This is a genomic window from Mycobacterium sp. 1164985.4 (genome assembly GCF_001668575.1).
GTDB lineage: Bacteria > Actinomycetota > Actinomycetes > Mycobacteriales > Mycobacteriaceae > Mycobacterium.
Genome location: NZ_LZMD01000058.1, coordinates 1 through 87,397 on the forward strand (window position 1 = coordinate 1; position 87,397 = coordinate 87,397).

General features: G+C 66.3%; 92 protein-coding genes and 1 pseudogene. 53 read left to right on the top strand and 40 right to left on the bottom strand.

Annotation, left to right across the window (positions count from 1 at the left end):
* Window positions 1-246 (bottom strand): acyl-CoA dehydrogenase family protein (locus A5650_RS26750; RefSeq protein WP_502687062.1); only part of this gene is annotated, 246 nt, incomplete at its 3' end.
* On the opposite strand from A5650_RS26750, the pseudogene A5650_RS09795 reads away from it, so the two are divergent.
* From A5650_RS09795 to A5650_RS09820, 6 genes and pseudogenes are all read left to right on the top strand, one after another.
* Window positions 211-1,050, top strand: a pseudogene (locus tag A5650_RS09795) (acyl-CoA dehydrogenase family protein); the annotation flags it as partial. The gene A5650_RS26750 and the pseudogene A5650_RS09795 overlap by 36 nt on opposite strands.
* A gap of 19 nt (window positions 1,051-1,069) precedes the next feature.
* Window positions 1,070-1,828, top strand: a complete 759-nt coding sequence (locus A5650_RS09800; protein WP_067289774.1) for an SDR family NAD(P)-dependent oxidoreductase — start codon at window positions 1,070-1,072, stop codon at window positions 1,826-1,828.
* The gene (locus A5650_RS09805; RefSeq protein WP_082950697.1) at window positions 1,825-3,045 is read left to right on the top strand and encodes a CaiB/BaiF CoA transferase family protein; all 1,221 of its coding nucleotides are present in this window, start codon (window positions 1,825-1,827) and stop codon (window positions 3,043-3,045) included. The genes A5650_RS09800 and A5650_RS09805 overlap by 4 nt, the downstream gene beginning before the upstream one ends.
* A gap of 8 nt (window positions 3,046-3,053) precedes the next feature.
* Complete coding sequence (locus tag A5650_RS09810) at window positions 3,054-3,848, top strand: enoyl-CoA hydratase/isomerase family protein (RefSeq protein WP_082950700.1); 795 nt, start codon at window positions 3,054-3,056, stop codon at window positions 3,846-3,848.
* Window positions 3,841-4,986: a thiolase family protein gene (locus tag A5650_RS09815; protein WP_067289779.1), complete on the top strand. Its 1,146-nt coding sequence runs from the start codon at window positions 3,841-3,843 to the stop codon at window positions 4,984-4,986. The genes A5650_RS09810 and A5650_RS09815 overlap by 8 nt, the downstream gene beginning before the upstream one ends.
* 56 nt (window positions 4,987-5,042) lie before the next feature.
* A complete protein-coding gene (locus A5650_RS09820; RefSeq protein WP_067289781.1) occupies window positions 5,043-6,191 on the top strand; it encodes an acyl-CoA dehydrogenase family protein in 1,149 nt (382 codons plus the stop codon).
* Window positions 6,192-6,242: 51 nt separating this feature from the next.
* Here the strand turns inward: A5650_RS09820 and A5650_RS09825 are convergent, their stop codons facing one another.
* The 3 genes from A5650_RS09825 to A5650_RS09835 all read right to left on the bottom strand — a co-directional run bounded on the left by A5650_RS09825 (window position 6,243) and on the right by A5650_RS09835 (window position 8,762).
* Window positions 6,243-7,163, bottom strand: a complete 921-nt coding sequence (locus A5650_RS09825) for a TIGR03619 family F420-dependent LLM class oxidoreductase (RefSeq protein ID WP_067289786.1) — start codon at window positions 7,161-7,163, stop codon at window positions 6,243-6,245.
* 5 nt (window positions 7,164-7,168) lie between these two features.
* Window positions 7,169-8,008 (bottom strand): mycofactocin-coupled SDR family oxidoreductase, encoded by an 840-nt coding sequence (locus tag A5650_RS09830; RefSeq protein WP_067289789.1) that lies wholly within the window; start codon window positions 8,006-8,008, stop codon window positions 7,169-7,171.
* A gap of 139 nt (window positions 8,009-8,147) precedes the next feature.
* Window positions 8,148-8,762, bottom strand: a complete 615-nt coding sequence (locus tag A5650_RS09835) for a TetR/AcrR family transcriptional regulator (RefSeq protein WP_067289995.1) — start codon at window positions 8,760-8,762, stop codon at window positions 8,148-8,150.
* Between the two features lie 124 nt (window positions 8,763-8,886).
* Here A5650_RS09835 and A5650_RS09840 point away from each other — a divergent pair, with 124 nt between their 5' ends.
* From A5650_RS09840 to A5650_RS09850, 3 genes are all read left to right on the top strand, one after another.
* Complete coding sequence (locus A5650_RS09840) at window positions 8,887-10,170, top strand: cytochrome P450 (RefSeq protein ID WP_067289792.1); 1,284 nt, start codon at window positions 8,887-8,889, stop codon at window positions 10,168-10,170.
* A gap of 147 nt (window positions 10,171-10,317) precedes the next feature.
* Window positions 10,318-10,935 carry a TetR/AcrR family transcriptional regulator gene (locus tag A5650_RS09845; RefSeq protein WP_067289795.1) on the top strand — a complete coding sequence of 206 codons (618 nt, stop codon included), beginning with the start codon at window positions 10,318-10,320 and terminating at the stop codon, window positions 10,933-10,935.
* The gene (locus A5650_RS09850) at window positions 10,932-11,435 is read left to right on the top strand and encodes a hypothetical protein (RefSeq protein WP_067082657.1); all 504 of its coding nucleotides are present in this window, start codon (window positions 10,932-10,934) and stop codon (window positions 11,433-11,435) included. The genes A5650_RS09845 and A5650_RS09850 overlap by 4 nt, the downstream gene beginning before the upstream one ends.
* Window positions 11,436-11,442: 7 nt before the next feature.
* Here A5650_RS09850 and A5650_RS09855 read toward each other — a convergent pair whose 3' ends face one another.
* From A5650_RS09855 to A5650_RS09865, 3 genes are read right to left on the bottom strand one after another with little or no spacing between them, the layout of a single operon-like run.
* Complete coding sequence (locus tag A5650_RS09855) at window positions 11,443-12,435, bottom strand: phosphotransferase family protein (RefSeq protein ID WP_156744076.1); 993 nt, start codon at window positions 12,433-12,435, stop codon at window positions 11,443-11,445.
* A gap of 38 nt (window positions 12,436-12,473) precedes the next feature.
* Complete coding sequence (locus A5650_RS09860) at window positions 12,474-13,775, bottom strand: acyl-CoA dehydrogenase family protein (RefSeq protein ID WP_067289802.1); 1,302 nt, start codon at window positions 13,773-13,775, stop codon at window positions 12,474-12,476.
* Between the two features lie 30 nt (window positions 13,776-13,805).
* Window positions 13,806-14,453, bottom strand: coding sequence for a TetR/AcrR family transcriptional regulator (locus A5650_RS09865; RefSeq protein ID WP_197501833.1), 648 nt, complete (start codon window positions 14,451-14,453; stop codon window positions 13,806-13,808).
* Window positions 14,454-14,619: 166 nt separating this feature from the next.
* Here A5650_RS09865 and A5650_RS09870 point away from each other — a divergent pair, with 166 nt between their 5' ends.
* Window positions 14,620-15,066, top strand: a complete 447-nt coding sequence (locus A5650_RS09870; protein ID WP_067289805.1) for a VOC family protein — start codon at window positions 14,620-14,622, stop codon at window positions 15,064-15,066.
* Here the strand turns inward: A5650_RS09870 and A5650_RS09875 are convergent.
* The 3 genes from A5650_RS09875 to A5650_RS09885 are packed head-to-tail and all read right to left on the bottom strand — an operon-like array spanning window position 15,018 to window position 17,666.
* Entirely contained in the window at window positions 15,018-15,986 is a 969-nt protein-coding gene (locus A5650_RS09875; RefSeq protein WP_067289808.1) for a TIGR03564 family F420-dependent LLM class oxidoreductase, read from the bottom strand. The genes A5650_RS09870 and A5650_RS09875 overlap by 49 nt on opposite strands.
* Before the next feature lie 13 nt (window positions 15,987-15,999).
* Window positions 16,000-16,740, bottom strand: a complete 741-nt coding sequence (locus A5650_RS09880; protein ID WP_067290002.1) for a hypothetical protein — start codon at window positions 16,738-16,740, stop codon at window positions 16,000-16,002.
* A gap of 11 nt (window positions 16,741-16,751) precedes the next feature.
* Window positions 16,752-17,666, bottom strand: a complete 915-nt coding sequence (locus tag A5650_RS09885) for an NAD-dependent epimerase/dehydratase family protein (protein ID WP_067289811.1) — start codon at window positions 17,664-17,666, stop codon at window positions 16,752-16,754.
* A gap of 56 nt (window positions 17,667-17,722) precedes the next feature.
* Here A5650_RS09885 and A5650_RS09890 point away from each other — a divergent pair, with 56 nt between their 5' ends.
* Window positions 17,723-18,901 carry an acyl-CoA dehydrogenase family protein gene (locus tag A5650_RS09890; RefSeq protein ID WP_067289815.1) on the top strand — a complete coding sequence of 393 codons (1,179 nt, stop codon included), beginning with the start codon at window positions 17,723-17,725 and terminating at the stop codon, window positions 18,899-18,901.
* Between the two features lie 87 nt (window positions 18,902-18,988).
* Here the strand turns inward: A5650_RS09890 and A5650_RS09895 are convergent, their stop codons facing one another.
* From A5650_RS09895 to A5650_RS09905, 3 genes are read right to left on the bottom strand one after another with little or no spacing between them, the layout of a single operon-like run.
* On the bottom strand, window positions 18,989-20,659 hold the full coding sequence (locus A5650_RS09895; RefSeq protein ID WP_067289820.1) for a nitric oxide reductase activation protein NorD: 1,671 nt from the start codon (window positions 20,657-20,659) through the stop codon (window positions 18,989-18,991).
* Window positions 20,656-21,477, bottom strand: a complete 822-nt coding sequence (locus tag A5650_RS09900) for a CbbQ/NirQ/NorQ/GpvN family protein (RefSeq protein WP_067289821.1) — start codon at window positions 21,475-21,477, stop codon at window positions 20,656-20,658. The genes A5650_RS09895 and A5650_RS09900 overlap by 4 nt, the downstream gene beginning before the upstream one ends.
* Window positions 21,464-22,645: a spirocyclase AveC family protein gene (locus tag A5650_RS09905; RefSeq protein ID WP_067289823.1), complete on the bottom strand. Its 1,182-nt coding sequence runs from the start codon at window positions 22,643-22,645 to the stop codon at window positions 21,464-21,466. The genes A5650_RS09900 and A5650_RS09905 overlap by 14 nt, the downstream gene beginning before the upstream one ends.
* A gap of 104 nt (window positions 22,646-22,749) precedes the next feature.
* Between A5650_RS09905 and A5650_RS09910 the strand changes: the two genes are divergently transcribed.
* Window positions 22,750-23,352 (top strand): TetR/AcrR family transcriptional regulator, encoded by a 603-nt coding sequence (locus tag A5650_RS09910; RefSeq protein WP_067289826.1) that lies wholly within the window; start codon window positions 22,750-22,752, stop codon window positions 23,350-23,352.
* On the opposite strand, the gene A5650_RS09915 is transcribed toward A5650_RS09910, so the two are convergent.
* The gene (locus A5650_RS09915) at window positions 23,339-24,115 is read right to left on the bottom strand and encodes an emopamil-binding protein (RefSeq protein WP_067289829.1); all 777 of its coding nucleotides are present in this window, start codon (window positions 24,113-24,115) and stop codon (window positions 23,339-23,341) included. The genes A5650_RS09910 and A5650_RS09915 overlap by 14 nt on opposite strands.
* Window positions 24,116-24,119: 4 nt before the next feature.
* Window positions 24,120-25,574, bottom strand: a complete 1,455-nt coding sequence (locus A5650_RS09920) for an aldehyde dehydrogenase (protein ID WP_067290006.1) — start codon at window positions 25,572-25,574, stop codon at window positions 24,120-24,122.
* 187 nt (window positions 25,575-25,761) lie between these two features.
* Here A5650_RS09920 and A5650_RS09925 point away from each other — a divergent pair, with 187 nt between their 5' ends.
* The 12 genes from A5650_RS09925 (at window position 25,762) to A5650_RS09980 (ending at window position 35,471) form a co-directional block, all read left to right on the top strand.
* Window positions 25,762-27,027: an aromatic ring-hydroxylating oxygenase subunit alpha gene (locus A5650_RS09925; protein ID WP_067289832.1), complete on the top strand. Its 1,266-nt coding sequence runs from the start codon at window positions 25,762-25,764 to the stop codon at window positions 27,025-27,027.
* Window position 27,028: 1 nt separating this feature from the next.
* Complete coding sequence (locus tag A5650_RS09930; protein WP_067289835.1) at window positions 27,029-27,370, top strand: hypothetical protein; 342 nt, start codon at window positions 27,029-27,031, stop codon at window positions 27,368-27,370.
* Window positions 27,367-28,632 carry a metal-dependent hydrolase family protein gene (locus A5650_RS09935; protein ID WP_067289839.1) on the top strand — a complete coding sequence of 422 codons (1,266 nt, stop codon included), beginning with the start codon at window positions 27,367-27,369 and terminating at the stop codon, window positions 28,630-28,632. The genes A5650_RS09930 and A5650_RS09935 overlap by 4 nt, the downstream gene beginning before the upstream one ends.
* Window positions 28,633-28,654: 22 nt before the next feature.
* The gene (locus A5650_RS09940; protein ID WP_067289842.1) at window positions 28,655-29,107 is read left to right on the top strand and encodes a MarR family winged helix-turn-helix transcriptional regulator; all 453 of its coding nucleotides are present in this window, start codon (window positions 28,655-28,657) and stop codon (window positions 29,105-29,107) included.
* A 117-nt stretch (window positions 29,108-29,224) separates the two neighbouring features.
* On the top strand, window positions 29,225-30,238 hold the full coding sequence (locus tag A5650_RS09945) for a ferredoxin--NADP reductase (RefSeq protein WP_231992587.1): 1,014 nt from the start codon (window positions 29,225-29,227) through the stop codon (window positions 30,236-30,238).
* Window positions 30,239-30,267: 29 nt separating this feature from the next.
* Complete coding sequence (locus A5650_RS09950; RefSeq protein WP_067289849.1) at window positions 30,268-31,011, top strand: SDR family NAD(P)-dependent oxidoreductase; 744 nt, start codon at window positions 30,268-30,270, stop codon at window positions 31,009-31,011.
* 42 nt (window positions 31,012-31,053) lie between these two features.
* On the top strand, window positions 31,054-32,328 hold the full coding sequence (locus A5650_RS09955) for an aromatic ring-hydroxylating oxygenase subunit alpha (RefSeq protein ID WP_067289852.1): 1,275 nt from the start codon (window positions 31,054-31,056) through the stop codon (window positions 32,326-32,328).
* A 2-nt stretch (window positions 32,329-32,330) separates the two neighbouring features.
* Window positions 32,331-32,660, top strand: coding sequence for a hypothetical protein (locus A5650_RS09960; protein WP_067290010.1), 330 nt, complete (start codon window positions 32,331-32,333; stop codon window positions 32,658-32,660).
* Between the two features lie 19 nt (window positions 32,661-32,679).
* Window positions 32,680-33,525, top strand: coding sequence for a TauD/TfdA dioxygenase family protein (locus tag A5650_RS09965; protein ID WP_067289855.1), 846 nt, complete (start codon window positions 32,680-32,682; stop codon window positions 33,523-33,525).
* A gap of 151 nt (window positions 33,526-33,676) precedes the next feature.
* A complete protein-coding gene (locus tag A5650_RS09970) occupies window positions 33,677-34,978 on the top strand; it encodes a cytochrome P450 (RefSeq protein WP_067289858.1) in 1,302 nt (433 codons plus the stop codon).
* On the top strand, window positions 34,975-35,166 hold the full coding sequence (locus A5650_RS09975) for a ferredoxin (protein WP_067289860.1): 192 nt from the start codon (window positions 34,975-34,977) through the stop codon (window positions 35,164-35,166). Before A5650_RS09970 ends, A5650_RS09975 begins: the two co-directional genes overlap by 4 nt.
* 17 nt (window positions 35,167-35,183) lie before the next feature.
* Window positions 35,184-35,471, top strand: a complete 288-nt coding sequence (locus A5650_RS09980) for a DUF1330 domain-containing protein (RefSeq protein ID WP_067082729.1) — start codon at window positions 35,184-35,186, stop codon at window positions 35,469-35,471.
* 68 nt (window positions 35,472-35,539) lie between these two features.
* Here the strand turns inward: A5650_RS09980 and A5650_RS09985 are convergent, their stop codons facing one another.
* The 11 genes from A5650_RS09985 to A5650_RS10035 form a co-directional block, all read right to left on the bottom strand.
* On the bottom strand, window positions 35,540-36,352 hold the full coding sequence (locus tag A5650_RS09985) for a type IV toxin-antitoxin system AbiEi family antitoxin (RefSeq protein WP_231992590.1): 813 nt from the start codon (window positions 36,350-36,352) through the stop codon (window positions 35,540-35,542).
* 207 nt (window positions 36,353-36,559) lie between these two features.
* On the bottom strand, window positions 36,560-37,336 hold the full coding sequence (locus A5650_RS09990) for an alpha/beta fold hydrolase (RefSeq protein ID WP_067289866.1): 777 nt from the start codon (window positions 37,334-37,336) through the stop codon (window positions 36,560-36,562).
* Window positions 37,336-38,541 (bottom strand): cytochrome P450, encoded by a 1,206-nt coding sequence (locus A5650_RS09995; protein ID WP_067289869.1) that lies wholly within the window; start codon window positions 38,539-38,541, stop codon window positions 37,336-37,338. The genes A5650_RS09990 and A5650_RS09995 overlap by 1 nt, the downstream gene beginning before the upstream one ends.
* A complete protein-coding gene (locus A5650_RS10000) occupies window positions 38,538-38,738 on the bottom strand; it encodes a ferredoxin (RefSeq protein ID WP_067082893.1) in 201 nt (66 codons plus the stop codon). The genes A5650_RS09995 and A5650_RS10000 overlap by 4 nt, the downstream gene beginning before the upstream one ends.
* Window positions 38,739-38,766: 28 nt before the next feature.
* Window positions 38,767-39,969, bottom strand: coding sequence for a cytochrome P450 (locus tag A5650_RS10005; protein WP_067289872.1), 1,203 nt, complete (start codon window positions 39,967-39,969; stop codon window positions 38,767-38,769).
* Between the two features lie 113 nt (window positions 39,970-40,082).
* Window positions 40,083-40,877 carry an NAD(P)-dependent oxidoreductase gene (locus A5650_RS10010; protein WP_067289875.1) on the bottom strand — a complete coding sequence of 265 codons (795 nt, stop codon included), beginning with the start codon at window positions 40,875-40,877 and terminating at the stop codon, window positions 40,083-40,085.
* Window positions 40,874-41,692 carry an NAD(P)-dependent oxidoreductase gene (locus A5650_RS10015; protein WP_067289877.1) on the bottom strand — a complete coding sequence of 273 codons (819 nt, stop codon included), beginning with the start codon at window positions 41,690-41,692 and terminating at the stop codon, window positions 40,874-40,876. Before A5650_RS10015 ends, A5650_RS10010 begins: the two co-directional genes overlap by 4 nt.
* Window positions 41,692-42,534, bottom strand: coding sequence for an alpha/beta hydrolase (locus A5650_RS10020; protein ID WP_082950701.1), 843 nt, complete (start codon window positions 42,532-42,534; stop codon window positions 41,692-41,694). The genes A5650_RS10015 and A5650_RS10020 overlap by 1 nt, the downstream gene beginning before the upstream one ends.
* Before the next feature lie 44 nt (window positions 42,535-42,578).
* Window positions 42,579-44,222: a thiolase C-terminal domain-containing protein gene (locus A5650_RS10025; protein WP_067289883.1), complete on the bottom strand. Its 1,644-nt coding sequence runs from the start codon at window positions 44,220-44,222 to the stop codon at window positions 42,579-42,581.
* Entirely contained in the window at window positions 44,219-44,530 is a 312-nt protein-coding gene (locus tag A5650_RS10030) for a ferredoxin (protein WP_067082878.1), read from the bottom strand. The genes A5650_RS10025 and A5650_RS10030 overlap by 4 nt, the downstream gene beginning before the upstream one ends.
* On the bottom strand, window positions 44,527-45,828 hold the full coding sequence (locus tag A5650_RS10035; protein ID WP_067289886.1) for an NADH-ubiquinone oxidoreductase-F iron-sulfur binding region domain-containing protein: 1,302 nt from the start codon (window positions 45,826-45,828) through the stop codon (window positions 44,527-44,529). Before A5650_RS10035 ends, A5650_RS10030 begins: the two co-directional genes overlap by 4 nt.
* A 36-nt stretch (window positions 45,829-45,864) precedes the next feature.
* Here A5650_RS10035 and A5650_RS10040 point away from each other — a divergent pair, with 36 nt between their 5' ends.
* Entirely contained in the window at window positions 45,865-46,338 is a 474-nt protein-coding gene (locus A5650_RS10040; RefSeq protein ID WP_067289888.1) for a hypothetical protein, read from the top strand.
* A gap of 40 nt (window positions 46,339-46,378) precedes the next feature.
* On the opposite strand, the gene A5650_RS10045 is transcribed toward A5650_RS10040, so the two are convergent.
* From A5650_RS10045 to A5650_RS10060, 4 genes are read right to left on the bottom strand one after another with little or no spacing between them, the layout of a single operon-like run.
* A complete protein-coding gene (locus A5650_RS10045) occupies window positions 46,379-47,287 on the bottom strand; it encodes an alpha/beta fold hydrolase (RefSeq protein WP_067289890.1) in 909 nt (302 codons plus the stop codon).
* Entirely contained in the window at window positions 47,284-47,712 is a 429-nt protein-coding gene (locus A5650_RS10050; protein ID WP_067082866.1) for a Rieske (2Fe-2S) protein, read from the bottom strand. The genes A5650_RS10045 and A5650_RS10050 overlap by 4 nt, the downstream gene beginning before the upstream one ends.
* Before the next feature lie 4 nt (window positions 47,713-47,716).
* Window positions 47,717-48,859, bottom strand: a complete 1,143-nt coding sequence (locus A5650_RS10055; RefSeq protein ID WP_067289893.1) for an amidohydrolase family protein — start codon at window positions 48,857-48,859, stop codon at window positions 47,717-47,719.
* A 37-nt stretch (window positions 48,860-48,896) separates the two neighbouring features.
* Complete coding sequence (locus tag A5650_RS10060; RefSeq protein ID WP_067289895.1) at window positions 48,897-49,991, bottom strand: amidohydrolase family protein; 1,095 nt, start codon at window positions 49,989-49,991, stop codon at window positions 48,897-48,899.
* Window positions 49,992-50,271: 280 nt separating this feature from the next.
* Here A5650_RS10060 and A5650_RS10065 point away from each other — a divergent pair, with 280 nt between their 5' ends.
* The 10 genes from A5650_RS10065 to A5650_RS10110 all read left to right on the top strand — a co-directional run bounded on the left by A5650_RS10065 (window position 50,272) and on the right by A5650_RS10110 (window position 60,940).
* Window positions 50,272-51,264, top strand: a complete 993-nt coding sequence (locus tag A5650_RS10065; RefSeq protein WP_067289897.1) for an acyl-CoA dehydrogenase family protein — start codon at window positions 50,272-50,274, stop codon at window positions 51,262-51,264.
* On the top strand, window positions 51,264-52,439 hold the full coding sequence (locus A5650_RS10070) for an acyl-CoA dehydrogenase family protein (protein ID WP_067289899.1): 1,176 nt from the start codon (window positions 51,264-51,266) through the stop codon (window positions 52,437-52,439). Before A5650_RS10065 ends, A5650_RS10070 begins: the two co-directional genes overlap by 1 nt.
* A gap of 1 nt (window position 52,440) precedes the next feature.
* The gene (locus A5650_RS10075; RefSeq protein WP_082950698.1) at window positions 52,441-53,667 is read left to right on the top strand and encodes an acetyl-CoA C-acetyltransferase; all 1,227 of its coding nucleotides are present in this window, start codon (window positions 52,441-52,443) and stop codon (window positions 53,665-53,667) included.
* 1 nt (window position 53,668) lies between these two features.
* Window positions 53,669-54,445 carry an enoyl-CoA hydratase/isomerase family protein gene (locus tag A5650_RS10080; protein ID WP_067289904.1) on the top strand — a complete coding sequence of 259 codons (777 nt, stop codon included), beginning with the start codon at window positions 53,669-53,671 and terminating at the stop codon, window positions 54,443-54,445.
* A 21-nt stretch (window positions 54,446-54,466) separates the two neighbouring features.
* Window positions 54,467-55,762, top strand: a complete 1,296-nt coding sequence (locus tag A5650_RS10085) for an acyl-CoA dehydrogenase family protein (RefSeq protein WP_067289907.1) — start codon at window positions 54,467-54,469, stop codon at window positions 55,760-55,762.
* A 17-nt stretch (window positions 55,763-55,779) separates the two neighbouring features.
* Window positions 55,780-56,559 carry an SDR family NAD(P)-dependent oxidoreductase gene (locus A5650_RS10090; protein ID WP_067289910.1) on the top strand — a complete coding sequence of 260 codons (780 nt, stop codon included), beginning with the start codon at window positions 55,780-55,782 and terminating at the stop codon, window positions 56,557-56,559.
* A gap of 100 nt (window positions 56,560-56,659) precedes the next feature.
* Window positions 56,660-57,787 carry an LLM class flavin-dependent oxidoreductase gene (locus A5650_RS10095; RefSeq protein WP_067289913.1) on the top strand — a complete coding sequence of 376 codons (1,128 nt, stop codon included), beginning with the start codon at window positions 56,660-56,662 and terminating at the stop codon, window positions 57,785-57,787.
* Window positions 57,784-58,953 carry a sulfotransferase family protein gene (locus A5650_RS10100; protein ID WP_067289916.1) on the top strand — a complete coding sequence of 390 codons (1,170 nt, stop codon included), beginning with the start codon at window positions 57,784-57,786 and terminating at the stop codon, window positions 58,951-58,953. Before A5650_RS10095 ends, A5650_RS10100 begins: the two co-directional genes overlap by 4 nt.
* On the top strand, window positions 58,898-59,722 hold the full coding sequence (locus A5650_RS10105) for a sugar phosphate isomerase/epimerase family protein (protein ID WP_067289920.1): 825 nt from the start codon (window positions 58,898-58,900) through the stop codon (window positions 59,720-59,722). Before A5650_RS10100 ends, A5650_RS10105 begins: the two co-directional genes overlap by 56 nt.
* Before the next feature lie 9 nt (window positions 59,723-59,731).
* Window positions 59,732-60,940, top strand: coding sequence for a DUF1214 domain-containing protein (locus A5650_RS10110; protein WP_067289924.1), 1,209 nt, complete (start codon window positions 59,732-59,734; stop codon window positions 60,938-60,940).
* Between the two features lie 7 nt (window positions 60,941-60,947).
* Here A5650_RS10110 and A5650_RS10115 read toward each other — a convergent pair whose 3' ends face one another.
* From A5650_RS10115 to A5650_RS10135, 5 genes are all read right to left on the bottom strand, one after another.
* Window positions 60,948-61,349: a hypothetical protein gene (locus A5650_RS10115; RefSeq protein ID WP_067289927.1), complete on the bottom strand. Its 402-nt coding sequence runs from the start codon at window positions 61,347-61,349 to the stop codon at window positions 60,948-60,950.
* A gap of 102 nt (window positions 61,350-61,451) precedes the next feature.
* Window positions 61,452-62,840, bottom strand: coding sequence for a cytochrome P450 (locus tag A5650_RS10120; RefSeq protein ID WP_231992589.1), 1,389 nt, complete (start codon window positions 62,838-62,840; stop codon window positions 61,452-61,454).
* 40 nt (window positions 62,841-62,880) lie between these two features.
* A complete protein-coding gene (locus A5650_RS10125) occupies window positions 62,881-63,072 on the bottom strand; it encodes a ferredoxin (RefSeq protein WP_064397030.1) in 192 nt (63 codons plus the stop codon).
* Window positions 63,073-63,090: 18 nt separating this feature from the next.
* Window positions 63,091-63,951, bottom strand: a complete 861-nt coding sequence (locus A5650_RS10130; RefSeq protein ID WP_067289931.1) for a mycofactocin-coupled SDR family oxidoreductase — start codon at window positions 63,949-63,951, stop codon at window positions 63,091-63,093.
* Window positions 63,952-63,981: 30 nt separating this feature from the next.
* Window positions 63,982-64,680 carry an SDR family NAD(P)-dependent oxidoreductase gene (locus A5650_RS10135; RefSeq protein ID WP_067289933.1) on the bottom strand — a complete coding sequence of 233 codons (699 nt, stop codon included), beginning with the start codon at window positions 64,678-64,680 and terminating at the stop codon, window positions 63,982-63,984.
* A 312-nt stretch (window positions 64,681-64,992) separates the two neighbouring features.
* Here A5650_RS10135 and A5650_RS10140 point away from each other — a divergent pair, with 312 nt between their 5' ends.
* From A5650_RS10140 to A5650_RS10195, 12 genes are read left to right on the top strand one after another with little or no spacing between them, the layout of a single operon-like run.
* Window positions 64,993-66,486, top strand: coding sequence for an aldehyde dehydrogenase family protein (locus tag A5650_RS10140; protein WP_067290022.1), 1,494 nt, complete (start codon window positions 64,993-64,995; stop codon window positions 66,484-66,486).
* Window positions 66,483-67,691 carry a CaiB/BaiF CoA transferase family protein gene (locus tag A5650_RS10145; RefSeq protein ID WP_067289938.1) on the top strand — a complete coding sequence of 403 codons (1,209 nt, stop codon included), beginning with the start codon at window positions 66,483-66,485 and terminating at the stop codon, window positions 67,689-67,691. Before A5650_RS10140 ends, A5650_RS10145 begins: the two co-directional genes overlap by 4 nt.
* A gap of 17 nt (window positions 67,692-67,708) precedes the next feature.
* Window positions 67,709-68,884 carry a Zn-ribbon domain-containing OB-fold protein gene (locus tag A5650_RS10150; protein WP_067289940.1) on the top strand — a complete coding sequence of 392 codons (1,176 nt, stop codon included), beginning with the start codon at window positions 67,709-67,711 and terminating at the stop codon, window positions 68,882-68,884.
* Window positions 68,885-68,894: 10 nt separating this feature from the next.
* Window positions 68,895-70,064 carry a thiolase C-terminal domain-containing protein gene (locus A5650_RS10155; RefSeq protein ID WP_067289942.1) on the top strand — a complete coding sequence of 390 codons (1,170 nt, stop codon included), beginning with the start codon at window positions 68,895-68,897 and terminating at the stop codon, window positions 70,062-70,064.
* A gap of 55 nt (window positions 70,065-70,119) precedes the next feature.
* Window positions 70,120-70,863, top strand: a complete 744-nt coding sequence (locus tag A5650_RS10160) for an MlaE family ABC transporter permease (RefSeq protein WP_228768705.1) — start codon at window positions 70,120-70,122, stop codon at window positions 70,861-70,863.
* 10 nt (window positions 70,864-70,873) lie between these two features.
* Complete coding sequence (locus tag A5650_RS10165) at window positions 70,874-71,731, top strand: MlaE family ABC transporter permease (RefSeq protein WP_067289944.1); 858 nt, start codon at window positions 70,874-70,876, stop codon at window positions 71,729-71,731.
* Between the two features lie 9 nt (window positions 71,732-71,740).
* A complete protein-coding gene (locus A5650_RS10170) occupies window positions 71,741-72,937 on the top strand; it encodes an MCE family protein (RefSeq protein WP_067290026.1) in 1,197 nt (398 codons plus the stop codon).
* Window positions 72,934-73,959: an MCE family protein gene (locus tag A5650_RS10175; RefSeq protein WP_067289946.1), complete on the top strand. Its 1,026-nt coding sequence runs from the start codon at window positions 72,934-72,936 to the stop codon at window positions 73,957-73,959. The genes A5650_RS10170 and A5650_RS10175 overlap by 4 nt, the downstream gene beginning before the upstream one ends.
* The gene (locus tag A5650_RS10180; protein WP_067289949.1) at window positions 73,960-75,069 is read left to right on the top strand and encodes an MCE family protein; all 1,110 of its coding nucleotides are present in this window, start codon (window positions 73,960-73,962) and stop codon (window positions 75,067-75,069) included.
* Window positions 75,053-76,531: an MCE family protein gene (locus tag A5650_RS10185; protein ID WP_067289952.1), complete on the top strand. Its 1,479-nt coding sequence runs from the start codon at window positions 75,053-75,055 to the stop codon at window positions 76,529-76,531. Before A5650_RS10180 ends, A5650_RS10185 begins: the two co-directional genes overlap by 17 nt.
* A complete protein-coding gene (locus tag A5650_RS10190) occupies window positions 76,528-77,859 on the top strand; it encodes an MCE family protein (protein WP_067289955.1) in 1,332 nt (443 codons plus the stop codon). Before A5650_RS10185 ends, A5650_RS10190 begins: the two co-directional genes overlap by 4 nt.
* Complete coding sequence (locus tag A5650_RS10195; RefSeq protein ID WP_067289963.1) at window positions 77,859-79,547, top strand: MCE family protein; 1,689 nt, start codon at window positions 77,859-77,861, stop codon at window positions 79,545-79,547. The genes A5650_RS10190 and A5650_RS10195 overlap by 1 nt, the downstream gene beginning before the upstream one ends.
* Before the next feature lie 14 nt (window positions 79,548-79,561).
* Here A5650_RS10195 and A5650_RS10200 read toward each other — a convergent pair whose 3' ends face one another.
* Window positions 79,562-80,101 (bottom strand): Rv2253/PknI dimerization domain-containing protein, encoded by a 540-nt coding sequence (locus tag A5650_RS10200; protein WP_067289966.1) that lies wholly within the window; start codon window positions 80,099-80,101, stop codon window positions 79,562-79,564.
* 78 nt (window positions 80,102-80,179) lie between these two features.
* On the opposite strand from A5650_RS10200, the gene A5650_RS10205 reads away from it, so the two are divergent.
* Window positions 80,180-80,587 (top strand): hypothetical protein, encoded by a 408-nt coding sequence (locus tag A5650_RS10205; protein ID WP_067289969.1) that lies wholly within the window; start codon window positions 80,180-80,182, stop codon window positions 80,585-80,587.
* Window positions 80,588-80,635: 48 nt separating this feature from the next.
* Here A5650_RS10205 and A5650_RS10210 read toward each other — a convergent pair whose 3' ends face one another.
* Window positions 80,636-81,916: a cytochrome P450 gene (locus A5650_RS10210; RefSeq protein WP_067289972.1), complete on the bottom strand. Its 1,281-nt coding sequence runs from the start codon at window positions 81,914-81,916 to the stop codon at window positions 80,636-80,638.
* A 183-nt stretch (window positions 81,917-82,099) separates the two neighbouring features.
* Here A5650_RS10210 and A5650_RS10215 point away from each other — a divergent pair, with 183 nt between their 5' ends.
* On the top strand, window positions 82,100-82,708 hold the full coding sequence (locus A5650_RS10215; RefSeq protein WP_067289975.1) for a TetR/AcrR family transcriptional regulator: 609 nt from the start codon (window positions 82,100-82,102) through the stop codon (window positions 82,706-82,708).
* Between the two features lie 9 nt (window positions 82,709-82,717).
* On the opposite strand, the gene A5650_RS10220 is transcribed toward A5650_RS10215, so the two are convergent.
* The 3 genes from A5650_RS10220 to A5650_RS10230 are packed head-to-tail and all read right to left on the bottom strand — an operon-like array spanning window position 82,718 to window position 84,801.
* On the bottom strand, window positions 82,718-83,164 hold the full coding sequence (locus A5650_RS10220; RefSeq protein ID WP_067289978.1) for an Rv2576c family protein: 447 nt from the start codon (window positions 83,162-83,164) through the stop codon (window positions 82,718-82,720).
* Window positions 83,165-83,216: 52 nt separating this feature from the next.
* A complete protein-coding gene (locus A5650_RS10225) occupies window positions 83,217-84,362 on the bottom strand; it encodes a thiolase family protein (RefSeq protein ID WP_067289981.1) in 1,146 nt (381 codons plus the stop codon).
* Window positions 84,363-84,378: 16 nt separating this feature from the next.
* On the bottom strand, window positions 84,379-84,801 hold the full coding sequence (locus tag A5650_RS10230; RefSeq protein ID WP_064414694.1) for a Zn-ribbon domain-containing OB-fold protein: 423 nt from the start codon (window positions 84,799-84,801) through the stop codon (window positions 84,379-84,381).
* Window positions 84,802-84,885: 84 nt separating this feature from the next.
* Here A5650_RS10230 and A5650_RS10235 point away from each other — a divergent pair, with 84 nt between their 5' ends.
* From A5650_RS10235 to A5650_RS10250, 4 genes are all read left to right on the top strand, one after another.
* On the top strand, window positions 84,886-85,305 hold the full coding sequence (locus tag A5650_RS10235) for a nuclear transport factor 2 family protein (RefSeq protein ID WP_067289986.1): 420 nt from the start codon (window positions 84,886-84,888) through the stop codon (window positions 85,303-85,305).
* A complete protein-coding gene (locus tag A5650_RS10240) occupies window positions 85,302-86,108 on the top strand; it encodes an SDR family NAD(P)-dependent oxidoreductase (RefSeq protein WP_067289989.1) in 807 nt (268 codons plus the stop codon). Before A5650_RS10235 ends, A5650_RS10240 begins: the two co-directional genes overlap by 4 nt.
* 1 nt (window position 86,109) lies before the next feature.
* The gene (locus A5650_RS10245; RefSeq protein ID WP_197501831.1) at window positions 86,110-87,132 is read left to right on the top strand and encodes a zinc-binding dehydrogenase; all 1,023 of its coding nucleotides are present in this window, start codon (window positions 86,110-86,112) and stop codon (window positions 87,130-87,132) included.
* Window positions 87,129-87,397: VOC family protein (locus tag A5650_RS10250; RefSeq protein WP_197501832.1), on the top strand; the 269-nt coding region annotated here is incomplete at its 3' end. The genes A5650_RS10245 and A5650_RS10250, both read left to right, overlap by 4 nt.

Sequence of the window (87,397 nt, forward strand, 5' to 3'; positions counted from 1 at the left end):
GTCTAGCCCCGCACCGGGTTCGGTGACGCCGAAGCAGACATGCAGATCGCCGTTGACTATCCGCGGCAGGGTCTCGGCCTTGAGCTCGTCGGAGCCATGCTTGACGACGGGTTGCATGCCGAAGATCGACAGGTGGATGGCGCTCGCGCCGTTCATCGCGGCCCCGGAACGCGACACCTCCTCGAGCAGCAGCGTCGCTTCCGTGATCCCGAGACCCTGCCGCGGATAGTCAACGGCGATCTGCATGTCTGCTTCGGCGTCACCGAACCCGGTGCGGGGCTAGACACTTCGCGCATCACCACCTTCGCCAAACGCGAGGGCGACAAGTACCGGGTCAACGGCCGCAAGGTGTGGATCTCCAAGGCGTTGGAGTCGGAGAAGATCCTGCTGCTGACCAGGACCACACCGTTTGACGAGGTCACCAAGAAGACCGACGGCATGACGCTGTTCCTCACCGACCTCGATCCCGACCGCGTCGACATCAGGCCCATCAAGAAGATGGGACGCAACGCGGTCAGCTCCAACGAGGTGTTCATCGATGACCTGATGGTGCCCGTTGAGCACCGCGTCGGCGAAGAGGGCAAGGGCTTCAAGTACATCCTCGACGGCCTGAACCCCGAGAGGATGCTGATCGCGGCCGAGGCGCTGGGCATCGGGCGGGTGGCGCTGGAGAAGGCCGTCAAGTACGGCAACGAACGTCACGTGTTCAACCGGCCGATCGGCATGAATCAGGGCCTGCAGTTCCCGCTCGCGGACTCCCTGGCCCGGCTCGACGCGGCCGAGCTGGTGTTGCGCAAGGCCACCTGGCTCTACGACAACGGCAAACCCTGTGGGCGAGAGGCCAATACGGCGAAGTATCTGTGCGCCGACGCCGGCTTCGGCGCCGCCGACCGGGCCCTGCAGCTGCACGGCGGCATGGGCTACTCGGAGGAGTATCACGTCTCCCGCTACTTCCGTGAGTCGCGGCTGATGAAGATCGCGCCGGTGAGCCAGGAGATGATCCTCAACTTCCTCGGCGAGCATGTTCTCGGACTGCCGCGCAGCTACTGACGGAGGAGCGCAACCACTGATGGTCAACTATTTCGATCTGTCCGGCCGTTCGGCGTTGGTGACCGGTGCCGCGGGCGGTATCGGTTCGGCCGTCGCGCAGGCTCTCGCCGACGCCGGCGCCGCGGTGCTCGTCACCGACCTGGACAAGGATGCCGCTGCGGCTGTGGCCGAACGCATTTCGGCCGGCGGCGGTCGTGCCGAGTCCGCTGCGCTGGACGTTTCCGACCGCGATTCGGCCGACAACGCCGCCGCCCAGGCGGCCGCGCTCGCCGACGGCGCCCTGCACATCGTGGTCAACAACGCCGGCGTGACCAAGCCCGCGATGTTCGAGAAGACGACGCAGGAGGCGTTCCGGCTGCTGTTCGACATTCACGTGATGGGCGCGTTCAACGTCACTCAGGCCGCACTGCCGCACATTCCGACCGCCGGGACCGGGCGCATCGTCAACGTCACGTCGGCCGCGGGGCTGACGGGCACGCTGGGTCAGGTCAACTATTCGGCGGCCAAGGCGGGCATCATCGGATTCACGAAATCCCTTGCGCGCGAACTGGCGACCAAGAAGATCATGGTCAACGCGCTGGCGCCGCTGGCAGCGACCCCGATGACGGAGACCATCCGCACCAACGAGAAGTTTGCAGCCAACATGATGAATCGCATTCCGATGAAGCGGTGGGCGGACCCTCAGGAGGTCGCGGGCGCGTTCGTGTTCATGGCGTCCGATGCCGCGTCCTACATCACCGGACAGGTGCTGCCGGTCGACGGCGGAATGGTCATGTGAGCGCCCCAGCGCCACTGAGCGGCGTCACGGTCGTCGCGATGGAACAGGCCGTGGCCGCCCCGATGTGCACCCGGGTGCTCGCCGACTTCGGTGCCCGCGTGATCAAGGTGGAGAACCCCAACGGCGGCGATTTCGCCCGCGACTACGACGACGTGGTGAACGGGCCCGGTGGTTTGGCCGCGCATTTCGTCTGGGCCAACCGCGGCAAGGAGTCGGTGACGCTGAACACCAAAGCACCCGAGGGTATCGACCTTCTGCACCGCCTGTTGGACCGGGCGGATGCGTTCGTGTCGAACCTCGCGCCGGGTGCGACCGCGCGGATGGGCTTGGCCCCCAGTGACCTCGCGACAAGGCATCCCAACGTGATCCCGGTCGAGATCGACGGCTACGGCCCCGGCGGGCCGATCTCCCACAAGCGTGCCTACGACCTTCTCGTACAGGCGGAGTCGGGATCGTGCGCGGTCACGGGCTACCCGGGGATGCCCGCCAAGCCGGGACCCGCGATGGCCGATTTCTCGACGGGCCTGTACGCGGCGATCTCCATCCTGGCGCTCCTGGTCGGACGAGGCAGGGGCAATGCCGGGGCCGCGAGCCAGTCGGTTGCACTGAGCCTGTTCGACGTGATGACCGACGTGATGGGATATCAGTTGACATACACCCAGCATTCGGGCATCGACCAGGAACCGCTCGGCGTCGGCTCACCCGCCGTCGCGCCGTACGGGGCGTTTCCGACGCGCGACGGTCAGACGGTGGTGCTCGGCACGACCAACGACCGGGAGTGGCAGCGGGTGGCCCGCGAGATCATCGATCGCCCCGACCTCGCCGAGGATCCCCGCTTCGCCACCAACCCTGACCGCTGCGCCCACCGCGAGATCCTGGAGGAAGCCATCGGATCGTGGTGTGCCCAGCGTGATCTCGCCGAGATCCAGAAGATCGCCGACGACGCCGGGATCGGCAACTCGCGGTACAACCTGCCCAGTGAGGTCGTCGCACACCCCCACCTCACCGCTCGGGACCGGTGGCGCACCGTCGCCACCCCCAAGGGTGACATCCGCGCGCTGCGCCCCCCGCCGGTGATCACCGGCTTCGAGCAACCGATGGGAGCGGTACCCGGTTTGGGCCAGCACACCGATGCCGTACTGGGTGAATTGGGGCTGACGGCAGAGGATCTCGCGCGGCTACGTGCCGACGGAGTGATCGGGCCCGCGTACCAGTGAGCGATGACGTGCTGCTGAGTTCCGACAGCGACGGGGTGCGGACCCTGACGCTGAACCGGCCGGACCGCAAGAACGCGATCAACGCGCAATTGTGGGGGGACCTGGCCGATGCCCTGCGGGCGGCCGCCCGCGACACCGAGCTTCGCGCATTGGTGATCACCGGCGCGGGTGGGGCGTTCTGCTCGGGCGCCGACATCGGCACACCCGAGGACATCCACCCGCGACACAAGTTACGGCGGCTCACCGATGTCGCGCTCGCACTGCACGAACTGTCCGTACCCACCATCGCCAAGGTGACCGGGGTTGCGGTCGGGGCCGGCTGGAACCTGGCGCTCGGTTGTGACTTCGTGGTGGCGACGCCGGATGCCCGGTTCTGCCAGATCTTTTCGAAGCGCGGCCTGTCGGTCGACCTCGGCGGTTCGTGGCTGCTGCCCAAACTGGTGGGCCTGCAACAGGCCAAGCGGCTGGTGTTGCTGGCCGACATGGTCGACGCCGCGGAGGCCCACTCCCTGGGCTTGGTCACCTGGGTGCGGTCCGCCGATGAGATCGACGGCTTCGTCGGCGATCTGGCGGCCCGGCTCGCAGCGGGCCCACCGGTCGCCTTGGCGCAGAGCAAGGCGCTGCTCAACGACGGGGCCAACGCGACGCTGCGTGAGGCGCTGGCCAATGAGGCCCGCGCACAACCGGGCAACTTCGCGACCGCGGATTCGGCGGAGGCCTATGCCGCGTTCGCCGCTAAACGCGAGGCCGTATTTACTGGTCGATGGGTGATCAGGCCCGGATCGGAGAAGAACAATGCGTGAAACGGTGATCGTGGAGGCGGTGCGCACGCCGGTCGGCAAGCGCAACGGTGGACTGTCGGACATGCACGCCGCCGATCTCTCGGCGATCGTGCTCAACGCGCTGGTCGAGCGGGCGGGCATCGACCCCGAGATCGTCGACGACGTGGTGTGGGGCTGCGTGTCGCAGGTCGGCGACCAGTCGAGCAACATCGGCCGCTACGCGGTGCTCGCGGCGGGCTGGCCCGAAACCATCCCCGGCACCACGGTCAACCGCGCCTGCGGATCGAGCCAACAGGCGCTGGACTTCGCGGTCCACGCGGTGATGTCGGGTCAGCAGGACGTCGTCGTCGCCGGAGGGGTCGAGGTGATGAGCCGAGTGCCGCTCGGCTCAGCGCGGGCCACCGGAATGCCGTACGGCCCCAAAGTGCTGGAGCGCTACGGCGACTTCTCGTTCAACCAGGGAATCTCGGCGGAGTTGATCGCCCAGAAGTGGGGGTTCTCGCGCACCCGGCTCGACGAGTATTCGGTGCGCTCGCATGAATTGGCCGCCGCGGCTCAGGACAACGGCGCATTCGAATCCCAGATCATGCCCGTGTTCACCGACGGCGAGCCCGTCGTGGCCGACGAAGGAGTGCGGCGGGGGAGCACGGTGGAGAAACTCGCGGGGCTCAAGCCGGCCTTCAAGGACGACGGTGTGATTCACGCGGGGAACTCGTCGCAGATCTCCGACGGGGCCGCCGCGCTGCTGGTGATGGCCGCCGACAACGCCGTGGCGCTGGGCCTGAGCCCGATCGCCCGCTACCGCGCGGGCGCGGTGACGGGCGCCGATCCGGTGCTGATGTTGACCGGACCGATCCCGGCGACGGACAAGGTCTTGCACAAGGCCGGAGTGAGCCTCGACGAGGTCGGCGTGTTCGAGGTCAACGAGGCATTCGCCCCGGTTCCACTGGCATGGCTGGCCGAGACCGGCGCCGACGAAAGCAAGCTCAACCCGCTCGGCGGGGCGATCGCACTGGGACACCCGCTCGGCGCCTCGGGTGCGGTCCTGATGACGCGGATGCTCAACCACATGCGCGGCAACGGGATTCGATTCGGTCTGCAGACCATGTGTGAGGGTGGCGGAACCGCGAACGCCACCCTGGTAGAACTCATCGCCTAGCGATTGCGGCAGAACTCGCCGCCTGACGACCCGGCCCTGGATCACGGAGGACCCGCGTGCAACGAGACCTGTTCACCGACGACCACGAGGCATTCCGCGAACTCGCCCGCGACTTCGTCGAGAAGGAGGTGGTTCCGCACTATCCCGAGTGGGAGAAGGCCGGCCGCATGCCTCGGCAGGTGTTCAAGCAGATGGGCTCGCTGGGCATGCTGGGCATGGCGATCCCCGAAGAGTACGGCGGAGGCGGCATCCCGGACTACCGCTACAACGTCGTACTTCAGGAGGAGGCCGCGCGCGCACTGGTCACGCTGTCGACCGTGCGTACCCAGCTCGAGGTGATCCTGCCGTACTTTCTACACTACGCGAACGACGAGCAACGTAAGCGTTGGTTCCCGGGGCTCGCGGCCGGTGAACTGCTGACCGCCGTCGCGATGACGGAACCAGGCACCGGATCCGACCTCGCCGGTGTACGCACCACCGCGGTCCGTGACGGCGACGACTGGATACTCAACGGCGCCAAGACCTTCATCACCGGCGGCATGCAGGCCGATCTGGTGATCGCCGTTGCGCGGACCTCGACCGATCCCGACAACCGGCGCAAGGGGCTGTCCCTGTTCGTCGTCGAGGACGGCATGCCCGGGTTCACCCGCGGTCGCGAGCTGGAGAAGATGGGCTGCAAGGTCCAGGACACCGCCGAACTGTCGTTCGTTGACGTGCGCGTGCCCGCGACCAACATGCTGGGGGAGGAGGGCGAAGCCTTCAGCTACCTCGGTCACAACCTGCCCCAGGAGCGGCTGACCGTCGCGGTCGGATCGGTGGCCCAAGCGCGCTCGGCGATCGCCGCCGCGATCGACTACACCAAGAGCCGCAAGGCATTCGGCACGCCGGTGGCGTCGTTCCAGAACACCAAGTTCGAGCTGGCGGCGTGTTCGACCGAGGTCGAGGCCGCGCAGGCGATGCTCGACCGCGCCGTGGCCCTGCACGTCGAGGGTCAGTTGTCGGGTGCCGACGCCGCACGCGTCAAGCTGTTCTGCACCGAGATGCAGCAACGGGTGGTGGACCGCTGCCTGCAGTTGTTCGGCGGCTACGGCTACATGATGGAGTATCCGATCGCGCGGCTGTACACCGACGCCCGGGTCGCCCGCATCTACGCCGGAACCAGCGAGGTGATGAAGGTGATCATCGCCAAGTCGCTGGGCTTGTAGCGATTTGGGTGCGCTATTGGTCGCTGATCGACTGGTAGCGCACCGAAACCACTAGGCGAGCTGCGGTTTGATCTCCTCGATGACCCACTGCGCATAGTCGAGGTACTCGTCGACACCGCTGACGGGTGGCAGAGGCACCGCGCTCACGGTCACGCCCTGCTGCGCGAGCCAGCCCAAGCGGTCGACGATCTCGCCGTCGCTCATACCCGGCCGTCCGTCCGGATCATTCTGCGCCACATGGCCTTCGCCGACTCGATTCGTGCCCAAACCGTGCACCACGTCGAAGGGACGCCCGTCGTAGCCCGGCTGGGACTTGATGAAGTCCAGGCGTTCGGCGATCCTCTCGGGTGGAGTGAGAAACGACCACCACCCCGATGCGTACTTCGCCGCCCTGCGAAGCGCGGCGTCGGCGTCGCCGCCGATCCAAATGGGGAGATGGGGCTTCTGGATCGGTTTGGGTTCGAACGCGATGTCCTCGAAAGACACGTACTTGCCGTCGAACCGGGGCGAGTCGCTGGTCCACAGTTCGACGATCGCAGCCAGGTATTCGTCGGCGATGCGGCCCCGTTCCCGGAACGGGACGCCGAGAAGGTCGAATTCGCGTTCCAGCCATCCCACCCCGAACGTGACCATCATGCGGCCACTGCTCATCCAGTCGGCGGTGGCCAACGACTTCGCCAATACGATCGGATGCTGCAGCGGCAGCACCGTGATGCACGAATTGAGCATGATGCGCTCGGTGGCACCGGCCAGGTACGCCTGCGCGACGGTCGACTGCAGATAGTGCGGACCGGACAATTCGACGTGCTCGTTGGGGATCACGAAATGCTCGGGCACGGCGATCATGTCGTAGCCCCACTCGTCGGCACACTTGGCCATCCGCGTCTGGTCGGCGCCGGTGACCGACGCCTCCCACGGCTGCATCATCGCCTTGAGCCGCAGCATGTGCGGCAGATTGAAGACAAGCTTCACGAGGACTACTTCAGCATGCTGCCCGCGTCGACGGTGACGGGAAGGCCGGTGATGTAGCGGGATTCGTCGGAGGCGAGGAACAGCACGGCGTTGCTCACGTCCTCGGGTTCCACCCAGCCGACGGGCAGCACGTGCATGAACTGCGCGGCGACGGCGAGGTCATCGGGTCCGGGGTTCTCGAGGTCGGGACGGAACAGCTTCATCGTCCCCTCGTTCATGAACAGCGGTGTGTTCACGTTCGTGGGACAGACGGCGTTGACCCGGATCGAGTGCTGACCCAATTCGACGGCGAACGTGCGCATCAAGCCGATCACGCCGTGCTTGGCGGCGATGTAGTGGCCGGTGTGAGGGTACGGCTTGAGGCCGCCGACCGAGCTGGTGAGGATGATCGAGCCGCCTCTCTTTCCAGAGAGCAGGTGGGGGACCGCGGCTTTCACGGTCTTCCACACGCCCGAGAGGTTGACGTCGATCATGTCGCGCCAGTCGTCTTCGCTGGTCTTGTCCAACGTCGCCCCACCGTTGCCGATGCCGGCGTTGGCCACGACGACGTCGAGGCGGCCCAGTTGCTCGACGCCGCCGTCCACGACCGCCTTGAGCGCGTCGTAGTCCCGCACGTCGACCTCGGCGGTGACGATGCGCCGGTTCAGGTTCTTGACGAGGTCCGCCGTTTCGGCGAGGTCATCGGGTGTCGCCCACGGGATGTCGTCGTTGCTGGAAATCTGCTTGCAGACGTCCACGGCGATGATGTCGGCGCCCTCCTGGGCGAGGCGCACCGCGTGGCTGCGGCCTTGACCTCGTGCCGCACCGGTCACGAACGCGACTTTGCCCTCGACTCGTCCACCCATGTGTCCACCTTCTGGCCGCTCGAATTGTTTGATCGATCGATCAGGAGCGTGGCATCGATCCTGCTGCCTGTCAACATCCCAGTTCAGCGGGGCGGGCCGGTGGTGGTACCGAAGGGATTCGTCCGTGTGCTGCTGGGGGTCAATCCGACGAGCGGCGCCCATGACTCGCGCCGAGCGAATCCTTGAGCGACCGCATCCAGCGCCGCATGAACGCGCGCATCTCGTCGTGTCCGAGCGTGACGCCGACGGCGTCCTCGTTGCACAGGCTGCGCGCGATCTGCGCGATGAGCATCGAGACGGCCACCGGCGGATAGTCGTCGAGATCGATGCCGTTTGCGCGTAGCGCGACGGTGACCGCGGCCGTCTCGATGTCGCGGACGCGCTCGGCGTACGCCTTCAGTTCGGCGCGAATGACCTTGCGGTGGTTGGCCAGAGCCATGAATTCGGTGTTGAGACCCGTCATGCGCAGATCGCTGTTGATCAGCCAGAGCGTGTGCAACGGGTCGTCGTCGGTGAGCGCGGCGCGCATGTTCTCCAGGGACACCTCCGCGCCGGCCCGCAGCACCTCGACGAACAAGTCGTCCATCGTCGGGAAGTAGTAGTAGACCAGCGCCTGTTTGACCCCGGCCTCGGCGGCCACGCGTCGCGACGTCGCGGCGGCGTAACCCTCGTCGCGCATGATCTTGGCGGTGGCCTCGATGAGTCGTTGCCGTGCCCCGGCTTCGGCCGGTTTGGCGTTCGCGGCGCGCGGCATCAGCGACCCTCCGCTCGAACGCTTGCCCCTCTGTCGCGCCGTGTGATAGGCATGGCGCATCCTAACAGTTTGATCGATCGATCAGATTGGGTTGCGGGCGCCAGGACCGAAAGGACGACCGTTCATGACCGATCTCGCCTCGGTGGATTACTTCTCCGACCACGCGATCAGCCAGGATCCATACGCCTACTGGGACCACCTCCGTGAACAGGGACCCGTCTTCCGTGAACCGAACTACGGCGTCGTCGCCGTCACCGGCTACCAGGAAGCGTTGGCGGCGTTCAAGGATCACGACTCCTTCTCGGCGGTCAACGCGATCGGCGGACCCTTCCCGCCGCTGCCGTTCGTCCCCGAGGGCGACGACATCACCGAACAGATCGAGGCACACCGCCATCTGTTCCCGATCCACGAGCACCTGGTCGTGATGGACCCGCCGGCACACGAGCGGGCCCGCTCCCTGCTGACCAAACTCCTCACGCCGCGTCGGCTCAAGGAGAACGAGGATTACATGTGGCAGCTGGTCGACAACCAGATCGACCAGATCATCGGAAACGGACGCTGCGAGTTTTTGTCCGAGTACGCCAAACCCTTCGCCACGTCGGCGATCATCGACCTGCTCGGGGTTCCGCAGGAGGACCGGCCGGAGTTCCTGGCGGCGCTGGGCGCCGAGCGTCCCGACGGCAGCCGGGTGGGCGCACTCGACGGCGAGCCGGTGGGTTTGGACCCGCTGCAATACCTCGACGACAAGTTCGCCGGATACCTCGCCGAGCGTCGCCGCGAACCGCGCGGCGACGTGCTGTCGGGAATGGCGGCCGCCCTGTACCCCGACGGCTCGACGCCGGAGCTGATCGAGGTCGTCAAGCCGGCGACGTTCCTGTTCGCCGCGGGTCAGGAGACCGTCACCAAGCTGCTCAGCGCGGCGGTCCAGACCCTCGGGGACCGGCCGGACTTCCAGCAGCTGCTGCGCGAGCATCCGGAGCGGATCGGGGCCTTCATCGAGGAGTCGCTGCGCATGCAGTCGCCGACGAAGGTCGACTTCCGGTTGGTCCGCAAGAGCACCACGCTCGGCGGGGTGCCGTTGACGGCGGGAACGGTCGTGATGCTGTGCCTCGGCGCGGCCAACCGAGACCCCCGCAAGTTCGAGGATCCGCACGAGTTTCGCCCGGACCGCAAGAACGTGCGCGAGCACATCGCGTTCGGCCGCGGAATCCACTCCTGCGCGGGTGCGCCGCTCGCGCGGGTGGAGGGCAGGATCACCGTGCAGCGGTTGCTGGAACGCATGCGCGATATCCGAATCAGCGAGTCAGCGCACGGTCCGGCCGGTGAGCGCCACTACGCGTATGACCCGACTTTTTTGCTGCGCGGACTCACCGAGCTACATATCGAGTTCACTCCGGCGGGACGATGACCGGTGCGCGCGCCGGGTCGCGAGCCCGAAATGCGCCGCTGACCTGCGGTGTGACGGGCGCCTAAACCTAATTTGGCTGAGACGCTTGTCACAGCGCGCAAACCTACCTACTGTGTGTTCACTAGGTTGGTTGAACGAAGGGGTTCGGTGTCTGCCACAGAGTCCGCGCGGCCGTACGCCACGCTCCTCGCCAAGGGCGAGGATCGCAGGCAGCGCATCCTTGCGGTGGCCGAACGCCTGCTGGCCCGCAATGGGTGGCGCAACACGTCGCTGGCCCAGATCGCGAAGGAAGCCGGCGTCACCCCTGCGGGTCTGCTGCACCACTTCGAGTCCAAAGAACAACTGCTCAACGCGGTGCTCGACGCCCGCGATGCCGACGATGCGATCCACGCCGACTATCGATCCGGTGACCTCGTCACCGAGCTCGGCCGAGTCCCCGAACGCTTCGACCGCGCGCCCGAACTCGTCGGGACCTTCACCGTGCTGCTGGTCGAGAACATCGCGCCCGACGCGCCCCTGCACGACCGTCTGGTCAAGCGCTACCGCGACGCGGTCGACATCATCACCGCGATCATCGAGCGCGGTCAGGAAAGCGGCAAGTACCGCTCGGATCTCGACGCGGCCACCAAGGCCGTGGAAATCCTCGCCTTCACCTATGGAATGGAGACCCTATGGTTACTCGACCCATCGATTCAATTGGCCGAGGTGTTCAAGGGGTACGCCGAGTCGCTGGGGCGCGAGCTGGCGCCGCGGAGCTCGACATGAGGTACCGGCTGGACGTGGTCGCCCCGTCGGTGACGGACGCGGTGAAGTTTGCCGGTGGCTGGATCTACGACCGGGTGATGGCGGGGTGGGACGTCACCGTGCTCGTCGGTGGTGACGAGGACGTGCGTCCGCTGACGATCCTGGGTGCCGAGACGCTCGACCTCGAGTCGGTCCTGGCGGACTGGGAGGAACGCCCCCACCCGCAGACCGTAGCCGTCGCGGCGAACATGATCGACCGGGATGCCCGCGTCTTGCAGCACGTGCGCAACGCGCTCGAGCAAGGCGCGACCGAGGTGACGCTCTGGGGTGAGCGGGTACCCGCCGAACTCGACAGCAGTGTCGACTCCGTCGAGCACCGCCTCAGCGCCGCCGCCCGGGCGTTCAAGGTCAAGGCCCTGACCGCCGCCGGTGAACCCGCTGCCGTCGATGTCGGTGGTTGCGAGACGTTCCGCTGCGGCATGATGGCCTCGGTCGCCGCGGATCTGGTGCCCGCCAGCTGAATTCGCGTCAGCGGTAGTCGCTGGATTCGGCGAGGTCGGCCGCCGAGCGCATCAGCTCGACGATGACCGGGCCGTAGGCGAGCAGCTTCGGGTTGTCGCCGGCGCGCTGGAAACCCTGCTCGAGCACGATCGCGAGCTTCCACTTCGCCAGCACCAGGTAATAGTCGAGGTCGTCGACCTGGCGTCCCGAGACCTTCGCGTAGTGATCGACAACCTCTGCGCGCGAGGGCATCCCGCGCATGTCGACGTAGCCCATCTCGGAGTCCGTCGGCGCCGAGGTGTCTTCGGGCCAGCTCTGCACCATCCAGCCCAGGTCGAGCTTCGGGTCCCCGACGGTGCCCATCTCCCAGTCCACGATCGCCGCGAGTCGCGCCGGAGCCCCGTGGCGGTACATCACGTTGGCGAATTGGTAGTCGCCGTGCATCAACCCGGGGATGTAGTCCAGCGGCCGATGCGTGCGCAGCCAATCGGTGGCAACGTCGAGGCCGTCGATCTCGCGACCCTTGATCCGGTCGAAGAACGCGATCCACCGGTCGACCTGACGTTCGTGGAAACCGTCGGGCCGGCCAAGGTCCTGCAGCCCCTTGGCTTTCCAGTCGACCTTGGACAACAGCGCGATGCCCTCCGCGAGCTGATAGGCCAGCTCGCCGCGCGCGGAGAGATCGGAGTCGAACGGCTTCGGCCACTTTCGGTCCTGAAGGTCCATCGGCGACCATCCGTCGACGAAGCCCATGAGGTAGAACGGGCGGCCCAGCACGGCGGCGTCCTCACAGACGGCGACGGCCTCGGTGTGTGGAACTTCGGTGTGGTCGAGCGCCTCGATGATGCGCCACTCGCGCAGGATTCCCTTGTCGCGGTCGGGGGGAGCGCTCGGCGGCGGCATTCGCAACACGCAACTGTGTTCTCCGCGGCGCAGTTCGTAGATGACGTTCTGGGTGCCGCCGGACAGGAACCGGGTCTGCAGCGGCTCGCCCTTGCCGGGCAACTCGGCCGCATCCATCCAATCGGTCAAGTGTGCAACGTCGATCGTGTCCTCGCTCACCGGTTCCCCACCTCGTTCTCGAGGTACTCGGCGAACTTCGCCCGCGCCTTCTCCCGTTTGGCGGGGATCCACTCGGTCGGCCACGTGTCGGTGCTCGGCGCGTAGTCGCGCAGCACCTGCTTGGCCACCGTCGCCTTGTGCACCTCCGTCGGGCCGTCGGCCAGCCCCATCACCGCGGCGCCGGTGACCATGCCAAGGAAGGGCATCTCATTGGTGACCCCGAGTGCGCCGTGGACCTGCATTGCGCGCCAGGCGATGTCGTGCAGAACTGTCGGCATCACAACCTTGACGGCGGCGATGTCCTTGCGCACCTTCTTGTAGTCGTTGTACTTGTCGATCTCCCACGCGGTGTAGAGGACCATCAGCCGGAACTGCAGCAGCTGCGCGTACGAGTCGGCGATGTAGCCCTGGATGAACTGTTTCTCGGACAGCCTGCTGCCCTGGGTCTCGCGGCTGAGCGCGCGTTCGCACATCATGTCCAACGCCTTGCGGCTGAGTCCGATCGTGCGCATCGCGTGGTGGATGCGGCCGCCGCCCAGCCGGGTCTGGGCGATGACGAACGCCTGGCCTTCGCCGCCGAGCAGCGCGTCGGCAGGCACCCGCACGTTGTCGTAGTGGATCAGCGCGTGCGAACCCTCGTCGTCACGTTCACCGTGCAGACCGACGTTGCGCACGATGGTGACGCCCGGGGTGTCGGTCGGTACCAGGAACATCGACATGCCCTGGTACGCGCTGACATCGGGGTTCGTGACCACCATGACGATCAGGAACGACGCCGTTCTGGCATTGGAGGAGAAGAACTTCCAGCCGTTGATCACCCAGTCGTCACCGTCGCGCACCGCGGTGGTCTTGAACAGCGTGGGATCGGCGCCGGCATGTGGTTCGGTCATCGAGTAACACGAGAAGATTTCGCCGTCGAGCAACGGGCGCAGATAGCGCTCTTTCTGCGCATCGGTGCCGTAGTGGGCGATGATCTCGGCGTTCCCGGTGTCGGGTGCCTGACAACCGAACACGATCGGCGCCCACTGGGAGCGGCCGAGGATCTCATTGAGCAGCGCGAGTTTCAGCTGCCCGTAACCCTGGCCGCCGAGTTCGGGGCCCAGGTGGGTAGCCCACAGCCCCCGCCGGCGCACCTCGTCCTTGAGCGGATCGATCGCCTTGCGGCGGTTGGCATCCAGTGGCACGAACTGCTGGTCAGGGAACGCCAGGTCGAGCGGTTCGACCTCCTCCCTGACGAATTCGTCGGCCCAGTCGAGGACCTTCTGGTACTCGGGGTCGGTTTCGAAATCCCACGCCATCGTGGTCTCCTTCCTCTCAGGTCTGCGCCGTCAGGCTCGTTGCGCCGCTGTCTGCCTCGTGTTGAACCCGACGACCAGTGCGGCGATATCGTCGGTGACGACTTCGGAGAACGACCGGTCGCCGAAACTTCCACTGGCCCAGTGCCGCACGCCCTCGCTGACATGCATGCCCGCCAACCGGGAGAGATGATCGACATCGACGTGGGCGGCGATCTTCCCGTCCTGTTGCGCACGGGCGAACAGTTCGCCGAACATGTCGGCGTCGGCGGTGTCGTCGGCCGGCTCGCCCGCGAGGATCCGGTGTTCGTGCCGGTAGCCCTCGAGAATCGTCTGGATGATCAGCTCGCGCGGATTACGCGCCATCGACCGTTCCAGGCTGCGCAACGCCTCGCCGATGACGGCCTCGACGTCGTAATCGGCGCGTAGGAGCGCCCGAACCTTCTTCTGCGCTGCCCGAGTCGAGAGCAGGCCGACCTCGAAGAGGATGTCCTCCTTGGCGGGGAAGTAGAAGTAGAACAGGCCTCGGGACACGCCGGCGGCCCGGCAGATGTCCGCAACCGTCGTCTTGGCGTATCCGTTCGTGCGCCACAGCGCCATCGCGGCCTGCACCAGGGCCCGCTTGGTCTCATGGGAACGGGCGCGCTGGAAAGACGCGCGCCGTTGACCACCGTCAGCCATCACATCGCCGCCGACCTTGGACACATCGGCACTGTAACAGCGCATTCAGTGCTTGCAAATAGTTGACGTTTGTCTAACTATCTAGAAATGGTCACGACCGGGAAACTCGTGGCCGTCCGACGGCGGGCCGATCATGCTCGGGTCGTAGGCAGAGCGGAGGTAGACCATGCCCAATCTCCATCACGTCGTCATGCGCAGTCATTCGGCACACAACTTCACCGCGTTCCTGACCGAGGTGATGGGGATGGAGGTGCAGTTCCGCATGCACGTCCCCGGTGAGGTTCTCCAGAAGACACTCGGCTGGCCGCCGTCCGACGGTGCCGCGGTCACCATGCTCGGCACCGGCGACGCGGGGCTGATTGAGGTCCTCGACGTTCCCGATCACCTTCGCGACGTGGTGCCCGAGGGCCTGGCCGCGTTGTCGTTCATGGCCGGCGACTTCGCCGAGACCCGCGCGAAAGCGAGCGCCTTCGCCGACGACGTCACCATGCTGGACACCGGTGTGCCGGGCGTCGACCTGTTCTTCTGCACGATGGGCGGGGTGCCCATCGAGTTCATGGGAGCCTATGCGCCCGAAGCGAACTCCGATACCAGCGACGCGACGAACTCCTGAGTGCGCTGACGCGACGCCTGTCGTTGGGCGGCGTCCCGCCCGAGCGGAACGACCCGCAATGCCAGGTCGGTGACGCCGGCGTCGCGGTAGCCGCGCAGCCGCGCCTCGACGGTCGCCTCATCCCCGGCGGCCATGGTGTCGCCGACGTCTTCGGCGTCGCCGTGTTCGAGCAGGCGGACGTAGTTGGGGGAGAAGTCGGCGTGACCGAGGACCTCACTGGCGTAGGCTCGGGCGCCATCGACTTCGTGCTCCGCGCAGAGCGCGACGGGAACCCCGGCGACGATCCGGACACCCTCGCGCCCCACGTCTTTCGCCGCTGCCGTGATGCGGGGCACCACGTAGTCACCGATCGCGCGTTCGTCAGCCATCCACAGGATGGTTCCGCCGGTGCGCTCTCCGGCGATCCGCAGCATGGTCGGACCGAGCGCGGCCACCAACACCGGGACGGTGAAGGCGTCGGTGACGTCGATCGGACTTCGCACGCGATAGGCGCCGTTGTCGACGGCGACGGCGCCTGGGCCGCGAAACGCCGCTTCGAGCACCTCGAGATAGTCACGAACCAACCGCGCGGGCTTGTCGTAGGGCAGGCCGAGCTGGTCGGAGATGATCCAGTGGTGTGACGGGCCGATTCCCAGGGTGAACCTGCCGCCGCAGGCGATCTGAGTGGTGAGTGCCTGCTGGGCCATGATGAGCGGATGGCGGGTCTGGATCGGAACCACCGCGGTCCCGATCTCGATGCGCTCGGTGGCGTTCCCGAGCAGCGCCACGGCCGTCATCGCATCGAGATAGCCGGGCACCTGCGGCATCCAGAACGATGCGAAACCCAGTTTTTCCGCGGCCTTTCCGTCGTCGATCAGACCGCTCAACCGTTCGGCGCGGGGCCGCTCCTTGTCGGAGCCGACCATCAAACCGACGCGCATACACACCTCCGTCTCATGGCACGTAGCGGTCCCACGCGTAGGGCACCACGGCATGGAACGGTGCCGCGAGGAGCGGCTTGATGCCGCCCTCCCATCGAGTCTGCAAGACCGGCCGCAGCCGATTGGCGACGGCTACCGGCTCGTCGTCGAGGAAGCAGTACGTGAGCGTTTGTCCGGCAGGGGCGCTGGCGAGCCGGGCTTCGACCGGCAGCGACGTCGCGGCCCACGCACCGGCCACCCCGTCGACACCCACCAGGTCGTCCAGCGCACCGGCTCCTCGTTCCAGCAGCAGGTAGACCCCGCGGTTTGGCCACCACGGCAGCACATCGGCGCCGGCCTTGATCCGCGCGGCCGCGATACGCTGTCCAACGTCGTATACGCCGCGTTCGACAGGTGGCAGCAGGGGCAGTTTGCGGCCCGCGTCGCCGAGCGCCTTGGACAGTGCGAGGAACGGTTCCATGCCCTCGACTCCGGTGAAGAAGTATGTCATCACGTGATCGATGGCGTCGTAAGGACTTTCGTTCGCTGCGCGCGCGCCGCGACACTCGGGAGTGGACACCAGGCGCAGCGATGCGCGCACCGCGGGCATCCGATGCTGTTCAGGCCGATGGTCGAGGCTGTGCCAGCGCAGGTAATCCGCATCGGCCCCGTCGGGGTGGCGGCGCGCCATAGAGACAAACATGGTGGTGACGTCCCCGTCGCCGTTCGCCAAGACCTCGGGGACCTCGTCGGACGGTGTGCCCGGCAGCTGCATCGCCATCTCCTCTACACCGAGTCCGGCTGGGACAGCTTGATTTCGGGGTGGCGCGCCTCGACCATGCGGCGAAAGCCGTCACGCCAGCCGATCGTCGTGCGACCCAGCACCTCGTGCATGCGGGTGACGTCGGGCCACAGCGGTGTGTGGGCGTCGGGTGTGTACTCGAAAATAGGCTCGACGCCGACCAATTCACCCATGTAGGTGCAGTACTCTTCGACGCTGACCGTCTCGCTGCCCGCCCAGTTCACCACGACCGGCGGCGTATCCGCCGCCTCCATGGCCCTGATCCCGAGCATGACGTAGTCGTCCTCGTAGATGGGGTTGTAGTTGTTGGGACGGTCCGGATGCAGCCGAATCGGCCTGCGGGCCAGGATGGCCTCGAGCCGGTCCGCGGGGGCGCCGCCCTCCGGCCCGTAGGTGGAGCAGATCCGGATGATGGTCAGTGGGATCTCGTACTGTCGGGCGACCCAGGTGCAGACGGCCTCGGCGGCGACCTTGGAAAAGCTGTAGTTCGCCCGCAGCGGCACCCCTGGCGGATCGGATTCGGTGAGGGGACGCCGGCCCTTATATCCGTAGATCGAGCCGGTCGAGCAGAACACGAAACCCTTGGCGCCGCGGTAGCGGTGCAACAGGTCGCCCGAACGCTGCGCATTGGTCTGAAGGCAGTCTGTCCAGTCCCCGGCGCCGGGATCGACCGCGGCGTGGAACACGTAGGTGAAATCGTCGGGCAGCGCCGAGAAGTCGCCCTCGCTGACGTCCAGCGCGACGGGGATGACACCGGCGTCGGTCAACCGGCCGCGGTCCGCGGGATCGCGCATGCGAGCGGCGCCCCACACTTCATTGTTTCGGGCCAACTCCCGCGCGATTGGGAACGCGATCTTGCCTGTCGCGCCGGTGATGAGGATCTTCTCGCCGTCGAGCATTCATTAAGTCTTAGCGCACCGCGCCGCAAATGTTAAGTACTTGATATGTTGGCGGGGTGCAGCTCACCTTCGATGCCGAGGTGGAGGCGTTCCGCGCGGAGTTCGTCGCCTTCCTCGACGAGCACCTGCCTGCTGAGGCCGAGGCGGCCGCGGAGCGTTCGCGGTCGACGGCACACGTGCCGCAGTGGGCACGTCGCTGGCAGCGGCTGATGTTCGACCACGGCTGGCTGCTGCCCGGGAACCCGCCGGAATTCGGCGGCCGCAACGCAGGAGTCCTCGAACAGTTCGTGCACCGCCAGGAGTTGGCGCGCCGCCGCATCTACCACGCCTTCAACCCGCAGGGTGTGGGCATCATCGCCGCGTCGCTGCTGTCATTCGGCACCGATGAGCAGAAGCAACGGTGGGCGGTGCCGATCCTGCGTGCCGAGATGACCGCCTCGCTGGGTATGAGCGAACCGGGTGCGGGCTCGGATCTGGCGGGGCTGGCCACGCGCGCGGTACGCGACGGGGAGGAGTTCGTCGTCGACGGACAGAAGGTGTGGACGTCGGGCGCACACGACGCCGACGTCATCCTCGCGTTCGTGCGTACCGACCCGGTTGCGCCCAAGCACAAGGGAATCAGCGCTCTGCTGATACCCACCGGCACCCCGGGCGTCGAGCGCCGGCCGTTCGCCTCGGTGTACAGCCGAGACGACCTCGATTTCAACGAGGTGTTCTTCACCGGTGTACGGGTGCCCGCGGAAAACCTCGTCGGTCCACTGCACCAGGGTTGGCGAGTGGCCAACGGATCGCTGGGCCACGAGCGGACGATGATGTGGATGGCGTTCGCCAACCGACTCGATCAGCTTCTGCAGGACTTCGAACCGGTGGGCGCGGTGAACCGGGACCGCTACGCGACGGTCGCGATGGACTACGAAGCGCTGCGCCTCCTGGGTTCCGTCGCCCTGGGGCAGGCGGCGCGGGGCGAACGCGACATCCCCGGCATCTCGGTGTTGAAGTTGTTCGGATCGGAAGCCGAGCAGAAGGCGTTGGGGTACGCGCTCGACGCCGCCGGCGCGGACGGCTTGCGCAGTCCTGGGCTCACGGCGCCGTACAACCCCTACAGCCCGGACCTTTTCACCGCCGACTGGTTCACCCGCTACATCAGTTCCTACGCCGGAACCATCTCGGGCGGGGCGTCGGAGATCCAGCGCAACATCATCGCGCAGCGGGTGCTGGGCCTGCCTGCGCGCTAGTCGTCTTTCGGCGAGCAGACGGAAACCTGCCGCGCTTTCGCAAATTTTGGGCAGTTATGCGTCTGCTCGCCGAAGAAAGGGGGGTGCTCACCGCGGCGCGGGGGCGGCCAACTCGCGCAGCGACGCCAGGAACAGCTCGTCCATCCGTGGGCTCAACTCGGCCAACGTGGCAGCGCTGGCATGACCGGCCGAGCCGAAGACACGGCCGAGCGTGTCGGCGGTCGTGCTGGAAGCGATCGAAAGGCACAGGCACGCAACGCCGTCGACGCGCATCTCCTCGAGGGCCTTGTGCACGTCGGCTTCCGCGTAGCGTCCTTCGTAGCCGTCGTCATAGGGGTGGCCGTCGGACAGGACGAGCAACAGCTTGTTGGGGGTGCCGGCTTCAGCCTTGAGGATCCGCCCGGCGCCGCGGATCGCTGCGCCGAGGCGGGTGAAGCCCGACGGCTGCAGTTGATTCAAACTAGCCCGGCTGAGCGCCCCGAAACGCTGTTCGAACGTCTTGATCGCCGGTAGGTGGACGGCGTGCCGTCCCTGCGACCGGAAGGCATACACCGCAACGCGATCACCGAGCTCCTCGAGCGTGGCCGCGAGGGTGGCCGCCGCGCGCCGCTGGTGCTCGTGGACCGCAAGTCCCCCCGCGTCGGTGTCGGTGGCCGATCCGGAAGCGTCGACAAGGATGAGCACGCCGAGATTGCGGGCGAGCCTGCGACGTTCGGTGTAAACGTGCTCGGGCGGCGAGAAGCCCGAGCGCAGATCGACGAAAAGGTCGATGAGCGCCTCGATGTCGAGTTCATCACCGTCCGGCCGTCCGCGCAGCACTTCAGCCCCGAGCCCCACACGGGACAGGCGGCGCCGGAGCATCTCGTCGTGCGTGACACCCGATGCCGAGATGTCGGCCTCGACGGCCAATGGAAAGTCGAGCACCCGACAGTGGTCGGGGCGATAGCTGTCGCTGTACACGTCCCATTCCGGGTGAAGCGCCCCGCCGATGCCCAGCGCGGCGGCAGGCCGACCGGCATCGGTGAACTCGATCCGCGTCGGGAGCGGTCGAGCGTGCACCCTGACGGCGCGCGCTCGCACGGTGGAGCCGACCTTCAATTCACCGCCGACGTCGTCAGCGGACGAGCGTGACGTGCCGAGCATGTTCCGCAGGAAGTTCGAGAACGCCTGCGTCAGAACGACTGGCGCCTCGAACAACTGAAGGATCTTGCTGCGTTCGGAAGGTCCATCATCGTCATCGGAGTCCTCCGCGACATCTGCGGGATCGACCTGCATCTGTAGATCCTGCGCGGTGGGCCTGCCGCCGGCGGTGCGAGGGGAACCCACCCGGGACGGCTTGATGACACCGAACCACTCCGGTGGATCCGCGACTTGCCCTCGCCCCCTGGCGATCTCGAGGGACTCCTCGGGACTCGCGGTGGTCTTCTCACCGTCGACGGATAACGCCGCCGCCGCGGGTAGCCGCAACGCGAGTTCGGCCAGCGCCCGGCGTCCCTCCAGCGACAGATACCGGCGTGCCGTCGACGGCCGTGCCCGCAACGACTTCAAAAGATGCCGGTCGAGGCTGCCGGCGGCCAGCAGGGCGCTTTGCACCAGCACCTCGCGCCGCTGCTCGTCGACCGAACGTCCTGCCGAGACGAAAACCACGGTGCCATCGGTGTGCGCTGGCACCCCCGCCGGGGCGTGGGCGACCTCGACGGGCCGACCCGCGGCGAACGTCGCGAGGAATCGGAACCGCTCGGGACCACCGGTGTTCACGCGCCGGGCAGCACCGCATCGACGAGTTCGCCGAGGGCGCGAACGACATCGGCATCGTCGGAGAGCACCTGGACCACCGCCGATCGAACGGCGGTGCGCAGGTTCAGCCCCTCGGCAACGAGACCGCCGGCGAGGATCAACATTCGGGTCGAGGCCACCTCGCGCAGGGATGAACGGTCGAGGCCGCGGATGGCGTGGCCGACCTGAACGAGGGACCGCGCCGTCGCGGTATCGACCCCCGCCTCGTGCGCCACGATCTCCGCTTCGATGTCGGCTGGGGGGAAGCCGAGCTCGAGGGCGATAAAGCGTTGCCGCGTCGACTCTTTGAGGTTCTTCAGGACGCTCTGGTAGCCCGGGTTGTACGAGACGACCAACTGAAACCCCGGCGCCGCCGTCAACGTCGTACCCAATCGGTCGACGGGTAGTTCGCGGCGGTGATCGGCGAGCGGATGGATCACCACGGTCGTGTCCTGACGCGCCTCCACCACTTCGTCGAGGTAGAAGATGGCGCCGTTGCGCACGGCCCGGGTCAGCGGCCCGTCCACCCAGACCGTTTCCCCGGCCTTCAGCAGGAAGCGGCCGACGAGATCCGCCGAAGTCATGTCCTCGTGTCCGGCGACCGTGATCAGCTCGCGGCCCAAGTCGTGCGCCATGGCCTCGACGAAACGCGTCTTCCCGCAGCCGGTGGGCCCTTTGAGCAGCACGGGCAGGCCTCGTCGGGCCGCAGCCCGAAACACCTCGACCTCTTCGCCCACCGGTCGGTAGAACGGCGGGTTCACACCCGTCTCGACCGGTGGCCGAAAGTTATTGACTGTCATCGTTGTTCGGGCGCTGTATAGGCACGACGGGCGGGATCGTAACCCCTTCCGGCAGTACGAGCTGACCGTCGTGGTCGATGAACCCCGAGTGCTTGGTGGGAAGCGGCAGGTCAGGGTTGGGACACGGCCGGTCGGTGCCCTCGCCGCAGATCCCGGGGTTGAAGTACGACCGCTTCTGCACATCCTCGGGCCACGGGTCGGCATGCATGCCGAGCCAGGTCGCGGGCAGGTTGTAGAAGACGAAGAAGCACGCGCTGACACCGCCGAAGATCGCGAGGAACCGCACGAACTGCTGTTTGACCACACCGCCGCGAATGCCGTCCAGTCCGCGTTCGACCACGGTGCGGCCCCGATCATCGGTGAAGAAGCGCAGGCAACACAGCGCCGCCTGGACGCCACCCCACATGAAGCCTTCGTAGATCGGATATTGGAAATAGGTGCCCGCGTTGATCGACAGCGACTGGATGGCGCCGGGGTAGGAGTAGAAGCCGATCGGCAGCAGGATCAGGCCTTCCATGATGAAGTCGAAGACGATGGCGATCGCATAGGTGACCAGCACGAGTCGCAGATTGCTGATCGACGGCCACCGGTTCTTGATTTTGCGCATGACCGCGCATCCGACGATGGTGAGCAGCAGGACTCCGTACGCATAGCCGGGAATGTTCGTCAGCAGCGGTTCGGGCACGGTGTGGCCGGGTTCCTCGTGAGCCACCCAGCCGGGGATATGCGGCGCCCACGATCCCTGGTTGAACAGCCACGCGTTGTACGTGCACCAGGTGCTGTAGTAGTTGAGCATCGGATCCTGGAACATCATCAGGCCCATCGACACCAGCAGCATGCCGTCGAGCGTGATGCGCCTCTCGCGCACCCAGGGCCGGATGATGAAGAACCACAGGGCGAATGGCAGGCCGACCCAGAGCACCACGGCGTTGGCGATCAGCGGGATCTTCATGTAGAGCGGCGGTTCGGTCGGGCCGCCCGCGACCGGCTCGAAGTAGGGCCCGCTGACCCATCGGATGATGACGTAGAGCGTCAGCGCCAGGAACACCGCGCCCACGCCCGCCCAGATCTTGACGGTGTCCGACGATCGCGGTTTGTTCTCGCCGAGACCCATGGTGCCGCTGATCGGTTCGGCGACAACGGACTTCTTGTTCGACAGATCGCTCACAACGCCTCCTGCGCGCCGCGTGGGGTCGCGGCCCACGAATCAAGATACCAATGAGTATCTGAATGTCCAGACGGATTCTCAGATTCGTGTGGCAGACTTCCGACATGGCGGAGCGGTGGACCAGGGAGCGGCGACTCGAGCACACCCGGTCGCTGCTGCTCGACGCCGCCGAGGACGTGTTCGCCGAAAAGGGTTTCACCGCAGCGACTCTCGACGACATCGCCTACGCGGCCGGCTATACCAAGGGCGCCATCTACAAGCACTTCTCGACCAAAGAGGAGCTCTTCCTGGCCGTCAGTGACCGGTACTGGCGGCGGTATTTCGACAACTTCGCCGAGGTGATGTCGTCGTCGGAACAGGTCGGCGCCCGCGAGCGTGACGAGATCGCACGACGGTGGCGTCAGCTCAGCCGGGACCGCGGCGCCGAACACGCCGCCCTCGGACACGAGTTCACGCTGTACCTGCTGCGCAATCCGGAGGCGCGCGAACGCGTGGTCGGCAAGCGGGCGGAGGTGGTCGAGAAGTTGGCGAAGTTCATCGTCGACGGCATCGACCGGCTCGGCGGCACCCTGTCGATTCCGCCGTTGACGTTCGCCCAGGTGCTGATCGCGACCAGCGACGCCATCGTGCTCGGCAGTGAACTCGACGACGTCGACCTCTACCGGCCGATCATCGACATGTACGTTTCGGCGATCAAGTTCCCGTGACGTTCCGCGGTCCCGCCTGGCGGGTCAGGTAGTCGATTTGCAGGTGAATCGCGTAGAGGACCAGCGGCGGTAGCACCATGAAGGGGACGTTCTCGGCGATGAACTTGAAGCCGAGGCCGTACCCGTCCTGGCCGATGTTCTCGAACCCTGCACCCACCTCCGCGAGGAAGTACACCGCGGTGCTGCTCATCAGGACCGCGCATCCCGCGAATGCGCCCCACAGACAACGGATCCGGGACTCCGTGGAGAGGTCGACCTTCATCAGTCGCGTCCACATGACGAATACGAAGACGCCGGTGGTGACGCCGACCACCTCCAACGCGAAGATCCACGGGTTCCCGCTGACGTAACGGGTGTCGGCCAGCGCGTACTGCCACCAGAGCCATTTCCAACCGGGGTCGGTCGTGGGCGTCCACCAGCCGAGCGGGTGGCCGACGAGGAACATGAGCTCGTAGCCGATCTGACTGCACGCGGTGTAGGGCAAGTAGAACAGCGTGAGCTCGGCGGCTTTGTCGAGCCGAGTGCGGTTCTCGCCCGGCGCATCCCAGAGGATGACGACGGGCACCAGGATCACCGGTATGCCGAAGAGCAGGTTGGCGATGACATCTGCGGTGAACGAAGGAGCGATCAGCCCGAACTGAACGCCGATCGTCATCGCGAGGAAGACGACTCCAGTAAGCAGCGCGACGCCCAGATAGATCCTGCCCCGGTGCGGCGCGACGGGCCGGGCGAAGTTCGGCTCGCGGGTGTGCAGCGTCGTCATGCGGTCACGCTCCCTTACCCGCCGCAACCGATATCGACTTCGTATCGGTGTAGCCGTCGATGCCCTCGCGGCCGAGTTCGCGCCCGTATCCGCTGGCCTTGACGCCGCCGAACGGTGCGAACGGATCCATCGTGTAGCCCTGGTTGACGCCGAACGTGCCTGTGCGGATGCGTTCGGCGACGGCGAGTCCGTGCTCGGTGTCACCGGTCCACACCGATCCGGCCAGGCCGTAGTCGGAGTCGTTGGCGATGGCCACCGCTTCGTCCTCGTCGGCGTAGCCGATCACGGTGAGGACGGGCCCGAAGATCTCCTCACGCGCGATCGTCATCGCGTTGTCGGCGTCAGCGAACAGCGTCGGGCGGACGTACCAGCCCCGCTCGATCCCGTCGGGCATGTCGGCACCCCCGACGACGACGCGCGCACCTTCGGACTCACCCTTGCGGATGTAGCCTCGCACGCGCTCCTGCTGGCGCTGGGCGACGAGCGGTCCCACCTGCGTGGCGGGATCCGTCGGATCGCCGACGACCAGCTTCGACATCTCCGCGGCCAGGGCTTCGGTGAAGTCGGCGGACCGCGCGGCGGGCACCAGGATCCGGGTGAGCGCGTTGCAAATCTGCCCGCTGTTGGCCAGGCTGGCCGAGCGCACACCGGCGGCGACGGCCGACGGGTCGGCATCCTCGAGCACGATGGCCGCCGATTTCCCGCCGAGTTCGAGGCTGACGCGCCGCAGATCGACCGCGCACGCGGCGGCCACTGCCTTGCCCGCCGCGGTGGACCCGGTGAACGAGACCTTGTCCACGTCAGGGTGTTTGACGAGGTATTCGCCTGCGGGCCGATCGCCGGGCAGCACGCTGACGACGCCGTCGGGCAACCCGGCCTCGGCGATCATCTCGGCCAGCAGCAGTGCGTTCAGCGGCGACTCGGGCGCCGGCTTGAGAACGACCGTGCAGCCGGCGAGCAGCGCCGGAATCAGCTTGGTGACGATCAGGAACTGCGGCATGTTCCACGGCACGATCGCGGCGACAACGCCTACCGGCTCGCGGCGGATGCGGATATCGGTTCCGTACATCCCCGGTCGGGACTCGCTCCACGGGTATGTCTCGGCCAGATCGCAGAACGCGGACATCATCATCGCGGGCAACCCGACCTGTGCGCGCTGGGCGAAGCTGATCGGCGCCCCGATCTCGGCGGTGATGGTTTCGGCCATCTCGCCGCGACGCTCGCCGTAGCGCTCGGCCAGCTTGCGCACCGCGGCGATCCGCTCGCCCGGCTCCAGGCGCGGCCACGGGCCGGAGTCGAAGGCCGACCGCGCGGCCGCGACGGCGGCGTCGATGTCTGCCGGAGCCGCGGCGGCCACGCGCGCGACGGGTTCCTCGGTGTGCGGGGAGACGACCTCGATGCGGTCTGCGGCGCTCGCCCCGGACCACCGGCCACCGATGAACAACTCGTCCGATCGCATTTGTGTGCACACCCTTTCGCGCCGCTTGCGCCGTGGCGAGCGGGGGTGACCGTCGTGCAGAAATTCGGTCACGGCGTTCGCCCGCGTCGACCCTGTATCAACTACTTGCGATTGTGACATGGAGCATATACCGTCGGCGCTGCAGCTCCCGGCACGGTTTAGGCCGGGCGGTCGACAGGAGTAGGCAATGGCTCGCTTTCCCAAACCGCCAGAGGGAAGTTGGACAGAACACTATCCGGAACTGGGTACCGATCCCGTCTCCTACGAGGACTCCATCAGCCCGGAGTTCTATGAGAAGGAACGAAGGGCGATCTTCAAGCGCGCCTGGCTGAATGTCGGTCGCGTGGAACAGGTTCCGCGCAAGGGCAGCTACTTCACCAAAGAGATGAAGGTTGCCAACACCTCCATCATCGTGGTGCGGACCACCTCCGGCGAGGTCAAGGCCTACCACAACATCTGCCGACACCGGGGCAACAAGCTGGTGTGGAACGACATGCCGCTGGAGGAGACCAGCGGGGTGTGCCGGCAGTTCACCTGCAAGTACCACGCCTGGCGCTACGACCTCGACGGCAACCTCACCTTCGTGCAACAGGAGGGTGAGTTCTTCAACCTCGACAAGAGCCGCTACGGGCTGGTCCCGGTGCACTGTGAGGTGTGGGAAGGGTTCATCTTCGTCAACTTCGCCAAGGAACCCGAGCAGTCGCTGCGGGAGTTCCTCGGACCGATGATCACGGATCTGGAGGGCTACCCCTTCGACAAGATGACGTCGCGGTTCTACTACCGCTCCGAGGTCAAGGCGAACTGGAAGCTCTACATGGACGCGTTCCAGGAGTTCTACCACGCACCGGTGCTGCACGCGAACCAGTCGCCGACCGCGTACTCGAAGGCCGCCGCCGAGGCTGGTTTCGAGGCGCCGCACTACCGGATCGAGGGCCCGCACCGGCTGGTCAGCACCTCCGGCGTGCGCGCCTGGGAGATGGCCGACGAGATGCGCAAACCGATCGAGGACATCTGTCGCAGTGGTCTTTTCGGACCGTGGGACAAACCGGACCTGGGGGAGATGCCCGTCGGACTGAACCCCGCGAAATGCGATCCGTGGGGCCTCGATTCGTTCCAGCTCTTCCCGAACTTCGTCATCCTTTTCTGGGGCCAGGGCTGGTACCTGACGTATCACTATTGGCCGACGTCGTACAACACGCATGTGTTCGAGGGCACGGTGTATTTCCCGCAGCCGCGCACTCCCCGTGAACGCGTCGCGCAGGAACTGGCCGCGGTGTCGTTCAAGGAATACGGCCTACAGGACGCCAACACCTTGGAGGCCACGCAGTCGATGATCGAGTCGCGTGTGCTCGACGACTTCCTGCTCTGCGACCAGGAAGTGCTGATACGCCACCTGCACAAGGAGACCGCGGCATGGGTGGAGAGCTACGAACGCAAGACGGCGGTTGTCTGAGATGACGACGACCGAAACCCATAAGCTGCCGCCCGAATTCGCTGACCTCGAACAGTTCTCGGACTGGTGCTTGGGTTCTGAGGCCGAGCGATACGAGAAGCGGCTCTCGTCGACGATGACCGAGATGCAGGCGTTTTACGACGCGATCACCGCGCGCGCCGAGGAGGCCCTCGCCTACTGCGACAAGTTCTCGCTCGACGACCTGCCCGAGGACGTGCTCAACCTGATGCACCTGCTGTATTCGATGATCCAGGTGTCCTTCCCGGTCGAGTGCTGGAAGCAGCCCAAGGTTCCCGATTCGGGCGCCACCACGCTGGACTGCGTTTCCGAACCGGTTCCGTGACGACGCGCATCGTCCTGCGCGCCGCGCGCTGGACAGACGTCGAGACCGGGGAGGTGCGTTCGCCGGCCGTCGTCGTCGTCGAGGGCAACCGCATCACCGCGGTCAATCCCGCGGAGCCGCAGGACGAGTCGAGCACCGAGATCGACCTCGGCGACGTCACGCTGCTGCCCGGTCTGATGGACATGGAGCTCAACCTGCTCATCGGCGGGCCCGGCGGACCCGAGGGTCTGCCGAGCCCGATGCACGGCGTGCAGGACGACCCCGCCTATCGCACGCTGCGCGGCGCGGTCAACGCCCGCACCACTCTCGAGGCCGGGTTCACCACCGTGCGCAACCTCGGCCTGATGGTCAAGACCGGCGGCTACCTGCTGGACGTGGCTCTACAGAGCGCGATCGACCAGGGCTGGCACCCCGGGCCGCGAATCTACCCGGCCGGGCATGCGGTCACCCCGTACGGCGGTCACCTCGACCCGACGGTGTTCCAGCGTCTCGCGCCGGGGATCATGCCGTTGTCGGTGGCCGAGGGCATCGCCAACGGCGTCGACGACGTGCGCGCCTGCGTGCGCTACCAGGTCCGCCACGGCGCCAAGTTGATCAAGGTGTCCGCCTCCGGCGGGGTGATGTCGCACAGCACCGCCCCGGGCGCACAGCAGTACAGCGACGACGAGTTCGCCGCGATCGCCGACGAGGCCCACCGCGCCGGAGTTCGCGTCGCCGCACACGCGGTGGGGGACAGCGCGATCCGGGCCTGCATCAAAGCCGGTATCGACTGCATCGAGCACGGCTTCCTCGCGAGCGACGAGACCATCCAGCTGATGGCCGACACCGGCACGTTCCTGGTCTCGACCACCTACCTGACCCAGGCGATGGCCGTCGACCGCATCGCGCCCGAGCTGCGCAAGAAAGCCGAGGAGGTGTTCCCCCGCGCACAGGCCATGCTGCCCAAGGCCATCGCGGCGGGTGTGCGCATCGCCTGCGGTACCGACGCGCCGGCGATCCCGCACGGACAGAACGCCAAGGAACTGTGCGCGCTCGTGGAGCGGGGCATGACGCCGATGCAGGCGATCCGCGCAGCGACCGTCACCAGTGCCGAGCTGATCGAGGCCGACGACGAACTGGGCCGCCTGGCACCCGGGTACCTCGCCGACATCGTCGCGGTTCCCGGCGACCCGTCCCGCGACATCGCCGCCACCCTCGACGTGTGCTTCGTGATGAAGGACGGTCAGGTCTTCAAGCACAAAGGGAGCCGGGACGGTGGCTAGGCAGGCAAACCCAGATCTGGGTATGGAACTCGGCGACAACATCCTGTGGCATCTCAAACAGGCCTGGTACTTCGCGCTTACGGCGGTCAACGACGCGGTCAGCCAACACGGCGTCAGCACCGCACAGATCGGTGTTCTGCGTCAGCTCGCCAACGAACCAGGGCTCTCCGGCGCGGAACTCGCGCGTCGCCTGTTGATCACCCCGCAGGGTGTGCAGCTCGCGGTCAAGGCTCTCGAACAGCGCGGGCTGGTCGAACGCAAACCCGACCCACAACATGCGCGAATTTTGAAGGCCTATCTCACATCTGAAGGCCGCAAGGTCGCCGGCGCCGTCGTCAGCGACGCGATCGCAGCGCACGAGGCGGTGTTCGGCGTCCTCACGCAGGAGGAACAGCAGACATTGCGCGACCTGCTGGCCCGGGTGGTCGTCAAGGGCACCGGGCACACAATGGCCGACGATCACATCGGCGAGTGAACCCCTCGAGCATCGCCGAAACCGATGTGGCTGCGGATCAACGGCAGGTCGGCGATCGTCACCCAGGCTCACCCTTACTGTTGAGATCAATCGCAAGTACTTGATACTCTGATGACGATGTCCGCCGAAGAGTTCGCGCCACTGCGCATCAAACGGGTGGTGCGCGAGACGAGCGACGCCGTGTCGCTGGTCCTCGATGTGCCGGCGGACTGCTCACACCGCTTCCGCTACAAGCCCGGTCAGTTCCTGACGCTGCAGGTGAACCTCGACGGCGACGCCCATCGGCGGTGCTACTCAATGTCGTCGTTCCCGCACAACGGCAACGACCTGCAGATCACCGTCAAGCGCGATCCGGGCGGCCTGGTCTCGAACTGGCTTAACGACACCGCGAAAGTCGGCGCGGAGATCCACGCCGCGCCGCCCGACGGCCGGTTTCTGCTCGGCGAGACCGAGCGTGACATCGTCGCATTCGCCGGTGGCAGCGGTATCACCCCGATCTTCTCGCTGATCGGTTCGGCGTTGGTGAGCACGCGCCGGCGGATCAGGCTCTTCTACGCCAACCGCAGTCGCGACTCGGTGATCTTCGGCGAGGCGCTGACGACGCTCGCCGCCGCCAACCCCGAACGCCTGTCGGTCACCGGTCACTTCGACGATGAGACCGGCGTCGTCCAACCCGCCGCGGTCGAGGTATTCGCATCGTCGTGCGGCGACGTTGACTACTACATCTGCGGCCCCGGGCCGTTTATGGACACGGTGGAGAGCACCCTGTTGCGCACGGGCGTGCCCCGCGAACGCCTGCACCTCGAGCGGTTTTCGGTGAACCCGGTGTCCAGTGAGGTCGCCGCCGCCACGGAGCAGACCGAAGAGGTGGTCATCGAACTCGATCGGGCGACCACCACCGCTGCCTACCGCTCGGGCAACACACTGTTGCAGACGGCGCGGATGGCGGGTCTGCGTGCGCCGTCGTCGTGCGAGACGGGCTCGTGCGGAACGTGTATGGCGCGCATCGTGTCCGGAAGCGCCCGGATGCTGAACAACGACGCTCTGGATGACGACGAAGTGGCCGAAGGCTGGGTGCTGACGTGCCAGTCCCTGCCGACGAGCCGGACGGTCCACGTGGTCTATGAGTAGAGGCGAGGTCGAGTGATGGGACGGATGCGATGAGCCGCGTCGCGGTGGTGACCGGCGGTGCGTCGGGCATGGGGGAGGCGACGTGCCGCGAACTCGGTCGTCGCGGCCACAAGGTGGGCGTGCTCGACGTCAACGGCGAAGCGGCACAACGGGTCGCCGAAGAGCTGCGGTCCTCCGGCGTCACCGCGCTGGGAATCGCTGCCGACGTCAGCGACCGCACGGCCGTCGAGGAGGCGTTCGCGAAGGTGCGCAGCGAGTTGGGGCCGGTGCACATCCTGGTCACCAGCGCTGGGGCGGTGGACTGGGCGGCCTTCACCGACATCACACCGCAGGCGTGGCAGCGGTTGATCGACGTCAACCTCACTGGGACGTTTCACTGCTGTCAGGTGGCGGTGACCGACATGCTCGAAGCGGGTTGGGGCCGCATCGTGATGATTTCGTCGTCCAGTGCGCAGCGGGGTTCGCCGAGGATGGCCCACTACGCCGCGTCCAAGGGGGCGCTGCTCTCGCTGACCAAATCGCTTGCGCGCGAGTACGGCCCGGCCGGCATCACGGTGAACAACATCCCGCCGTCCGCCATCGAGACCCCAATGCAACATGCCGGTCAGGAGGCCGGACACCTACCGCCGAACGAGCAGATGGCGGCGACCGTTCCGCTCGGCCATCTCGGCACCGGTGACGACATCGCCGCGGCCGTCGGCTTCCTGTGCTCTGAGGAGGCCGGCTTCATCACCGGCCAGATTCTCGGCGTCAACGGCGGATCGGTGCTGTGATGACCGGCCCGCTTCCCGCACACCAACGACACGGAGGTTCTCATGGCTACTAAGTGGCCCAAGCCGGCCGAGGGCAGCTGGACGGAGCACTATCCCGAGCTGGGAACCGGACCCGTCTCGTTCCGCGACTCGATCTCACCGGAGTTCTACGACCTCGAATGTGAAGCAGTCTTCAAACGCGCCTGGCTCAACGTCGCGCGTGTGGAGGAGCTGCCTCGGGCCGGAAGTTACCTGACCAAGGAGATCGACGCGGCCAAGACGTCGGTGATCGTGGTGCGGGGTAAGGATCAACAGATCCGCGCGTTCTACAACATCTGCCGCCACCGCGGAAACAAGTTGGTGTGGAACGACTTTCCCAGGGAAGAGGTGAAGGGCACGTGCCGGCAGTTCACCTGTAAGTACCACGGGTGGCGCTACGACCTCAAGGGTGACCTGACGTTCGTTCAGCAGGAGGGCGAGTTCTTCGGCCTCGACCACGAGCGGCACGGGTTGAAGCCGGTGCAGTGCGACGTCTGGAACGGGTTCATCTTCATCAACTTCGACCCCGAACCGCGGTGGACCCTGCGCGAGTTCCTCGGGCCGATGATCACCAAGCTCGACGACTATCCGTTCGAATTGATGACGGAGCGCTACGAATTCGAGGCGCAGAACAACAGCAACTGGAAGATCTTCGCTGACGCGTTCCAGGAGTACTACCACGTTCCGTCGCTGCATTCCCAGCAGGTCCCCAGCGCGGTGCGCCAACCGAACGCCACCTTCGAATGCGGTCACTTCCAGATCGACGGACCGCACCGGTTGGTGTCGACGGCGGGCACCCGCCGGTGGCTGCTCGCTCCGGAGTACATGTATCCGGTCGAGCGGATCACGCGCAGCGGACTCGTCGGCCCGTGGCGGACTCCGGAGACGCATGAGTCGGCCGGGCTCAACCCCGGCGGCATCGAACCCTGGGGCATCACCAACTTCCAGATCTTCCCGAACCTTGAGATCCTGATCTACCACGGCTGGTACCTGCTGTACAGGTACTGGCCGACGTCACACAACACCCACAAGTTCGAGGCCTACAACGCATTTCACCCCGCCCGCACGGTGCGCGAGCGCATCGAGCACGAGGTGGCCTCGGTGGTGCTCAAGGAGTTCGCGCTGCAGGACGCCGGAATGCTCGGTGGCACCCAGGCGGCGCTGGAGTACGGCCTGGGTGAACCGATAGTCGACGATTACCCGCTCAGCGACCAGGAGATCCTGGTGCGCCATCTGCACCACGAGGCCGTCACGTGGGTCGAGGAATACAAAGCCGAGCGCAGTCCGGTGGGGGTGTGAGCATGACCCGTCTGCCCAGTGCGTTCGCGGAATTCGAGCCGTTCGCCGAAAAGTGGTGCCTGCCAACCGAAGCCGAGCGGTGGGCGACCCGGCTGGCCACGCCCATGCCGGAGATCCGCGAGTTCTACGACGCTTTCACGCCGCGCTTCGAGGAAGCGATCGACTACTGCGACAAGTTTCCCCTCGACGATCTGCCCGAGGACGCGCTGAACCTGCTGTACCTCATCTATTCGATGATCATGGTGTCGATGGCCGTCGAGGTCTTCGGTACGCAGAAGCCCACCGACTCGGCCGATGCCGAGATGCACCGTGTCAGCTCGCCGGTGCCGTGACGACAAGGACAGGACGAGCATGACAGTGCTGACGATCAACAAGCTCACCGCATCGGTCGGCGCGGAGGTGACCGGCCTCGACTCCGATGCGCTGGCCAACGACGACGCGCTGGGCGCCGCGATCCTCGATGCGTTGGAGGACAACGGCGTTCTGGTGTTTCCCGGTCTCGGGCTGACGCCGGACGCGCAGGTGGCATTCTGCCGACGCCTCGGCGAGATCGACCACTCGTCGGACGGCCATCATCCGGTCGCCGGGATCTACCCGGTGACGCTCGACAAGTCGAAGAACGCCTCGGCGGACTATCTGCGGGCGACGTTCGACTGGCACATCGACGGATGCACGCCCACCAACGACGAGTGCCCGCAGAAGGCGACGGTGCTGTCGGCCAAGCAGGTGGCCGAGACCGGCGGGGAGACGGAGTTCGCGAACTCGTACGCGGCCTACGAGGCCTTCAGTGACGAGGAGAAGCAGCGCTTCGGATCGCTGCGGGTGGTGCACTCGCTCGAGGCGTCGCAGCGCCGGGTGACCCCCGATCCGTCGCCGGAACTGGTGGCCAGATGGCGGTCGCGGCCCACCCACGAACACCCCCTGGTGTGGACGCACCGCAGCGGCCGCAAGTCGCTGGTGTTGGGTGCCTCGGCGGACTACGTCGTCGGCATGGACCTCGACGAAGGCCGGGCGCTTCTGGCCGACCTGCTCGACCGCGCCACGCAGCCTCACTTGGTCTACAACCATCGGTGGTCCGTCGGCGACACCGTCATCTGGGACAACAACGGGGTGCTGCACCGCGCCGCGCCGTATGACCCGGACTCGCCGCGCGAGATGCTGCGCACGACGGTGCTGGGCGACGAGCCGATCCAGTGAGTGATTTCGGTGCACTGCTGATCGCTGTGCGATTGGTAGCGCACCGAAGTCGCCGGCTCGCGCGTTGACGGCGACGTGCCACTATGGAAATCTGATACCCGGATATGAGAATCACGTTCTCGTCTGCTGAGATCGTCGAAACGGAGGGCGCATGACCGAGGACCTCACCGAGGACATGACCAGGGTCGACTTCTTCCGGGACGGGCGCCTGACCGCCGACCCGTACCCGTTCTACGAGGCGCTGCGCAACAAGTGCCCGGTGACCCGCGAGGACCACTACGGCGTCACGATGGTGACCGGTTGGCAGGAGGCCGTCGACGTCTACAACGACGCCGAGACGTTCTCCTCGTGCATCTCGGTGACCGGCCCGTTCCCGGGCTTCCCCGTGCCGCTGGAAGGCGACGACGTCACCGAGATCATCAAGGAGCATCGCGACGAGATCCCGTTCAGCGATCAGCTGCCGACGCTCGACCCGCCGACGCACACCAACCACCGGGCCCTGCTGATGCGGCTGATCACGCCGAAGCGCCTCAAGGAGAACGAGGACGCGATGTGGCAGCTCGCCGACGACATCCTCGACGACTTCCTCGCGCCGGGACAGGGCGAGTTCATCACCGGCTTCGCCGCGCCGTTCACGCTGCGGGTGATCGCCGACCTGCTCGGCGTCCCCGAGGAGGACCGCCCGGAGTTGCTCGAGCGGCTCGCCCGCGGCACGCACGGCAGCGGTCTGGGCAATGCCGACAAGACGTTGGCCAAGACGCCGCTGGAGTACCTCTACGACGTGTTCGCCGAGTACGTCGAGGACCGCAGGCGTGAGCCGCGCGACGACGTGTTGACGGGGCTGGCCACCGCGTCGTTCCCGGACGGCACGACACCAGAGGTGGGTGACGTCGTGCGAGTGGCCACCAATGTCTTCTCGGCCGGCCAGGAGACCACGGTGCGACTGCTGTCGACCGCGTTGAAGGTGCTCGGGGACCGGCCGGACATTCAGCGACAGCTGCGCGACGACCGCAGCCTGCTCCCGAACTTCATCGAGGAGTGCCTACGCATCGAGAGCCCGGTCAAGGGTGACTTTCGGCTGTCGCGGGTGCCCACGACCGTCGGCGACCAACAACTCGCCGCCGGATGCACGGTCATGGTGATCAACGGTGCCGCGAACCGCGATCCGCGTCGGTTCGAGGATCCGGACACGTTCGACCCCGAGCGCAAGAACGCCCGCCAGCATCTGGCGTTCGGGCGCGGTATCCACAGCTGCCCGGGAGCGCCGTTGGCGCGGGCGGAGACGCGGGTCGGACTGGAGCGACTGTTGGACCGCACCACCGACATTCGCATCAGCGAGGCCCAGCACGGTCCGCCGGGGGAGCGTCGCTACAACTACATTCCGACCTACATCCTGCGCGGGTTGACCGAGCTGCATCTGGAGTTCGACGTTATTTCGGGTGATGCCCGATGAAGGTCACCGTCGACGAAGACCGCTGTGCGGGCCACGGGATGTGCCTGACGTTGTGCCCCGAGGTGTTCGAGCTCAACGACGACGGCTGGGCGGTCGCGAACCCCGAAGAGGTGCCGACCGAACTGGAATCGGCGGCGCGCGACGCGATCGCTAACTGCCCCGAGCGCGCAATTCGCGAAATCGACTGACAAAGAAGGAGACTCGAATGGCGAAGGCGTACATCCTCATCACCGAGGACGTCAAGGATCCCGAGGGGATGGCGGAGTACGGCAAGGTGGCCAGCCAGACGATGGCCAGCGCGAACCTGCTGGCGTTCGACCAGAAGGCCGAGGTGATCGAGGGCACGTGGCACGGCACGCAGACCGTGCTGCTCGAGTTCGAGTCCGAAGAGGCGGCCAAGGCTTGGTATTACTCCGACGAGTACCAGGCCGCCGCGAAGCTGCGTCAGGCCGCCGCCGACTGCAACGGCGTCATCCTGCACGGCCTGGGCTAAACCCCTCTTCCGCGAGCAGACGTAAACCTGCCGCCTTTTCGCGATTTTTTGGGCAGTTATACGTCTGCTCACGCGACCGAGCGACTGCGGTCCAGCAGGGTCGCGACCCGCCGCGCGAGTTCTGACGGTCGGTGTAGGTCGTCGATGACGATCGGAATGGTCGTCCAACCGCATTCCTGCAATCGCGCGACCTTCATCCGGTCGTGCTTGAGCGCTTCCGGCGTTGCATGCCACTGCATGCTTTCGTACTCGGCGGCCACTTTGTCGGTCGGCCAGGCGAAGTCGACGCGCCAGAGTCGCCCGCTCTTGTCGACGATCTCGTACTGCAGCTCCGGTCGAGGCAGGCCGGCGTCGATGAAGACGAGCCGCGTTTCACTCTCCAGCGGTGACTCCGCTCGTGCGTCGACATAGTCGTAGACGTCTCGGACCTTGACGATTCCGCGACGACCTCGCTGTTCGGCAATCGCCGCGTGGAGTTCGGCGCGCGTGCAACATTCGGCGTGCAGGACGGAGTCGAGAACTGCCAGCGCACGGGGGCGCCGGACGGTTCGGGCTAGCTCGACTGCCGTCCAGGCCGGGGCAGTGGCTAGTCGTCCGTGTATGCGCTTGAGCGGAGCGCCGATTCGCTGATGGACCGCCAGCGCCTCTGAGGGCCGCATCCGCACACCGGGATCGAGGATGTGGATGCGACTGTCGTTCTCGGTGTTGAAGCCGTAAAGCTCAGCGGCGGTGTGCAGGCACGCGACGATTCTCTTACCGGAGATGACGTCGAGGGCCGCGAGGCGGTCGAGTGTCGTCGGCGGATGTTGGGCGTACACGCCGTGCCACACGCGGATCACCCTTCCGTCCCTGACGCGTCTGGCGAGCGTGCGGTACGACATCACGTCGAGTAGTTGGCGGGTCGTCGCCAAACCGTCATTCGCGGCGAACACATCGTCCAAGCGCACCAGTCGATCATCGAACGGCTCGCGGGGTCAGAGCGACGTTAGTGCGTACGCCTGTGGATAACTTCCTTCGCGAGCAGACGCGAACCTGCCGCTTTTCCGCGAATTTCGGGCAGTTTTACGTCTGCTCGCGAAAAAAGGGGACTAGTGCGGGCGCAGGGGGCCGGTCGGCTTCGTCGCGGTGGCATGCACCAGTAGCTCGGCCAACTCGCGCGGCCGGGACAGAAACGGCGAGTGCGACCTGTCGATGGTCAGCTGCTCGACGCCGAGCCGACGCGTCACCGTGTCGGCGAGCCAGCGCGGCATCGACTGATCCTGCAGGCAGCGAATGAAACTGCGGGGGAGGTCGGCTTCCCAGAACCGCGGGACGGACACCGGAGTCACGGTGGTGTCGCCGAACCGTTCGGGGCCCAGCCGCTCGAACGCCCAGCGCGCGGTGGACTCGTCGCAGTCGTGGTAGAAGTACTTCCACGCACCCTCGAAGTCGGCGAACCACATCGCACCGTCATCGTCGAACGTCAAGTAGCCCAACATCTCTCCGACATCGGCGTCGAAGTCGTCACCGAGTTCCTCGGCGTCGTCACGCATCGCCATGGCCTCCGGATAGGTGCGACCTTCGCGGGGGAGCGCCGCCGCGAGATAGATGATGTGAGCGACCAGTTCGGGTGCGGCGTCGGCGGCTAGCGTGGCGTCGAAGCCGCCGCCGGAGTGGCCGACCAGCACGCTCTTGTCCGAGCCGGCCCGCAGCGCCGCGACGATGGCGTCGCGGCGGTTCGCCAGCGTCGACTCCTCGCCGACTCGTGTGCCGTGACCGGGTAGGTCCACCGCGACCGCCTCGTGGCCCAATCCCGTCAACTCGTCGATTGTGCGCTCCCAGCACCACGCGGCGTGAAAACCGCCGTGCACGAAGACGAATCGCATCAGTCCGTTACTCGTACTGGGACGTGCGACCATCCCGCGACATTCTGCATCGCCACCCGCCGGCAGTCATCCCACAGCACCTCGTAGTGGGGGATCAGGTCGAGCAGCCGCTCCAGCGCAACCGCCGTCTCCATCCGCGCCAAGGCCGCCCCCAGGCAGCTGTGTATGCCGTACCCGAAGCCGAGATTCTGCGCCTCGGTGCGGTTGCGGTCGATGTCGAACGTGTCGGGATCGGTGAAGGCCTCCGGATCGCGGTGTGCGGAGGCCTGCAACAGGAACACCGGCTTGCCCTCGGGGATCGTCACACCGTGCAGGGTGACCTCGCGCATCGACCGCCGCACGTTGTAGTGCACCGGCGGTTCGTACCGCAACAGTTCCTCCACCGCGGCGGGAATCTTGCTGCGGTCGTCGAGCAGCTTCTGCCATTGCTCGGGATGGCGTGCGAAGGTCACCGCCGCGTTGCCCACCAGCTTGGTCACCGTCTCGGCGCCGGCCCCTCCGAGAAGCGTTGCGAATCCCGCAATCTCGAAGTCGTCGAGCGACTCCTTCTGGCCGTCCTCGCGGGTGATCTCCGCGGCGATCAGGCGGCTGAACATGTCGTCCTGCGGGTGGGCCCGACGCTCCTGGATCAACTGGTAGTACAGCCCCATGGCCTCGGCGATGGCCTGCATGCCCTCCTCGGACATGTCGACCTGGCCGGGCTCACGGTGCAGCGATGTGTCCACCCACTCCCGGACCTGCTGGCGGTGTTGCTCTGGCACACCGAGCATCTGGGTGATCACCTCGACCGGGAAGAACGCCGAGAAGTCGGCGACGATGTCGAAGTGCTTGGGGTCGGCCTTGGCGATGTAGCGGTCGATGGTGTCGGTCACCATCGGTCGCATCGCCTCGATCGCACGAGGCGTGAACACCTTGTTCACCAGGCTGCGCATGTGACGGTGCTCGGGCGGATCCATCAGGATGATCATCTTGGCGACGATCGGTTCATCGGCCCGTATCGTCGACAGATCCAGGCCGTAGGCCGAGGAGTAGGTGGCGAAATCCTTGTACGCCGCCGCGACGTCCTCATGGCGCGACAGCGCGTAGAAGTCGTGCTCCTCGCTGTAGTAGACCGGCGCTTCCTCCCGCAGGCGGCGGTAGATCTCCCACGGCCCGTCGAAGTATTCCTGCGAAAACGGATCGAAGACGACTTTCGACGTCGTCATGCGTCTTCGATCGAGATCGCCTGACGTGGGCACTGGCGCACGGCTTCTCGGACCTGCTGCTCGTTCTCCGGCGTCACTTCTTCCTGCAGGACGTGCAGGTAGTCCTGGTCGTCGAGATCGAACACCTCGGGGATGATGCCCATGCACACCCCGTTACTCTCGCAGAGCCCGAAGTCGACGATGATCTTCTGCGTCATATGCGATCCCCCTCCGCTTCTCGCTGGGTCACTTGAGCACTCTCACGGGGACGTTGTGGTATCCGGCCACGTTCTGCATGTGCACGCGCTCCAGGCCGTCGAAGTCGACCTCGTAGCGCGGCATGAAATCGAGCAGGTGCTCGAGCGCGATCGTGGTCTCCAGCCGGGCCAGCGCGGCGCCCAGGCAGCTGTGGATGCCGTAGCCGAGACCGAGATTCGGCGACTGCGTGCGATCCCGGGTGATGTCGAACGTCTCGGCGTTGTCGAAGGCACGCGGGTCGCGGTTGGCGGCCGCCTTCATCAGGAACACCGGCTTGTGCGCCGGGATGGTGCCGCTGGGCACCTCGGCCTCTTTGAGCGTGTAGCGCACGTTGTACTGCACCGGGCCGACGTAGCGCAGCAGCTCCTCGACGGCGGCGGGGACGAGGCTGCGGTCGTCGAGCAGCATCTGCCACTGCTCCGGATGACGGGCGAACTCCACCACCGCGCTGCCGACGAGCTTGGTGACCGTCTCGGCACCGGCCCCGCCCAGCAGCGCGAGGAACCCGGTGATCTCCAGATCGTCGAGTTTGCGCATCTCACCGTTCTCGCCGGGAATCTCCGCGGCGATCAGGCGGCCGATCATGTCCTCCTGCGGGTTCTGCCGCCGCTCCTGCACCAGCCCGTAGTAGTACACGCCCGAGTCGATGTTGGCCTGCATGTTCTCTTCGGAGAGCTCCAACTGGCCGGGTTTGCGCTCGAGACCCTTGTCGATCCAGCGCCGGACCTGTTGACGGAACTCCTCAGGCACCCCGGCCATCCGGGTGATCACCTCGACCGGGAACGGACCCGAGAAATCCTGTACGACATCGAAATTGTCGGGATTGACCTGTGCGAGGTACTGCTCGACGAGTTCGGTGATGGTCTCGCGCTGCGACTGGATGGCTCGCGGCGTGAACGCCTTGTTGAGCAGGCTGCGCATGTGGCGGTGCTCGGGCGGATCCATGAAGATGATCGACTTGTGCGGGCCCTCTTCGCTGCGGACCATGGCCAGGTCGCACCCGCGAGACGAGGAGAACGACTCGTGGTCCTTGAGCGCCGCGGCGACGTCGGCGTGCCGGGTCAGCGCGTAGAAGTCTTCTTCCTCGTCGTAGTAGATCGGCGCTTCGTCCCGCATCCGTTGGTAGATCTCGTACGGGTTGTCGAAGAACTCCTGCGACACGGGGTCGAACACGAGCTTGGGCTTGGTCATGGTCTCCTCTTTCGCGGCGGGCTGACGACCGCTTCCGTTACGCGAGGGCGCAATAATGTAACGCCTCTAGTATGCCTCACCGGATGCCTCCTGGTAAGGGGAATCGCCGCTGTTTATGGCCGGATTCCTGCATTTATGACCTCGTCCAGCAGACCGAGGTCGCTGCCCAGTTCACTCGCGGTCTGTCGCACGACGGCGACGTCCTTGCCGATGAACTCGCCGACGTCGGTGACGAACCCTCTGACCGAGCCGCGCCCGGCGATGAACTCGCCGACCCGGCTGGATCCGCTGCCGTGGGTGAGCGACTCGAGCAGGTCGCCCTCGGCAACGCCGAGCCGGGCGCCGAGGTCCACGGCGATCTGCAGCAGCCCGATCTGGGCCGCGAACAGGCTGTTGTTGACCAGCTTGACGGCCTGACCCGCGCCGAGTTCGCCGACGTGCAGGATCGGGTCGCCGTAGCTTGCCAACACCGGACGCACCTTGGCGACCGCCTGGTCGGCGCCGCCGACGAACAGGGTCACCTCACCGGCCGCGATGTTGTGCGGGCCGCCGCTGACCGGCGCGTCGACCACATCGATGTCCGGGAAATCGGCCGCCAGCATGCGCGCGGTGGCCGGGCTGCCGGTCGTATGGATCAGCAGCGCGCCCCCAGGGCGAATGACCGCCGCCAAACCGTCGGTCAGGCACACCTGCCGAACCTGTTCGTCGGTGAACACACAGACGACGACGACGTCGGCATCGTCGGCGACATCGGTAACACGGGCGACGGGTTCTGCGCCGATGTCACGGATCGCTGCGCTCTTGTCATCGGTTCTGGCGAGCGCGCGCACCTGGTGCCCGGACTCCACGAGGCGACGCACCATCGGCGCGCCCATGCGCCCCGCCCCGACGAAGCCGACTCGCGTCACCGCGGGTGATCCATGTTCTCCAGCGCCGTATCGGCCACCGTGAACACCGAACCCTCCGGCACCGACGCGGTGGCCGCGATGCTGGCCGCATGCCGAACGTCCTTCTGCAGCAACGCGCCTGCGATCGGTGCGAGTCCCTCGACCGTGCCGCCGAACACCGCAATGCTGCCCAGCGCCTTGCTGGTGGCCGAGCCGCCGTTGAGCACCTCGGCCAGGCGCACACGCGGAATGCCCAGCGACTCACCGAGATCGAGTGTGCTCAGTGCACTGCCCAGGTTGGCGGTGAACAGCAGGTTGTTGAGGATCTTGGTGACCTGCCCGCTGCCCAGCGGGCCGAGGTGCACGATCGGATCGGCGTAGGTCGCGAACACCGGGCGGCAGCGTTCGACCACATCCTCCTCGCCGCCCACCATCACCAGCAGTTTGCCTTCCTCGACGGCGGGCCCGCCACCGCTGACCGGTGCATCGATGACCGAAAGGCCCTGTTTGGCAGCGACTTCGGCGATCTCCTTACACGTGTCGGGGTGCACGGTGCTGTGAATGGCGATGACGCCGCCGGAGGCCAGGCCGGCGAGCACACCGGACTCACCGTTGAGCACCTCGTGCACGTCGTCGTCGCCGACCACACAGAGGCAGACCAGATCGCTGGCCGCGGCCAACTCCGCAGGCGTGCCCGCGGTCTTGGCGGCCGTGCCTGCGTACGGTTCGAGGCTGGCCGTCCGTCGAGCCCACAGTGTGGTCTCGAAACCGCCTTCGACGATCCGGCGGGCCATCGGCCCGCCCTGGCTGCCCAGCCCGATGAATCCGACGCGCATCAATCCGCCTCCACTTTCTGCTCGGCCTCCTGAATTTCGACGCAATCCGCGGCGAACGTCAGCACGCGGTCGTGGTACTCCGCGGCCGCGAACGACAGCGACAGGTTGTGACCGGCGCCGGCCTGTTCGTTGAGTACGAAGCGGGGCGACGCGGTGAACGCCGCCGCGACGTCGGCCAGCGCCTCGGGGTCGGTTCGCCACACCCGCTCGTGTTCGGCGACGGTGAACTGCACCGGCACCTCGACCCGGGCCGCCAGCGCCGGGAAGTCCCGCCGCGGCCAGTTTTTCGTCACGTCCGACTCGTACGGCGCGCCCGTCGACGAGTTCGTGATGCCGGAGAGCACCTCGGGTGGATATGCATCCGCGGGCTCCCACAGCAGTTCGCGCAGTCCCACCGGCCGGCGGGTGGCCGTCGTCGTCTTGAGGATCTCGGCGGCGGCGTCCGCGTACCGCAGACCGGTCCCTGCGAGGCCGAGACCGAGCACGCGGGCCTCTGCGGCCCGGTCACTAGCGGCCATGCGCACCGCAAGCTCGCAGCCCGCGGAGTGGCCGAGCAAAAACAACCCTGCGCCACGGGGACTTTGACCGAGCACCTTGTCGACGGCCCCGAAGGCGAGCGCGACCCGCTGGTCGGGCTCGTGCATCGCATCCGGATACGGCGCCGAACTGCCGTACCCGGGGCGATCCAACGCCACCACGGTGATCCCTCGGCTCGGGCCGGTGCGCAGCAACGACAGCTGGGGATGGCCCGGGCAGTCGAAATACGCTGCCGTGCTGGCCCCGCCATGAAACGCGACGACGACGGCCCTCGGGTCGTCAGCCTCGGCGATGAGGCCCGACATGGGAACGCCGTCGACGAGGACGACGCGGGGTCGCGCGGCGGTGCTCACCCGTCCGTCCGCATCAGAATGGCCCCGCTCGGGGTGAGGCCGCCGCTGCTGACCACCGCGACCTTGGCCTCTTTGACCTGCCGCTCGCCCGCGTCGCCGCGCAACTGGCTGACCGCCTCGTGGATCAGGCCCATCCCGTGCGTGCGGCCATGCGACAGCTGACCGCCGTGGGTGTTCAGCGGAATCAACCCGTCGCGGGCGATGGCCTTGCCGCCGTCGAGGAAGTCCTTGGCCTCGCCGATCCCGCAGAACCCGAGGGCCTCCAACCACGACAGGCAGTTGAACGAGAAGCCGTCGTACAACTCGGCGACGTCGACGTCTTTGGGTCGCAACGACGTTCGGGTCCACAGGTGTGCCGCCTGACCGAGCACCTGGGGTTCGTAGGTCAGCGTGCTCTGGTCCCAGTCGGTGCGTTCGACGATCTGCGTGCCGACGGCCTCGAACAACACCGGCTTGTGCGGCATGTCTTTGGCGGTCTCGACTGCGGAGACGATGACCGCGACGGCGCCATCGCATGGGACGTCGCAGTCGTACAGGCCGAACGGTGTGGTGATCATCCGCGCGTTCAGGTAGTCGTCCATCGTCATGGGATCGCGGTAGATGGCGGTGGGGTTCAGCGCCGCGTTCGCCCGCTGGTTCAGCGCGATCCAGCCGAGCGTCTCACGGGTAGTGCCGTAGCGCTCGAAGTGGCGCTGAGCGTTCAGCGCCAGCGTGTGCGCTGCCGACATCGCGCCGAAGGGCATCTGCCAGCTCGACGTTCGGGCGCCACCCGGCGGTGATGCCTTGCCCTCCTTCATCAGCTGCTGGAACGTCGCCTCCCACAACGTGCGGAAGCACAGCACGTGACGGGCCATACCGGTGGCGACGGCCATCATCGCGGCGATGACCGAGCCGCCGGGGCCGAACGTGTCCATGCCGCCGTTGATCCACACCGGACGCAGGCCGAGGGCGCCCTCGAGTGCGGCCACGCCGCCTTCGCCCATGCCCGCGACATCCAACCCGGGGTAGGTTGACAACCCGTCGATGTCGTCGAACGTCAACCCCGCATCAGCGACCGCGGCCTCGCACGCTTCGATGGTCAGCGACAGCGGCGGCACCATCAGCCGGCGGCCCAGCCGCGAGGCCCCGATGCCGGTGATCGCCGAGTGCTCCTCGAACCGCTGACGGGTCAGCGGTTGACTCACGTGACGACCGAAGTCCTGCGGCGCGATCTCGTCTTCGGCCACCGGACCGCTTTGCCCGTCGGCGCCGGGTTTGAAGACCGGCAGCCAGACGTCGTCGATCTGCTGAAAGGTGACCTCGACGAACTGGCCGAGCTTCAGGTCGTCGGAGTCGCAGTCAACGATGTTGGTGGTCAACCGAACTCGCGGATCCTCCACGATGGCCACCTGTGCCACCACATAGGGCGGCGGCAGGTCCGGAAAGCCGAACCGGTGGTTGACGGTGAACGCCGACAGCGTCGCCTTACCGGAGACGTCACGGACGCCCATGTTGCGTCCCCGGCAATAGCGACACACCGGTTGCGGCGGGTGGATCAGCGATTCACAGTCGCGGCATTCCTGGATGCGCAGCACGCCGTCGGCGCCGGCGGTCCAGAAGAACTCGTTGAGTACCGTCAGCTCAGGTAGTGGTCTGGTCACCGCACGAATCCCGAGATCGCCTCGCTGCCATCGGTATTGGGATCGGGCTCGGGTACCTCATGCGCCTCCTGGTGCACGGCGTTGTCGCCGGACGGCCGGTGTTCGCCCATGTAGATGATCGCGTGCACCGGGCAGTCCAGCAGCGCGCGCATCACCGCGTCCCTGTCCTTCTCGGGGACCGTTCCATCGCCGATCAGGGACGCGTAACCCCAGTCGTCGAGCGAGAAGTACTCGGGGGCGTGTTTGGCGCAGATCCCGAAGCCGTCACACAGCGTCCGGTCGAGCCGGATTCGCAAGCCGTCACTCATGATCGAGCCACTGCCTCCACTTCGTAAGGTCGCACGGCGGCGAACGCGCCGGTGCTACAGGCCGCGCAGTCGTTGGCGAGGTGGCGAGCCACCACCTGGGGGAATTGCCGCAGCAGGCTCGCCGCGACGCTGGTGGCGCCATCGAGGGTGCCGCAGGCGCCGCGACCGCGAAGCACCACCGACCAGCGTTCGAGCCGGGTGACGTCCTCCTGGGTGGCCACACCGTCGCGCAGCGCCGAGGTCACCGCGGCCATCGCGGCCGTGCCGTTGAAGCAGGACCCGCACTGGCCGGCGTTCTCCCGGTCGAAGTACGACATCACCGCCGCGGCCACCGCGACGGGGCAGTCGTCGGTGAGGATCGAGATCGCCCCACACCCGAGACCGCTGCCGAGCCGTCGGACCGACTCGTGATCGAGCGTCGCATCGAGGATGTCGGTGTTGACCAACCCCGCGAAGTAGCCACCCATCAAGACGCCCGTCACCGCCTCCTTGGTCAGCCCATGTACCTGCAGGAGTTCGGAAAATGCTGCGCCATGCGGAATTTCGTACAGCGCCGCAGGACGGCCGCCGCCGGTGATGGTCGCCAGGAACGTACCGGGCGACATCGGCGTGCCGACCGACCGGAACTTCTCGGCGCCGTGTTCGTGGATGTAGGGCAGGTTGGCCAGCGTCTCGACGTTGCTGACCATCGTCGGCAGCCCGTCGACGCCCTCCTCGAAGGGGCGCGGGGGTTTGTCGGTGGGTTTGGCGGGGCCGCCGTTGATGCGCCGGACCGCGGCGGTCTCCTCGCCTGCGACGTAGCCGGGTTCGACTGTGACGAGGGTGATCTCGGTGCCGCCGAAGGCCTCCGCAGGTACCTCGCTCAACGCTGCGCTGACAGCGGTCGCCGCCTGGTCGTCGGAGACGTAGACGTAAGCCCGTCGGGCAGCGGCGACAGCCGTCGCCAGGCGCAGACCGTCGAGCACGAGATGGGGCCGGTTGCGCAGCAGCCAACGATCCTTGACCGAGGCGGGTTCACCCTCCTCGCCGTTGGCCACGACGACGGTTTCCGAGCCGCGCCGGTTGGCGTTGTGCACGGTGCGCAGCTTGGTGCCGATCGGGAACGCGGCGCCGCCACGGCCCAGCAGACCCGACAGGTCGACCTGTTCCAGCAGCGCATCGGCGTCGATCAACGGGCGGTAGCCGCCCGTGCCGGTGTACTCGGCATAGTCCTCGCTGCCGGCCTCCGACGGGCGTAACAGCCGCGGTGCGCAATCCGGCCAGGCGGTCACCGCGAGTTCGGTGGCGGTAGAGGTCATGGCTGGTCCTTCCGGCCCGCGGATAGGCTGACGGACATGAGGACTGCGGTCGTGCGCGTCGGTGTCGACAAGGCGGGCGAGCTCGCGCCTGCCCAGCTCGAGGACGGCATGGCTCGGCTCCGCGAGTCTGCGGCCACCCACGGGATCGAGGTGGTGGCCAACAACCTGCCCGCGATGCCGGCGCAACGCCGCGAGGTCGAGTTGTTGATCGCCGGGGACGATCCCGACGAACTCCGTCGCGTCGCGATCGAGCTGTGCAGGAAGGCATTCGGCACCACGCCCGTGCCCGGAGTGGTGACGTTCATCAGCCGCGGCACCGACGACGACGCCCACGGCGTGCTGGCCGGCCTCGGGCTCACCGGCGAGATCGAACGCAAATCCGGCGACGACGGCTGGGACGTGGTGTACGTGACGCTGCGCAGAGCCGACCTCGAACGCGTGCCCGAGAGCCGGGTCCACACCGCGCTGGAGGCCTCGCTCAACTGCGAGGTCCACATCCGCATCACCTGAGCCGGAGCGAGGGACCACGCGATCGCCGGGGAGCCGTCCATCAACTGTCCAGGAACTTCAGGATCGCGGGCGCGGCCTGCACCCACGTATCGAACATGTTGAACCGCTTGATCTTCCCGGAAGCGCGTGCCTCGCCGGCGCGCTCCCACGCGTCCTCGGGCCAGGGTGGATCGATCAGTTGCGAACCCTTGATCAGGCAGCTGACCTCCAGCGAGGTTCGCTTCGGGTGGTCCAGATCGTTCTCACCACCGCGGATGATCAGCGTCGGGACATTGATGTTGTCGAACATCTCGTCCTCGACACCGGGGATGGTCTGGCCGGGTTTCGGCACGAACGCGTTGAGCCAACGCAGCATCAGCTTGAGGAACGCGTCGGGGTCCTGGCTGAGGATCCGTTCGCGGTTGGCGGGATTCTCCTCGATGCGCTGCTTCCACTCGTCGACCGCGGCGACCGCCTTCATCCCCGCACCGCGCACGGCCAGGATGCTGGGCACGATGTAGTACGAGCCCAGCACGAATGAGCCGTAGACGCCGCCGACGATGTTCCACACCACCAGCTTTCGCGCGATCTCCGGGTACAGCATGGTGGTCAGCATCGAGTCGCGGGCACCACCGGATCCGCCGGCGATGATGCACGGACCGATGTCGAGCCCGGTGATCAACGCGTGCAGCGTCTCGGCGCGCATATGCGATTCGCTCTGGCCGTAGAACTGCACGTCGGACTTGCCGCAGTTCGGCCGGTCCCACAGCAGGACCCGGTATCCGCCCTTGACGAGTTCCTGTGCCAGCGGTCGAAGGCCGTCGATGTCCTTGCTGAACCGCCCGCCCGGCGTCAACGCGATGAAATCGCCTTCCTTGCCGAGGATCTCGTAGACGACGTCGCCGCCGTTGATCTCCATCGTCTTCTCGCCCCGCTTGAGCTTGGGGCCGAGCTTCTCCGGCGCGCTCATGCCTGCACCAACACCTCGTTGCCGACCACCCGTACGGGGTAGGTCCGGATCGACCACTCCGGCTTGACCGCCGTCGTGCCGGTGGCCAGTTCGAAACCCCACTGGTGCCACGGGCAGTAGATGTACTCCATATCGCGAACCATCACCGAGTCACCGGGGACGCTTTCGTCGACGATCGTGCGGCCGCGGGCCCGCCCGGAGCACAGAGGCCCACCCTCGTGCGGGCAGTAGTTGGCGATCGCGTAGAACGTGCCGTTGACGTTGTACACCCCGACGCCGTGGCGTCCGATCGGCACGAGTTTATGCTTACCCGGCGGGATTTCGTCGACCGTGGCCACCACGTGTTCACGCCCCTGGGCCAGGCGGGGCGTCTTTTGCTCTTCGGTTATTTCTCTGCTCGCTTCGCTCGTGCTCTCCGTGCTCATCTACTCAGAACACCCGCACCTGGCCCTCGAGGGCCGGAACCGTGTCGGGAAGGTGGTAGGTCGCGATGCCGTTGCGGAACATCACCGCTTCTCGGGCGTGCTCGGGCAGATGCTTGACCAGCCAGCGCGGGTCGTCAAACGTCCAGTGCGGGTAGTCCGACGAGTACAGCAGGATCTTCTCGCACTCCATCCACTCGAACGCACGCGAGAGTTCCGTCTTGTCCTCGGGGTAATCCAACGGCTGGGTGGTGAACTTGATGTGGTCCTTGACGTACTCGGACGGTTTGCGCTTGATGTCCACCCACGACTTGCGGGCCTCGTAGATGGCGTCCATCCGCCACATCAACGGCAGGATCCATGTGAAAGCGTGCTCCACCAATACGATTCGCAATGTCGGGAACCGATCGAAGAGGCCGTCGAAGATCATGCTCATCACCTGGTTCGCCGCCAGCAGCGAGTAGGTGACCATGAAATCGTGGTTGTAGCTGGGGAATCCGACCGGTGGGATCGGCAGCTCCTCGTGGTGGCTTCGCGACAGGTGACAGCTGACCGTGATGTCGTTCTTGGTCGCCGCCTCCCAGATCGGGTTGTACTTCGGGTCACCCCACGCCGGGCGGGGCTCGGCCTTGATCAGGATCTGGCCCATGTAGGGATGGCCCGCCCAGCGCTCGATCTCGCGAGCCGAATCCTCCGGCGCCTCGATGGCCACGCAGATCGATCCGCGCCACCGCTCGTGCCAGTTGTTCTTGCTGTCCAGCCAGTGGTTGGCCTGCCAGTCGTTGAGCGCGACGCTCATCGCGTGGTTGACCTCGGGGAAGCGGGCCGGATACGCGGCGGGCTCGAGGATGGCGATGTCGGCGCCCGCCTCCATGATCAGCTGCTTGAACGCCAGATCCGGATCACTGCCCGCGAAGTTGCCGTCCGACGGGAACGTATCGACCCGCATGGCGTAGGCGTGCGCGTAGTCCGGCGCGTCGTAGTAGATCTGGTCGCCGATTCGCCGGGTCAGGAAGTACTTGCTGCGCCACGGTTCCGGGATGTATGGCGTCAACTCGCCGGCTCGGGGCGTCGGATGGACGTCGGAGTCGACGCAGCGCACCGCGACGCGCTCGGCCGCCGGCTTCCGCTCTGTCACTGTCACCGTCATCGTGGTCTCCTGCCTTTCGAAAGCTTGCCGGCCCTGATCACTGTGCGCCGACCCCGGCCCCGACGTCGATGCCGTAGAGCTCGGCGGCATTGCGCCAGCACAGTTTCTCGCGCTGCTCGTCGGTGTACGCGGCGGGCACTGTCAGTTCGTTGAGCTGCCAGTGCGGATAACTCGACCCGTACATCACCATGTCCTCTTTGCCGGTGAAGCTCAACCACTCACCGGCGTAGTCCACATCGCCGGGCCCATCCATCGCACCTTGCACGAAGTACGTGTGACCGGGCAGATAGTCGCTGGGCATCCGCGGCGCCCACGGCGTCTGCTCCAGATGCGGGCGCCCGAAGCAGTCCATCCGCCAGATGAACGGGGTCAGCAGGTCGGCCGCACCGTCGGCCCAGACGAACTTCAGCGTGGGCATCCGTTCGAATACCCCTTCGACGATGAGGTTCATCAGGTGATACAGGTAGTTCAGCGCCATAAAGCTGACGTAGTTCTCGTACGTCCTCGGCACGCCGGACGGCGTCGGCGCGAACTGGATCCCCGCACCTACCTCGATGTGCACCGCAACAGGCAGGTTCGCCTCGTTGGCGGCCTCCCACAGGGGCCAGAACTGCGGCTTTCCGTACAGCTCGCGGGACTGCAGCGGCACGCCGATCTGCACCACCCGGGGATGGTCGGCGTACTTCGCGATCTCACGCAAGGAGCCGGGGATGTCATCGGGGTTGATTCGGATGGTCCCACGGAACCGGTCGGCGTACGGGTTGTCCTCGAGCCAGCGGGTCACCATCATCTCGTTGTGCGCCGCTGCGATCGCGGTGCCCAGATGGCGGTCCGGCATGATGCCGCGGGTCATCGGATGCAGGATTGCGACGTCGACGCCGCGCTCGTCGAACAGCTGCTGCCCGACGAACTCGGGGTCCGAGCCGGGGTAGCGGCGGTCGCCGTCGGTGCCGGGGGCGTATTCGCCGCCCGGGGCGCCGTACCAGTCCATCTCGTAGTCGGGGAATCCGCGGCTCTTGAACGGCTCGCGAAGGAAGCTGCGGAAGTCCTTGTTCGACTTGCTGAAGATGTGCACGCTGGCATCGATGACGGGCGTCGTGATACCAGACGGGGTCCCGTCCTGAATCTGCATCACCAAGGCTGTTCCTCCGTGTCATCCGGCCGTCGGCAGGCGCAGAAGAGCGCTGCGCGAGCGCCGAACATATCCCAGTGTAAAGCGTTGTTCTTCAATCGCAAGAATCTAGTTCTCTACGAACTGCTTACTTTTGCGCAGGTCAGGGTGTGTGCTGGTCAACTGCATGACACGCGGACAGCGAAACGCGGTAGTCAGATCACGAGAACGCTTTGACCTAGAATTGAGAATGTTATTCTCGCAGCGACGCGTTGCCCATCTTCGAGGCCCGGGAGGCTTGGTGTTACTGGAGTTCGACGCCGATCAGCGACTCTGGCAGGAGACCGTGCGCGACGCGGTGACCAAACAGTGCCCCGCGTCGCTCATCCGCGGAATCGCCGAGAACGGGGTCGACCCGGCACCCCTGTGGAAGACCTACGTCGACGCCGGGTGGACGGAGCTCGCCGAGGCCGAGAACGCCGTCGAACTGGCGATCGTCCTCGAGGAGTTGGGCCGGGCCACCGACCCCACGCCGTTTCTGGCCACGCTGACGCAGTTCGCGCCGCTGGCCTGTGATCGATTCGATCCGCAGCAGGCCGGCACCGCCGTGTATGACGGTGTCGCCGCCCACCGGGTCGCCGACGGCTGGGTGCTCAACGGCACGGCGCATCACGTCCTCGACGGTGACCGCGCCGAGCGGTTCGCCGTGGTCACCGACGCCGGCGTCTTCATCGTCGACGCCGACCAGGTCACCTCGCGGCGCAGCCCGATTTTCGACCCGGTCCTGCACGTCGCCGAGGTGTCGTTCGTCGACGTCCGCGTGCCCGACACCGTGCGGGTCCCTGCCGACGCCGAACGCGCCCGCCACGTTGCGCTGACGGGTATAGCCATCAGCACGGTCGGCGCGTGCCAGCGCATCCTGGATCTGGTGCTCGAGCACGTCAAGCAACGCCAGCAGTTCGGTGTCGCGATCGGTTCCTTCCAGGCCGTGCAGCACAAGGCCGTCGACATGCATGTGGCCATCGAACGTGCCAGGGCGCTGGCCTATTTCGCCGCGCTGACCATCGCCGAGGACGATTCGCGCCGACGGCTGGCGGCCGCCATGGCCAAGGCCTCGGCGGGGGAGGCACAGGCGATCGTGTTCCGCCATGGGCTGCAACTGTTCGGCGCCATGGGGTTCACGTGGGAGAACGACCTTCAATTCGCGCTGAAGCGGGCCAAGGCCGGCGAACTGCTGCTCGGCGGCGCCGCCGAGCATCGCGCGGTGATCGCAGCGGAGTACAGGACCTTCTGATGCAGCTGACCTTCGATTCCGACGTAGAACAGTTCCGTGCCGAGTTCTCGGCGTTCCTCGACGAGCATCTGCCGCCCGAGTCGCAGACGCTGGAGCGGCCGAAGTCGGTGTCGCACATGCCGCAATGGGCGCGCGACTGGCAGCGGCTGTTGTTCGACAACGGCTGGTTGCTGCCTGCGCAGCCGCCGGAGTTCGGCGGCCGCAATGCGACCGTGCTGCAACAGTTCGTGCACCTCGACGAGCTGTGCCGCCGGCGGATTTACCACAGCTTCAACCCTCAGGGCGTCAACATCGTTGCCGCATCGTTGATCTCGTTCGGTAGCGATGAGCAGAAGCATCGCTGGGCGGTGCCGGTGCTGAAGGGGGAGATGACCGCGTCGCTCGGAATGAGCGAGCCGAGCGCCGGCTCCGATCTGGCCTCGCTGCGCACCCGGGCGGTTCAGGAAGGCGACCACTTCGTCGTCAACGGCCAGAAGGTCTGGACGTCCGGTGCCCACGACGCCGACTTCCTGCTGACGTTCGTGCGCACCGATCCCGATGCGCCCAAGCACAGGGGCATCAGCGTTCTGATCATCCCGACCGACACACCGGGCGTCGTGTGCCGCCCGTTCGCGGACATGACCGGTGAGGAGAACCTCGACTTCAACGAGGTGTTTTTCACCGACGCACGGGTGCCCGCCGAGAACCTCGTCGGCCCGCTCAACGGCGGATGGGGTGTCGCGAACGGTTCGCTCGGGCATGAGCGCACGATGATGTGGCTCGGCTTCGCCGACCGCATCGACAATATGATCGCCGACTTCCGGCCTCGCACCGAGATCGAGCGCGACCAGTACGCCACGACGATCATGGACTACCAGGCGTTGCGAGCGATGGGCTCAGCGGCGTTGTCGCGAGCCGCGCGCGGGGAGATGGACACCGCATCGGTGTCGGTGCTCAAACTGTTCGGGTCCGAAGCCGAGCGTCAGGCCATGGAGAATGCGTTGGCCGCCGCCGGCGCCGACGGGCTGATTCACCCGTCGACCTCGGGACCGTACGCGCATATGAACCTCGACCACTACTTCGCGAGCTGGTTCGAGCGCTATGCGCGCAGCTTCGGCGGCACCATCGCCGGTGGTACGTCGGAGATCCAGCGCAACATCATCGCCACGCAGGTCCTCGGGCTGCCGCGGCGCTGACATGGACGCCTGGATCGTCGACGCGGTACGCACGCCGAGGGGTCGGGGCCGCCAGGACGGCGGCCTGCACGGGATCCACCCGCAGGCGTTGTTCGCCCAGTGCCTGCAAGCACTCTCTGCCAGAACGGGTTTCGACCCGGCCGACGTCGACGACGTGGTCGCGGGCAACGGAATCCTCGCGGGCGAGCACGGCGACGACATCGCACGCCTGGCGGTGCTGCTCGCCAGCTGGCCGGAGACCGTGCCCGGCATGACGCTCAACCGGTTCTGCGGGTCGGGCCAGCAGGCGATCACCGTCGCAGCCTCCGGAGTGGCGGCGGGCGCGCAGGACCTGGTGGTCGCGGGCGGTGTCGAGTCGATGTCGCGGTGGAAGGCCAGCGTCGGTGTGCCGACGATCGACGGCGACAATCCCGCGTTCCGGGAATTACATCCGACTGTTCCGCAGGGCATTTCGGCCGATCTGATCGCGTCGCTGGAGAAGTTCAGCCGCGAGGACGTCGACGCGTACGCCGTCGAGAGCCAGCGGCGTGCCGCCGAAGCGATAGCCGAAGGCCGCTTCGACCGGTCGGTCATCGCGGTCACCGATGCCGCGGGTGAGGTCGCACTCGATACCGACGAACATCCGCGACCCGGCACGACCATGGAGAAGCTGGCCAAGCTGCCGCCGGCGTTCGAGCGGATGGGCGGGGCGCGCGTCGAGGGTGAGTCCGCCACGTTCGACGAGCTCTGCCTCGCCCGGTATCCCGAGTTGACCGCGATCGACCACGTCCACCATGCGGGGAACTCCTCCGGTGTGGTCGACGGCGCCGCGGCGGCCGTCGTCGCGTCCCAACGGTGGCTCGACGCGAACGGCGTTGCCGCGCGGGCGAAGATCCGGTCCACCGCCGCGATCGGCAGCGAGCCGGTCATCATGCTCACCGCGCCGGGACCCGCCGCCCAGCGGTGCCTGGACAAGGCAGGCATGGGCGTCGCCGACATCGACCTGTGGGAGATCAACGAGGCGTTCGCCGCCGTGCCGCTGAAGACCATCCGAGACCTCGACCTCGATCCCGAGCGGGTCAACGTCAACGGCGGGGCGATCGCGCTGGGCCACCCGATCGGGGCGACGGGTGCGATGCTCATCGGCACCGTGCTCGACGAGCTCGAACGCCGCGACCTGACCACCGGACTGGTCACGATGTGCACCGGCGGCGGCATGGGCACCGCCACCATCATCGAGCGGGTCTGACATGACCGAGACATTGGTCGTCGACCGTGACCGCCCGGGCGTGGTTGTCCTGCAACTGAACCGGCCCAAGCAGCTCAACGCGATCAACGAGGTCATGCGCGACGAACTGTCGCTCACCCTCGGCGAGATCGCCGCCGACACATCGGTCAACGCCGTCGTGCTGACCGGCGCGGGGCGGGGGTTCTGCGCCGGCATCGATGTGCGCAACTTCGGATCGCCCATCGAGGCGTCGGCACCGGCGATCGAACGGATGCGGTTCCAGGAGGCGATGGCGGCGCTGCCGCAGGCAATTCGGGCGCTGCCGCAACCAGTCGTCGCCGCCGTGAACGGGCCGTGCGTCGGCGCCGGGCTCGCGCTGTGCCTGGCATCGGACATCCGGATCTGTTCGACCGCCGCTACTTTCGGTAACGCCGCGATCCTGCTCGGGCTCTCGGGCGCCGAGATGGGGATGAGCTACCACCTGCCGCGAATCGTTGGCACCAGCGTCGCTGCGGACTGGATGTTGACCGGTCGCACGGTCAGCGCCGAGGAGGCCGACCGTCGCGGGTTGGTCAGCGAGGTCGTCGCGCCGGAGCGGTTGACCGAGCGCGCGCTCGAGATCGCGGCGACCATCGCCGATTTGTCCCCGCTGGGGGTGCAGTTGACGAAGCGGGCGCTGCAGATCAACACCGACGCCTCGGGTCTCGACGCCGCGATGGAGCTGGAGAACCGCAATCAGGTGCTCAGCCACGCCACCGAAGAGGCCGCGCAACGCCGGCGGAAGTGGTCGGATAGCTGAAAGCGGACGGAAGGACGGACAGTGGCCTGGGATTTCTCGACCGACCCGGAGTGGGCCGAACAGCTGGCGTGGGTGGAGGACTTCGTCCGCAACGAATGCGAACCCATCGATCTGATCGTCAAGGAGTCGCACGATCTCAACGATCCAGTGCGCCAGGCGCTGATCCCGCCGCTGCAGCAGATCGTCAAGGAGCGCGGGTTGTGGGCCACCCACCTGGGCGCGCACCTCGGGGGCCCCGGCTACGGCCAGGTCAAGCTGGCGCTGCTCAACGAGATCCTCGGCCGGTCCGAATGTGCGCCGATCGTGTTCGGTTCGCAGGCACCGGATTCCGGTAATAGCGAGATTCTCGCCCACTACGGCACACCCGAACTCAAGCAACGATATCTCGAACCGCTGCTGGACAACCGGATCGTGTCCTGCTTCTCGATGACCGAACCCCACGGCGGCGCCGATCCGAAGGTGTTCATGACCACCGCCACCCGCGACGGCGACCACTGGGTGATCAAGGGCGAGAAGTGGTATTCGTCGTTCGCCTCGATGGCGTCGTTCATCATCGTGATGGCGATGACCGACCCCGACGCGCCTCCGTACCAACGCTATTCGATGTTCGTCGTGCCCGGCGACACCCCCGGCATCAACGTGCTGCGCGACGTCGGGTTGGGTTATCAACCGATCGGCGGCGGGCGCGAGGGGTATGTCCGCTACGAGAACGTGCGGGTACCCGACGATCACATGCTCGGACCGCGCGGCGGCGCGTTCGTCGTGGCCCAGACCAGGCTCGGCGGCGGGCGGATCCACCACGCCATGCGCACCGTCGGCCTGGTGCGGCGGATCTTCGACATGCTCACCGAACGGGCGGTGTCGCGCTACACCCAGGGGTCGGTGCTGGCCGACAAGCAGATGGTTCAGGAGATGATCGCCGACTCCTGGATGGAGATCGAGGCGTTCCGGCTGATGACCCTGCAGACCGCGTGGAAGATCGACCAGTACAACGACTACAAGGCGGTGCGTGCGGACATCTCGGCGGTCAAGGCGATGATGCAGAAGGTGCTGCATGATGTTTCGGCGCGAGCGCTGCAACTGCACGGGTCGCTCGGCACCTCCCATGAGATGCCGTTCGTGCAGTACCTGACGGAGTCATTCGTGCTCGGGCTGGCCGACGGCCCGACCGAGGTGCACAAGGCGACGCTGGCCCGGTTGCTGCTCAAGGACGTCAAGCCGGCCCCGGACGTGTTCCCCTCCGAACATCTGCTGCGGCTACGCGAAGCCGCCGAAGCCAAGTTCGCCGACAAACTCGCGGGCATTCCGCGGGGCTGACGCGAGGAGGTCCCACAGTGTCGTGTGACGGCAAAGTCGCCCTGGTGACCGGGTGCAGCCGGGGGCTCGGCAAGGCCATCGCGCAGCGGCTGGCGCGCGAAGGTGCCACGGTGGCGCTGACCGCCCGCACCCTTGAGCCCGACCCGAAATACCAAGGCTCACTGCGCCAGACGCTCGAGGAAATCGAGACCGCGGGCGGATCGGCGATCGCGGTGGCGGCCGATCTGTCCGACAGCGAGCAGCGCGCCCGAATGTTCGGCGAGGTGGTCGACCGGATCGGCGCACCCGACATCCTGGTGAACAACGCCGCGGTGACGTTCCTGCGGCCACTCGACGAATTCCCCGAGCGCCGGGTCCTGCTGATGATGGAGATGCACGTCATGGCGCCACTGCATCTCACGCAGATGGCCATCCCGGCGATGCGCGAACGCGGGCGCGGTTGGGTGCTGAACGTGACCTCGGTGGGCGGCGACCTCCCCGACGGGCCGCCCTTCTCGGAGTTCGACCGCACTGCCGGCTTCGGCGTGTACGGCACGGTCAAGGCGGCGTTGAACCGGCTGACGAAAAGCCTTGCGGCCGAGCTCTACGACGACGGCATTGCCGTCAACGCCGCCGCGCCCACCAATCCGGTCGCCACCGAGGGCGCCGGTGCGCTCGACCTGGCCAAGACCGACACCGAGGACATCTCGCTGATCACCGAGACGGCGTTCCAGTTGTGCACCGGCGATCCGAAGACCCTGACCGGTTGCATCGCCCACACCCAGTCGTTCCTCGCCGAGACGGGCGGCGGCTCGTGATGAGGGCGTCACTTCTCCCCGCGAGCAGACGCAAACCTGCCCATTTTCGCGCCGATTGCGGCAGTTTTACGTCTGCTCGCCGGGAAAACAGGACCTCGGCATGAGGGTTCAGCCCGCCGCGTACCTGCGCACCACGCTGCCGCTGGACCTGTCGATGCTGGGCGATCTCGACAGCGGGCGCTACCACTCGATCTGGATGCCCGATCACATGGTCAGCTTCTGGCCCGACTCGATCTGGACGCCCGAGTTCACCGACCTGGCAACGGTTTCGCCGTCGCCGCACCGTCACCTGGACGCCATGGCGGTCGCGGCCGCCGCCGCGGTGCTGACGAAGAACGTGCCGCTGGCGACCAGCGTCGTCGACACGGTCCGTCGGCACCCGTCGCTGCTTGCGCAGAGCGCGCTGACCATCGACCACCTCGCCGCCGGGCGGTTCATCCTCGGCCTCGGCAGCGGAGAGACCGAGAACACGGTGCCGTACGGCTTCGACTTCACCGCGCCGGTCAGCCGCTTCGAGGAGGCGCTGCAGGTCATCCGGCTGCTGTGGGAGAGCGACGGCCCAGTCGATTTCGACGGCCGGTTCTACCGGCTGCGCCACGCCCGGCTCGACACCGAACCCTACGCCGGACGTTTCCCGCGGATCTGGATCGGCGGCAGCGGCCCGCGCACGCTCGACATCGTCGGTCGCTACGCCGACGGATGGTGGCCGACCGGCGCGTGGTCACCGGAGGACTACGCCGAAAAGCTCGCCGTCGTCAAGCTTTCCGCGGAGAAGGCCGGCCGGGACCCGTCGGCGATCACGCCGTGTTTCATCCAGGTGTGCCTGGTGGGCCGCGACGACGCCGCGCTGGCCGAGATCCTCGAGGCGCCGCTGGTCAAGTCGTTCCTGCTGCAGGTGTCGGCCGAGGTGCTGCGCAAGGTCGGCTTCGCACATCCGATGGGGGAGGGCTGGCGCGGATACCAGGACATCGATCCGGCGGTACTCACCCGCGAGCGCATCGTCGACTTCCTCGATCGGGTCGAACCGGAGATGATCCTGGCGATGGTCCCGCACGGCACGCCGAAACAGCTCGCCGGTGTCATCAAGGACTACGTCGACGCGGGATTACGCGTACCCAAGATCATGGATTACGGCGCCATGGCGGGCGTGCGATACACCGCCCAGTCGGCGCAGAACGTACGGGAAGTCGAGGACGAGCTGATGGCTCTGTGCGGAGGCGTCGAGTGAGCGCGCCGCTGGTGGCGGCGGAGATACTGGCCCGCGCAGAGACCGAAACCGGGTTGGCCGACTACGGCGATCCGACGCTGCCGCAACGCTTCTCGCTGGTCGTCGATCATCTCAACGCGCTCGGGATGGACGACGACGGCAGGCGGCGTGCCGCCGAAGTGTGCCACTGGCTGCTCACCTCACGTCTGGAGTTCTTCGAGGACCGCGGGCGCCACCCGGTCGCCGAGGAGGTCATCGAGCGGCCCATGTTTGTCACCGGTGAGCCGCGGTCGGGCACCACACTGATGCACGCGCTGATGTCGGTCGACGCGGACTCCCGCGCGCTGCGGTTCTGGGAGGTGATGTATCCGTCGCCGCCGCCCGGAACCGTCGAGGGCGAGGATCCGCGTCGCGCACGGGCGGACGCGGACTGGCGCGAGATCAACACGAAGCTGCCGAAATGGCTGCACAGCCACCCGTACAACGACATGTTGGGCGACGGGTTGCCCGAAGACGAACGGACCTGGGCCTTCGACTTCCGGGTGCTGACCCCGACCGCATGGTGGCGCGTGCCGATGCAGACCGTCGTCGGCGGCCTACCCACCGACCCCGCCGCGCAGTACCGCATCCACAAGGCGATGCTGCAGCAGTTCCAGCACCGCCGGCCGCGCAAACGTTGGGTGCTCAAGGGGTTTCACGGGTTTCGGCTCGCCGAGCTGTTCGACGCCTATCCCGATGCCACCGTGATGTGGTTGCACCGCGACCCGGTACAGGTCGCGGCGTCGCGCACGATGATGATGGCCGACATCCTCGAGGGCATCGTCGGACCGGTCGACCTGCACGCCGCCGCGAAAATGCACCTCGCGCTGACCCGTGAGAGCATCGCCAACACCATGTCCAATCCGCTGGTCGACGATCCCCGCATCCTGCACGTGCGCTACATCGACTTCATCGCCGATCAGGTCGGCACCGTGCGCCGCTATTACGCGTTCTGTGGTCGAGAGTTGACCGCCGAGGCCGAGGCCGCGATGCGCACCTATCTGGCCGACAACCCGGGCGATCGGCACGGCAAGTTCCGCTACTCCACCACGCTGCTCACCGATATCGGCGAGGAGCTCGACGCACTGCACGATGAATTCCGTCCATTCCGAGAACGTTTCGGCGTACCGATCGAGAACCGGGGCTGAGGTGACCGACGAGCGGCTGTCGGTACACAGCGTGACGTTCTACGGGACGCCGCTGCGCGAACTGGCGGAGCACTGGCGTGCGCTCGGGGTGCGGCGCCTCAGCCTGATCGATTCGCAACTGAGCGAGTCGGAATTGCCGAAGATCGTTGCCGACGAGGGCTATTCGGTGGAGACCGTGTATCACCTGTTCTCGTCGAGCGATGCGCTGCTGCGGGTGATCGACGCCGCCCATGGCCTAGGCGCACGGGCGGTGTACATGCTGACCGGCGGGCGCAGCGAGCTCACCTGGGAACAGGCGGCGGACCGGTTCGGTGAGGGGGTGACGCCGTGCGTGCCGGTGGCCGAAGAGGCGCGCCTGACGCTGGCGATCGAGAATGCGTCCAGCCTGTACGCCGACATCCACATCGCGCATACCCTGCGCGACACGATCACCCTCGCCGAGGCGACGGGACTCGGTATCTGTATCGACCTGTTCCACTGCTGGGCGGAGGCGGACCTGACCGCGCTGGTGCAGCGCGCGCTGCCGCGGACCGTGGCGATCCAGTTGAGCGACTACGTCCTCGGCGACCGGGCCTTGCCCGCCCGGGCGGTACCCGGCGACGGGGCCATCCCGATCGCACCGTTCCTCGGGTCGGTCTTCGAATCTGGGTACGCGCACGGCTTCGACTTGGAACTGATCGGTCCGCGCATCGAAGAGGAAGGCCGCTTGGCGGCGGCGCGCCGGGCGTGTGACGTGGTATCGACGATGCTTGAAGACCTCGACGGCTAGGGGGCCCGCATGGCGTTCGGAGACGGCCCGGACGATGCCGCGCTGAAATCGGCGTGGGACGACTTCTGCGATCGGCTGAGGCAGGCAGGGGAGCGGGTCTTCAAGGATCACAACGGCACATCGGGCATCCATCGATCCGATGGTTTTCGCTTCCTCACCCAGAACCTCGGGCAGGCGTTCGATCTCGCGCTGGAGACGCGCAACACGCGATATCCGCAGATCCACACCTTCTCCCACCCGACCAGGAAGCTAGGCGGTGACTGTGCGGACTTTGTGTATGAACAAGCCTGGATCGACGGCACGTCAACCTACCGAATCACCGGTGAGCGCGGCACGGCGCCGTTTTTCAACATCACCGTGCAGGGGCCCCGCCCCGACGGCCCCGGCGTGCTCCACGAGCCGTTCGGCGACGTACCCGAGGCGAATCTATCTGGCGCGCAACTGAACACGCAACCCGACGGCACCTTCGAGGTCTACATCGGCGGACCGCAGCGAGAACCCAACTGGATACCCACGACACCCGCGTCGCGCAAGCTGTTCATCCGCCAGGGATTCGACCGATGGGAGGAGCGCCCGGCCCGGATGCGCATCGAACGCGTCGACATGGCCGAGCCCAGGCCGGTGCCGAGTTCCGCAGAGATGATCTCGGCCATCGAATGGGCGGGCGATTTCCTGTCCGGGGTGATGTCCGCCTGGCCGGAATTCCCGTTCACGTACGGCGGTGTCGACGCCGAGCAACCCAACCGGTTTCCCGACGTGACGGTGACCGGTGCCGACGCGAAACGCGGTCGCGCGGCGGTCAACATGCATTGGCGACTGGCGCCCGACGAATCGCTGATCGTCGAATTCGACGCGCACGACGGCCTGTGGATGCTGACCAACATGGGACCGTTCTTCACCAGCATGGATTACCTCTATCGCCCGGTGAGCTACACACCGAGCCGCACCGCGGTCGACTCGGACCGCAAGGTGCGCCTCGTGCTATCCCACGACGATCCCGGCTACCACAACTGGCTCGACACCCAGGGTTTCGAGCGGGGCAACCTCACCTACCGGCACATGCTGGTGGGTGAACCGGCGGCGCTGCGCACCCAACTGGTCAAGCGCGGCGATCTCGCCGACGCGCTACCGCCGGACACCGCGACCGTGACACCGGCCGAACGCATCGGGCAGATGTGGGCGCGGTTCAACGGAATTCGGCAGCGTTACGGCTGGTAGGAGGCGATCAGAGTCGCTGGAGTTTGAACGTCCAGAACTGCATGCCCGGTGGCCCGTTGAAACATCCGACGTCGTAATGGGACTCGATGGTACCGACCAGGGATATCTCATCCCAGGAGTACGTTTCGCGAGTTGGCAGCCGTTGACCTGGGCAGATCAAGCCGTCCGGGACGTCGACCGTCATGGTGTAGCGGCCGTCGGCCAGGTGCGCCTCTCCACCGTAGTAGGCGTAGAACTTCAGCCGTGGAGCGGCGCTGACTTTGACGCAGTCCGGCTGCTTGTCCGGCCAGCAGTTACTGACGAACCAGAACCACGACGCTTGTGTGTAGCGGTTGGTCTGCAGATCATAGTTGCCCAGCGGCATCATGGCCTGGGCCCGCTGTGGAGCGACGAGGCTCACGGCGATCATGAGCGCAGCCACTGCAACGAAGATCCTCAATCGGGTCACCGATTTCCTCCCATCACAAGCCCGGTGCTATCAAATCACCTCGCCGAGGCGCGCGAGCACGGTTCAGGTGATGACGGCGGCTTCCTTGCGCTCGGTGATCGGCCTGGCCAGTTCCTGTTCGTCGCAGATGCGCTGAAGCTTCTCCAACGTCTCGTCGAGGCCCGGACCGAGCGGCTTGCTGGGCGTGAAGGTGGCCGGAAGGTTGCGCATGCCCTGGATCACGCCGATCGTGTCGTAATGAACCGTGCCCTCGGGATCGCACACGTAGTCGGGCATCCGGTCCAGCACGGCGGTCAGCATGGACTTGAACACCGTCCGCGCTACGTTCGAACCCACACAGCGGTGCACCCCGATACCGAAACTGAAGTGCCGGTTGCCCTTCCGGTCGAGGATCACCTCGTTCGGCTTCTCGAACACCGAGGGGTCGCGGTTGGCCATCGCCCACGACAGCCAGAGCCGCTCGTACTGCTTGAACTGCTGGCCTTCGACCTCGACGTCCTCGGAGAAGGTCCGGCCGTCGCCGGGCGCCGGGGTGAAGAACCGTAGGAACTCTTCGGTTGCCGGGTGCAACAGCGAGTCGCGCTCGCGACTGAGCCGCTCCCGCTCGTCGGGGTGCTCACCGAGCCATTCGAGGGCGTGCGCGGTCAGTGCCGTGGTGGTGTCGAAACCGCCACCGATGATCAGCCCGAGGTTGCCGAGGATCTCCATGTCGGGGGCCGGTTCACCGTCGATGCGCAACTGCAACAGCGCATTCACCAGACCGGGCCGCGGATTCTCGCGGATCTCCATCATGTTGTTGATGAGGTCGATCCCCATCTCACGGTGCTGTTCGTTGATCTTCTCCCGCTCGGGAGCGTGCTCGGGCGTGTAGACCGAGGCGTGGGTCGGCTCGCTGTAGACGTTCCACTTCTTGAGGTCGATGCCCATCATGGCCAGCGTGAATACCGCGGGAACGACGTTGGCGAGGTCCTCGACGAAATCGATGCGGCCGGACTCGATGTGCTCGTCGAGTGCCGCGCGGGTGATCTCGTCGACGAACGGCTCCCAGCGTTTGATGGCCGCCGGCGACAGATACGGGTTGAGCGCTCCGCGGTAGGCGCTGTGTTCGGGCTCGTCCATCTCCAGGATGCCGCCGCGAACCACAGTGGCACGACTGGCCTTCGGGATCGTGATGCCCTGGAACGGTGTCTCACCGGTGATGTCGTGGTGGTTGGACACCGCGGGGCAGCGGGCCAGTTCGAATACATGCTTGCTGTCCGCGGCGACCCAGTGCCCGTCGTAGGTGTCCGTCCACGCCATCGGACACCGGGATTGCATCTCCTCGGTGATCTTCTCGAACTGCAGACGGTATTCGGGTGTGTGCCGGTCGAAGTGGTACCGGTTCTTCTTGCGGTCCCCCTCGTCGGCTCCGTTGGCTCTTCGCGCCAGCGGCTCATCGCTGTGGACAGTCACGGCGTGTCTCCTATTGCGTTTGCGCGGTGTGCGGACCGCGTCATTCGATGACGATGGCCTGTTCCGGACATGAGTGGGCCGCCTCCCGCACCAGGTCTTCCTGATCCGGGGGAACAACTTCGTTCACCGCCGACGCATGGCCGTCGACATCGTCGAGCTCGAACGAGTCGGGTGCGATCATCGCGCACAGGGTGTGACCCTGGCACCGCGTTCCGTCGACCGAAACTTTCACTCTCGCAACTCCTTACGCTCAGTTGTGGTAGTCGTACCACTTCAGGTAACCGCCGGCGTCGACGCGCAACTGCGCGCCGGTGACGAAGCGGGCTTCGTCCGAAGCAAGCCAGAGCACCGCGTTGCTGATGTCCTCGGGCTCGACCCACGGCACCTTCATGGCCTGCTGGACGTAGAACACTGGTTCGGCGTCCTTGAGCTCGGGCTTCTCCAGGTCGGGCCGGAAGGACCGGTACATCGGCTCGCTCTGCAACATGTTCGTGTTGCAGTTGGTGGGGTGCACGACGTTGGCCCGGATACCGCGTGGCGCCAGCTCGGTGGCGAGATCGTGGACGTAGGCCGACAGCGCGCGCTTGGAATGCACGTAGGCCATGCCGCCGGGGTCGTTGCCGGGATCGTTCTTCTGGTGGGTGTCCATCAGCGCGGCAGTGGAACCCGTCGCGATGATCGAGGCTCCCTCCTTGAGGTGCAGCAGCGACACCTGAATGGCGTTGATGGTCCCGATGAGGTTGGTGTTGATGACGTCGATCCAGGCCTGAAGCGGCGGTTGCCCTTTCATCCCCGCGACGCCGGCCTGCGCGACGACGATGTCGAGCCCGCCGAGCTGGGAGATGCCGTCCTCGAGGGCGGCCTTGAGCTGTGCGGCGTCGCGCACGTCCGCCTTGGCGGTGACCACGCGCTGGCCGGTCTTCTCGATGAACGCCGCGGTCTCCTCGAGATCCTCCGGCGAGGCCATGGGATAGCCGATGGTGTCGATGTTCTCGCAGAGGTCGACCGCGATGATGTCGGCGCCCTCCTCAGCCAGCCGCACCGCATGGCTGCGTCCCTGCCCACGCGCCGCACCCGTGACGAATGCGACCTTTCCCTGTACGCGTCCCACTGAGGATCCTTTCCTTATTACTTGTCGCCGCTACGTATTTCGGCCGCCGTTGACGCCCAAGATCTGTCCGGTGATGTAGCCCGCCTCATCGGAGACCAAGAACGCACACGCAGCCGCGATGTCCTCGGGCTTGCCGATGCGGCGCACCGGTGTCGAGTCGATGTTCTGCTGCACCACCAGATAGCCGCGCTCCTCGGACTTGCGCAGCATCGGAGTGTCGATGAATCCGGGCGGCACGGCGTTGACCGTGATTCCGCTGGGCCCGTACTCCAACGCGAGAGACTTGGTGAGCCCGTTGACCGCGGACTTGGCGGCCACATACGGGGCCATATAGGGCTGGCCGGAATGGGTGCTCGATGACGAGATGTTGACGATGCGACCCCACCCGGCCTCGATCATGTCGGGCAGGACGGCCTGGATGCAGTGAAAGACGCCGTTGAGGTTGACGTCTATGACACGCTGCCAGTCCTCGAATTTCAGATCGGTGAACCTCTTGAACTTCTCGAGCCCCGCGGCGTTCACGAGGACCGTGATAGGCCCGAGTTGCGCCCGGATGGCGTCGAGCGCCCCCTCGACCTGAGCGCGGTCCGTCACGTCGGCCGTATACGCCGAGTCGGCGTCCGACGGATTGATGTCGATGGTGGCCACGTGCATACCGTCGGCGCGCAGACGCTGCGCGACGGCCAGCCCGATGCCCGAACCGCCTCCCGTCACGACGGCGTTCTTCATGCCTCCGCCTCGGCCTCTGTCATCGTTCCCCGCGCGTGCACCATGCCATCAAGCCACGCCATCAAGAATCGTCCTTTCGATTATGAGAACCGTACTCTCGCCTCTTACAACTCCGCAAGACAGGTGGGTGTCGCGATTCGCACTGGTGAGACGTTCGGCGGCTGATTGTCGCACCGCTATTCCCAGGCAGTGGCGATTCCGATCATTTCCTTGAGTTCTCCCTGTGCGAATGTATGATTCGCCGGTGATGAGAATGGAGTTTCCATCACACTAGTCGGCCACCACAACGAAACCCCACGATTGAGGAGGATGATGCGGGAAGCGACCCTCATCTCGAGTGACGAAACCGCCGGATCCGCCGGCGTCGATCGCCGGTTGTTGATCGGCGGAGAACTGCTCGAGACCTCCCGGACGTTTCCTTCCGTCAATCCCGCCACCGGGGAAGTGCTCGGCCACGCGCCCGATGCCACCGTGGCCGATGCCGAAGCGGCGGTCGCGGCCGCGCGTCGCGCCTTCGACGAGACCGATTGGGCGACCAACACCGAGCTGCGGGTCCGCTGCCTCGAGCAGTTCCACCGAGCGCTCGTCGAGCACCGTGACGACCTCGCCGCGTTGACCATCGCTGAGGTCGGCGCCACCGAGGCGCTCTGCCAGGGTGCGCAGCTCGACCAGCCCATCGAGATCGTCCGGTACTACGCCGAGCTTCTGAAGACCTACCCGATGACCGAGGACCTCGGAAACATCGAAAGCCGCGGCATGCAGCACCATCGCTGGGTGGAGAAGGAAGCCGCGGGCGTGGTGGCCGCGATCATCGCCTACAACTACCCGAATCAGCTCGCGCTCGCGAAGCTGGCACCGGCGCTGGCCGCCGGCTGCACGGTGGTGCTGAAGTCGGCTCCGGACACTCCGCTGATCACGCTCGCGATCGGTGAGCTGATCGCCAACCACACCGACATCCCCGCCGGTGTGGTCAACGTGCTCAGCGGCGCCGATCCCGAGGTGGGCGCCACGTTGACCGCCAGCCCGGACGTCGACATGGTGACGTTCACCGGGTCGACCCCGACCGGCCGCCGAATCATGGCGGCGGCCAGCGAAACCCTGAAGAAGGTGTTCCTCGAACTCGGCGGCAAGTCAGCCGCGATCGTGCTCGACGACGCGGACTTCAACACCGCGGCGCTCTTCAGCGCGTTCTCGATGGTCACCCACGCCGGGCAGGGCTGTGCGCTGACGTCGCGACTGCTGGTGCCGCGCAAGCACCACGATGAGATCGTCGGGCTGATCAAGAACAACTTCGGGCTGGTGCGCCACGGCGATCCGGCCGACCCAGGGACCTACATGGGTCCGTTGATCAGCGAGAGGCAGCGCGACAAGGTCGACGGCATGGTCAGGGGTGCGGTCGAGGACGGTGCCACCCTGGTGACCGGCGGCGAGAAGGTCAACCCCGGCTTCTTCTACACACCGACGCTGTTGACCGACGTGGACCCCGACAGCGAGATCGCCCAGGAGGAGGTGTTCGGGCCGGTACTCGTCGTCATCGCCTACGACGACGACGATGACGCGGTCCGGATCGCCAACAACTCCATCTACGGGCTCTCCGGCGCCGTGTTCGGTAGCGAGGACCGCGCGCTCGCGGTCGCCCGGCGTATCCGCACGGGCACGTTCTCCATCAACGGCGGCAACTACTTCAGCCCCGACAGCCCGTTCGGGGGCTACAAGCAGTCGGGCATCGGCCGCGAGATGGGCAGGGCCGGTCTCGAGGAATTTCTGGAATCGAAGACGTTCGCAACGGTGGTGAGTGGCTCATGAGTGGACCGTTGGACGGGATCCGCGTCCTAGAGGTCGCGATGTATGGGTTCGTCCCATCCGCGGGGGCGGTTCTGCGGGAGTGGGGCGCCGACGTGGTCAAGGTCGAGCACGCGGTGACCGGCGACCCGCAGCGGGGGCTGCGGCAGACCGGCCTGCTGCGCGTCGAGGGCGATCCCAACCCCAACATCGAGCACGCCAACCGCGGGAAGCGAAGCATCGGCCTGGACATGTCGGTGCCCGAAGGCAAAGAGGTGTTGCTGGAACTGGCCCGTCGGGCCGACGTCTTCCTCACCAGCTTCCTGCCTGGGCACCGGCAGCGGTTCGGCATCGACGTCGACGACATCCGGGCGGTGAACCCGAACATCATCTACGCCAGGGGCAGCGCGCTGGGCCCGCGGGGCGAAGAATCCGTCAAGGGCGGCTACGACATGACCGCGTTCTGGTGCCGCGCCGGCACCGCCGCCACGATCACGCCGCCCGGCACGCCGGGCATGGTCGGCCCGCCGGGACCCGCCTACGGGGACACGATCTCGGGCACGAACCTCGCGGGTGGCATCGCCGCGGCGCTGCTCAAGCGAGAACGCACGGGGGAGCCTTCGGTCGTCGACGTGTCCCTGCTGGGCAGCGGGCTGTGGTCGCTCGGGCACACCGTCGCGCTGACAAAACACCTCGGTCAGCGCATGGAGGCCTTTCCGCCAGGGGTGCACGGCTCGCCGATCAACCCGCTCGTGGGGCTGTATCCGACGGCCGACGACCGCTACATCTCGTTCGTGATGATGCAGCCCACCAAGTTCTGGGCCGACGTCTGCAGGCACATGGACCTCGACGAACTCGCCGACGATCCGCGCTTCGCGACCGCGGAGTCCATCGCGGAGAACACCGAGACGGCGGCGGAGATCCTCAAGGAGGCGATGTCGAAGCGTCCGCTCGCCGAGTGGAGCGAGCGATTCGCCACCCTGCTAGGGCCCTGGGCGCCGGTGCAGGACACGCTGCAGGCCGTCGAGGACGCCCAGATCCGTGCCAACGAGTATCTGGTGCAGGCCGGCGAGCTCGAACTGGTTGCCAATCCGGTTCAGTTCGATGTCAGCGCACCCCGAACCGGACCCGCGCCAGGGTTCGCCGAGCAAACTGACGAAATATTGCTGGAACTCGGATTGGACTGGGACCGCATCATCGAGCTGAAGACGGCCGGCGCCGTCACCTAGAACCGGAAAGACAGCCCATGCCCTACGTCGCCTCGATCGGCACATACCTGCCGTGCTGGGGTGCGCCGCTGCACCGCGAGCCCGGTGACGACGAGGACGCGGTCACCCTTGCCGTCGAGGCGGGGCGGGCGGCGCTGATCGCCAGCGGGGGGGTTGAACGCGTGGTGTTGGTCAGCCGCGATCTGCCGCTGCTCGACAGCAGCAACGCGGCAGTGCTGTTGGCGGGTCTAGGGCTCGACCCCGAGCTCGAGGTCGACGAGCGGCTCGGTGGTGCACCCGCGACGCTGGACGCAATCAGTTCGGCGAGGCCGCGGACGCTGATCATCGGAACCGACCTGAATCCCGCGGGCGCGGCGGCGATCCTGACCGCGGAGCGGGGACTGCAGGTGCGCACCGCGGCCCGCGTGGCGCGCAGCCTTCCGGTGCGCACCCGCAAGGCGACCGGCGACGTGCACGACTACGGCGACCCCCGGCTGCTGCACGAACGGGGGCTCATCGCTTCCCTGGAGGCGGCGTGGCTGGACACCCCGGCCGCGCTCGCGGGGGTGGACCCGTCGTGGGCGGCCGAGCTGACGATCGGGGACCCGCCCCCGCTGCCGACCACCGGCGCGAGCGCCGGCCTGTTCGCGTTGGCCGGTATGGCCGAACGGAATTCGACCGGCCCGCTGGTAGCCGTCGAACAGGCGAGCCTGTCGGGGATCACGGTGACCGGCGGGGCCGCCGAGTTGCACCGGCGCGAGCCGGCCGCTCGCCCACAGCCCGACGGCACCGTCGTCGGTGACGCCCAGATCCCGATCTCCCTCGCAGCGTACGAGCGGGCGTTCGAGGCCAAGGTGCGCTGGGAGGCCGGCCGCCATCCCGGTTCCGGGGACCTCGACTTCCCACCTCGTTACCGATTGGCCGACAACTCCACGCTGTCCACCGGCTATGAGCTGATTCCGTTGCCGCGCACCGGAACCGTCTACACCGAGACGACGGTGCACATCCCGGTACCGGGCCTGCGCTCGCCGTACTCCCTGGTGATCGTCGAGCTCGACGGGGTCGGGGTGCGGGCGCTGGTGAAGGTGACGGGGGCCGAGCCGGGTTCGGTGGACATCGGCACCCGCGGCCGGCTGGCCTTGCGCCGTGTCGCCGTACGGTCCGGGGTTCCGGACTACGGTTACATGTTCGAGCCGGAGTCGGTGGCCGCATGAGGGTCGAGGCATGAAAAAGGTCGCGATCGCCGGCGCCGGAATGACCGCGTTCGGCGAGCATTTCGCGCTCGGGCTCAAGGATCTTCTGCCCATGGCCTTCGCCGAGTGCGCGGCGAGCGTCGACAAGGGTCTGCGAAAGTCGGACCTGCAAGCGGCGTGGTTCGGCGCGATGGGCACCGCCGACGGTTTCCCGGCCGGTATCCTCGCCGACACGCTCGGCCTGACCGACCTTCCGGTGACCCGCGTCGAAAACCCCTGCGCCACAGGCAACGACGCGATCCGCAACGCTTTGTTCGCGGTCGCCTCGGGTGCCTTCGACGTGGCGCTGGTGATGGGTGCTGACAAGCTGCGCGACACCACGTCACGAGACATGTTGTGGGAGTGGGAGGCGATGGCCCGCGACATGGCGTGGGACTACCCCCTCGGCGTCGTGTCGCCCGCCGGATTCGCGTTGCACGTCCGGCGGTATCTGCATGAGTCGCCGGCCACCGAGGAGCACCTGGCCATGGTGGCGGTCAAGAACCACCGGCACGGAGCCAACAATCCCAAGGCGCGACTTCGATTCGAGATCACCGTCGAGCAGGCGATGGCGGCGCCGACCGTCGTCACGCCCTTTCGGCTCTACGATTGCGCGCCGCAGAGCGATGGTGCGGCCGCCCTCGTGCTCGCCTCCGAAGACGTCGTCGACCGATTCACAAACCGCCCGGTATGGATTCGTGGAGTCGGTCTGGGCCTGGACTCCGTGATGCACCAACACAAGGCAGACATGACGACGATGCCGGCGACGGTGCGGGCCGCCAAACAGGCTTTTGAGATGGCCAGTCTTGTTCCTAGCGATGTTCATGTGGCTGAAGTTCACGATTTCTTCACGGGCATTGAGCTAATCAGCTATGAAGATCTGGGATTCGCCGAGAGGTTCGGGGGCCACAAACTCGTCGAAGCCGATGTCACGACTATCGGCGGGGAGCTGCCCGTGAACCCGAGTGGAGGCCTGAAGGCCAAAGGGCATCCGCCCGGCGCGACCGGAGTCGCGCAATGTGTCGAACTGTTCGCGCAACTTCGCGGTGAAGCCGTGAACCAGGTGGACGGTGCTCGGATCGGCCTTGCCCATAACATTGGCGGGCCGACGGCGGTGGCGGCGGTGACCATCCTGGAAGGAGACTTGAGTGGCGCAAGCTAGTGGGCCAGAGCGGTGGTCTGCGGGTCTGCCGCCATTGCGGAACCTGGCGGGGCCGATGCAGGCGGTCGGGGCGTTGTTCGCGATGTCGGCCGATGCGGTGCGGTTTGTGTTCCGGCGGCCGTTTCAATGGCGGGAATTTCTGGAGCAGTGCTGGTTCATTGCGCGGGTGTCGTTGGCGCCGACGTTATTGGTGGCGATTCCGTTCACGGTGCTGGTGAGTTTCACGCTCAACATCTTGTTGCGGGAGTTGGGTGCGGCTGATCTGTCGGGGGCTGGCGCGGCGTTCGGTGCCGTGACGCAGGTGGGCCCGATCGTGACGGTGTTGATCGTGGCCGGCGCGGGGGCGACGGCGATGTGTGCGGATTTGGGGTCGCGCACGATCCGCGAGGAGATCGATGCGATGGAGGTGTTGGGGATCAACCCCGTGCAGCGGTTGGTGACGCCGCGGATGTTGGCCTCGGGGCTGGTGGCGCTGCTGCTCAACAGCTTGGTGGTGATCATCGGGATCCTCGGCGGCTACACGTTTTCGGTATTCATCCAGGATGTGAATCCCGGTGCGTTCGCTGCGGGGATCACGTTGTTGACCGGAGTGCCCGAGGTGATCATCTCGTGTGTGAAGGCGGCGTTGTTCGGGTTGATCGCCGGGCTGGTGGCGTGCTTTCGGGGGTTGACGATCACCGGGGGTGGGGCCAAGGCGGTCGGTAACGCCGTCAACGAGACGGTGGTGTATGCGTTCATGGCGTTGTTTGTGATCAACGTGGTGGTCACCGCGATCGGGATCCGGATGACGACGGGTTAACGGGGATCCAATGGGCACAGTGCAAGTTCTGCGCAGCACCTATCCGCGCCTGTCGCGGGGGGTTCGCAAGCCGGTCGATTTCCTCAGTCGCATCGGCGATCACATGCTGTTCTACCTGCGCGCGTTGGGTGGGGTTCCGCATGCGGCGGTGCACTTCCGCAAGGAGATCGTGCGGTTGATCGCCGAGATCTCGATGGGTGCGGGCACGTTGGCGATGATCGGCGGCACGGTCGCGATCGTGGGGTTTTTGACGTTGGCCGCCGGTGGCACGCTGGCGGTGCAGGGCTATTCGTCGCTGGGTGATATCGGCATCGAGGCGTTGACGGGCTTTCTGGCGGCGTTCATCAACGTGCGCATCGCCGCGCCAACGGTGGCCGGGATCGGGTTGGCGGCCACGTTCGGGGCCGGGGTGACCGCGCAGTTGGGCGCGATGCGCATCAACGAGGAGATCGACGCACTGGAGTCGATGGCGATCCGGCCGGTCGAATATCTGGTGTCGACCCGGCTGATCGCGGGGATGGTGGCGATCACTCCGCTGTACTCGATCGCGGTGATCTTGTCGTTCGTTGCCAGCCAGTTCACCACCGTGGTGTTGTTCGGTCAGTCCGGCGGCCTCTACGACCACTACTTCGACACCTTCCTCAATCCGATCGACCTGCTGTGGTCGTTCCTGCAGGCGGTGCTTATGGCGATCACAATCCTGCTGGTTCACACCTACTTCGGCTACTTCGCCTCCGGCGGACCTTCCGGTGTCGGGGTCGCGGTCGGCAACGCGGTGCGCACCTCCCTGGTGCTCGTCGTCTCGGTCACCCTGCTGGTATCCCTGGCCGTCTACGGCTCCAACGGCAACTTCAACCTGTCGGGATAGGTGGCGCTGGTGAAAAGCAGTGTGGTACGTCCCCTTACAGGCTTGGCGTTGATCGTCACGATCGCTTTGATCGTCGCTTTGGCGGTCGCGCTGTTCCAGGGCAGCTTTACGAAAACCGTTCCGGTGACGGTGATCTCCGAGCGGGCCGGCCTGGTGATGAACAACGACGCCGATGTGAAGATGCGAGGCGTCGACGTCGGCAAAGTCGAATCTATCGAAAGCCGCCCGGACGGTACGGCAGCGCTGCACTTGGCGATGGACCCGTCCCAGATGCACCTCATACCGTCGAATGTCGATGTCGATATCGCTTCGACGACAGTGTTCGGCGCGAAGTTCGTCCAGTTGAAGCCCCCGAAGAATCCGTCGGCCGAGAAGTTGCGTCCGGGTCAGGTGATCCAAAGCGGCAGCGTCACCGTTGAGATCAACACGGTGTTCCAGCAACTGGTCAACGTGCTCGACAAGATCGATCCCGCGAAGTTGAACCAGACACTCGGTGCGATCGCGACCGCCTTCAACGGCCGAGGGGAGCAGTTCGGCAAGACGTTGGTCGACTTCAACGCTTTACTGGCCAAGATCGAACCGAGCCTGCCCAATCTGGAAGCCGACATCGCAGCGTCGGTACCGACGTTCAATGCCTACGCCGACGCGGCGCCGGATTTGATGTCGACGATCCGCAGCACCACGTCGGTGAGCAACTCAATCGTCGATCAGGAGCAGAACCTTGATGAGTTCCTGGTCAGCGCAATCGGGTTGGCCGACATCGGCAATGAGGTAATTGGCGGAAACCGGGAGGCATTGGGAGACGTGCTGCAGAATCTCGTCCCCACCGCCGAGTTGCTCAACCTCTACAAGAAGTCGCTGTGGTGTGGCATCGGCGGGCTCATCCCCTTCGCGAAGTCGGCGCCGCAGTTCTCGGGCGTCCTGGTCAACGCGGGACTCACGCTTGGTGTCGAGCGGTATCGCTATCCCCGGGACCTGCCCAAGGTCGCCGCCAAGAGCGGCGGGCGCGACTACTGTAAGGAACTCGGCTTGCCCGAATTGCCCCCGGAGTTCGTGCCGCCGGCAATCGTCGGCGACGTGGGCTCCAACCCGTCGCAGTATGGGAACGCGGGAATCCTTCTAAACTCTGAGGGGCTGAAGAACTGGTTGTTCGGACCACTCGACGGGCCGCCGCGCAACACCGCACAGATCGGGATGCCGGGATGACGGGATCAACGGGCACACTCATCAAATTCAGCGTCTTCGGGGTCGTGATGACGGTCCTGACGGCGTTCCTGTTCTTGATCTTCAGTGACTCCAGAGGCGGTGACACCGAGGGCTATAAGGCCGTCTTCACCGATGCTTCCCGCCTCAAGACGGGCGATAGTGTGCGCATCGCCGGGATTCGAGTCGGCACTGTGCAGGGCGTGTCGCTGCAGGCCGACCGCAACGTTCTGGTCGAATTCGACGCCGACGCCAACACCAAACTGACCACCGGGACACGGGCCGCTGTCCGATATCTCAACCTCACGGGCGACCGTTACCTGGAGCTGCTGGACACCCCGGACTCCGCCCGCATTCTGCCGGCTGGAGCCACGATCCCCGCGGACCGGACGGCACCGGCACTCGACCTGGACCTGCTGCTCGGCGGTCTCAAGCCGGTGATCCAGGGCCTGAACCCGGAAGACGTGAACGGGCTGACCTCGTCGCTGATCCAGATCCTGCAGGGTCAGGGCGGCACGTTGGAGTCGCTGCTCTCGAAGTCGTCGTCGTTCACCAACTCGTTGGCCGACAACAACCAGGTGATCGAGCAGCTGATCGACGAATTGCGGACGGTGCTCGAAACATTGTCCAAGGACGGCGAGGAGTTCTCCGGTGCCATCGACCGGCTGGACAGGCTGGTCGAAGGGCTGTCCGCGGACCGCGATCCCATCGGCGAGGCCATCGAGCAACTGGACAACGGCACATCGTCCCTGGCCGACCTGCTCGGGCGTGCCCGCTCGCCGCTGGACAACACGATCAACGAGTTGCACCGGCTGGCCCCACTGGCAGGCAACGACTTGCCGCGCTTGGATGCGACCCTGCAGCGTCTTCCCGAGATCTACCGCAAGCTCGCACGCGTCGGGTCCTATGGGGCCTTCTTCCCGTACTACATCTGCGGAATCACGTTCCGCGCAAGCGATTTGGAAGGTCGCACCGTGGTGTTTCCCTGGATCAAGCAAGAAACGGGAAGGTGCGCTGAAGAGTAGATGGAAAAGTACCGCGGATCCCATCTCATCAGGGCCGGCGTCATCGGCGTCGTGTTGGTCATCCTCGTCATCACCATCGGGCTACAACCCGAGCGGTTGCTGTCGTATGCCACCGGGTTGCGATACCAGGCGCTGTTCACCGAAGCCGGCGGCCTCGTGGGCGGCAACGACGTCACGCTGTCAGGGATCAAGGTCGGTTCGGTCTCGTCGGTCGAACTCGTCAACGGTGATGTCTTGGTCGGGTTCACGGTCCAGAGCAAGTACGCGCTGGGCTCCGAAACCACTGCGCACATCCGGACCGGAACGCTGCTCGGCGAGCGGGTCCTGGCACTGGAGTCCGAGGGCAGCGGAACGCTGGATCGCAGCCAGACCATTCCGATTACACGAACGTCGTCACCGTACTCGTTGACCGATGCGGTCAGCGATCTCACCGCCAACACCGCGGCCACCAACACCGACACGCTGAACCAGTCGTTGGACACGCTGGCGGCAACGCTCGATCAGGTTGCGCCGCAACTCGGTCCGACGTTCGATGGCTTGTCCCGACTGTCACGGTCGCTCAACAACCGCAACGAGAGCCTCGCCGAGTTGCTGAGGACCGCCGGCGATGTCACCGGGATATTTGCCGAACGCAGCCGTCAGGTGAACTCGCTGATCCTCAACGCCAACGACCTGCTGGCGGTGCTCAACGAACGTCGGCAAGCGATCGTCAGCCTGCTGAATGCCACCTCGAGGGTTTCACAGGAGCTCACCGGCGTGGTGGCCGACAACGAGCAGGAACTCGCGCCCACGCTCGAGAAGCTCAACGAGGTGGTGGCGGTGCTGGAGAAGAACCGCGACAACCTGGCCAAGATGCTGCCCGGCGCGGCGAAATACTATTTGACACAAGGCGAGATCGTGTCCAACGGTGCCTACTACAACGCTTTGGTTCCCAATCAGATCCCGTTACCGCCGCAGATTCTCCAACCGTTCTTGGACTACGCCTTCGGATTCCGTCGCGGCATGGACGCGGGCCAGCCGCCGGACAACGCCGGACCGCGGGCCGAACTACCGTTCCCCGTCAACGCCATTCCGCAGCCAGGAGACCTTCCCGATGACGGCACCCCGTAAGCGTCTGGTAACCGCGACGGCGGTCCTGCTGGCCATCGGACTGGTCGCCGGCGCAGTGTTTCTCGTGCGTCAGGTGTTCTTCGGGCCGCGCACCATCACGGCCTACTTCCCGACCGCGACGGCCATCTATCCCGGTGACGATGTGCGCGTGTCCGGTGTACAGGTGGGCACGATCGAATCCATCACCCCTGAGGGCACACAGACCAAGATGGTCCTCAAGGTGGATCATGGAGTGCCGATCCCGGCCGACGCCAAGGCGGTCGTCGTCGCGCAGAACTTGATCGCGGCCCGCTATGTGCAGCTCACCCCGGCGTACCGCAACGGCGGCGGACCGAAAATGCAAGACGGCGCGGTCATTCCGATGGACCGCACCGCCGTCCCGGTCGAGTGGGACGAGGTCAAGACGCAACTGATGCGGCTGGCAACGGAACTGGGGCCCGAAGCCGGGGTATCGGGCACGTCGATATCCCGTTTCATCGATAGTGCCGCGAACGCGATGGGGGGCAACGGCGACAAGCTCCGGCAGACGCTGGCCCAATTGTCGGGCGCGGCGAGGATCTTCGCCGAAGGAAGCGGCAACATCGTCGACATCGTCAAGAACCTGCAGATCTTCGTCGGTGCGCTGCGCGACAGCAAGCAACAGATCGTGATGTTCGAGAACCGGTTGGCCACCCTGAGCAGCGTCCTGAACGACAACAGGTCCGACCTCGACGCAGCGCTGACCGACTTGTCGGTGGCGCTCGGGGAGGTACAACGGTTCGTGGCGGGCATCCGAGACCAGACCTCCGAGCAATTCCAGCGGTTGGCCAACGTCACCCAAGTTCTGGTCGACCACAAGTTGGCTTTCGAGAACGTGCTGCACATCACGCCGAATGCGATCGCAAACTTCGCAAATATCTACTACCCCAACGGCGGTTCGGTGACCGGGGCTTTCTCGCTGAACAACTTCTCGAACCCGGTTCTGTTCATCTGCAGCATGATCGGCGCCGTCGCGAACGTCACCGCTCCGGAAACCGCGAAACTCTGCGCGCAGTACTTCGGTCCGGCGCTGCGCCTGCTCAACGTCAACAACGTCCCGTTGCCGATCAACGCCTATCTGCGGCCCGCTATCAACCCGGACCGCTTGATCTACACCGACCCGAAGCTGGCGCCGGGGGGTGCCGGGCCCGGGGATCCGCCCGAGCCGTTCCCGGACGTGTCCGCCTACCTCGGGAACGGTGATGTCCCGCCGCCTCCGGGTTGGAACACGCCCCCCGGTCCGCCCGGGCTGTATATGCCAGACAACGATGCACCCGCCACGCCATCGCCGCCGTTGTTCCCCGGCGCACCGATCCCCGGACCACCGCGGGTGCTGAGCAACATCCCGGCGAGCCCCCCGACAGTGGAGAGCATGCTGCTGCCCCCGACTCCCGCGCCCGCCGGCCCGCCGGGACCACCCTTGCCAGCGGAGGCCCCGCGATGATCAGCAGGAGCAATGTGAAGCGATTGACGATCGCCGGTGCGTGCGTGACGCTGACGCTGACCGGCTGTTCATTTCAGGGCCTGAACTCGCTGCCGCTGCCCGGGGCGGTGGGGCGTGGACCGGACGCGGTCACCTACCGAGTCGAGGTCGCGAACGTCGCGACACTGGAATCCAATTCACCGGTTCTCATGAACGACGTGGTGGTCGGCAGCGTCGGTGAAATGACGGTCGAAGACTGGCACGCCAACGTGCAGATCTCGGTCAAACCCGATGTGGCGGTGCCCGCCAACGCTGTCGCAACGGTCGGGCAGACCAGCCTGCTCGGCTCGATGCACCTGGCGCTCGATCCGCCGCTGGGCGAGGAGCCGAGGGGTCGACTGCAGCCCGGGGCGACGATCCCGCTGAGTGATTCGTCGACATACCCGTCCACCGAGCGGACACTGTCCGCCTTGTCCACCGTCGCCAACGGGGGCGGGTTGGGGCAGATCGGCGACATCATCTCCAATTTCAACGTCGCGTTGAACGGGCGGGAACCGCAGATACGCGAATTGCTCACTCGCCTGGACAATTTCGTCGGGGTGCTCGACCGCCAGCGCGACAACATCATTGCCTCGATTCAGCAATTGAACCGGGTCGCCGGTACCTTCGCCTCGCAGCGCGACGTGCTTGACCGGGCGCTCAGAGAGATTCCGCCCGCGCTCGATGTGTTGATCCGCGAGCGGCCGCGGCTGACCACCGCGCTGCAGAAACTCGGGCAGTTCAGCGACACTGCTGACAAGTTGGTCGACGACGCCGGCGATGACCTGGTCAAGGACCTCGAGAACCTGGGTCCGGTGTTCGGTGCACTCGCCGACATCGGGCCGGATCTGAACCTTGCGCTGTTGTGGGCCACCGCGTTTCCGTATGGGCCGACATTCGCCGACCGCATCACTCGAGGTGACTACATCAACCTGTTCGCCAGTTTCGACCTCACCTATCCGCGTCTGAAGAAGACGCTTCTGCTCGGCACGCGGTGGGGTGACGAAAACGCCAAGTTGATCCCGGCGCCCGGTGATCCCTACTACATGAATTATTCCTACAGCCCGATGGCGCTCGGCGTCGCGCCTCCGCCACAGGGTCTGCCGCCGGCACCCGGGGGACCGCCCCCTCCCGCGACGCCGCCGGTGAGTGGTCCGATGCTGCCGGTCGCGCCGGCGCCGCCGGCCGCACCGTGGCTGCCTCAATCCCGGGCGATCACGTCGTCGCAGATATTCGCGGGGCCGTACGGGCCGTCGGCACCTCCGGTGCCTCTTCCGCCGGCTGAACCGACACCGGGAGGCGGTGGCTGATGCTGACTCGCTTTGTCCGAAATCAGTTGATCATCTTCACGATTGCCTCGATCCTGGGCGTCACCGTGATGATCTTCACCTACATGCAATTGCCCACCCTGCTCGGTATCGGCCGGTTGAAAGTCACGCTGGAGCTACCCGCCGCGGGCGGTCTGTATCGCTTCAGCAACGTGACCTACCGCGGCGTGCAGATCGGCGAGGTGACGTCGGTGACGTTGACGGAGAACGGTGCCGAGGCGCACTTGTCACTCGACACCTCGCCGAAGATCCCCGCAGACCTACAGGCCGAAGTGCGCAGCGTGTCGGCCGTCGGTGAGCAATACGTAGACCTGCGGCCCCGCACCGATTCGGGGCCGTATCTCGAGAGCGGACAACGCATTCCGGCCTCGCGGACGACCCTTCCGCAAGAGGTGGGCCCGATGCTGGACCGGCTCAGCGCGCTGGTGAACAGCATCCCCGGCGACCGGATCGCCGACCTGCTCGACGAGTCGTTCAAGGCCTTCAACGGAGCCGGTCCGGACTTCCAGTCTCTGCTCGACTCGGCCTCCAAGGTGACCGACGAGGTCAGCGGCGTCTCCGACCAGACCCGCGGGCTGATCGACGACAGCAGGCCGCTGCTGGAATCGCAGGCCGAGACCGCCGAGCAGATCCGCACCTGGGCGCGGAGCTTGGCCGGCGTCACCGGACAGCTGGAACAGAACGATCCGGAGATCCGGACAGTACTGCAGCGGGGACCCGGCTTCGCGCAGGAAGTGTCCCAGCTCCTCAACGACGTGAAGCCCACGCTGCCGATCCTGCTGGCGAACCTCACCACCGTCACGCAGGTCTTGCTCACCTACAACCCGGCCCTCGAGCAGCTGCTGGTCATCTTCCCGGGCATCATCGCCGCCCAGCAGTCGTTCGGTCTTCCGGGCAACAACCCCATAGGGTGGCCGACCGGCGATTTCGCGCTCACCGTCAGCGACCCGCCGGCATGCACCGTGGGCTTCCTCCCGTCGACGCAGTGGCGCTCCCCGGAGGACCAGACCACGATCGACACGCCCGACGGGCTGTACTGCAAGCTGCCGCAGGACTCACCGATCAGCGTACGCGGAGCCCGTAACTACCCCTGCATCGAACACCCCGGCAAGCGGGCGCCGACGGTCGAGCTCTGCAACGACCCAAGGGGTTTCGTTCCGCTCGCCATGCGCCAGCACACGTTGGGGCCAGAACCGTTCGACCCGAATCTCATCTCTCAGGGGATACCGCCCGACGACAGGGTCGACTTCCAGGACCGGATCTACGCGCCGGTTCAGGGCACGCCGCTGCCGCCAGGAGCGGTTCCCGCGGGTGCGCCGCCCGGCCCGTCCGCCCCGGACTCCCCGCCGTTCCCGGCACCGGACGTGTTGTCACCGCAGCCGACGCCGACGGTGGCCCCGCCGGCACCGCCGGCCCCGCCACCGCCGGCGCCGGTCGCGCCGCCGCCGCCCGGCAATTCGCTCAACGGAGCGCCGATCCCGCCGGCGTCGGGAGCCGTTCCCGCAGCGCCTGCCGCTCGTGGCGGCCAGGCCTCGGCGGGTGGTCCGTCGGTGGCGGTGGCGACCTACGACCCCAGGACGGGGAAATATCTGAGTCCGGACGGCTTCCTGCAGCAGGAAACACTGCCCGGCAAGAACTCGAAGTCCTGGAAGGACTTGTTGCCGACCTGACCGCGCGTGGGCGGTCAGGACAGCTTCTGCATCTTCACCGGCATCTCAACGGAGGTGGTCTGATTCCTGCCACAGGCGCCGCTTGCCGTCTTGGTCATGTCGCGACCGGCCAGAAAGGTGGTGTTTTTCGTGAGGCGTTCGTTCCGCGCGGGATCGAATCCCCACAAGATGAACTTCTGATGCCCGGGGGCGAATGTCCCATTGGGGCAAGGCATCCAGTTCGGGATGTCGTGATCGACGTACCAGAAGTCGTCGAGCCGGATAGAGGCGGTCCAGCCGCGGTCGCTAGTGACCGTTCCGCCGCATTCGATCGGACTGACGCAATCTGTGCTGACAGTCCAGGTTTGGACCACGGTCTGATCGTCGCGGAAGACATCGGCGCCACCTGCGCCGAAGGGCCCGACACTCTTCTTCGCCCATTCGCCGTCCGACATAACCAGGTAGGTGCCGTTGAGCGCGACGCCGAAATCATCGGCATGCGCCGGTGTTGCGGTTCCCACGCCCGCCACGAACGCGATCGCCGCGACACCCGCGGCCAAATCAGCACTGCGCATGCGGAAAGCCTATCGCGCATAGCAGTTCTCCTCTCCAATAGGGAGAATTTCGTTTCATCGTTATGTGAGAATGACTGAATGCGGTTCCTCGTCGCAGTGTTCGCTGCCCTGCTGTCGTTCGCGGCGCTTACAGCGGCGCCGCCGGTCGCCGCTCAGCCGCCGTTGCCACCGCTACCCCCGCCAGGTGCCGAGTGCAACAACCCCACATGCACGCCGGGCATCAGGCCGGGCGTCATCCTCGGGTCTTACTGCAACAACACCACCTACTATGCCTTCGGCGTCACATCGTGGGGCCGATTGGTTTTCTGCGGGTCGCCTCGGCGATACGAGCCGCGCTGGTTCCGTTCACCCGAAATGCACGGTGTGAAGAACGAATTCGACCTGTGCCCGCTATACGTGGGCGAGGTAGCCCAAGCGCCAGACGGGCTGTTCCTCACCTGCGTGGTCAAGGACGGCCGCTCGTATTGGGAGCGCGGCGACCTGTAGAGACGACGGACAACCACCAAGCGGCGACCAGAGGCGAGCGCGGAACGGTCAGCCGATCGGCTTGAATTCGATGTTGATCTCGGTCAGACCGCGCAGGATGAACGTCGGCTCGTAGACGTAGCGACGAGCATCGATCGGCCCGTGCTTCTCCTCGCTCACCGTGATGTCACCCAACCGGTCGAGGAGGCGCTCGATCGAGACACGGCCCTCCACACGGGCCAACGGGGCACCGGGGCAGGAGTGGATACCGCGACTGAACGCGATGTGCTCGCGAACGTTCTTGCGGTCCAACTGGAACTCATGCGGGTTGTCGAAGCGCTGCGGGTCGCGGTTCGCCGCGCCCGGGCTGACCATCACCGTGGTGCCCGCGGGCACCGGCGTCTCGCCGAGAGTCGTTGTCTTGCGGGCCATCCGGAACACGCTCTTGACGGGGCTGTCCATCCGCAGACACTCCTCGACGAACACCGGGATCAGGCTGCGGTCATCGCGCAACTGCTGCTGGATGTCGGGCCGGTCGGACAGCACCCGCATCGCGGCGCCGAGCAGTTTCGCCGTCGTCTCCTGCCCGGCGGCGAACAGGAAGGTCGCCGTACGCACCACATCGACCACCTCGGGTGTCGAGCCGTCCGGATACTTGGCGGTGGCGATCGATGTGAGCACATCATCGCGAGGATTCTCACGACGTTCCTCGATGTACCGCGCGAACTTCTCGTCTGCCCACTCGAGCGGATTGGCCGCGATCACCTCGTGGTCGAGACCGCCGATGTTCGAACCAGGGCGCTGCGCGCCAAACGACTCACGGAAGTCTTCGTGGTCCTCCTCGGGAACGCCCAGTAGATCGGCAACTACCAACAGCGAGAACGGCTTTGCGTAGGCGGCGAGGAATTCGCACTCGCCGTCAGCGATGAACTCGTCGATGTGCCGGTCGGCCAACCGCCACATGAAGTCCTCATTCTCCTTGAGGCGCTTGGGCGTCAGCAGGCGGGCGAGAATCGAGCGCGCGTCGGTGTGCTGCGGCGGATCCATCGTGACCATGTGCTCGTACATCGGAATCTCGGTCCGGTGCTTTTCGAGTTGTTGGCAGATGTCGTCCCCTTCGGGTGTGAACGGCATCGGGGTGAAGGGGCCCATCACCGCGACACAGGACGAGAAGTTCTCGCTGTCCTTGTAGACGGCGTTGGCCGCCTCCCATCCGGTGACCGCGAGCACGCCGTTGTTGATCGGACAACAGACGGGATCCTTCGACCGGATGTGGTCGTAGTAGGGGTGCGGGTCGGGGACGAGGGAGGGATCGGTGAAGTAGTCAACCGAATCGAAATCAGTGGTCATGGTGTAGGAGCCCTCCAGGGGTCGACGCTGGCCCGCGTGATGGTGAGCGGAGGTTGCCGCTCGTGAACGGTTGGCTGAATATGCTGAGCACTTGCTTAGCATGGGGTTAAGGTCGTGGTCAAGATCGAACGGCGAGGCGCCACTACGATCGGCGTGTCGGAAAGGGCGAAGAGAAGTGATCGGATGACTAGGGCTTCTGGGCCTGCGCGACGGATCGGGGCGCCGGACGCGAAAAACCGCGGTGTGCTGCTGGACGCCGCCGAGCAGTTGCTGCTCGAAGAGGGCTACGCCGCCGTCACGTCGCGACGGGTCGCCGACAAGGCGGGCCTGAAACCGCAACTCGTGCACTATTACTTCCGCACCATGGAGGACCTGTTTCTCGCCGTGTTCCGCCGGATGGCCGAGGCGGGCCTGACGGCGCTCACCGAGGCCCTCGCGTCGCCTCAACCGTTGTGGGCGCTGTGGCGGTTCAGCACCCAGCCGGAGGCCACCCGGCTCACGATGGAGTTCATGGGCCTGGCCAACCACCGCAAGGCGCTACGGGCTGAGATCATCTACTACGCCGAACGCTTCCGCGAGGAGCAGAACAAGGCCATCGCGTCGGTCCTCGAACGCTATGGGGCCGATGCCGAGGAGGTCCCGCCGGTGGTGTGGACGGTGTTCGCCACGAGCGTCTCTCAGGCGTTGGTGGTCGAACGGGCGCTTGGCATGACCACCGGGCATGCGGAGACATTCGCGTTCTGCGAGAAGTGGATTCGCCGCCTCGAGGGCGAACCGCTCACGGCCGGCTGAGAACGGCGCTCACCAGCTCCTGATCGAGCAGAGCGCGCCCTTCGGACCTTGATGCGTCTTCACCACGACACCGTCGACCGCGAGCACGCAGTGAATGTTGGGTTTCGCTTCGCCAGGTCCGCTGGTAGCCGTGACCATCGCCCAGTCGTCGGGGCTGGCCAGTTGCACGTCGAGATTCCACTGCTGGTCAGGTCCGATCTGGGCCTCGACCTTCGGGCTGAACTCGTACGGGTTGTGGCTGTAGGCGGCCCAGTTCGGGGGATCGACGTCGCGGTAGTAGATGTCGACGTAGAACGGCTGCTCGGAGAACACCGAGTACTTGACGTTGTGCAGCACCGGCGGTGGCGGGTCCTGCGCCACCGCCGGCGCGCTGACCGACAGCACGCCGCCGGCGGTCACCACGGTTGCCGCCACGAGGGCCGGCAAAGCGATACGGACCGAGCGACCGGAGATCATTTCCGGATCTTAGAACGTCGTCCGCGACCGAGGTCGCGAATCGCGAACCGCATCAGACCGCGAGGATCGTTGCGGACGCGGTGCCGGGTGCGCCATACACCTGCGCCAGGCCGACTTTGGGCTCGCCGGGGACCTGACGGTCGCCGGCCTCACCGCGCAGCTGACGGACGAGTTCGTGCACCTGCCGCAGTCCCGAAGCCCCGATCGGCTCACCGTTGGCGATCAGCCCGCCGTCGGTGTTGATCGGCATCGACCCGTGAATCTCGGTGGCGCCGTCGGCGAGCAGCTTCTCCTGCTCTCCGTCGGCGCACAGGCCGGTCTCGGCCATGTGAATGACCTCGGCGCCCGCATCGGTGTCCTGAAGCTGCGCGACGTCGACATCCTCCGGACCCAGGCCGGCCGCCTCGTAGGCCGCCTTGGCGGCGTAGACGGTGGGGGAGGCGTCCTCGTCCAGCGGCGCCGACGTCGCATGGACCTCGTAGGCGCCGAAGCGACGGGTGCGAATCTCGGTGGCGCGCACGTACACCGGCCTCTTGGTGAAGCGGTGCGCGATGTCTCCGCGGCACATGATCACGGCCGCGGCGCCCTCGTCCGGCGCACAGAACATGTACTGCGTCAGGGGGTAGTTCAGCACCGCCGAGTTCAGGATCACCTCTTCGGGGATCGCTTTGCGGCGGAACGCGTTCGGGTTCAGCGCGCCGTTGCGGAAGTTTTTGGCAGCCACCTTCGCCAGGGTGGCCTGCGATATGCCGTGCTTGTGGATGTAGTGGTTGGCCTTCATCCCGAAGAACTTGGTCGTGACGAACTGGCCGTTCTCCGCATACCACTGCGGCAGAGCGAGTTTCGCCGGATCGTCGGTGAACGCACCGCGCGGATGCTTGTCCAGGCCGATCGCGATCCCGATGTCGTACTTGCCGAGCCGGATGGTGTCGGCGGTCTGCTGGATCGCGCTTGCGGCGGTGGCGCAGGCGTTGAACACGTTGGTGAACGTGATGCCCGTCAGCCCGACGAGCCGGGTCACCGCGTCGGGGTTGGACACCTCATAGCTGCCGCCGAACCCGAACTGGATGTCCTTCCATTCCAGGCCGGCGTCGGTGAGCGCGGACTGGATGGCCTCGGCGCCCATCTCCATTGCGGTCTTGGGGAATCGGCCGAACGGGTGCAGCCCGACGCCGATGATCGCCACGTCGTTGGTCATCTCGATGCTCCTGTGTCTAGACGGGCTTGAAGGCGAAGGTGACGACTTCGTTGCCGTCGTCGTCGGTGGTGAACGGCACCATCGTCAGCTCGACCTCCATACCGAACTCGAGCTTGGCCGGGTCGTTCTCGGTGAGCCGGCCCTCGACGCGGATTACGTCCTCGAGCTGAACCAGACCGACGCCGAAGGGCACGAAGTCGTTCCCGGTGGGGCCCTTGTACGGGGCGCCGGGCGGGAAGCCCTGCGTCGTCCACGCGACGAGGGTGCCGCGCCGGGGCAGCTTGAGCTCGGACATGTCACCGGCGCTGCACCTCGGGCAGCGCTGCTGGACCGGGAAGGCGGTGGCGCCACACGCGCCGCACCGGCTTCCGATCAGCTGCGGATTGTCATCGGGCCAGGTCGAGATTTCGGGCGCGAGCGCCACTTGCTGTGTCGGCACGCGCCGACGATAACTGGAAATGACGTTCTCGTCTAGAGAGAACCAGGGTCGTCAACGGCTCAACGCGCTGCTAGCCTCCCCGATGTGGACGCCGACAAAGCGCAGATCGCCGAGGTGTTGATTCGCTACGCGACGGGGATCGACTTCAAGGACTGGAAGCTGTTCCGCACGTGCTGGGCCGACGAGGTCGACATCGACTACGGCGACCTGGGGACCTTCACCGATCCCGACGCCTTCACCACGTTGATGGAGCAGATCCACGGCGGCATGGGGCAGACCTACCACCGCATCTCCAACATCGTCGTCGACGTGGACGCCGACCGGGCGACTGCGCGGTCTTACGTGCGCGCGGTGCTGCAGGCCGTGCCCGATGACAACGGAAGCTGGATCGATGCCCTGGGTCACTATGACGACGAGCTCGCCAGGACCGCGGACGGGTGGCGAATCTCCAAGCGCACCACCAACATCGCGCGGGTGATGAGCGCGGCCGGCGTCGCACCGTGACAGTCGGGGACTTCGCCGCCCGGTACGGACCGTGGGCGGTGATCGCCGGGGCCTCTGAGGGCATCGGCGCCGAGATGGCCGATCAGCTGGCGTCGCGCGGGCTCAACCTCGTGCTGATCGCGCGCAATGGAACGCTGCTCAACCAGGTCGCCGCGGCGGCGCGTGAGCGCCACGGCGTTGCGGTGCAGGCCGTCGTGCAGGACCTCACCGATCCCGACGTGGTCGCGAAGGTGGCGGCGGCCACCGACGGACTCGAGGTGGGGCTGATCGTCTACAACGCGGGCGCCTCCGACCGTACGACGACGTTTCTCGAGAACGACCTCGAGTACTCGCTCAAACAGGTCGCGCTGGACTGCATCGGGCCGATGGCCTTGGCCCGCCATTTCGGACCGGCGATGGCCGAGCGCGGCCGCGGCGGCATTGTGATCGTCGCGTCGCTGGCCTGCCTGGCCGGGTCGGCCACGCTGGCGGTGTACTCCGCGGTCAAGGCCTTCCAGCACACGTTTGCCGAGGGGCTGTGGGCGGAGTTGCGTCCCCACGGCGTGGACGTGTGCTGCACGCCGCTGGGGATGACCTACACCCCGGCGCTCGCGCGGATGGGTGTCGACTACGACCCGCAGACGCAGATGCGCTCCGAGGACGTCGCCGCCGAGATCATCGCGAACATCGGAAACGGTCCCACCTACGTCGTCGGCGAGAACAATCGCGCCATGGCCTCGCAGGTGTGGACGGTCGACCGGCGCACGCTCGTCGAGATGATCAGTGCCGCCTCAACCGACTTCGCGGCCAAGAGGAAGGTCTGACATGCGCGCGGTGGTGCTTCGCGACGGCAATCTCGACGTCCGGGAGACAGCCGATCCATCGCCCGGGCCGGGGGAGTTGTTGATCAGGCCGCTGTCGGCGGCGATCTGCGCATCCGACGTCCACTACATGGACCATCCCAACTCGTCGCCGCGATTCGAATGGGACCCCGACCGCGACACCGTGATGGGCCACGAGTTCGTCGGGGAGGTCGTGGGCCACGGCCCCGACTGCACGGGCGACTTCCCGGTCGGAACCAAGGTCACCAGCATGCCGATCCTGATCCGCGCGGGTCAGGAACCGCTGGTGATCGGGCACCATCCCGACGCTCATGGCGCGTTCGGAGAGTTGATGGTGGTCTCGGAGATGATGTCGCGACGGGTGCCGGATGGCGCGCCGAACGACGCGGTCGCGCTGGTCGACGCGTTCGCGGTCGGGGAGTACTACGTCCGGTGCTCGGGCGCCGGACCCGGTGATCTGCCGCTGGTCATCGGCGCGGGCGCCATCGGGCTGTCCACCGTCGCCGCGCTGAAGAAGCGCGGCATCGAGTCGCTCGTGGTGTCCGATTACAGCGACGACCGACTGGGCTATGCCGCGAAGTTCGGCGCCGATGTGCTGGTCAACCCGGCGCAGCGCGACCCCTACGACGTGTGGCGGGAGACGTTTCGCGCCAAGGGTTTCCAGACCACGCAGGTGATCTTCGAGTGCGTGGGCGCCAACGGTCTGATGCAGACGATCGCCGACAACTGCGAGTTCCTCGCGCGCGTGCACGCCGCCGGTGGCTGGTACGACGCGGGCACGATCGACTGCACGGCCGCCACCCACAAGGGCATGACGATCCAGTTCGGCGGGGGGCCTCATCCGCAGGACTGGTACGGCACCCTCGACGCGGTCATCGACGGTCGCCTCGATCCGACGCCGAGCATCGGCGCGACGATCGGTCTCGACGAGGTGCCCGAGGCCATCGATCAGGCGCGCAGGGGGTCGGGCCCGCCGCGCATCGTGGTTCATCCGGGGGCGCCGTGAACGTCCTTCCCGGCCCGATCCGCCAGATCGGCTACGTCGTCACCGACATCGACCGGGCGATCGCGGGCTGGCTCGAGCTGGGGGTGGGGCCCTGGTTTGTCATGCGGGATCTGACGCTGGCCGCGCGCTATCGCGGCGAGCCGTGTGAGATCACCCAGTCGCTGGCGCTGAGCAACAGCGGCGATATGCAGCTCGAGCTCATCCAGCAGCAGAGCGAGGCGCCGAGCGTCTTCACCGAGTTCCTCGACATCCACGGCGAGGGATT

Excerpts from the sequence above, each read along its gene's own strand:
- A5650_RS09985 (WP_231992590.1), bottom strand. The coding sequence starts at position 36,352 with ATGTCGTACCGCACGCTCGCCAGACGCGTCAGGGACGGAAGGGTGATC.
- A5650_RS10110 (WP_067289924.1), top strand. The coding sequence starts at position 59,732 with ATGGCGTTCGGAGACGGCCCGGACGATGCCGCGCTGAAATCGGCGTGG.
- A5650_RS10215 (WP_067289975.1), top strand. The coding sequence starts at position 82,100 with ATGACTAGGGCTTCTGGGCCTGCGCGACGGATCGGGGCGCCGGACGCG.
- A5650_RS10045 (WP_067289890.1), bottom strand. The coding sequence starts at position 47,287 with ATGAGCGCGCCGGAGAAGCTCGGCCCCAAGCTCAAGCGGGGCGAGAAG.
- A5650_RS09910 (WP_067289826.1), top strand. The coding sequence starts at position 22,750 with ATGGCGGAGCGGTGGACCAGGGAGCGGCGACTCGAGCACACCCGGTCG.
- A5650_RS10150 (WP_067289940.1), top strand. The coding sequence starts at position 67,709 with ATGCCCTACGTCGCCTCGATCGGCACATACCTGCCGTGCTGGGGTGCG.
- A5650_RS09965 (WP_067289855.1), top strand. The coding sequence starts at position 32,680 with ATGACAGTGCTGACGATCAACAAGCTCACCGCATCGGTCGGCGCGGAG.
- A5650_RS09885 (WP_067289811.1), bottom strand. The coding sequence starts at position 17,666 with ATGCTCGACGGCGAGAAGATCCTCATCACCGGCGCGACAGGCAAGATC.
- A5650_RS10015 (WP_067289877.1), bottom strand. The coding sequence starts at position 41,692 with ATGCGCGTCGGATTCATCGGGCTGGGCAGCCAGGGCGGGCCGATGGCC.
- A5650_RS10070 (WP_067289899.1), top strand. The coding sequence starts at position 51,264 with ATGCAGCTGACCTTCGATTCCGACGTAGAACAGTTCCGTGCCGAGTTC.
- A5650_RS10030 (WP_067082878.1), bottom strand. The coding sequence starts at position 44,530 with ATGAGTGACGGCTTGCGAATCCGGCTCGACCGGACGCTGTGTGACGGC.
- A5650_RS10055 (WP_067289893.1), bottom strand. The coding sequence starts at position 48,859 with ATGACGGTGACAGTGACAGAGCGGAAGCCGGCGGCCGAGCGCGTCGCG.
- A5650_RS10050 (WP_067082866.1), bottom strand. The coding sequence starts at position 47,712 with ATGAGCACGGAGAGCACGAGCGAAGCGAGCAGAGAAATAACCGAAGAG.
- A5650_RS09945 (WP_231992587.1), top strand. The coding sequence starts at position 29,225 with ATGTCCGCCGAAGAGTTCGCGCCACTGCGCATCAAACGGGTGGTGCGC.
- A5650_RS10135 (WP_067289933.1), bottom strand. The coding sequence starts at position 64,680 with ATGAAGAACGCCGTCGTGACGGGAGGCGGTTCGGGCATCGGGCTGGCC.
- A5650_RS10115 (WP_067289927.1), bottom strand. The coding sequence starts at position 61,349 with ATGATCGCCGTGAGCCTCGTCGCTCCACAGCGGGCCCAGGCCATGATG.
- A5650_RS09960 (WP_067290010.1), top strand. The coding sequence starts at position 32,331 with ATGACCCGTCTGCCCAGTGCGTTCGCGGAATTCGAGCCGTTCGCCGAA.
- A5650_RS10180 (WP_067289949.1), top strand. The coding sequence starts at position 73,960 with ATGGAAAAGTACCGCGGATCCCATCTCATCAGGGCCGGCGTCATCGGC.
- A5650_RS10205 (WP_067289969.1), top strand. The coding sequence starts at position 80,180 with ATGCGGTTCCTCGTCGCAGTGTTCGCTGCCCTGCTGTCGTTCGCGGCG.
- A5650_RS09880 (WP_067290002.1), bottom strand. The coding sequence starts at position 16,740 with ATGCAGCTGCCGGGCACACCGTCCGACGAGGTCCCCGAGGTCTTGGCG.
- A5650_RS10245 (WP_197501831.1), top strand. The coding sequence starts at position 86,110 with ATGCGCGCGGTGGTGCTTCGCGACGGCAATCTCGACGTCCGGGAGACA.
- A5650_RS09920 (WP_067290006.1), bottom strand. The coding sequence starts at position 25,574 with ATGCGATCGGACGAGTTGTTCATCGGTGGCCGGTGGTCCGGGGCGAGC.
- A5650_RS10140 (WP_067290022.1), top strand. The coding sequence starts at position 64,993 with ATGCGGGAAGCGACCCTCATCTCGAGTGACGAAACCGCCGGATCCGCC.
- A5650_RS09925 (WP_067289832.1), top strand. The coding sequence starts at position 25,762 with ATGGCTCGCTTTCCCAAACCGCCAGAGGGAAGTTGGACAGAACACTAT.
- A5650_RS10190 (WP_067289955.1), top strand. The coding sequence starts at position 76,528 with ATGATCAGCAGGAGCAATGTGAAGCGATTGACGATCGCCGGTGCGTGC.
- A5650_RS10155 (WP_067289942.1), top strand. The coding sequence starts at position 68,895 with ATGAAAAAGGTCGCGATCGCCGGCGCCGGAATGACCGCGTTCGGCGAG.
- A5650_RS09950 (WP_067289849.1), top strand. The coding sequence starts at position 30,268 with ATGAGCCGCGTCGCGGTGGTGACCGGCGGTGCGTCGGGCATGGGGGAG.
- A5650_RS10175 (WP_067289946.1), top strand. The coding sequence starts at position 72,934 with ATGACGGGATCAACGGGCACACTCATCAAATTCAGCGTCTTCGGGGTC.
- A5650_RS10185 (WP_067289952.1), top strand. The coding sequence starts at position 75,053 with ATGACGGCACCCCGTAAGCGTCTGGTAACCGCGACGGCGGTCCTGCTG.
- A5650_RS09875 (WP_067289808.1), bottom strand. The coding sequence starts at position 15,986 with ATGCGCGTCGGTTTGATGGTCGGCTCCGACAAGGAGCGGCCCCGCGCC.
- A5650_RS10225 (WP_067289981.1), bottom strand. The coding sequence starts at position 84,362 with ATGACCAACGACGTGGCGATCATCGGCGTCGGGCTGCACCCGTTCGGC.
- A5650_RS10210 (WP_067289972.1), bottom strand. The coding sequence starts at position 81,916 with ATGACCACTGATTTCGATTCGGTTGACTACTTCACCGATCCCTCCCTC.
- A5650_RS09830 (WP_067289789.1), bottom strand. The coding sequence starts at position 8,008 with ATGGGTGGACGAGTCGAGGGCAAAGTCGCGTTCGTGACCGGTGCGGCA.
- A5650_RS10060 (WP_067289895.1), bottom strand. The coding sequence starts at position 49,991 with ATGCAGATTCAGGACGGGACCCCGTCTGGTATCACGACGCCCGTCATC.
- A5650_RS10080 (WP_067289904.1), top strand. The coding sequence starts at position 53,669 with ATGACCGAGACATTGGTCGTCGACCGTGACCGCCCGGGCGTGGTTGTC.
- A5650_RS09995 (WP_067289869.1), bottom strand. The coding sequence starts at position 38,541 with ATGACGACGTCGAAAGTCGTCTTCGATCCGTTTTCGCAGGAATACTTC.
- A5650_RS10160 (WP_228768705.1), top strand. The coding sequence starts at position 70,120 with ATGCAGGCGGTCGGGGCGTTGTTCGCGATGTCGGCCGATGCGGTGCGG.
- A5650_RS09900 (WP_067289821.1), bottom strand. The coding sequence starts at position 21,477 with ATGACAGTCAATAACTTTCGGCCACCGGTCGAGACGGGTGTGAACCCG.
- A5650_RS09930 (WP_067289835.1), top strand. The coding sequence starts at position 27,029 with ATGACGACGACCGAAACCCATAAGCTGCCGCCCGAATTCGCTGACCTC.
- A5650_RS10095 (WP_067289913.1), top strand. The coding sequence starts at position 56,660 with ATGAGGGTTCAGCCCGCCGCGTACCTGCGCACCACGCTGCCGCTGGAC.
- A5650_RS09990 (WP_067289866.1), bottom strand. The coding sequence starts at position 37,336 with ATGCGATTCGTCTTCGTGCACGGCGGTTTTCACGCCGCGTGGTGCTGG.
- A5650_RS09860 (WP_067289802.1), bottom strand. The coding sequence starts at position 13,775 with ATGGCGTGGGATTTCGAAACCGACCCCGAGTACCAGAAGGTCCTCGAC.
- A5650_RS09870 (WP_067289805.1), top strand. The coding sequence starts at position 14,620 with ATGCCCAATCTCCATCACGTCGTCATGCGCAGTCATTCGGCACACAAC.
- A5650_RS10165 (WP_067289944.1), top strand. The coding sequence starts at position 70,874 with ATGGGCACAGTGCAAGTTCTGCGCAGCACCTATCCGCGCCTGTCGCGG.
- A5650_RS10040 (WP_067289888.1), top strand. The coding sequence starts at position 45,865 with ATGAGGACTGCGGTCGTGCGCGTCGGTGTCGACAAGGCGGGCGAGCTC.
- A5650_RS09800 (WP_067289774.1), top strand. The coding sequence starts at position 1,070 with ATGGTCAACTATTTCGATCTGTCCGGCCGTTCGGCGTTGGTGACCGGT.
- A5650_RS10000 (WP_067082893.1), bottom strand. The coding sequence starts at position 38,738 with ATGACGCAGAAGATCATCGTCGACTTCGGGCTCTGCGAGAGTAACGGG.
- A5650_RS09975 (WP_067289860.1), top strand. The coding sequence starts at position 34,975 with ATGAAGGTCACCGTCGACGAAGACCGCTGTGCGGGCCACGGGATGTGC.
- A5650_RS09940 (WP_067289842.1), top strand. The coding sequence starts at position 28,655 with ATGGAACTCGGCGACAACATCCTGTGGCATCTCAAACAGGCCTGGTAC.
- A5650_RS10005 (WP_067289872.1), bottom strand. The coding sequence starts at position 39,969 with ATGACCAAGCCCAAGCTCGTGTTCGACCCCGTGTCGCAGGAGTTCTTC.
- A5650_RS09915 (WP_067289829.1), bottom strand. The coding sequence starts at position 24,115 with ATGACGACGCTGCACACCCGCGAGCCGAACTTCGCCCGGCCCGTCGCG.
- A5650_RS09840 (WP_067289792.1), top strand. The coding sequence starts at position 8,887 with ATGACCGATCTCGCCTCGGTGGATTACTTCTCCGACCACGCGATCAGC.
- A5650_RS10200 (WP_067289966.1), bottom strand. The coding sequence starts at position 80,101 with ATGCGCAGTGCTGATTTGGCCGCGGGTGTCGCGGCGATCGCGTTCGTG.
- A5650_RS10035 (WP_067289886.1), bottom strand. The coding sequence starts at position 45,828 with ATGACCTCTACCGCCACCGAACTCGCGGTGACCGCCTGGCCGGATTGC.
- A5650_RS09835 (WP_067289995.1), bottom strand. The coding sequence starts at position 8,762 with ATGCCGCGCGCCGCGAACGCCAAACCGGCCGAAGCCGGGGCACGGCAA.
- A5650_RS09980 (WP_067082729.1), top strand. The coding sequence starts at position 35,184 with ATGGCGAAGGCGTACATCCTCATCACCGAGGACGTCAAGGATCCCGAG.
- A5650_RS09815 (WP_067289779.1), top strand. The coding sequence starts at position 3,841 with ATGCGTGAAACGGTGATCGTGGAGGCGGTGCGCACGCCGGTCGGCAAG.
- A5650_RS10145 (WP_067289938.1), top strand. The coding sequence starts at position 66,483 with ATGAGTGGACCGTTGGACGGGATCCGCGTCCTAGAGGTCGCGATGTAT.
- A5650_RS10105 (WP_067289920.1), top strand. The coding sequence starts at position 58,898 with ATGAATTCCGTCCATTCCGAGAACGTTTCGGCGTACCGATCGAGAACC.
- A5650_RS09955 (WP_067289852.1), top strand. The coding sequence starts at position 31,054 with ATGGCTACTAAGTGGCCCAAGCCGGCCGAGGGCAGCTGGACGGAGCAC.
- A5650_RS10220 (WP_067289978.1), bottom strand. The coding sequence starts at position 83,164 with ATGATCTCCGGTCGCTCGGTCCGTATCGCTTTGCCGGCCCTCGTGGCG.
- A5650_RS10075 (WP_082950698.1), top strand. The coding sequence starts at position 52,441 with ATGGACGCCTGGATCGTCGACGCGGTACGCACGCCGAGGGGTCGGGGC.
- A5650_RS09970 (WP_067289858.1), top strand. The coding sequence starts at position 33,677 with ATGACCGAGGACCTCACCGAGGACATGACCAGGGTCGACTTCTTCCGG.
- A5650_RS09865 (WP_197501833.1), bottom strand. The coding sequence starts at position 14,453 with ATGGCTGACGGTGGTCAACGGCGCGCGTCTTTCCAGCGCGCCCGTTCC.
- A5650_RS10020 (WP_082950701.1), bottom strand. The coding sequence starts at position 42,534 with ATGTCGGGCCTCATCGCCGAGGCTGACGACCCGAGGGCCGTCGTCGTC.
- A5650_RS10195 (WP_067289963.1), top strand. The coding sequence starts at position 77,859 with ATGCTGACTCGCTTTGTCCGAAATCAGTTGATCATCTTCACGATTGCC.
- A5650_RS09850 (WP_067082657.1), top strand. The coding sequence starts at position 10,932 with ATGAGGTACCGGCTGGACGTGGTCGCCCCGTCGGTGACGGACGCGGTG.
- A5650_RS09855 (WP_156744076.1), bottom strand. The coding sequence starts at position 12,435 with ATGGATGCGGCCGAGTTGCCCGGCAAGGGCGAGCCGCTGCAGACCCGG.